Here is a 111,898-nt window from a genome sequence, read left to right as displayed (position 1 = left end):
GTCGGGGCCGGGTCAGCCCACGGACGAGTAGGCGACCACCCCGCGCAGCAGTTCGTCGACCGCCTTGCGCGCGTTCTTCGGGACGGTGGAGCCGGCGCCCGGCGCGGCGGCCGCGATCTGGCCGAGGACGTCGATGACCTGCTTGCACCAGCGCACGAAGTCGCCGGCCGGCATCTCCGCCTCGCGCAGCACCTCGTCGAGGCCCTTGCCGGACGCCCACATGTAGGCCGCCCAGGCGAAGCCGAGGTCGGGCTCGCGCTGGCCCACGCCTTCGGTCTGGCTGATCCGGAAGTCCTCCTCCAGAGCGTCCAGCCGGCCCCAGATGCGGACCGTCTCGCCGAGCGCGGCCTTGGCCCTGCCCGAGGGCACCTTCGGGGCCATGGCGTCGTCGGCGGCCCGGGACTCGTAGACCAGCGCCGAGACGCAGGCGGCCAGCTCCGCCGGGGACAGCCCCTCCCAGACGCCCTCGCGCAGGCACTCGCTGGCGAGCAGGTCCAGCTCGCCGTAGAGCCGCGCCAGGCGCTTGCCGTGCTCGGTGACCTCGTCGCCGCGCAGGTAGTCCAGCTCCGTCAGCAGCGCCACGATCCGGTCGAAGGTGCGGGCGATGGTGTTGGTCCGGCCCTCGATCCGGCGCTCCAGCTGCGAGGTGTCGCGCAGCAGCCGGTGGTAGCGCTCGGCCCAGCGGGCGTGGTCCTCGCGGTCGTCGCAGCCGTGGCAGGGGTGGGCGCGGATCGCCTTGCGCAGCCGGGCGATCTCCCGGTCGTCGGCGGCCTGGGAGCGCTTCTTGCGGGCCCGCTCCGGCGGGATGTGCCCGGCCTTGGTGCGCAGCGCGGAGGCCAGGTCGCGGCGGGACTGCGGCGAGCGCGCGTTGAAGGACTTCGGGATCCGCATCCGGTCCAGCGCCTCGACGGGCACCGGGAAGTCGATCGACGCCAGCCGCTTGACCTGCCGCTCGGCCGTCAGCACCAGCGGGCGGGGCCCGTCGTGGTGGTCGAAGCCGCGGTGGCCGTTGGAGCGCCCGGCGGGCAGCCCCGGGTCGAGGACCAGGGCGAGGCCCGCGTACTTGCCGGTGGGCACGTGGATGACGTCGCCCGGCTTCAGCTTCTCCAGCGCCACGGCCGCCTCGGCACGCCGCTGGTTGGCGCCCTGCCGGGCCAGCTCCTGCTCGCGGTCCTTCAGCTCGCGGCGCAGCCGGGCGTACTCGTCGAAGTCGCCGAGGTGGCAGGTCATGGAGGCCTGGTAGCCCTCCAGCCCCTCCTCGTTGCGCTGCACCTGCCGGGAGATGCCGACGACCGACTTGTCCGCCTGGAACTGCGCGAACGACGTCTCGAGCAGCTCCCGCGAGCGGTGCCGGCCGAACTGCTCGACCAGGTTCACCGCCATGTTGTACGACGGCCGGAAGCTGGAGCGCAGCGGATAGGTGCGGGTGCCGGCCAGTCCGGCGAGGTGCTCCGGGTTCATGCCGCGCTGCCACAGCACCACGGCGTGGCCCTCGACGTCGATGCCGCGCCGGCCGGCCCGGCCGGTGAGCTGGGTGAACTCGCCGGGAGTGATGTCGGCGTGCTGCTCGCCGTTCCACTTGACGAGCTTCTCGAGGACGACCGAGCGGGCGGGCATGTTGATGCCGAGGGCCAGGGTCTCGGTCGCGAAGACGGCCTTCACCAGACCGCGTACGAACAGCTCCTCGACGACCTCCTTGAAGGTGGGCAGCATGCCCGCGTGGTGGGCGGCGATGCCGCGCTCCAGGCCCTCCAGCCACTCGTAGTAGCCCAGGACGTGCAGGTCCTCACGCGGGATGGAGGCGGTGCGCTCCTCGACGAGGGTCCGGACCCGCTCCCGCGCGCCCTCGTCGTTGAGCCTGAGGCCGGCGTAGAGGCACTGCTGGACGGCGGCCTCGCAGCCGGCCCGGCTGAAGATGAAGGTGATCGCGGGCAGCAGGCCCTCGGAGTCCAGCCGCTCGATGACCTCGGGCCGGCTCGGCGTCCACACGCGCGAGCGCTGTCTGCGCTCCCGCTCCCGGTCGGCCTCCTTCATGGCGCGCCCGCGCCTGCGGTCCTGGTACGACGGACGGCTCGCCTCCAGGCGCGCCATGCGCGTCAGGTCCGGGTTGACGGCCTTCTTGTGGCCCTCGGCCTCCTCGAACAGGTCGTACATCCGGCGGCCGGCCAGCACGTGCTGGAACAGCGGCACGGGCCGGTGCTCGGAGACGATCACCTGTGTGTCGCCGCGCACGGTGTCGAGCCAGTCGCCGAACTCCTCGGCGTTGGACACGGTCGCCGACAGGGACACCAGGGTCACGGACTCGGGCAGGTGGATGATCACCTCCTCCCACACGGCGCCGCGGAAGCGGTCGGAGAGGTAGTGCACCTCGTCCATGACCACGTAACCGAGGCCGAGGAGGGTCTGCGAGCCCGCGTACAGCATGTTCCGCAGGACCTCGGTGGTCATCACGACCACCGGGGCGTCGGAGTTCACGCTGTTGTCGCCGGTGAGCAGGCCCACCCGGTCCGCCCCGTAGCGGCGGCACAGGTCGGCGTACTTCTGGTTCGACAGCGCCTTGATGGGCGTCGTGTAGAAGCACTTCCTGCCCTGTTCGAGGGCGAGGTGGACGGCGAACTCGCCGACGATCGTCTTGCCGGAGCCGGTGGGCGCGGCCACCAGCACGCCCTTGCCCGCCTCGAGCGCCTGACAGGCCTCGATCTGGAAGGGGTCGAGGCCGAAGTCGTACATCTCGCGGAAGGTGGCGAGCGCGGTGGCCTGCTCGGCAGCGCGCTGACGGGCTGCCGCGTACCGCTCGGCCGGTGAGAGATCCTCTGTCATCGTGCTTTCGAGCGTACCGGGCCGCACTGACAACAGGACGATCATTATCCGGATCGGCCGTGTGGGGGTTCCGTGGGGGCGGCGACGCCTGCGGTCACCGCCCCTGCGTCCCTCAGGTCACGTCGTCGTACCCGTTGACCCGGTCCGTCGTCGCCTGCTCGGGCAGCGCGCGGGCGGTGGTCACGGCCTCGACCTCGCCGATGGCCTCGGGCGTGAGGTCCAGCTCGGACGCCTCGTCGTCGTCGGGCTCCAGGGCCTCGCGGCGGGCCTTGCGGCGGTCGTTCAGCAGGGAGAAGGTGACCGCGGCGAAGTACAGGACCCAGATGGGACCGGCCAGCAGGATCATCGTCAGGGGGTCGGTGCTGGGCGTGGCGATGGCCGCGAACAGGGTGATCCCCATGATCATCGCGCGCCACCAGCCGAGCATCCGCTTGCCGCTCAGCACTCCGGTGAGGTTGAGCATCACCAGCAGCAGGGGCAGCTCGAAGGAGAGACCGAAGACGATCACCATGCGCGTGACGAGGTCGAGCAGCTCGTCCAGCGGCAGCAGGTTGTCGACGTTGCTCGGCGTGAACTCGATCAGCACCTTCGCCGAGGTGGGAAGCACCGCGTACGCGAAGTAGGCGCCGACGAGGAACAGCGGGGCACCGGTGGCGACGAACGCGTAGGCGTACTTCTTCTCCTTGCGGTGCAGGCCCGGGGCGACGAACGCCCACAGCTGGTAGAGCCAGACCGGGGAGGCCAGCACGACACCGGCCGTCAGCGACACCTTCAGAGCCAGGGTGAAGGGGCCGAGCAAACCGTTGAGGGTGATCTGCGCGCACGGCTTCGAGCCGGCCTCCGACTGGGCCAGCTCCGCGAACGACTTCTCACAGCCGATCGACTCGAGGATCGGTTCCGTGAGGACGTTGATGATCTCCTCGTAGAAGAAGGCGGCGACGACAGTGACGACCACGATCGCCAGCAGCGCCTTCGCGAGCCGGTTGCGGAGCTCACGAAGGTGTTCCGCGAGCGGCATCCGCCCCTCGGGATCCTTCTCCTTGTTGCGGGCAGACTTCAGCAACCCACGTTCCCATCTCGTGCGGCGGGCCGGAGGTCACCGGCCCTGCGTCAGCGCTTGGTCGTGTCCGTCGGCTCGGTGACCGGCCGGGAGCTGGTCACGTCGCCGGGGGCGGCCTGGATGGTGCGCTGCGCCGCGGACTGCTCGGGGTTCGGCGGGTCGGCCGGAGCGGAGTCGTCGGACTTGGCCTCGCTCTTCATCGCCTTGGCCTCGCTCTTGAGGATGCGCGCCGACTTGCCGAGCGACCGCGCCATGTCCGGAAGCTTCTTCGCGCCGAACAGCAGGATGATCACGACGAGGATGAGAATGATCTCGGGGGCGCCGAGCCTTCCGAACATAAGTCTTTACCTTCTCACCGAGGCGGCTGGGTGGGGGTGCTGTCTCTGTCCGACCGGCCGGACATATGTCCGATCGATCGTCTTGTGCAGCGATCGTAACGCTCAGGGGTAAACGTGAGGCAATCCCCGTGCGTACTCCCGTCCGCGACCGGGCCTCGTTTTCCTGGCCGCGACCAGCAGCGTACCGTCCGGGACCCGTGAGGTGACAGGGCGAAGTGTCCCAAAACATAGCTCACACCCGCCTATGGGGTCACCGGCGCCTCCCCGCGGAGGACTTCAGGGGTTCACAGAGCGTCCACCGCACGGGCGGCGCTCTCGCTCGCCCGCTCCAGCTCCTCCGCGGCGCGGCTGATCCGGTGGGCGGAGTCCGTCACCTGCCGGCCGAGGCGCTGCGCCTCCACGAACACCTTCACGGCGAACACCGCGAGGACGGCGAGACCCAGGAAACCCACGGCAACCGCGAACATCGGCCAGAACATGAGGTCGAGACTAGACGGTGGAGTGCAGCCGCAGAGTCCTGACCCCGCCGCCGGTGAGCAGCTCCACCACCCGCTCCCCCGCCGGCTTGCGCACGGCCGACCCGCACTCCGGGCAGGTGAACGAGTAGAAGGTGGTCCGGCTCGTGGCACCGATGGCCAGGCGCAGGGCGCTCGCGGCGAGTTCGAAACGGCCCCGGCAGTCCGGGCAGCCCGCCTTGAACACGACCGGTGACACGCGTCTCATGCCGGCGAACGCGGCCGCCGCCGTCATGCCCGGCCCGGACGGACCGGTGAACCCGGTTGGCCCCAGGGGGTCGCTCACAGTGCTCGCTCCTGCCTGTCGTGCCGCCCGTCGACCGCCTCCGCGCGGGTGCGCGCGCCGGCCCCGGCGACCGTCCCGTCCCCGCCGTGCGTGCCGGCCGCCTCCATCCCGTCGTACGCGGCCAGCGCCTCGCGGGCGGCCTGCCGGGCGCTGTCGGCGAGCCCGGCCGGGGAGACGATCCGGCCGTCGCGCCCCAGCCGCAGCGCCAGGCGCCGCAGGGAGGCGGGGTCGGGCGTGCGCAGGGTGATACGCAGTCCGCCGTCGGGCAGTTCGTCCGCGCTGTCGTGCGGGTAGTACTCGGCGACCCAGCGTCCGCCGGGGCCGACCTCCACGACCACCTCGGGATCCTCGGCGGCGGGCTGCACCAGGCCCTCCGACAGGTCCCGCAGCTCCACCTCCGGGGGCGCGGACGGCTCGTCCAGGATGCGGATCTCGGCCACCCGGTCCAGCCGGAAGGTGCGCCGGGCCTCGGAGCGGCGGCACCAGGCCTCCACGTAGGTGTGCCCGACGCTGACCAGCCGGATGGGGTCGATCTCCCGCTCGGTGACCTCGTCACGGGCCGGCGAGTAGTAGCGGATCCACAGCCGGCGGCGCTCCGAGATGGCCCGGTCGACGTCGGCGAAGACGCCGCCCTCGGACTCGAAGGTGACGGACAGCCGCGAGCTGGCACCCGCGGCCTCACCGGCCGAGGTCTCCACCTTGGCGGTCGCCCGCAGCAGCGCCTGCCGGTCGCTCTCGCGCAGGCCCGGCAGGGTCGCGACGGCCCGCGCCGCGACGAGCAGCGCGGTCGCCTCGTCGGCGGCCAGCCGCAGCGGCTCGGCGGCGTCCGCGCCGAGCGCGGCGGGGTTGTGCCACCAGATGCGCTCGCCGTCGGTGTCGATGTCCAGCAGATCGCCGCCGCGGAAGCTGGTCCCGCACATCGGAAGTACGTCGAGGTCGGAGACCAGCTCGTCCTCGGTGATGCCGAAGGCCCGCGCCACGTCCTCGACGCGGGCGCCGGGGCGCTCGCGCAGATACGTCACCAGGGACAGCATCCGCCGGGTCTGGTCGATGGCGTTCACGGGCCTGACCGGTTTGCCTGCCACAGTGTTGTCCGCTCCCCCTCAGCCCTTGGCCACGGCACGCAGCCGGTCCACCACGTCCGCACGCAACTCCGCGGGCTCCAGCACCACCACGTCCGGCCCGAACTCCACCAGCCAGGCGTCCAGGCCGTGCCCGTACGGAATCTCCAACTCGTCCCAGCCGTCACCGAGTTCCCGCACCCCGGTGGCCTTCGCCCGAAGGGGGTACCCCGCGCCCGTGCGCAGCCGGATCAGCGCGGACCGGTCGGCGGTCTCCCCCGCCCAGCTCGCGACCGTCTCCCGGACCGTGACGACGTCGGGAACCGGTGCGGTGAACCGCGCGCCGCGCGACCGGACCTTCCCCGTGATCCGCGACAGCCGGAACACCCGCTCGGCACCCCGGTCGCGGTCGAAACCCGCCAGGTACCAGTGGCCGCGCCAGCACTCCAGCGCCCACGGCTCCACGAGCCGGGGCTCGGGCTGGGCCGCGTTCGCCTTGCGGTAGTCGAAGACCACCGGCCGGCGGTCGCGGCAGGCCAGCATCAGCGGCTCGAAGGCGGCCTCGTGCACCGGGATGCGCGGCTCCAGTGCACCGTGCGCCTCGTACGGGTCGACGTCCTCGGGCAGCCCGGCCGCCCGAAGCTTCTGCAGCGCGCCGCTCGCCGCCCCGGCGAGCCGCGCCTGCTGCCACACCTTCGCGGCCAGCCCGAGCGCGGCGGCCTCCTCGGCGTCCAGGGTGATGGCCGGCAGCCGGTTGCTGTCCCGGCGGGCCAGGTAGCCGATCTCGCCGTCGAGGCTCTCCACGGTCTCGATGACCAGTCCGAGTTCGCGCAGATCGTCCTTGTCACGCTCGAACATGCGGTTGAAGGAGTCGTCGGAGCCCGCCTCGAGATAGGCCTCGACAGACTCGCGCAGCTCGCGCTTGCTGAGTGGCCGCCGTGTCCCGAGCAGACACAGCGCCAGGTTCATCAGCCGCTCGGCCTTGGCAATGGCCATCGACGCCCTTCTCCCTATGGTGCTTACGACGGATGACCGTACCGCCCCGCGGTGGCGCGGCAAAAGCCGAGGGCCCACGCCCGGACAGGCATGGACCCCAGGTGACCGGCTCTGATCGCCGTCCGCTCGGACTTCGGTCAGACTCCGAGCAGATCGACCACGAAGATCAGCGTCGAGCCGGCCGGGATCGCCGGGGTCGGGCTCTGGTCGCCGTAGGCGAGGTGCGCCGGGATGGTCAGCTGGCGGCGGCCGCCGACCTTCATGCCCTGCACGCCCCGGTCCCAGCCGGCGATGACGCGGCCGCCACCGAGCGGGAAGCGGAACGGCGTCCCGCGGTTCCAGCTGGCGTCGAACTCCTCGCCCGTGCTGAAGGTCACGCCCACGTAGTGGACGGTCACGGTCTGACCGGCCTCGGCAACCGGGCCGTCGCCCTCCCAGATGTCCTTGATCTCGAGGTCCGCCGGGGGCTCGCCGCCCGGGAAGTCGACCTCGGGCTTGTCGATGCTCACGTGTTCAGCTCCTGCTTGTCTGCGGAAAGGCAACGCCCAAGTCTTACATCCCCGGACGTCACATCTTCGCGAGGATGTCCACGGAGAAGACCAGCGTGGAGTCCTTCTTGATGCCGCTGCCCTCGGGCGGACTGTCCCCGTAACCCAGGTCCGGCGGGATGACGATGAGGACGCGGCTGCCCACCTTCTTGCCCGTCAGGCCCTGCGCCCAGCCCTTGACGACCTGCTGCAGGGAGAACGACGTCAGCTGCTTCCTGCCGTACGTCGAGTCGAACTCCTTGCCACCGTCCCACAGCACGCCCTTGTACTGCACGAGCACACTGTCCTGGGCCCCCACCTCGGCGCCGTCGCCCTCCAGGACGTACTCGGCGGCAAGCTTCTTCGGCGCGTCGGCCTTCGGCACCTCGATGGAGGGCGCCTTGCCGTCGGTGTTGGTGCCGACCTTCGGCAGGGCGGCGTCGTCCTGTGCGACCTTCTTGCCGTCGGCACTGCTCTTCGCGTTGAACGTGTCCTGGATGTCCACCACGAACACCAGCGTGTCGTCGCCCTTGATGCCCGCCTGCTCGTTGCCCTGCTCCCCGTAACCCCACGTCGGCGGCACGGAGAACTGCACGCGGCTGCCGGTCTTCTTGCCGGTGAGCGCGTACCGCCAGCCGTCGATGATGCTGCCCTGCGCGAGCTGGATGACGAGGGGCGTCTTGCGGTCGTAGGAGTTGTCGAAGACCTTCGCGCTCTGCCAGATCTGGCCGAGGTAGTTCGCCGCGACGAAGTCGTTCTCCGCGACGGCCTTGCCGCCGCCCGCGACGACCGTCTTCACCGCGAGGTCCTTGGACGGCTCGCCACTGCCCTTCGCCACCGTCGGCTTCTCGTCGAACTTCGTCCCCGCGGTGATCGCCGGCAGCGGACCGTCGACGATCTTCGGCGGTGGCGGTGCCGAGGTGGCCGACGCCTCCGGCGACGCGCTGTCGCTCGCGTTGCTCGATGAGCCTGAGTCGTCGTCACCGCAGGCGGCGAGCGTGACCAGTCCCGCGGGGACGGCGATGAGGAGTGAGCGTCGGCGCACGGTGGGGGCCTCGTATCGGTATCGGGTCGGTCCTGATGGCTGGCGTGCGCGCAACTCTACGGCGTGAGAAGGGCACCGTACGGCTAACGTACGGTGCCCGTGTGACGTTCCGCCCTTTCGTGCGGAGACGCGTGTCTCACCCGTCCGGCCTCACCGGGTCCGGGTCACATACCGGCGATCAGCTTCTCCACCCGGTCGTCCACCGAACGGAACGGGTCCTTGCACAACACGGTGCGCTGCGCCTGGTCGTTGAGCTTGAGGTGGACCCAGTCGACGGTGAAGTCCCGGCGCTGCTCCTGGGCCCGCCGGATGAAGTCGCCGCGCAGCCGGGCCCGAGTGGTCTGCGGCGGAACGGACTTGCCCTCGAAGATCTTCAGGTCGTTCGCGACCCGGGCGGCCTGCCCCTTCTTCTCGAGCAGGTAGTACAGACCACGACGACGGTGGATGTCGTGGTACGCGAGGTCTATCTGCGCGACCCGCGGATGCGACATGGTCATGTTGTGCTTGGCCCGGTACCGCTCCAGCAGCTTGTACTTCATGACCCAGTCGATCTCGGTGTCGATACGGTCGAGGTCCTCGTTCTCGATCGCCTCCAGTGTGCGGCCCCACAGCTCCAGCACCCGCTCCACGGTGCCGGTGCGGATACCGCGGCGGTCGACGAAGTCGACGGCCTTCTCGTAGTACTCCCGCTGCACCTCCAGCGCGGACGCCTCCCGGCCGCTGGCCAGGCGCACCTTGCGTCGCCCGGTGATGTCGTGGCTGACCTCGCGGATCGCCCGGATCGGGTTCTCCAGGGTCAGGTCCCGCATCACCGTGCCCGCCTCGATCATGCGCAGCACCAGGTCGGTCGCGCCGACCTTGAGCAGCATGGTCGTCTCGGACATGTTCGAGTCGCCCACGATGACGTGCAGCCGCCGGTAGCGCTCCGCGTCGGCGTGCGGCTCGTCACGCGTGTTGATGATCGGCCGGGACCGGGTCGTCGCCGAGGAGACGCCCTCCCAGATGTGCTCGGCCCGCTGGCTGACGCAGTACACCGCACCGCGCGGCGTCTGCAGCACCTTGCCGGCACCACAGAGCAACTGCCTCGTCACCAGGAACGGAATGAGGATGTCCGCGAGCCGCGAAAACTCCCCGTGCCGGGCCACGAGATAATTCTCGTGACAACCGTACGAGTTGCCCGCGGAGTCGGTGTTGTTCTTGAAGAGGTAGACGTCGCCCGCGATTCCCTCCTCGTGCAGGCGTCGTTCGGCGTCCACCAGGAGTCCTTCGAGAATGCGCTCGCCCGCCTTGTCGTGGGTGACGAGTTCGGTCACGTTGTCACACTCGGGTGTCGCGTATTCCGGATGTGATCCCACGTCGAGATACAGGCGGGCGCCATTGCGCAGAAAGACGTTGCTGCTGCGGCCCCATGACACGACACGGCGGAAGAGGTACCGCGCCACCTCGTCAGGCGACAGGCGGCGCTGTCCCCTGAACGTGCACGTGACGCCGTACTCGTTCTCCAGCCCGAAAATGCGGCGGTCCATGACTGAACATTACGCCTGATGACCCGAACTGAAACGGGGTTCGACGGCACGGTTTGGATCATTTTCCGATGAAGCCGCAACCACCGCTTGCCGCACGGGAGCTGCGAGGACCCGCCCGGTGCACGCCAGCACGAGCAGCGAGACGCACCCCGCCGCCCCCGGCACCGCGAAGCCCCACAAGGCCCCGCCGTGCTCCACGACGGGCCCCGCCAGACCCGTACCCACCGAGGCACCCACCGTGAACGTCGTCACCAGCCAGGAGAACGCCTCCGTCACCGTCCCCCGCGGCGCGTGCACATCGACGAGGACGAACGCACACGCGATGCACGGCGCCAGGAACACCCCCGCCACGACCGTCAGCAGCACCATGGCCACCGCGCCCGGCATCAGCATCAGCGGCAGGTAACAAACCGCCAGCAGCGCCACCAGCACCCGCAGTCGCCGCGCCGGCTCACCGGCCCACCGCCGCGCCCCGTACACCACGCCCCCGACCAGCGCCCCCAGCCCCAGAGCGGCCATCAGCCACCCGTACACGGCGTCACCACCGTGCTCGTCCGCGTACGGCACCGACGCGACCGTGATCGACCCGAGCGCCATGCCGATGAACAGGAACGCCCCCAGCAGCGCCAGCAGCCCGCCCGAACGCAACGCGCCCAGCCAGTGCGCCTCCCGCGGCGCCGACCGCCACGCGCGCGAGGGCGGCGACACCACCACGGACAGCGCGCCCAGCACACCGAGCCCGTTCAGCACGAGCAGGGCCGCCTGCGGCGACCACAGCGACACGCACACCGTCACCAGCAGCGGCCCGACGGTGAACATGATCTCCTGCGCCACGGCGTCCATCGCGTACGCCGTGTGCACCTGGTCCTCCTTGCCCAGCACACTCGGCCACAGCGCCCGCAGCCCGCCCTCCAGCGGGGGCGTGAACAGCCCGGCCGCCCCCACGGCCGCATACGCGAGCGCCGCCGTCCCGGTGCCCGCGAAGGCGAACGCGGCCATCGCCAGCGCCGACAGCACCGCGGCCGGCAGCTGAACCCGCGGCTGCCCGTGCAGGTCCACCAGCCGCCCCAGCACCGGCTGCCCCACGGCGTTCGCCACGCCGTACACCGCCGCCAGCGCCCCCGCGAGACTGTACGAGCCGCCCTCGGCCCGCACGAACAGCACGATCGCGATCGCCGCGGTCGCGTTCGGCAACCGCCCGACCAGCGTGCCGGCCAGCAGCCGTACGGCATGCCGCGCCCGGAGAATGTCGAGATAACCGGCGACCACGACGCACCTCCCTGGTTCCCACTCGAGCAAGTGTTACGTATAACGTTCGCTGCCATACGTACCATGTCGCCTGTTCAGCAGTCCAGACGAAAGCGCAGGCGAACGGTGGCACGAGGCAGCACCCGCCCCACGAGCCGGGACGTCGCCCAGGCCGCCGGGGTCTCCCAGGCAGCCGTCTCCCTGGTCCTCGGAGACAAATGGCGCGGCCGCGTCTCCGAACCGACGGCCCGACGGGTCCGCGAGGCCGCCTCGGAACTGGGCTACCGCCCCAACCTCGCCGCCCGCAACCTCCGCCTCGGCCGCACCCGCACCGTCCTGCTGGTCGTCCCCGCGCTCACCACGGAGTTCTTCGCCGAGGTGTACACGGGCGCCGCACGCGTCGCCGCGGAGCACGGCTTCGGCGTGGTCCTCTACCCCTCACCCGAAGGCGTCGGCCCCGCCCGGGACCCCTTCGCCTCCGCGCAGGCAGCACTGGACGGCGTCATCGCCTCCTCCATGGCCGCCGACGCGCTCACCGCCATCCGCGGCGACCAGCTCCCCCTCGTCATGCTCGACAGCGACCCGGAGGGCAGCCTGGGCGCCGCGACGGTCAACCTCGACATCGCCGACGGCATCCGCCAGGTCACCGAGCACCTGCTGTCGCTGGGCCACCGCAGCTTCCTCCACCTCGCTGCCGACATCCCCTCCTGGACCTTCGAGGTACGCGCCCGCGAGCTGGCCACACGCCTCGCCGACGCCCCCGGCACCGAACTGCGCACCATCCGCGCCCCCATCTCGATCGAGGGCGCCCTGAACGCCACGGAGGCCGCCCTCGCCGCGCCCGGGCCCCGGCCCACGGCGCTGGTCTGCGACGACGACAAACTGGCCGCCGGCGCCTACAAGGCCGTCCGGCGCGCCGGACTCCGCGTCCCCGACGACCTGTCCGTCACCGGCCTCGACGACCTCGGCCTCGCCACCGCCATCGACCCCGAACTCACCACCGTCCGCCTCGACGCGGAGGCCTTCGGCGAACGCGGCATGCGGGCACTGCTGGCGGTACTGGAAGGCAGGCCCCCCGAGAAGGGGGACCTGCCGGTGAGCCTGGTGGTACGGGGGTCCACGACGGCGCCGCGATGACCCGACGAGGTGAGCCTCTACTACTCCTCGTCCGACCCGGAGCCGGAGCCGGTCGGGGTGTCGGTGTCGGTGTCGGTCGCGCTCTCCTCCGACGACTCACCCGCGCCCGCGCCGGAATCCAGCAGCCGCGACAGCTGACCGCCCACGATGCGCTTGAACTTGCGCTGCTGCGGACGCGTCCGGTCCAGGACCGCGACCTCCAGCCGCTCCGCCGGGATCTCCCGCTCACTGCCGTTGGTGTCGCGGGACAGCGCCTGCACCGCCAGCTTCAGCGCCTCGGCCAGCGTCATGCCGTCCCGGTGCCGCTGATCCAGGTACCCGCTGATCTGCTCCGCGTTGCCGCCGACCGCCACCGATCCGTGCTCGTCGACGATCGAACCGTCGTGCGGCAGCCGGTAGATCTGGTCGTTCTCCGGGCTGTCCCCGACCTCCGCGACGACCAGTTCCACCTCGTACGGCTTCTCGGCCTGGCTGGAGAAGATCGTGCCCAGCGTCTGGGCGTACACGTTGGCCAGACCGCGCGCCGTCACGTCGTCACGGTCGTAGGTGTAACCCCGCAGGTCGGCATAGCGCACCCCGCCGATCCGCAGGTTCTCGTACTCGTTGTACTTGCCGGCGGCCGCGAAGCCGATCCGGTCGTAGATCTCGCTGAACTTGTGCAGCGCACGGGACGGATTCTCACCGACGAACACGATGCCGTCGGCGTACTGCAGCACCACCAGGCTGCGGCCACGCGCGATGCCCTTGCGGGCGTACTCCGCCCGGTCGGCCATCGCCTGCTGAGGAGATACATAGAACGGCGTCGACACCGGTTATCCGTCCCTTCCTGTCGAAATCACTGGACCACCTGACAACGAAGACCCGCGCCCGCTACAGCAGGGCGGCCCGCGGACCGTCGGGCTGCTCGAGCCGGGCCTGCAGCACCGAGCCGGCCAGCTCCGCGGCCTCGTCCTCACCGAGCCGGCGGAAACCGTCCTCGGTGATCACAGTGATGATCGGATAGATCCGGCGGGCGACATCGGGACCACCGGTCGCCGAGTCGTCGTCGGCCGCGTCGTACAGCGCCTGGACCACGAGCGTCGTGGCCTGCTCCTCGGTCAGGTCGTCACGGAACAGCTTCTTCATCGCACCGCGCGCGAAGACCGAGCCCGAACCCGTGGTCGCGTAGCTCCGCTCCTCGGACCGGCCGCCCGTCACGTCGTACGAGAAGATGCGGCCCCTGCCCCGGTCCACGTCGTAACCGGCGAACAGCGGCACCACGGCCAGCCCCTGCATCGCCATGCCCAGGTTGGACCGGATCATCGTCGACAGGCGGTTCGCCTTGCCCTCCAGGGACAGCTGCGCGCCCTCGACCTTCTCGAAGTGCTCCAGCTCCAGCTGGAACAGCTTCACCATCTCCACGGCCAGGCCGGCCGTACCGGCGATGCCCACCGCCGAGTACTCGTCGGCCGGGAAGACCTTCTCGATGTCCCGCTGGGCGATCATGTTGCCCATGGTGGCCCGACGGTCGCCGGCGAGGACGACACCGCCGGGGAACGTCACCGCCACGATCGTGGTGCCGTGCGGTGCCTCGATGACGCCCTGCACCGGCGGGAGCTGCCGGTTGCCCGGGAGGATCTCCGGCTGGTGCTCACCGAGGAAGTCCATGAAGGAGGAAGACCCGGGCGTCAGGAAGGCAGCTGGTAGACGCCCGGTGCTACGAGTGTTGGCTTCCACGCGATTCCTTCCACGTAAGCGGCAGCCCGCCTTATGGCATCGGGCCGATCCTTGAACTGCCCCAGCGCAGCGTTGCAGCTGAAGCACAGTACGCCACGGACCCTACCCGTCTCGTGGCGGTGATCCACATGCTCGGCCGGAGCCGTGAGGCAGGTACAGCAGACCCCCTGCTGTTCGGCGATCATCGCATCCAACTCCGCAGGAGCGAGACCATACTTGCGCTTGAAGTAGCCCGTGCGGTTGCGCTCAGCACCACACTCACGGCAGTAACTGGCCCAGCCGTCCGAGGACGACCTGTTCCGCTCCCAATCGGAGTGCGGCTTCACCTTTTCGCACTGTGGACAGCGCTTGTGCCCCCTCGGAACCGGCACTTTGACGCGAACGGTCTTGCCCCGTGCCTCCGGCCGACGCCTGTAGTACTCGGCGGCGCATTCGCGGCAGTTGGTCTGAAGCCCGTCGGGCCGCGACCGATTGCTCGCGAATGCGCCGGCCGGAAGCACCCTCTGGCACGTCGAGCACTTCCTCGAACCCGGATCGTTCATATAGCGGACTACTGTCCACCCTTTTGAACAAACGATCGAACGAAATCCTCTGCGTTCTCTTCCAAGACGTCGTCGATCTCGTCCAGGACGGAGTCCACGTCGTCGTTCAGCTTTTCCTGGCGTTCCTTGAGGCCTTCCGATGCCTGCGCGTCCTGCGCCTGCTCCTCGACCTCCTCGGTGGACCGCGTGGCCTTCTGCTGCCCGCCGCTGGTGTCCTTGGTCGCCATCACCCTCACCCCGCTCGGTTCGCCCGACACAGTTGCTCGGTCAAGATCAGACCCTACAAGTCCGGTCCGACATCGGCCCCGCACTTCCTCCAACGTACGGGGACCATCTCCATGGTTCCCGGACCTGGGATATTCCACCCTGTCCGGCTGTCTACTCCCCGGTACCCGCTCGGGCCGCTCACCCGCCGGACAGGACCCTGACCAGGTCGTCGGCGGTGCGGCAGCGGTCCAGGAGCTCCTTGACGTGATTACGCGTTCCGCGAAGCGGTTCCAGGGTTGGGACCCGCTGGAGCGAGTCCCGGCCCGGCAGATCGAAGATCACCGAGTCCCAGGAGGCCGCCGCGACGTCGTCCGCGTACTGCTCCAGGCAGCGTCCGCGGAAGTAGGCGCGGGTGTCCTCCGGCGGCTTCGTGCGGGCCCGCTCGACCTCGTTCTCGTCCAGCAGGCGCTTGATGCGGCCGCGGTCCACGAGGCGGTTGTAGAGGCCCTTGTCGGGCCGTACGTCGGCGTACTGGAGGTCGACGAGGTGCAGCCGGGCGGCGTCCCAGTCGACGTTGTCGCGGCGGCGGTAGCCCTCCATGAGTTCCCGTTTGGCGACCCAGTCCAGTTCGCCGGCCAGGCTCATCGGGTCGTTCTCGAGCCGGTTGAGAGTGTCCTCCCAGCGGCCGAGGACGTCCTTGGTCTGGTCGTCGGCGTCCGCGCCGTAGCGTTCCTCGACGTATTTGCGAGCCAGTTCGTAGTACTCCATCTGGAGCTGCACGGCGGTCAGCGTGCGGCCGCTGCGCAGGGTGACCAGGTGCTTCAGGCTCGGATCGTGGGAGACCTGGTGGAGGGTGCGTACGGGCTGGTCGACGGCGAGGTCGACGGCGATGAAACCGTCTTCGATCATGGACAGGACCAGGGCCGTCGTGCCGAGTTTCAGGTACGTCGAGATCTCGGACAGGTTCGCGTCGCCGATGATCACGTGCAGGCGGCGCCACTTCTCGGCGTCGGCGTGCGGTTCGTCGCGGGTGTTGATGATGGGGCGCTTCAGCGTCGTCTCCAGGCCGACCTCGACCTCGAAGTAGTCGGCGCGCTGGCTGAGCTGGAAGCCGTGTTCGTGGCCGTCCTGGCCGATGCCGACGCGCCCGGCGCCGGTGAAGACCTGGCGGGAGACGAAGAAGGGGGTCAGGTGGCGCACGATGTCCGAGAAGGCGGTCTCCCGCTTCATCAGGTAGTTCTCGTGCGTGCCGTAGGAGGCGCCCTTGTTGTCGGTGTTGTTCTTGTAGAGGTGGATGGGCTGGGCGCCGGGGAGCTGGGCGGCGCGCTCGGCGGCTTCGGCCATGATGCGTTCGCCGGCCTTGTCCCACAGGACGGCGTCGCGCGGGTTGGTGACCTCGGGAGCGCTGTATTCGGGGTGGGCGTGGTCGACGTAGAGCCGTGCTCCGTTGGTGAGGATGACGTTGGCGAGGCCGATGTCCTCGTCGGTGAGCTGGCTGTTGTCGGCGTTCTCGCGGGCGAGGTCGAAGCCTCGCGCGTCCCGGAGCGGGTTCTCCTCCTCGAAGTCCCAGCGGGCCCGGCGGGCCCGGTGCATCGCCGCCGCGTAGGCGTTGACGATCTGGGACGAGGTGAGCATGGCATTGGCGTTGGGGTGGCCGGGGACGGAGATTCCGTACTCCGTCTCGATGCCCATTACTCGCCGTACGGTCATGCGGCCCTCCTAGCCCGGCAGCGCCCGTAGTGGGCGTCGCTCAAGTACCGCTGGCGCTCCGATGCGTGTGCGGTGCCCGTCCCCGCAGTGCGCGACTCGGCGGTATGGAAGAGCCTAGAACGCCTTTGCGCTGGCGGGGAGATCATTTGCGTCATTGCCTTGCTCCAGCCGGGGCTCCGGAAAACAGTCGGCTGCGGGTACCCGGTGAGGGCACCCGCAGCCGCCCAGCTTTTTACAGGTACTGACCGGTGTTTGCCACCGTGTCGATGGAGCGTCCGGTGTCCGCGCCCTGCTTTCCGGTGACGAGCGTACGGATGTACACGATCCGCTCGCCCTTCTTTCCGGAGATGCGGGCCCAGTCGTCCGGGTTGGTGGTGTTGGGCAGGTCCTCGTTCTCCTTGAACTCGTCCACACAGGCCTGGAGGAGGTGGGAGACGCGGAGGCCCTTCTGGTTCTTGTCGAGGAAGTCCTTGATCGCCATTTTCTTGGCGCGGCCCACGATGTTCTCGATCATGGCGCCGGAATTGAAGTCCTTGAAATAGAGGACTTCCTTGTCGCCGTTGGCGTAGGTGACTTCCAGGAAGCGGTTCTCCTCGGATTCGGCGTACATCTGTTCCACCGCCGTCTGGATCATGCTGGAGACGGTGGCCGCCTTGTCCTTCTCGTGCTCCGCGAGGTCGTCGGAGTGGAGGGGGAGGCGTTCGGTGAGGTACTTGCCGAAGATGTCCTTGGCCGCTTCGGCGTCCGGACGTTCGATCTTGATCTTCACGTCGAGCCGGCCGGGCCGCAGGATGGCGGGGTCGATCATGTCCTCGCGGTTGGAGGCGCCGATGACGACCACGTTCTGCAGGCCTTCCACGCCGTCGATCTCGGCGAGGAGCTGGGGGACGATGGTGTTCTCCACGTCCGAGCTGACGCCGGAGCCGCGGGTGCGGAAGAGGGATTCCATCTCGTCGAAGAAGACGATGACGGGGGTGCCCTCGCTGGCCTTCTCACGGGCTCGCTGGAAGACGAGGCGGATCTGCCGCTCGGTCTCGCCGACGTACTTGTTGAGGAGCTCGGGGCCCTTGATGTTGAGGAAGAAGCTCTTGCCGGCGGCCTGGCCGGTGACCTCGGCGACCTTCTTGGCCAGCGAGTTGGCGACGGCCTTGGCGATGAGCGTCTTGCCGCATCCGGGGGGCCCGTAGAGCAGGACGCCCTTGGGCGGGCGCAGCTCGTGCTCCCGGAACAGGTCGGGGTAGAGATAGGGGAGCTCGACCGCGTCGCGGATCATCTCGATCTGTCCGCCGAGGCCACCGATCTGCTCGTAGCCGATGTCGGGGACCTCTTCGAGGACGAGTTCCTCGACCTCGCTCTTGGGGACGACCTCGTAGACGTAGCCGGAGCGGGGTTCGAGCAGGAGGGCGTCGCCGGGGCGGATGGTGAGCCCGCGCAGGGGCTCGGCGAGCCGGACCACCCTTTCCTCGTCGGTGTGGCCGAGCACCAGGGCGCGCTCGCCGTCCTCGAGGATCTCCTTGAGGGTGACGATGTCGCCGACGCTCTCGTACTCCATGGCCTCGACCACGTTGAGTGCTTCGTTGAGCATCACTTCCTGGCCGCGTCGGAGCTCGTCGAGTTCGACGCTCGGGCTGACGTTCACCCGGAGTTTGCGGCCGCCGGTGAAGATGTCGGCGGTGCCGTCCTCGTTGGCCTGCAGGAAGACGCCGAAGCCGGCGGGTGGCTGGGCCAGCCGGTCGACTTCCTCCTTGAGGGCCACGATCTGGTCGCGGGCCTCGCGGAGGGTGCCGGCGAGTCGTTCGTTCTGGGCGGACACGCCGGCCAGGTTGGTCTGCAGTTCGACGATCCGCTCTTCGAGAATTCTCGTGTGCCGCGGAGATTCGGCGAGCTTGCGTCGCAGGACGGCGATCTCCTGCTCAAGGTAGGCCACCTGCCCGGCCGGGTCCTCGGACCCGCGTCCCGGGCGGATGCCGCGGTTCATGTCGTCGTCGTGGGCTGCCACGGTCCTCACCTCCTCCAAGGGGAGCTGGACGCTTCCAGACCCTACCTGGGTGGGTGTCGATTGAAACCCCTAGATCACAAAGACTGTAGGGGTGTGTCCGATCTTCACCCTTGCGCTCTCCCTCACGCCAGGGGAATACCCACGGAACGTGACGGGAACCCCGGCGAGGGTAGGGTCGAAGTGTTCAACACCCGTCGGAGCTGGCCGGATTCCCGGAGGGCTCGGCGCAGGAAACGGCAGGAGCGATGAGCGTGCAGCAGGAGGCCGTTGGCGACGGCGAGGCCCTGGAGGTCTGGATCGATCAGGACCTGTGTACCGGTGACGGCATCTGTGCCCAGTACGCGCCCGAGGTGTTCGAGCTGGACATCGACGGTCTGGCCTATGTGAAGGGCGCGGACGACGAGCTGTTGCAGGCGCCGGGGGCGGCAACGCCCGTGCCGCTGCCGCTTCTCACGGATGTGGTCGACTCGGTGAAGGAGTGTCCGGGCGAGTGCATCCATGTGCGTCGCGTTTCGGACAGGGCAGAGGTCTACGGCCCGGACTCAGAGTGACCAAATCGTGACGTTGCGCGTACGCTCGGTGACTGCTGTCTGGTGTGTCACACCGCCTGCCCCGGGAGTACCGGTCAGACGGTGCGTGCCTGTGAGGGCGTGTCGCTGACGAACGTGCCGTTCTTCCACTGCCACTTCACGTCGTCGGTGACGTCGGGGCAGCAACTGGGCACGTCGGGCGTGGAGTAGCCGAGGAGCGTGGCGCGGACGACGCCGTCGCGCACCGAGAGTTCGGTGGCCGTGCGGCGGTCCTTGGGGTCGACGAGGGTGGCGACGACGCGGGGCTTGCCGCCGTCGTGGTTCCGCGTGATGACGTAGACGCCGTCGGGCGGGGTGCCCATGGGGGCGTCGCAGTGCACGACGGCCACGGTCTCGGGCCGGCCGTCGCCGTCGAGGTCGCCGGAGGCCTTCTTCTGCACGACGGCTTCGACGGGGCCGCATTCCAGGGGGAAGGCCACGGCGGCGGGGTCGGGCGGTGCGATGTGGGCCGGCGCGCTTTTCGGCCCGGCGGCGGCTGCGGGGCCGGCGGTCTGGGCCGCTGTGGCGGCGTCGGGCTGGAGGACCGAGGACAGGGCGACCACGCCGGCGACGGCCGTGGCGGTGGCGACCCAGTGGATCGGCCGGGTGTGCGTGTGCGAGAGCTCCGGAACGGCGGGGTGCTGCACGAGGAGTGTCTCCTGTGAGGGCTGTGCCGGTGGGGGTGGCCTGCATCGTGCCACACGTCACAGTGCGGGGGAACGGCGGGGTGGGTACTGGTACGGATTTCCCGCGGTGCCGCTTCTCTCGTGCTCGTGGGGGCCGGTCAACACGACGACGCCGTGGTGGAGTTCCGGGACGTTTCCGGAACTCCACCACGGCGTCGGTGCGTTGGGTGCGGTGCGGGGCCGCTTCAGCGGCCGGAGCCTCCGCCGGCGTTGGGGCCGTCGTAGTCCTCGCCGTAGGCGCCCTTGGCGGGGCGGCGGCGGCGCATGGGGGGCTCGACGCCGTCGGCGAGGCGGCGGGCGGTGAGGAGGAAGCCGGTGTGGCCGATCATGCGGTGGTCGGGGCGGACGGCGAGGCCCTCGACGTGCCAGTTGCGGATCATGGTCTCCCAGGAGGTCGGCTCGTTGAAGCAGCCGATCTCGCGGATGGACTCGACGGTCCGGGCGAGCTGGGTGGTGGTGGCGACGTAGCAGCACAGGATGCCGCCGGGCACGAGTGCCTTCTTGACGACGTCCAGGCACTCCCAGGGGGCGAGCATGTCGAGGATGACGCGGTCGACGTCCGTGTCGGACAGGTTGTCCTGGAGGTCGCCCACAGTGAGCTGCCAGGCGGGGTGCGGGCCGCCGAAGTAGCGCTGCACGTTCTGCTGGGCGATCTCGGCGAAGTCCTCGCGGCGCTCGTAGGAGTGCAGCATGCCCTGGTCGCCGATGGCGCGCAGCAGGAAGCTGCTGAGGGAGCCGGAGCCGACTCCGGCCTCGACGACGCGTGCGCCGGGGAAGATGTCGGCGAAGGCGAGGATCTGCCCCGCGTCCTTCGGGTAGACGACGGCTGCCCCGCGGGGCATGGAAAGGACGTAGTCGGGGAGCAGGGGGCGCAGCGCGAGGTAGGCGACGTTCCCGGTGGTGCGGACGACGCTGCCCTCGGGAGCACCGATCAGTTCGTCGTGGGGGAAGGAACCCTTGTGGGTGTGGAAGTTCTTCCCGGCCTCGAGCGTGAACGTGTAGTGGCGGCCCTTGGGGTCGGTCAGCTGAACCTGGTCCCCGACCTTGAAGGGCCCGCGCCTGCGGGCGGCACCGGTCGGTTCGGACATGTGACCAGCGTACCGGTCCTGGCGGGGACCGCCGACCACCGCTTTGGGAGAGCGGTCCTCAGGAGGGGCGGGCCATGGCCTTGACGAAGGCGCGCTCGACGTCGGCGGCGGACAGGACGCCGTAGATCTCGCCGGTCTCCTCGACGACGAGGTACTCGGTGGCGGGGTTGGCGCGCAGGGCGTCGAGGAGTTCCTCGCCGGACAGTTCGGCGGAGACGCGCATGCCGTCGGTGAGGTCCTGGGCGAGGGTGCTGACCGCTACCCAGGGGCGGCGGTGCTCGGGTACGCCGACGATGGCGGCCTCGCGGACCAGTGAGGCGGGGGTGCCGTCGGCGTCGACGACGACGAGGGCACGGGCGCCGGAGGCGTTGGCGCGGCGCAGGGCCTCGGAGAGGGGGGTGTCGGCCTCGACGGGGACGGCGCGCCGGGTGAGGGCGCGGGCGCGCAGTTCGGGGAGGTGTTCGCGCAGGCGGGCCATGCGGAGGCTGTTTCCGGCGCCGGTCCAGATGATCGCGGCGAGGATGGCGGCGAGCAGGGCGTCCATGACGGTGTCCATGCCGACGTCGTCGGCGGAGGCGCTGCCGAGGGACTGGGTGAGCAGCGGCAGGCCGATCAGTACGGCGATGGCGAGCGCGCGGCCGACCCAGGCGGCGGCGACGGTGCCGCTCATGGGCTTGCCGGTGATCTTCCAGACGACGGCGCGGAGCATGCGGCCGCCGTCGAGGGGGAGGCCGGGCAGCAGGTTGAAGACGGCCACGATGAGGTTGGAGACCATCAGGCCCGCCAGGAGGACGCCGACGACGCTGTCGGGTTCGACGGGGAGCAGGGCGGCGTAGAAGACGCCGGACAGGACGAGGGAGAGCAGGGGGCCGACGAAGGCCAGCACGAATTCGCGGCCGGGGGTCTCGGCCTCCTTCTCGATCTCGGAGACGCCGCCGAAGAACTGGAGCTGGATGCGGCGGACGGGGAGCTTGAAGCGGAGGGCGGCGACGGTGTGGGCGAGTTCGTGGACGAGGACGGAGGCGTAGAAGGCGACGGCGAAGAAGAGGGAGACGAGGTAGCGGGCGGCGCCGAGCTCGGGCAGGACGCGGTCGAGCTGGCCGCCGAAGACCCAGGTGATCAGGGCGGCGACGAGGAACCAGCTGGGGGCGACGTACACGGGCACGCCGAAGGGGCGGCCCATGAGCAGTCCGCCGCCCGGTTCGGGCCGGCGCTGCGGTGGCCGTCCCGGCCCGCCCGCGCCGTGGGTGTGGGCTTCGGTGCGGTGGCGTGGGGTGCCGGTGCCGGTGCCGTGGGCGGCGTGCCGGTGGTCGGCGCGCGGCTCGGAGGGCTCGGTCGGGGGCTCGGCGGGGCGGTCGTGGTCGGAGGGCCGTGGCGAGGGGGCGCCGGTGCCGGCCTCACCGCCGGCGGGCGGATCCGCCGGAGGAGGCGGGGTCGCGTCGTCTCCGGAGGCCGGCTGCTCCGGCGGTTCCCCCGCCGTGGCGCGTGCGGCGTCCGGGCCCGGGTTCCGGGGTGCGGCGTCCTGGGTGGTCCGGTCGGGCCGGTCGTGCGGGGTGGGGGCTTCGGCGGGGCTCTCCCCCGGTCGCGTGGGCGCCGGCGGACCGGGGTCCGGCGTGTCGGTGTGCGGCGTCCCGGCTGCCGGCGCCGGCGCCTCGTGGCCCGGCGGGCCGGGGTCCGCGGCTGTGGGGCCGGTGGGCTCCGGCTGTGCGGTGTCGTCGGGGCCGGGGGCCGGGGCCGTGGGGTGTGCCCGGGGCTCGGCCGACTCGTCGTTGCCGGACCGCGGCTGCCCGCTCCCGCCGCTCACGTCCACGATGTCCCCTCGTTCGAAGCGTCTCCCGCCTGCCGGACGGGAGGGTCTCGTGTCGATGGTATGCGTCCGTCCCGGCCCGTTCAGCCCCGGCACCCCTGTGCTTGCCTTCCGTCACAGGGGTCACAGCCTGCGGGCTGGGCCGCTGTCAGTGGCCGGCCGTAAGGTCTGGGGTCATGGAGACGAGTACCGAGGATGTCGCGGAGGACGCCGGCGGATCCGCCCGACCGGCGGCGGCAGTGGCGGATCAGGCGGGCGTGGCGGTGGAACCGACGGTCGTGGCGGTGGACGCGTCGGCCGCGGCGGTCGTGCCCGCGTCCGTGGCGATACCGCCCGCCTCGCTCTCGCCCTCGCGGGCCGGTGACTTCATGCAGTGCCCGCTGCTGTACCGGTTCCGGGTCATCGACCGGCTGCCGGAGAAGCCAAGTGAGGCGGCGACCCGGGGCACCCTGGTGCACGCGGTGCTGGAGCGGCTCTTCGACGCCCCGGCGGCCGAGCGCACGGTGCCGCGGGCCAAGGCGCTGGTCCCGGGACAGTGGGACCGGCTGCGGGAGAGCCGGCCGGAGGTCGGTGAGCTGTTCGCGGACGACCCGGAGGGTGAGCGGCTGGCGCAGTGGCTCTCGGAGGCGGAGCGGCTCGTCGAGCGCTGGTTCAGCCTGGAGGATCCGAGCCGGCTGGAGCCCGCCGAGCGGGAGCTGTTCGTCGAGGCCGAGCTGGATTCCGGGCTGCGGCTGCGCGGCATCATCGACCGGGTCGACGTGGCACCCACCGGCGAGGTCCGGATCGTCGACTACAAGACGGGCAAGGCGCCCCGGCCGCAGTACGCGGAGGGTGCGCTGTTCCAGATGAAGTTCTACGCGCTGGTGGTGTGGCGGCTGAAGAAGGTCGTCCCGCGCCGCCTGCAGCTGGTCTATCTCGGCAGCGGTGACGTGCTCACGTACGACCCGGTCCCGGCCGACCTGGAGCGGGTCGAGCGCAAGCTGCTGGCGCTGTGGGAGGCGATCCGGCTGGCGACCGAGACGGGCGACTGGCGGCCGAGGCCCACGAAGCTGTGCGGCTGGTGCGATCACCAGGCGCACTGTCCGGAGTTCGGCGGCACTCCCCCGCCGTATCCGCTGCCGCTGAGGGCGGCCGACTCCGGCGGCACCGGTCAGGGCAGAATGGGGCTGGACTAGGGCCTGTCCCATCGAAGGAGACTTACGTGGCCATCCGCGTCCTACTGGTCGACGACCAGCCGCTGCTGCGCACGGGCTTCCGGATGATTCTGGAGGCGGAGCAGGATCTCGCGGTCGTCGGCGAGGCCGGAGACGGCCTTCAGGCTCTCGACCAGGTGCGGGCGTTGCAGCCCGATGTGGTGCTGATGGACATCCGCATGCCGCGGATGGACGGTGTGGAGGCGACCCGGCAGATCACCGGGCCCGAGCGGGACGGCCCGGCGAAGGTGCTGGTGCTGACCACCTTCGATCTGGACGAGTACGTGGTGGAGGCGTTGAAGGCGGGTGCCAGCGGCTTCCTGCTCAAGGACGCCCCGGCCAACGAGCTGGTGCAGGCGATCCGTGTGGTGGCGGGCGGTGAGGCGATGCTCGCGCCGAGCATCACCCGGCGGCTGCTCGACAAGTACGCCACGCATCTGCCGTCCGGTGACGAGCCGGTGCCGGACACCCTGCACACGCTGACGGACCGTGAGGTCGAGGTGCTGAAGCTGGTGGCGCGCGGGCTGTCCAACGCGGAGATCGCCGCGGACCTGTTCGTCAGCGAGACGACGGTCAAGACCCATGTGGGCCACGTGCTGACCAAGCTGGGCCTGCGGGACCGGGTCCAGGCGGCGGTGTACGCGTACGAGAGCGGTCTGGTCCGTCCCGGCGCGCAGTAGCCGGTGCCCCGGCCGCGCGGCCGTCCGCGGGGCACGTGCACGACCGAAGGGCGCCCTCTTCCGACGAGAAGAGGGCGCCCTTCGGGCTTGTCCGGTGCAGGCGTCAGCCGTCCGGCGTCGGCGTCAGCCGCTCACGCCCCGGCCCAGCTCCCAGAGCTGGAGCGAGGAGGAGGAGTTGAGGAGGTAGGCCGTGCCGGTGACGTCGTCGCGGGTGGCGACGTACTGCTTGCCCTGCCACAGCGGGATCAGCGGGACGTCCTTGGCGGTGATGTCCTGGATCTTGGTGAGGTCGTCCACCGCGGAGAGCCGGTCGGCCTCGCCGCGGGAGGCGGGGATCAGGTCGTTGATGATCTCCGGGTTGCTGTACGGCATGTTGAGGGTGTTGCCCTTGTCGAGGAACGGCGCGATGAAGCTGTCCGCGTCCGGGAAGTCGGGGAACCAGCCCATGCCGAAGACGTCGTACTCGCGGTTTCGCTCCGCCTTCTGGAACTTGTCCCAGGGCGTGCCCTTGATGTCGACGTCGAACAGACCGCTGTCGTTCAGCTGCTTCTGGAGCTGCTCGAACTCCGGCTTGGTCGCGGCGCCGTAGTGGTCCGTCGTGTAGTGCATCGTCAGCTTGACCGGCGTGGTGATGTCCGCGTCCTCCAGCATCGCCTTCGCCTTGGCGACGCTCGGGTCGCCGTACTTGTTGAAGAACGAGTTGGAGTGGCCGGTGATGCCGGCCGGAACCATCGAGTACAGCGGTTCGGCCTGGGATCCGTAGACCGCGGAGACGAGTTCGCTGCGGTTGATGAGCTGGGCCATCGCCGTGCGGACGGCCTTGTCCTTGACCGTCGCCGCGTCCGTGTTGAAGGCGAGGTAGCGGATCTCGAGACCGGCCACCTCGACCAGGTCGACGTCGCCGTCCGTGGCCTTGGACAGGTTCTGGACCTGTTCCGGCGTCATCGCGCGGGTCATCACGTCGATGTCGCCCTTGTCGATGGCGTCGCCCATCGCCTCGGCGTCGGCGAAGGAGACGAGTTCGACCTTGTCGTTGTTCACCTTGAGACTCCCCTTGTAATTGGGGTTCTTGGTGAACACGGCCTTGGTCATCTCGTCGCCCTTGACCTCGGCCTTCATCGTGTACGGGCCCGAGCCGGTCAGCTCGAAGCCGTCGCGGACCTTGTCCTTCTCGTAGTCGGCCGGGTTGACGATGCCGGCGACCGGCGTCGACAGCTTGAACGGGAAGGTGGCGTCGGCGGTGTTGAGGTGGAAGATGACCTCGCGGTCGCCCTTCGTCTCGATGGTGTCCACGGTGGACAGCAGCGCGGCCACCCCGGTGTCCGCCTCGATCTTCCGGACGCGCTCGAAGGAGTACTTCACGTCCTCCGCGGTGACGGGGTCGCCGTTGGCGAACTCCAGGCCGTCCCGCAGGGTGCAGGCGTAGCGCTCGTTGCCGGTGTCGGTGAATCCGCACTGCTTGGCGGCCTCGGGGACGGGTTCGCCGTCACCGCGGGGCAGCACCATCAGCGTCTGCGAGGTCTGGCGCATGATGTTCCAGGCGCCGACGTCGTAGGCGTACGCCGGGTCGAAGGGCGCCGGCATCCCGTCCAGGCTGAACCGGTCCGTGGTGCCGACGACGATCGCGTCCCCGTCGCCGCTGCCGCTGTCCGATCCTCCGCAGGCGGCGAGCACCGGCGCGAGCAGGCCGACGACGGCCGGCAGCACCAAAGTCTTGCGGTTCATGCTCGAGTTTCTCCAGAGCTGTCGGTCCGTGTATCCGGCATGCAGGGGTGTCGCGGCGGATCACGGGGGTAGTGGCCGATGTTCTGGCGTCGAGATTAGTCCGCGCCCGCACGGGGGCTCGCAGCCACCGGAGTTGAGTGCTCATCACGGAGTGAAACCGGGTGTGGACACACCGAAAACCCGACAGTGGAAGGATTAGTGCAGGGTTTCACCAATCAGGACACAAGGTCTCCTCGACAACGTTCGCCAAGCCGGACGGGGCACACCTGAGCTCACCTGTCGACCCCTTTCGGCGTGGCGAACATCACAGTTGGACTTCGGCCGCCGGTGCCGGAATTCGACTGTCCGAGGTGGTGGAAATAGCCCGGGAACACCGGTCGGGTCGCCCGTGCGGCCCTTCCCGGAATTGCCGCCTTAACGTCGCTGCACGCTCGGTGAACGGCTAGCGCATTTGGGTCATCAGGCCGCGCAGAAATGTCAGGTCGACCTCTTCCAGGGAGGCGACCACGGTACGCCGGGCGGCCGGGGTGATGGGGGCGACCGAGGGCACCGCCACGACGTGGCAGCCGGCGGCCTCCGCGGCGGCGACGCCGGTCGCGGTGTCCTCGACGACGGCGCAGCGGGCCGGGTCCGCACCGAGTCCGGCCGCTGCGGCCAGGTACGGGTCGGGGTGGGGCTTGGTGCGGGGCACCTCGTCGCCCGCGACGGTGAGGGCGAAGTTCTGGGGGCCCAGCGTCTTCAGCACGCGGTCGATGATGCGCCGGTGCGAGGCGGAGACCAGGGCCGTGGGGATCTGGTGTGCGGACAGCTCCGTGAGCAGCCGGGCGGCGCCGGGCATCAGCGGCAGGTCGCGGCCGATGCGCTGCTCGAAGCCGTCGTTGAGCAGGACGCTGAGTTCGGCGAGGGTGATGTCGGCGCCGGTGGCCTCGATGAGGAAGCCCGCGCTGCGGGTCATGGGGCCGCCGACCACGACGTGGCGCCAGGAGTCGTCGAGGGTGTGGCCGAGGGAGGCGAAGACCTCCGTCTCGACGTCCCACCAGAAGCCCTCGGTGTCCACCAGGGTGCCGTCCATGTCGAGGAGCACGGCCTGTAGGGCGGAGCCTTCGGCCGTACGGGTTCCGAGCGCGGGGACCGTACTGGTCATCCACGTACCTCCTTGAGGGACGATCAGGCCGGCTCCCACGAAGGGAGCCGGCCTGCAGTGGACCGACCAGTGTACGTCGTGCGGGGCGCGAACGCCTGGTGTGGCCCTGGAGGCGGTACGGCGCCTCAGCGGGCGTTGAAGTACTTCGCCTCCGGGTGGTGGATGACGATGGCGTCGGTGGACTGCTCGGGGTGGAGCTGGAACTCCTCGGACAGGTGGACGCCGATGCGCTCGGGCTCGAGGAGGGCGGCGATCTTGGCGCGGTCCTCCAGGTCGGGGCAGGCTCCGTAGCCGAGGGAGAAGCGGGCGCCCCGGTACTTCAGGGCGAACATGTCCTCCATCTCGGCCGGGTCCTCCCCGGCGAAGCCGAGTTCGGAGCGGACGCGGGCGTGCCAGTACTCGGCGAGGGCTTCGGCGAGCTGGACGGACAGGCCGTGGAGTTCGAGGTAGTCGCGGTAGGCGTTGGCTTCGAACATGCGGGCGGTCTCCTCGCCGATGCGGGAGCCGACGGTGACGACCTGGAAGCCGACGACGTCGGTCTCGCCGGACTCCTCCGGGCGGAAGAAGTCGGCCAGGCAGAGCCGCCGGCCGCGGCGCTGGCGGGGGAAGGTGAAGCGGGTGCGCTCGTTGCCCGCCTCGTCGAGGACGATGAGGTCGTCGTCCTTGGAGACGCAGGGGAAGTAGCCGTAGACGACGGCCGCCTCGAGGAGGTTGTCGGTCTGGAGCCGGTCGAGGAGGCCGCGCAGGCGGGGCCGGCCCTCGGACTCGACGAGTTCCTCGTAGGAGGGCCCCTCGCCGGTGCGGGCCTGCTTGAGGCCCCACTGGCCCTTGAAGAGGGCGCCCTCGTCGAGCCAGGAGGCGTACTCCTTGAGCTGGATGCCCTTGACGACGCGGGTGCCGCGGAAGGGCGGGGCGGGGACGGGGTTGTCGGTGGCGACGTCGGAGCGGACGCTGCCCTCCTCGGGCCGCTCCTCGATCTCGACGGTGGCCGCCCGCACCCGGCGCTGCTTCAGCTCGGGCAGCTTCGCGCCGGGAACGCCGCGCTTGATGCCGATGAGGGCGTCCATCAGGCGCAGGCCCTCGAAGGCGTCGCGGGCGTAGCGGACCTCGCCGTCGTAGATCTCGTGGAGGTCCTGTTCGACGTAGGCGCGGGTGAGGGCGGCGCCGCCGAGGATGACCGGGTAGTCGGAGGCCAGTTTGCGCTGGTTGAGCTCCTCCAGGTTCTCCTTCATGATCACGGTGGACTTGACCAGGAGGCCGGACATGCCGATGACGTCGGCCCGGTGCTCGTCGGCGGCCTCCAGGATCGCGGAGACGGGCTGCTTGATGCCGAGGTTGACGACGGTGTAGCCGTTGTTGGACAGGATGATGTCGACGAGGTTCTTGCCGATGTCGTGGACGTCGCCGCGGACGGTGGCCAGCACGATGGTGCCCTTGCCGTCGTCGTCGGTCTTCTCCATGTGCGGCTCCAGGTGGGCCACCGCGGTCTTCATCACCTCGGCGGACTGGAGCACGAACGGCAGCTGCATCTGCCCGGAACCGAACAGCTCACCGACGACCTTCATGCCGTCCAGCAGCGTGTCGTTGACGATGTCCAGGGCCGGGCGCTCCTGGAGGGCGGCGTCGAGGTCCTGCTCCAGGCCGTTCTTCTCACCGTCGATGATGCGGTGCTTGAGGCGTTCCTCGAGCGGGAGGGCGGCCAGTTCCTCGGCCTTGGACGCCTTCAGCGACTTGGCGGTGGCGCCCTCGAAGAGCTGCATCAGCTTCTGGAGGGGGTCGTAGCCCTCGCGGCGGCGGTCGTAGATCAGGTCGAGGGCGGTGGTGACCTGCTCCTCGTCGAAACGGGCGATCGGCAGGATCTTCGACGCGTGGACGATCGCCGAGTCCAGGCCGGCCTTGACGCACTCGTCGAGGAAGACGGAGTTCAGCAGGATGCGGGCGGCCGGGTTGAGACCGAAGGAGATGTTCGACAGACCGAGCGTGGTCTGCACGTCCGGGTGGCGCCGCTTCAGCTCGCGGATGCCCTCGATGGTGGCCAGGCCGTCCTTGCGGGACTCCTCCTGGCCGGTGCAGATGGTGAAGGTCAGGCAGTCGACGAGGATGTCGGACTCGTGGATGCCCCAGTTCCCGGTGAGGTCGTCGATGAGCCGTTCGGCGATCTCGACCTTCTTCTCCGCGGTGCGGGCCTGTCCCACCTCGTCGATGGTGAGCGCGATCAGCGCGGCGCCGTGCTCCCGCGCCAGCGTGGTGACGCGGGCGAAGCGGGACTCGGGGCCCGCGCCGTCCTCGTAGTTGACCGAGTTGATCACCGCACGCCCGCCGAGCTTCTCCAGACCCGCCCGGATCACGTCGACCTCGGTGGAGTCCAGCACGATCGGCAGCGTGGAGGCGGTCGCGAACCGTCCCGCCAGCTCCTCCATGTCCGCCACGCCGTCCCGGCCGACGTAGTCCACGCACAGGTCGAGCATGTGCGCGCCCTCGCGGATCTGGTCGCGGGCCATCTCCACGCAGTCGTCCCAGCGGCCCTCCAGCATCGCCTCACGGAACTTCTTCGACCCGTTCGCGTTGGTGCGCTCACCGATGGCGAGGTAGGAGGTGTCCTGGCGGAAGGGGACGGTCTGGTAGAGGGAGGCGGCACCGGGCTCGGGGCGCGGGTCGCGTGCGGTGGGGGCCGTGCCGCGCACCCGCTCGACGACCTGGCGCAGGTGCTCGGGAGTGGTACCGCAGCAGCCGCCGACCAGGGACAGGCCGTACTCGCGGACGAAGGTCTCCTGCGCGTCGGCCAGCTCGGGCGCGGTCAGCGGGTAGTGCGCGCCGTCCTTGCCGAGGACGGGCAGACCGGCGTTCGGCATGCAGGACAGCGGGACGCGGGAGTGGCGGGCGAGGTAGCGCAGGTGCTCGCTCATCTCGGCCGGACCGGTGGCGCAGTTCAGGCCGATCATGTCGATACCGAGCGGCTCCAGCGCGGTGAGCGCGGCGCCGATCTCCGAGCCGAGGAGCATCGTGCCGGTCGTCTCCACCGTCACGGACACGATGACGGGCAGGTCCAGGCCCAGGGCGTCCAGCGCACGCCGCGCGCCGAGTACGGAGGCTTTGGTCTGGAGCAGGTCCTGGGTGGTCTCCACCAGCAGGGCGTCCGCGCCACCGGCGACCAGACCCTCGGCGTTGCGCTGGTAGGCGTCGCGCAGCACCGGGTAGGGGGCGTGGCCGAGGGTGGGGAGCTTGGTGCCGGGGCCCATGGAACCCAGCACCCAGCGCTGCCGGCCGTCACGGGCGGCGAACTCGTCGGCGACCTCGCGGGCGACGCGGGCACCCGCCTCGGACAGTTCGTGGACGCGCTCGGGAATGTCGTACTCGCCGAGGGCGGAGTGGTTGGCACCGAAGGTGTTGGTCTCCACCGCGTCGACACCGACGGCGAAGTACTCCTCGTGGACCGAGCGCACGATGTCCGGCCGGGTGAGGTTCAGGACCTCGTTGCACCCCTCCAACTGCTGGAAGTCCTCCAGCGTGGGGTTCTGGGCCTGGAGCATGGTGCCCATCGCACCGTCGGCGACCACCACACGGGTGGCCAGCGCCTCTCGAAGGGCGGACACGCGGGTGCGGGTGTCGGCGGGCGGGGTGGATGGCGACGAGGCCATGAAAGGGCTCCCTAGGATGCGACGGCTGTCGGCTTTGCGCCATGCCCGGTGCCGTCCGTGGTGGACGCCCCCGGGGAGAACGCACGCCGCCAGGGTAGCCGGGACCGGGGGCCGATGGTCAGGGAGTCCACGAGACGGACGAGTATGGCGGGGCGAATACCGGCCGAACGGACGAGTTCCCCCTTCCCGAACGGTCCGCGGAGGGCCGTGGCACGCGTCCGGTGGACGCGCTCCCCGGGGTTCGTCCGCGGTCACCGGGAGGTGGCCGAAGTGCAACAGTTGCCCGCCGACCATTGGCGGGAGGTCGGCATGGACCGGTAGTGTTCGGCATTGCCGAACGACGTCAGCGACGCCGAGGTCGGCAGTCGAAGGGGACGGAGGCAGTACGTCGATGGCACGGAACATCCAGTCGCTCGAGCGGGCGGCCGCGATGCTGCGCCTGCTCGCGGGCGGCGAGCGGCGGCTCGGCCTGTCGGACATCGCCTCGTCGCTGGGTCTGGCCAAAGGCACCGCGCACGGCATCCTGCGCACCCTCCAGCAGGAGGGCTTCGTCGAGCAGGACGACGCCTCCGGGCGCTACCAGCTGGGCGCCGAGCTGCTGCGCCTGGGCACCACCTATCTGGACGTGCACGAGCTGCGGGCGCGCGCCCTGGTGTGGACGGACGACCTGGCCCGCTCCAGCGGCGAGAGCGTCCACCTCGGTGTCCTGCACCAGCAGGGCGTCCTGATCGTGCACCACGTCTTCCGGCCCGACGACAGCCGGCAGGTCCTGGAGATCGGGGCCATGCAGCCGCTGCACTCGACGGCACTGGGCAAGGTGCTCTCCGCGTACGACCCGGTGGCGCACAGCGAGGCACTGGAGGCCGACCGCAAGGCGTTCACGGACCGGACGGTCTGCGAACCGGACAGCTTCGAGCACGTCCTGGACATCACGCGCGCGCGGGGGTACGCCGCCGACGTCGAGGAGACCTGGGAGGGCATCGCCTCCATCGCCGCCCCCATCCACGACCGCAGGCGGATGCCGGTCGGCGCGGTCGGCATCACCGGGGCCGTGGAGCGGCTGTGCCGGGAGGGCGAATTGCGGCCCGAGCTGGTCGCGGCGGTGCGGGACTGCGCCCGCGCTGTGTCGCGGGACCTGGGCGCCGGGCGGTTCTAGGGCGCACGCGCGCAGGCGCGGGCCGATACGGGCCGACACAGGGCCGGGACACCGAGGGTGTTCCGGCCTTCGCCGTTCCCGCGGGGCGGCGTGGCCGCCGGGCGGCGTGGCGCGTGGCGCGTGGCGGCGTCGCGCGTGGCGGCGTGGCGGCGTGGCGGCGTGGCGGCGTGACGGCGTGGCGGCGTGGCGGCGTGGCGGCGTGGCGGGAGATCGATAACCCACGACGATCAATAACGATCGTGCTTTCGATAACACAGCTCTTGACGCGCGCGTGACGCCGAACGAGACTCGCGTCCATCGGTCGGCATTGTCGAACACCTACCGGCAATACGCGTTAGAGTGTCCCCAGTGCCAAGGGCCGCCATCGCTCTCACACCGAGGGCGCCGGAACACCCGGAGGGACCCGGGGTTCGGCTTTCCCTGGACGAAGGACAAAGGAGTCGCGGGTGTCCAGCTCCGACATCTTCATCGGCGAGACCATCGGTACCGCCCTGCTCATCCTGCTCGGCGGCGGCGTGTGTGCCGCCGTCACGCTCAAGGCCTCCAAGGCCCGCAACGCCGGCTGGCTCGCCATCGCCTTCGGGTGGGGCTTCGCGGTCATGACGGCGGCGTACATATCGGGTCCGCTCTCCGGCGCCCACCTCAACCCGGCCGTGACGGTCGGCATCGCGATCAAGGACGGCGACTGGAGCAACACGCCGACCTACTTCGCGGGTCAGCTCCTCGGCGCCATGATCGGCGCGGTCCTGGTCTGGGTCGCCTACTACGGACAGTTCCAGGCTCACCTCACCGACCGGGAGATCGTCGGCGGCCCCGGCGCGCAGGACACGACGGCCAAGTCCGTCGAGGCGCAGGAGAAGGGCGCGGGCCCGGTCCTGGGCATCTTCTCCACCGGACCCGAGATCCGGCACACGGTCCAGAACCTCGCCACCGAGATCATCGGCACCTTCGTGCTGCTGCTCGCCATCCTCACCCAGGGCCTGAACGACGAGGGCAACGGACTCGGCGTCCTGGGCGCCCTGATCACCGGCTTCGTCGTGGTCTCCATCGGTCTGTCGCTCGGCGGTCCGACGGGATACGCGATCAACCCGGTCCGCGACCTCGGCCCGCGCATCGTGCACGCCCTGCTGCCGCTGCCCAACAAGGGCGGCTCCGACTGGTCCTACGCCTGGATCCCGGTCGTCGGTCCGCTGATCGGCGGTGCGATCGCCGGAGGTGTCTACAACGTCGCGTTCGCCTGAGCGGGCCCCCGCTCGGCGATCATCGAGCCGCAGACCACGCGCCGTACGCACCGGCCACCGCCACCCACCACGGAACCCCAGGAGCACACAGTGACCGACGCCCACACCACCGGCATCGCCTCCCACGGCCACGGGCCGTTCATCGCCGCGATCGACCAGGGCACGACCTCCTCGCGCTGCATCGTCTTCGACCGCGACGGGCGCATCGTCTCCGTCGACCAGAAGGAGCACGAGCAGATCTTCCCGAAGCCGGGCTGGGTCGAGCACGACGCCGCCGAGATCTGGACCAACGTCCAGGAGGTCGTCGCCGGAGCCGTCGAGAAGGCCGGCATCACCCGCGACGACATCAAGGCCATCGGCATCACCAACCAGCGCGAGACCACCCTCGTCTGGGACAAGAACACCGGTGAGCCCGTCCACAACGCCATCGTCTGGCAGGACACCCGCACCGACGCCCTGTGCAAGGAGCTCGGCCGCAACGTCGGCCAGGACCGCTTCCGCCGCGAGACCGGCCTCCCCCTCGCCTCCTACTTCGCCGGTCCCAAGGCCCGCTGGCTGCTCGACAACGTCGACGGTCTGCGCGAGCGCGCCGAGGCGGGCGACCTGCTCTTCGGCACCATGGACACCTGGGTCATCTGGAACCTGACCGGCGGCGTGAACGGCGGCAAGCACGTCACCGACGTCACCAACGCCTCGCGCACCATGCTGATGAACCTGCACACCATGGCGTGGGACGAGAAGATCGCCGAGTCCATCGGCGTGCCGATGCAGATGCTCCCCGAGATCCGCTCCTCCGCCGAGGTCTACGGCGAGATCACCGGCGGCCGCCTCGGCGAGCTGCTCGGCGGCATCCCGGTCGCCTCGGCGCTCGGCGACCAGCAGGCGGCCCTCTTCGGCCAGACCTGCTTCTCCGAGGGCGAGACCAAGTCGACGTACGGCACCGGCACCTTCATGGTGATGAACACCGGTGACAAGCTGATCAACTCCTACTCGGGCCTGCTGACCACGGTCGGCTACAAGATCGGCGACCAGGACACGGTCTACGCCCTGGAGGGCTCGATCGCCGTCACCGGTTCGCTGGTGCAGTGGATGCGCGACCAGATGGGCCTGATCTCCACCGCCGCCGAGATCGAGACCCTCGCCCTGACCGTCGAGGACAACGGCGGCGCCTACTTCGTACCGGCCTTCTCCGGCCTGTTCGCCCCGTACTGGCGCTCCGACGCCCGCGGTGTGATCGCCGGTCTCACCCGGTACGTCACCAAGGCGCACCTCGCGCGCGCCGTGCTGGAGGCCACCGCCTGGCAGACCCGCGAGATCGCGGACGCCATGACGAAGGACTCCGGTGTGGAGCTGACCGCCCTCAAGGTCGACGGCGGCATGACCTCCAACAACCTGCTGATGCAGACCCTCGCCGACTTCGTGGACGCCCCCGTGGTGCGCCCCATGGTCGCCGAGACCACCTGCCTCGGCGCCGCCTACGCCGCCGGCCTGGCCGTCGGCTTCTGGAACAGCACCGACGACCTGCGCGCCAACTGGCGGCGGGCCGCCGAGTGGACCCCCCGCATGGACGCGGAGATCCGCGACCGTGAGTACAAGAGCTGGCTCAAGGCCGTCGAGCGGACCATGGGCTGGCTCGAGGACGAGGAGTAAGAACCACCATGACCACTCAGTCCACCCTGCAGTCCGTGCCTGCCCTGGGTACGCACCCGGCCTCCGGCTCGAACCCGAGCCGGGCCGAGACCCGGGAGCAGCTCTCCAAGGCGTCGTACGACCTTCTCGTGATCGGCGGCGGCATCCTGGGCATCTCCACCGCCTGGCACGCCGCGCAGTCCGGCCTCAGGGTGGCCGTGGTCGACGCCGGCGACTTCGCCGGCGCCACCTCCTCCGCCTCCTCCAAGCTGCTCCACGGCGGACTGCGCTACCTGCAGACCGGCGCGGTGAAGCTGGTGGCGGAGAACCACTTCGAGCGCCGCGCGGTCTCCCGCCAGGTGGCCCCCCACCTGGCGAACCCGCTCACCTTCTACCTCCCCGTGTACAAGGGCGGGCCGCACGGCGCGGCGAAGCTCGGGGCCGGCGTCTTCGCGTACTCGGCGCTGTCCGCCTTCGGCGACGGCGTCGGCCACCTGCTCTCCCCGGCGAAGGCCGCGCAGGACGTGCCGGAACTGCGCACCGACAACCTCAAGGCCGTGGCCGTGTACGGCGACGACCAGATGAACGACGCCCGCATGGCCCTGATGACCGTCCGCGCGGCGGTCGACTCCGGCGCGGTGGTCCTCAACCACGCCGAGGTCACCGGGCTGCGCTTCACCGACGGCCGGGTGACCGGCGCCGAGCTGAAGGACCGGCTGTCCGGCGACGAGTTCGGGGTGAACGCCCGCCTGGTGCTCAACGCGACCGGCCCGTGGGTCGACCACCTGCGCCGCATGGAGAACCCGGCCGCGGCCCCGTCCATCCGCCTGTCCAAGGGCGCGCACCTGGTGCTCAAGCGCACGGCGCCGTGGAAGGCCGCGCTGGCCACGCCGATCGACAAGTACCGGATCACCTTCGCCCTCCCCTGGGAGGACATGCTGCTGCTCGGCACCACCGACGAGGAGTTCGAGGGCGACCCGGCGGACGTCGCGGTCAACGACAAGGACGTGGCCCAGATACTCGACGAGGCCGCGTTCTCCATCCGCGACCAGCAGCTGGACCGTGACCTCATCACGTACTCCTTCGCGGGCCTGCGGGTGCTGCCCGGCGGCCCCGGAGACACGTCGAAGGCCAAGCGCGAGACGGTCGTCACCGAGGGCCGGGGCGGGATGCTGTCCGTCGCGGGCGGCAAGTGGACCACCTTCCGCCACATCGGCCGTACGGTGATGAAGAAGCTGGAGTCGCTGCCCGGCCACCCCCTGGGCGACGGCTTCGAGCCGATCGCGTCGCTGCCGAAGAAGCTGCCGCTGCCCGGCGTCGCCAACCCGCGCGCGGTGGCCCACCGGCTGCTGGTGGACGGCTCCGCACCCGGCCCGCGCATGGCGGCCGACACCGCCAGGCACCTGGCCACGCACTACGGCTCGCTCGCCTTCGACATCGCCCGGCTCGCCAACGAGAGCCCGGAGCTGGCGCAGCGCGTGCACCCGGACGCCCCGGAGATCTGGGCGCAGGTCGTGTGGGCCCGGGACAACGAGTGGGCCGAGACGGCGGACGACGTGCTGCGCCGCCGTACGACGCTGACGATCCGCGGCCTGGCCACGGACGACGTCCGCACGCGGGTCCAGGACGTGCTCGACAAGAAGTAGGGGCCCCTTTCAACGACGGGCGGCGGGTGTCCGCACGCCGGGCACGGGGCAGTGATCCGTTCACTGCCCCGTGCGAAGGGGCTGCGGGCGGCCCCTCGGCACGCCGTAAGGTTGGGGGGTACGCGAGGGCACGTCGGAAGGAGGCGCTGGGTGATCGAGCTCGAGGGGGTTCCCGAGCTGGTCGACCCGGTCATGGTGGCCGCGTTCGAGGGCTGGAACGATGCCGGTGACGCCGCCTCCACCGCGGTCGCGCATCTCGACAAGGAGTGGAAGGGCGAGGTGTTCGCGGCGCTGGACGCCGAGGACTACTACGACTTCCAGGTCAACCGTCCCACGGTGTTCATCGAGGACGGCGTCCGCAAGGTCACCTGGCCGACGACGAGGCTCTCGGTGGTCCGGGTCGGGGGCGACAAACCGCGCGACCTGGTGCTCGTGCGGGGCATCGAACCGTCCATGCGCTGGCGCTCGTTCTGCAACGAGCTGCTGGGCTTCGCCCACGAGCTGGGCGTCGAGCTGGTGGTCGTCCTGGGTGCCCTGCTGGGCGACACACCGCACACCCGTCCGGTCCCGATCAGCGGCACCACGTCGGACGCCGACCTGGCCCGGCGCATGGACCTGGAGGAGACCAAGTACGAGGGGCCCACGGGCATCGTCGGCATCCTCCAGGAGGCGTGCGCGCACGCGGGCGTGCCGGCGGTTTCGCTGTGGGCGGCGGTGCCGCACTACGTGTCGCAGCCGCCGAACCCGAAGGCCACGCTGGCCCTGCTGAACCGGCTGGAGGACCTGATCGGGGTGCGGGTCCCGCTGGGCGAGCTGCCCGAGGACGCGCGCGCCTGGCAGGTGGGCGTGGACCAGCTGGCCGCGGAGGACACCGAGGTCGCGGAGTACGTGCAGTCGCTGGAGGAGGCCCGGGACACGGCGGAGCTGCCGGAGGCGTCGGGCGAGGCGATCGCGCGGGAGTTCGAGCGGTATCTGCGGCGGCGGGACGGGGGCGGGCCGGGCGGGCACGCCACGGCGGACGGGGGCGAGGGTCCGGCCGGTACGCCGTTCCTGCGGGACAATCCGAGCGGGCGGACGCGGCCGCCGAAGCCGCCGAAGGCGGGCGGGGACGACGAGGAGTCGTCGGAGGACTGAGTCCTACCGCATGTACTGAGGGGCGCTTCCCTGGTGGGAGCGCCCCTCAGTCGTTTCCGTGCGGGTCCCTGCGGGGGATGCGAACCGGCGCTTGCCGGGTGCCTCCCCCAGTGCCTGAACGGCCTGGGATGTGCCCCCAGTGCCCACCCGTGCCGCTGGGGCGGCACGGGTGGGCACAGCTACGCGAGGGGGCTTACAGGGCCACGCCCAGCAGCGCGTCCACCGCCCGGGAGACCACGCCCGGGGCGCCGATGTCCGTGCCGCCCGTCTCCTGCTGGAGGGCTGCCCAGCGGTCGACCGCTTCCAGGGCGGCCGGGGAGTCCAGGTCGTTGGCGAGGGCCTCGCGGATCTGCTCCACCAGGGCCTCGGCGGGCGGGCCGTCGGGGCGGGAGACGGCGGCGCGCCAGCGGTCGAGGCGGGCGAGGGCGTCCTCCAGCACCTGGTCGGTCCACTCCCAGTCGGACCGGTAGTGGTGGGCGAGCAGCGTGAGCCGGATGGCGGCCGGGTCGACGCCCTCGCGGCGCAGCTGGGAGACGAAGACCAGGTTGCCCTTGGACTTGGACATCTTCTCGCCGTCGAGACCGACCATGCCGGCGTGCACGTACGCCTTGGCCATCGGGAACTCGCCGGTGAGGGCCTGGGCGTGCGAGGCGCCCATCTCGTGGTGCGGGAAGGCGAGGTCGGAGCCGCCGCCCTGGACGTCGAAGCCCATGCCGAGGTGGTCGAGGGCGATGGCGACGCACTCGATGTGCCAGCCGGGGCGCCCGCGGCCGAGCGACCCGCCGTCCCAGCTGGGCTCGCCCTCGCGGGCGGCCATCCACAGCATCGGGTCGAGCGGGTTCTTCTTGCCGGGCCGGTCGGGGTCGCCGCCCCGCTCGGCGGAGAGCAGCCGCATGGTCGCGGCGTCGAGGTGGGAGACGCCGCCGAAGTGCGGGTCCGCCTCGACGGAGAAGTAGACGTCGCCCTCCAGCTCGTAGGCCGCGCCGACGTCACGCAGCCGCTCGACGAGCGGGACGATGCCGGGTATGGCCTCGACGGCGCCTATGTAGTGCTGGGGCGGGAGCATCCGCAGCGCCGTCATGTCCTCGCGGAAGAGGGCGGTCTCCTGCTCGGCGAGGGCGGTCCAGTCGACCCCGTCGCGCACGGCCCGCTCGAGGAGCGGGTCGTCCACGTCGGTGACGTTCTGGACGTAGTGGACCTGCCGCTTGGTGTCGAGCCACACGCGCTGCACGAGGTCGAACGCGTTGTAGGTCGCCGCGTGCCCCATGTGGGTGGCGTCGTACGGCGTGATGCCGCAGACGTAGATACGGGCGACGGGACCGGGGTCGAGGGTGACCGGGCCGCCGGTCGCGGTGTCGTGGATCCTCAGGTCGCGGCCCTGACCAGGCAGGGCGGGGACCTCGGAAGCGGGCCAGGCATGCATGTCATGAGCCTAACCGGACGGATGTTCCGTACACGAACCGGACCGGGCCGGATGGCCGGTAAGGCGCTCTTGCGCCAGACCGGCCGGTGTGACGGCGGATGCCTACACGGGCGGCCAGGGGATGGCCGGCCACTCGCCGCTCGGTTCGGGGTGCCTGCCGGAGGCCAGCAGGGCGTCGACCCGCGCGCGCGTGGCGTCGAGTTCGGCGGGGGTGATGAGCGCGGCGAGCCGGGTCGCCAGGGCGCCGCCGCCGTCCTTCAGCGCCTCCTTGAGGGCGTCGAGCACCGCCAGGGTCTCCGCGGTGAGCGGGTCGCCCGCCCAGCCCCACAGGAGGGTGCGCAGCTTGTTCTCGGCGTTGAAGGTGACGCCGTGGTCGATGCCGTACAGCCGCTCCCCCGCCGCGGGCAGCAGGTGGCCGCCCTTGCGGTCGGCGTTGTTGATGACGGCGTCCAGGACGGCGAGCCGGCGCAGGCGTTCGTCGTCGGCGTGCACGAGCAGGGCGGTGCGCCCCTCGCCGACCTCGGCGAGCGCGATGCCCTTCCAGCCGGGGCCGGGCTCCTCCTCGTCGACGAGGGCGAGCAGTTCCGTGTCCGGCACGGTCTCGATCCACAGTTGGACCATGCCCTCGCCGTACGGGCCGTCGCGCAGCACGGTGGGCGGGACCAGGCCCCAGCCGGTGGCCTCGGAGACCTCGTAGGCGGCGACCTCGCGCTGGGCGAGGGTGCCGTCGGGGAAGTCCCAGAGCGGTCGCTCCCCGGCGACCGGCTTGTAGACGCAGGCCGCCTCGCGTCCCTCGTGCGTCACCGTGCAGTACAGGGCCGCGTTGGAGGCGTCACGGATGCGTCCGCGCACGGTCAGTTCGCCCAGGGCGAGCAGTTCGGCCGCCGCCGCGTCGGTGGTCACGCTCCGCGGCGGTATCCGTTCTGGCGCGGACATACGTGTCCTTCCGGGTCGAGCGGGAGGCTGCACAGCGGGCACGGCGGCCGCCCGGCGTTGACGACGTCGAGGGCGCGTTTGGCGAAGGCCCTGGCCTGCGCGCCGGTCAGGCGGACGCGGAGCATGGGCGGGCCGTTCTCCTCGTCCTGGAGCAGCCGCTCCTCGGCCTCCGCCAGGTCCTCCTCGGACTCGGCGTCCAGCTCCACGAGGGCCTGCGCCTCGACGATCATGCGCTGGTCCTCGCCGTCCCAGGCCAGCGCCATGGTGCCGACCCGGAACTCCTCCTCGACGGGGGTGTCCAGCGGCGCCGTGTCGGCGGGGCCGGTGGGCGCGGTGGCGGGGACGACGGTGCTGCCGCCGCTGCGCCGTACGACTTCGTCCAGAAGCTCGTCCATGCGTTCGGCGAGGGCGGCGACCTGGGTCTTCTCCAGGGCCACGCTGGTCACCCGGGAGCCTGCGGTGGCCTGGAGGAAGAACGTACGGCGCCCGGGCAGCCCGACCGTACCGGCCACGAAACGTTCCGGTTGGTCGTAGAGGAACACCTGACGGGACACGTCCTGTCTCCATGGGAGTCGGGGAAAGCGGAAGATCGGGGGCAGTGCTGCCGCGACCGGTTCACCCTACTGCGGCGGACGATCACGGTGCGCCCGCACCACCCCCGACCGGGGCCTGGTCGCCGGACGGTTCCTCGTGCGGGGCGAGGGAGGCGAAGTCGCCGGTGTCGCCGAGGCGGACGAGGAACGGGCGCAGCCGGGTGTAGCGGATGGCGGTGACGGAGCAGGGTTCGACGGAGATCCGCTGGAAGAGGTCGAGGTGGAGGCCGAGTGCCTCGGCGACGAGGGACTTGATGATGTCGCCGTGGGAGCACATGAGGTAGACGGCGTCGGGGCCGTGGTCGCGCTCCACGCGCGCGTTCCACTCGCGTACCGCCTCGGCGGCGCGGGTCTGCATGGCGCGCATGGACTCGCCGCCGGGGAAGGCCGCGGCGGAGGGGTGCGCCTGCACCACCTCCATCAGGGGCTCGTCCTTGAGCTCGGCGAGTTTGCGGCCGGACCAGTCGCCGTAGTGGCACTCCCCGATCCGTTCGTCGGTGTGGGCCCGCAGTTCGGGCCGGGCGTCGAGCAGCGGCCGCAGGGTCTCCTGGCAGCGTTGCAGGGGGCTGGTGACGATCTCGGAGAGCGGCAGGCCGGCGAGCCGCCCGGGGAGCGCGGCGGCCTGCGCGGCCCCGCGTTCGTCGAGGGCGACGCCGGGCGTCCAGCCGGCGAGCAGCCCCTCGGTGTTGGCGGTGGAGCGTCCGTGCCTAACCAGGATCAGCGTGGGCATGCGGCCAGGGTAGGCGTACGGCGCGGTACAGGGGCGCCCGGACGAGGGGAGAATGGGTTCGGTGATCGTCGACTGTGCCATCTACCGGGACGGGCACCGCACGGACGGGCCCGAGGACCTCTCCGACGCGCTCGGCGCGGCGCGCGGGGCGGGCGGCTTCGTGTGGATCGGTCTGCACGAGCCGACGGCGGAGGAGTTCGACCTGGTCAGCCAGGAGTTCGGGCTGCATCCGCTGGCGGTGGAGGACGCGCTCAAGGCGCATCAGCGGCCCAAGCTGGAGGTGTACGACGACTCGGTCTTCGCCGTGCTGAAGCCGGTGGTGTACGAGCCGCACAGCGACGCCGTCTCCACGGGCGAGCTGATGATCTTCCTGGGCGACGCCTTCGCGGTGGTCGTCCGGCACGGTGAGGGGTCCCCGCTGAAGGCCGTGCGGCAGCGGCTGGAGCACGAGCCGGAACTGCTCGGCAAGGGGCCCACCGCGGTGCTGTACGCGATAGCGGACGCCACCGTCGACCACTACCTGGACGTGGCGGTCGAGCTCCAGACGGACCTGGAGGAGCTGGAGGCGGAGGTCTTCTCTCCGGAGGGCGGCGGTTCCCGGCACACGGCGTCGCGGATCTACACGTTCAAGCGGCAGGTGCTGGAGTTCCGCCGGGCGACCGGTCCGCTCGCGCCGCCGCTGGCCCGGCTGGCCGGTACGGGCGCGTACGGCGGCGGGGTGCCGTTCGTGAACGACAGGGCGCGGCCCTTCTTCCGGGACGTGAGCGACCACCTCACGCGCGTGAACGAGTCGGTGGAGAGCCTGGACCGGCTGGTCTCGGACATCCTGTCGGCGCATCTGGCCCAGACGAGCGTCCGGCAGAACGACGACATGCGGAAGATCTCGGCGTGGGCGGCCATGGCGGCGGTTCCCACGATGCTCGCGGGGATCTACGGCATGAACTTCGACCACATGCCGGAGCTGCACTGGACGTGGGGCTATCCGGCGGTGATCGCGCTGATGGCCGTCCTGGAGGTGCTGCTGTACCGGCAGTTCAAGCGCCGGGGCTGGCTGTAGGACGCGCCGGGGCCGGTCAGGCGACCTCGGGGGCCGCGGCGGCGGGTCCGCCGAGCGCGTCGCGCCGTTCGGGTGTCCGGAGCGTCACCATGCGCCGCCAGCCGGCCGCGCGCTCGGCGGCGTACACCGCGTGGATGCCTGCCGCGAGCAGCGCCGACCTGGCGCGCGACCAGCCCAGGATGCGCCCCATGCGGGCCATCACCGCGAGGCTGACGTCGCGGTGGACGCGGATCTCGGCGTGCGCGCACTCGCGCAGCGTCCGGCGGATGTACGGGGCGTGTCCGGCGGCCGCGTAGTGGAGCAGTTCCTCGTGGGAGTAGGCGAGGTGGTTGTCCTCGTCGGCCGAGATCATCCGGACCGCCCGGCCGAGGTCGGGGTGGTCGGCGAAGTGCTTGAGGAGCATGGCCATCTGTTCGGCGGCGCGCTGCTCGGTGACCCTGCTGTGGGCGAGGTAGGTGATGACGTCCCGCACGGTGAGTGGCTGGTCGGCCTTGAGCTTCTCGTGGGCGAGGCCGATGCCGTGCCGCTCGAGGAGCATCGTGTAGTCGGTCTCGGGCGGGACGTCGACGGGCTCGAGACCGCGCTTCTTCAGCAGGGCGTTGAAGATCCGGCCGTGCTTGTCCTCGTCCGCGCCGTGCCGGGTGATCTTGGGGGCGAGGTGCCGTTCGCTGTCGGGGACCAGCGCGGCGATGCGCGCGTTCTCCCAGCCTCCCTGGGACTCGCCGCTGGCCGCGATGGAGCAGAAGAGACGGAACGACTCGTCGTTGTCGAGGATCTCCTGGAAGAGACTCTTGGCCGAAAGCATCGGGGGCACCTCTCTGCCGCTGCGTGGTTCCGCAGGTTCCGCACACTCCGCGATGCACGAGTCAAGTGCGGGTGCGGGTGCGCGGCAACAGGTGCGGCGGACGACTGCGCCGAAAGAAGGAGGGCCGGGGCCGACGGGAGGCGTAACCCCGCGCGCGTGGGCGCGTTGTTCCTCGTGACGGCCGTGGCGGGGAAGACCCCCGAGCCCCCACCACGGCCGCAGAAACTTTCCTCCCGTGTCACGCCAGTCCGGCGCGCTCCAGGGCGTCGGTGCCGGCCCGGAGCGCGGCGAGCCGCTCGTCCAGGGTGAAGCCCGCGGGGGCGAGGGTGAGGGTGGTGACCCCGGCCGCGGCGTAGGCCTTCATCCGGTCGGCGATGCGGTCGACGGAGCCGAGCAGCGTCGTCCGGTCGATCAGCTCGTGCGGTACGGCCTCGGCGGCGCCCTGCTTGTCGCCGGACAGGTACTTGTCCTGGATCTCGGCGGCCTCCTGCTCGTAGCCCATGCGCTGGGCGAGCTGGTTGTAGAAGTTCTGCTTGCGGCTGCCCATGCCGCCGACGTACAGCGCGGTGTACGGCCGGAAGGTGTCGGCGAGGGCGGTGACGTCCTTGTCGTCGCCGAGGGCGAGCGGCAGTGTGGGGCAGATGTCGAAGCCGTCGAGGGTCTTGCCGGCCTTCTCGCGTCCGGCGCGCAGGTGCTTGACGGCGGTCTCCTCCAGGTGGTCGGCGGAGGGGAAGATGAGCAGGGCGCCGTCGGCGATCTCGCCGGTCTGCTCCAGGTTCTTCGGGCCGATCGCCGCGATGTACAGCGGGATGTGCTCGCGCTGCGGGTGCACGGTCAGCTTGATCGGCTTGCCGGGGCCGTCGGGCAGCGGCAGCGTCCAGTGCCGCCCCTCGTAGGACAGCCGCTCCCGGGTCATCGCCTTGCGCACGATCTCGACGTATTCACGCGTGCGGGCGAGCGGCTTGTCGAACTTGACGCCGTACCAGCCCTCGGAGACCTGCGGTCCCGACACACCGAGGCCGAGGCGGAAGCGGCCCTTCGACAGGGAGTCCAGGGTGGCGGCGGTCATCGCGGTCATGGCGGGCTGGCGGGCCGGGATCTGGAAGATGGCCGAGCCCACGTCGATGCGCTCGGTCTGGGCGGCGACCCAGGTCAGCACGGTGGCCGCGTCGGAGCCGTAGGCCTCGGCGGCCCAGCACACGGCGTATCCGAGCCGGTCGGCCTCCTGGGCGACGGCCAGGTTGTCCGCGTCCATTCCGGCACCCCAGTAGCCGAGGTTGATCCCGAGCTGCATGGCCGATTCCCCTTACCGATCAGTAACGTGGCTGGTGCCCCGACCTTAGCGCGCGGAATTCGGTTGTCCACAGGCCCCCACAGGGCAAGCCGTGGCCAGTAATGTCGGCGTTCATGGAGCAGAGGCATCTCGGCCGCACCGGCCTGCGCGTGTCCCGCATCGGTCTCGGCACCCTGACCTGGGGCCGGGACACGGACGAGCATGACGCCGCGGACCTCTTGAAGACCTTCTGGGAAGCGGGCGGGACCCTCGTCGACACGGCGGACGTGTACGGCGACGGGGAGTCCGAGTACCTGCTCGGGCGGCTGATGGAGGGCCTGGTGCCGCGCCGGGACCTGGTGATCTCGACCAAGGCGGGCAGCGTGCCCGACCCGGACCGCCGCTTCGACGGTTCGCGCGCCCACCTCCTCTCCGCGCTGGACGCCTCCCTGGCCCGCCTGGGCACGGACCACGTGGACGTGTGGCACCTGCACGCCTTCGACCCGCACACCCCGCTGGAGGAGACGCTGCACGCCCTCGACGTGGCGGTGAGCAGCGGCCGGGCGCGCTACGCGGGGGTGTCCAACTTCTGCGGCTGGCAGCTGGCCAAGGCGGCGACCTGGCAGCTGGCGGCGCCGGGCGTCCGCAACCGGGTGGCGAGCACCCAGATGGAGTACTCGCTGCTCCAGCGGGGCGTCGAGCGGGAGGTGCTGCCGGCCGCCCTGGACCTGGGCATCGGTCTGCTGCCCTCGTCCCCGCTGGGCCGCGGGGTGCTCACGGGCAAGTACCGCAAGGACGCGACCCCGCCGGACTCGCGGGGTGCCTCGGACCATCTGGCTCCGTTCGTCGAGCCCTACCTCGACGACACGGCCGGGCACATCGTGGACGCGGTGGCGACGGCGGCGGACGGGCTCGCGGTGACGCCGCTCCAGGTGGCGCTGGCCTGGGTCCGCGACCGGCCCGGGGTGGTCGCCCCGATCATTGGCCCGCGCACCGCGCAGCAGCTCACGGCGGCGTTGTCAGTGGAGGCCCTTAGTCTTCCTGACGAGATCTGCCGGGCTCTCGACGACGTGTCGGCGCCCGTGCACCGCTATCCCGATCACGACTGGAGCACGCTGTGAGCACGGAGCCCGAGCCCGCCTCGAAGGACACCACGGACGCCGTGGACGCCGGGCCGGAGACCCCGGGCACGGCCGAGGTGTCCGCGCCGGACACTCCGGACGCCGCGGAGCCGGACGCCGCAGAACCGGACGCCGCAGAACCGGACGCCGCGGAGCCGGACGCCCCGGCCGAGTCCGCGGCCGGCTCCGGTGACGGGGGCGAAGCGGCCGCGCAGGTGTCCGAGGGCGAGGCCGAGCTGGCCGCGCAGCGGGTCGAGCGGGAGCGGATCGAGCGGCGGAAGGCTGGGAAGCAGGGGCCGATCGACGCCGGCGGCAAGCTGAGCGGCACGGCGGCCGATCTGCTCGCGGCCGTACGCGCCGTGGAGAGCGGCGAGAAGCCGGCGGCCGCGGTCTTCGGCGCCCCCGAGCCCGCGCGCCGCCCCGCCCCGGAGCCGGTACGACGGCCCCGTCCGGCGCACCCCGAGCCGGCCGCCACCCCCGCCGGGCCGGTGGGACCGGCGCCGGAGACCGTGCGGTCGGTGCGGGACGTCCTGGCCGAGGGAGGCGCCCCCGAGTCGCTCGCCCCGCAGACCGCCGCGCTCCTCGGCGAGGGTGCGGAGGAGGCGCTGCGCGCGGATCCCTGGCAGCTGCTCCGGGTCGCCGGAGTGCGGCCGGAGCAGGCCGACGGGTTCGCCCGCGCACTGCTCGGCGCCCAGTGCGGTCCGGACGACGAGCGGCGCGGCCGTGCCATCACCGTCTGGCTGCTGGAGCAGGCGGCCCTGGCCGGGCACACGGCGCTGGAGCTGCCGCGGCTCACCGCCACACTGGCCCAGCGGGGCGTCCCCGATCCCGACGCGGCCGTGCAGGGCGCGCTGGCCGAGGGCGAGGCACTGGCTTTCCAGGACGCCCTGGACGAGCCCGGTGCCCGGCCCGAGCGCGCGGCGGGCGGAGCGGCGGGCGGCACGGACGGAGCGGGTGCGGAGGGCGAGAGCGCGGAGGGCGAGGGCGAGGAACGCCCCGTGCGGGTGCTGATCGGCCTCGAGCGGTACGCGCTCGCCGAGGAGAGCCTCGCCGACGGCCTGTCCCGGCTGGTCAACTCGCCGCCCAAGCAGGACGGCTCCGCCGCGGACTGGGAGCAGGCCGCCGCCTCCGCACAGGGCTCCGCCGCCGAGCTGATCCGCGCCGTCGCGGGCCACGGGCTGGTCCTGCACACCGGAGGCGAGGCGTCCCTGGCCGAGCCCGCCGCCCTGCTGCGGGCGGCGCACGCCCTGGGCCTGCGGGCCTGGGCCGCCGCGCCCGGCCCGCTCGGCCGCGACCGCTTCGCCGCCCTGCTGGGCGACCCATCGTCCGAGTCACCCTCCCCCGGACCGGGACAGGCCGCACCCGCCCCCGCCACCGCCCCTGCCGCCGTCACCGTGACCGGGCTGCTGACCGGCGCCGAGGGGCCGGGGCGGGACGCCGACGGGGCGCTGGACCTCGACCTGCTCGTCGTGCTCGACGCGCCGCAGCTCGACGTGGAGGCGGGCGCCCTCCTCGCGGAGTCGCTGCCGGACGGGGCCCGGCTGGTGCTGACCGGGGACCCCGCGGTGCTCTGGTCCGTGGGTCCCGGGCGGGTCTTCGCGGATCTGCTGGCGGCCCGGCTCTGCCCCCAGGTCGCCTCACGGCGCCCGGATCCCGGTCCCCTCGGCGAACTGGTCTCCGGCATCGGCATCGGCGAGCTGGGCCAGGTGGAGGCGCCCGGCAAGGAGGTCGTGATCGTGCCGGTGCGCGACGCGGGCGAGGCGGTCCACCGCACCGTCCAGCTCGTCGCGGACTCGGTGCCGCGCGCGATCGGCGTTCCGGCCGAGGAGACCCAGGTGATCACCCCGGGCCACGGCGGCGCCGCGGGCACTCGGGTGCTCAACGCGGCCCTGAAGGAACGGCTGAACCCGGGTCCCGGCCGCTTCGGCGGCTTCGACCCCGGCGACCGTGTCGTCCACACCCCGGCGCCGGGCCGGGTGCTGCCGGGCCGGGTGGTCGGGGCGGACGCCGACGGGCTGCACCTGTCGTGCGCGGGTGAGACCGTGGTCGTGCCCCAGGACCGGGTGGAGGGTTCCGTGCGGCACGGCTGGGCGCTGACCGCCCACCAGGCGCTGGGCGGCCGCTGGCCCGCGGTGGTCGTGGTGCTGCCCGGCGACGCCGTGCCGGCCCTCAGCCGCCCCTGGATCTACACGGCGTTCGGCCGGGCCGCCCGCCACCTGTCCGTGGTGCACGGTGTGGAGCAGGCGCTTCCGCGCGCCGTGTCGGAGATCCCGGCCAAACCCCGGACGACCCGGCTGCCGGTCCTGCTCACGCCGCAGGTCCCGGCCACCGACTGATCCGGGCGCCCGACCCCTGCAACCCGCCCGGCCGCCCCGCGCCGGGCGGCCACGGCACGCAGCCGACACCGCCCCGGGGCCACGGCATCGTCCCGTGCCGTGGCCCCGGGCGCTCAGCGGTCGCCCTCCAGACGGGCCGGGTCACCGGCCGGGTCGTCGTCCTCGTCCGTGTCCGTGTCCGTGTCCGTGTCGAGGCTGGCGTCGAGGTCCTCGTCCAGCTCCGGCAGGTCGCCGTCGTCGTCTTCGTCGTCTTCGTCGTCCGCGTCGTCGACGTCGTCGATGTCGTCGTCGAGCTCCTCGTCGAAGACCGCGCTGACGTCGAAGCGGCAGACCACCCGCTCCGGGTCGGCCTCCTCGAACGGCGCCTCCAGCCACTCGCCGGGGTCGGCACTCTCGTCCGCGGCCGTCACCCAGAGCGTGGAGTCGCCCTCCTCCAGCCCGAACTCCTTGTGCCGCGAGGCGATCTCGTCCGGCTCGAACTCGCCGAACAGGAGGCCGAGCGCCCCGTGCACCGTGTTCGAGGCCTCCACGCCCGGCCCCTCCTCGTCCGCCGCCTCGACCCGTCGGGCCTGGGCCATCAGCCGCTGCGGCTCGGCCACGGCGTAGTCGCGGCGGATCAGGACGCTGAGCGCGCTGGGTTCCTCGGGGCCCGTGTACGGCGGCAGCGTGTCCTCGCCGGGGATCTCGAAGGGAGTGACCTCGTCGTACCGGTCGTAGAGCAGTTCGTCGTACGCCTCCGCGGCCGCGGCCAGCTCGTTGAACGCGTCGTAGACGGCCGGGTCTTCCTCTCCCGACCGGCGTTCGACCGCCGCAAGGTGGCGGTCGAGCGCGGTCTTGACCGCCTCGGCGGCGGCGCGTACCTCGGCAGCGGTGGGCTGCGCAGCATCAGACATAGTGCAGACGCTATCCGTACCGGGCCCCAGCCCGCACAATAGATTCGATGCCGGAATACGAATTTGTCGATGTGTACCTACCGCGCGGGGTCACCCGCAAGGAGGCGACACGTCAGCTGACGGACCATGCCGAGTACGGACACTGGGAGTTGTACCGCCTGACCCTGCTGCGTGACGGCAGCCGCAAGGTGCGGTTGCGGCGGCGGATCATCCGCCAGGTGCGCGCCACCTGGTGATCCGGTGTCCGGGACCGGTCGGGCGCGAGTGACGGAGGTGGACGCGGAGCGGGCCCCGCCGATGCGGAGCCCGTTCCGTGTGCCGGTGTGTCCCTCTCACGCCGAGGCGCGTGCCTTGCGGTAGAGCACCGTGCCGGCGAGCAGCGCGCCGGCGCCCACCGGCAGGACGAGGCCCAGCGGCAGGTCGCTGCCGGTCTCGGCGAGCGCCGCGTGGCCGCCGGGCTGGGCGACCGTCTGGGTGCCCGGCCGGTTGTGCTCCGTGGAGTCGCCCGGCGTATCGCCGTCCGGACCGGACGGGTTGTCCGGAGTATCGGGGTTGTCCGGCTTCTCCGGAGGCGTCTCGTGGTCGCCGGGGGGCGTCGAGTGGTCCCCGCCTCCTCCCCCGTTGTCGCAGTCGTTGCCGAAGGCCGGATTGAGGGCGCCGACCACGTCGATGCTGTTGCCGCACACGTTCACCGGCACGTCGATCGGCACCTCGACGTGGTTGCCGGAGCCGACGCCCGGCGAGTCGGTGGCGTGACCGCCCGCGTGAGAGCCCCCGGAGTCCCCGTGCGCCCCGTCGTGGCTCCCGGAGTCGCCGTATCCGCCCGGGTCGCCGTGCCCTCCGGAGGCGTCGCCGCCCTGGTTGGCGCACGAGTTGCCCATCGCCGGGTTGAGGACGCCGACCACGTCCACCGTGTTGCCGCAGACGTTGACCGGCACGTGCACCGGCGCCTGCACCGTGTTGCCGGACAGCACGCCGGGCGAGCCCGAACTCGAACCGTGCGCACCCGAGTCCGCGTGGGCGGCACCGCCCGCGGCGGCGATCACGCCGGTGGCCGCCGCCATCGTCATCAGGCCCTTGCGGGTGACCTGTCGCATTTCCTGAATCCCTGCCTTGTCCTGGTCCCGTGGTACCGAGAATGCCGAGAGTGCCGGAATTCCGGCGTCACTGTCGTCCACTCGCCTCGAATGTCCCCCGAAAGGCCGTCGGCCCCGGAGCGCATGGCGCGCGCTCCGGGGCCGGCGGCATCACGTCCTCACGGGGCGAGGCACAACGTCACTTGTTGATGCAGACGTTGCCGAAGGCCGGGTTCAGCAGGCCGATCACGTCGATGGTGTTGCCGCAGACGTTCACCGGCACGTGCACGGGAACCTGAACGACGTTGCCGGAAAGGACGCCGGGCGAGTGCACGGCGGCACCCTGCGCACCGGAGTCGGCGACGGCCATGCCCGCGCCCGCGAGAACCAGACCACCGGTGGCAGCCGCAGCGGCGACGACCTTCTTGAGCATTGTTCCTCCTAGTTGGCAAACGCGATCCCAAAGTTGCCGATCGCATTACCTGTAACGAGGAGGGAGTAATGAGGCTACGAGCTTATGAGTGCATTCACTCGTCCCGGTCGCCTCCCGCACACACGGCCGATTCGGGACGCGCCCACACCGGCGTTTCAGGACGCGTCGATGAAACGGTCGAGCACCCGCACGCCGAACTGGAGTCCTTCCACCGGAACCCGCTCGTCGACGCCGTGGAACATGCCCGCGAAGTCCAGCTCCGGCGGCAGCTTGAGCGGCGCGAAGCCGAAGCCCCGGATGCCGAGTTCGTCGAAGGACTTGGCGTCCGTGCCGCCGGAGAGCATGTAGGGGACCGCCTTCGCGGCCGGGTCCTCGGCCACCAGCGCGGACTGCATCGCGTCGACCAGCGCGCCGTCGAAGGTGGTCTCGACGGCCTTGTTGGCGTGCACGTCCTCGCGCCGCACGTGCGGTCCGAGGATGCGGTCGACGTCGGCGAGGAACTCCTCCTCGTACCCGGGCAGATAGCGTCCGTCGACGTGTGCGGTGGCCTCGCCGGGGATGACGTTGACCTTGTAACCGGCGCCCAGCTGGGTCGGGTTGGCGGTGTTGCTGAGGGTCGCGCCGATGAGCTTGGCGATGCCGCCGAGCTTGGCGAGCGTGCCCTCCATGTTCTCCGGGTCGAGGTCGGTGCCGAGCGCGTCGCCGAGTTCGTCGAGGAAGGCCCGGGTGGTCTTGGTGACGCGGACGGGGAACTTGTGCCGTCCGAGGCGCGCGACGGCCTCCGACAGCTCGGTGATGGCGTTGTCGCGGTGGATCATCGATCCGTGCCCCGCGGTGCCGGCCACCGTCAGCTTCATCCAGTGGATGCCCTTCTCGGCCGTCTGGATCAGGTAGAGGCGGCGCTGCTCGTTCACGGTGAAGGAGAAGCCGCCCACCTCGCTGATCGCCTCGGTGACGCCCTCGAACAGGTCGGGGTGGTTGTCCACGAGGTGGCGGGCGCCGTACGTGCCGCCGGCCTCCTCGTCGGCGAGGAACGCGAGGACGATGTCCCGCGGGGGCTTGCGCCCGCTGCGCAGCCGGTCGCGCACGACCGCGAGGGTCATCGCGTCCATGTCCTTCATGTCGACGGCACCGCGCCCCCACACGCACCCGTCGGCGACCTCCCCGGAGAAGGGGTGATGGGTCCAGTCGTCCGCGTTGGCCGGGACGACGTCGGTGTGGCCGTGGATGAGCAGTGCGGGCCGGGACGGGTCCTCGCCCTCGATCCGGGCCACCGTGGAGGCGCGTCCGGGGTGGGACTCGAAGATCTTCGGCTCCAGTCCCACCTCGGCGAGCTTCTCGGCGACGTACTCGGCCGCCTTGCGCTCGCCGGGGCCCGAGTGGTCGCCGTAGTTGCTGGTGTCGATCCGGATCAGCTCGCGGCAGAGGTCGACGACCTCGTCCTCGCCGGTGACGCTCCTGGCCGTGCCCGAGTCGCTCACGTGGTTCCTCCCGCTGTCGCTGCCGATGTTCCTGCTCCTGGGTCCCCCTCATCCTCCCCCTGCGGCCGTCCGGACCCAAGGAGGGGGTGATCGGCCACCCCGGAAAGCCTGGTAATGTTTACGTCGTCGCCAAGGGGAACACCCCGCGCGACAGACACCTTGTCCGGGTGGCGGAATGGCAGACGCGCTAGCTTGAGGTGCTAGTGCCCTTTATCGGGCGTGGGGGTTCAAGTCCCCCCTCGGACACCAGTGAGAACCCCTGCTGAGCAGGGGTTTTCTGCTTTTCCCCTACAGTGGACGCCATGCCCACGCCCACCCTCTCCTGCCCCTGCGGCCGGTCCGAGCCGTACGAGACGTGCTGCGGCCGGTTCCACGCCGGGACCGCCGCCGCCCCGACCGCCGAGGCTCTGATGCGCTCGCGCTACAGCGCCTTCGTGAGGCAGGACGCGGGCTATCTGCTGCGCACCTGGCACCCGCGGACGCGGCCGGCGCGGCTGGACCTGGACGCGGGCATGCGGTGGACCGGCCTGGAGATCCTGGGCACGGCCGACGGCTCCGCCTTCCACGCCACCGGGACCGTGACGTTCCGGGCGTCCTACCGGGGCGGCTCGCTGCACGAGCGGAGCCGGTTCGAGCGGGTGGACGGGGCGTGGGTGTACGTGGACGGGGAGTTCCTCGACTGACGCCGCTCCCCCGGCACCCCCCGGCACACCGCGGCTCTCCGCGGCTCTCTACGGCGCCAGGATGTCCAGCTCCTGCAGCGCCCCCTCGGTGATCTCCCGGGTCAGCCGCTCCGCGCGCTCGGCGTCACGGGCGCGGACCGCCTCGGCGACCTGGACGTGCAGGGTGACGGCGGCCGGGTCGGGGTCCTCGAACATCACGTCGTGGTGGGTGCGGCCGGCCAGGACCTCCGCGACGACGCCGCCGAGGCGGGCGAACATCTCGTTGCCGGAGGCGGTGAGGACGACGCGGTGGAAGGCCACGTCGTGGAAGAGGTACTCCTCCAGCCGGTGACCGCGTGAGTTGGCGACCATGCCGAGCGCGCACTCGGTCAGCTCGGCGCACTGCTCGGGCGTCGCGAGCCGCGCCGCCAGGCCCGCGGCCACCGGTTCGACGGCCGACCTCAGCACGGTCAGGGAGCGCAGCTGCCGGGGACGCTCGGAGCCGGCCAGGCGCCAGCGGATGACCTGCGGGTCGTAGACGTTCCACTCGCACTCGGCGAGGACGGTGACGCCGACGCGGCGGCGGGACTCGACGAGGTGCATGGACTCCAGCACCCGGACCGCCTCCCGCATCACCGAGCGCGACACCTCGAAACGCTGGGCGAGCTCGTCCGTGCGCAGCACGCTGCCCGCGGGGTATTCGCCCGCTGTGATCGCGGGGCCGAGGGTGTCCAGTACGCGGCCGTGCAGCCCCCGGCCCGGTGTGCTCATGCACTCAGCGTACGGGGCAGATCACGGGAACAAAAAGTCAGACTTATATGTCACAGACTCTTGAAGTTGTCGTACCAATGAGTTTCAGTTGCGTCGACATCAGGTGTCGACGAAGACAGCAGACAGCGAGAGTGCGATGCAGCAACTGCACACCCCCCACGTGGTCGTGGTCATGGGCGTCGCGGGCACCGGGAAGACCACCATCGGTCCCCTGCTCGCGGCCCGGCTCGGCGTTCCCTACGCCGAGGGCGACGACTTCCACCCGCCGGCCAACATCGCCAAGATGACGGCCGGCACCCCGCTCACCGACGAGGACCGCTGGCCCTGGCTGGACGCCATCGGCGACTGGGCGCACGGGCGGGCCGGGCTCGGTGGGGTGGTGAGCAGTTCCGCGCTGAAGCGGTCGTACCGCGACCGCTTGCGGGCCGCCGCTCCCGGTGTCGTCTTCGTGCACCTCACGGGCAGCCGTGAGCTGATCGAGGACCGGATGTCGCACCGTGAGGGCCACTTCATGCCGACGGCCCTGCTCGACTCCCAGTTCGCCACGCTCCAGCCGCTGGAGCCGGACGAGGCGGGAGTCGCGGTGGACGTCTCCGGCACCCCCGAGGAGATCACCGCACGGGCGGCCGACGCCCTGAAGGGTCTTCCCGAGCCGGTCCGGTAACCCCCCGCACCCACCTCCCCCGGGGTCGTGCCGCCCTCCGCGCGCACGGCCCCGCATCCCCCCAATCCCCATCACCGCAAGGGAACCACCGTGACCAGACTCAGCGTCGAGATGCTGGCAGCGGACCCCGTCGAGCCGATCACCTCGGCGGGCCACGCCCAGCTGGGCATCGCCGTGCTCCTGGGCATCGCCGTCATCGTCCTGCTCATCACCAAGTTCAAGCTGCATGCCTTCCTGTCGCTGACCATCGGGTCGCTGGCGCTCGGCGCCTTCGCCGGGGCTCCGCTGGACAAGGTCATCACCAGCTTCACCTCCGGACTCGGCTCCACCGTCGCGGGCGTCGGCGTCCTGATCGCCCTCGGTGCGATCCTCGGCAAGATGCTCGCCGACTCCGGCGGCGCCGACCAGATCGTGGACACCATCCTCGCCAGGGCGACGCGCCGCTCGATGCCGTGGATGATGGTGCTGATCGCCTCGGTCATCGGGCTGCCGCTGTTCTTCGAGGTCGGCATCGTGCTGCTGATCCCGGTGGTCCTGATGGTCGCCAAGCGCGGCAACTACTCCCTGATGCGGATCGGCATCCCGGCGCTGGCCGGTCTGTCCGTGATGCACGGTCTGGTCCCGCCGCACCCCGGTCCGCTGGTCGCCATCGACGCGGTGGACGCCAACCTCGGTGTGACCCTGGCGCTGGGCGTGCTGATCGCGATCCCGACGGTGATCATCGCCGGTCCGGTGTTCTCGAAGTACGCGGCCCGCTGGGTGGACGTCCCGGCCCCCGACCGCATGATCCCGCAGCGCGCCTCCGAGCAGCTGGACAAGCGCCCCGGCTTCGGTGCCACCCTGGCCACGATCCTGCTGCCGGTCGTGCTGATGCTGCTGAAGGCGCTCGTCGACATCGTCGTCGACGACCCGGAGAACGTGGTGCAGCGCACCTTCGACGTCATCGGCAACCCGCTGATCGCCCTGCTGGTCTCCGTGATCGTCGGTATCTTCACGCTGCTGCGGCCCGCCGGGTTCGGCAAGGACCGTCTGACCGGCCTGGTCGAGAAGGGCCTCGCGCCCATCGCCGGCATCCTCCTGATCGTCGGCGCGGGCGGCGGCTTCAAGCAGACGCTGATCGACTCCGGCGTGGGCCAGATGATCCTGGAGATCTCCAAGGACTGGTCGATCCCGGCGCTGCTGCTGGCCTGGCTGATCGCGGTGGCGATCCGGCTGGCGACCGGTTCGGCGACGGTCGCGACCGTCTCGGCGGCCGGCCTGGTCGCGCCGCTGGCGGCCGACATGTCGACCACGCACGCCGCTCTGCTGGTCCTGGCCATCGGCGCCGGTTCGCTCTTCTTCAGCCACGTCAACGACGCCGGCTTCTGGCTGGTGAAGGAGTACTTCGGGCTGAACGTCGGCCAGACCATCAAGACCTGGTCCGTCATGGAGACGATCATCTCGGTGGTCGCCGGTGCCCTGGTGCTGCTGTTGTCCCTGGTCATATAGCCGCACCAGGCATCCAGTACCAGCGAGCAGGAACGGGAGTACGACGATGACGGCCCACCCCCTCTTCGACATCGGCGGGCGCACCGCCCTGGTGACCGGCTCCAGCCGGGGCATCGGGCTGGCCCTGGCCCGGGGCCTCGCGGAGGCCGGCTGCCGGGTGGTCCTCAACGGACGCGACGGCGACCGTCTCGCCGAGGCCGCCGCCGGACTTCCCGGCGAGGTCCGCACGGCGGTGTTCGACGTGACCGACGGTCCGTCCGTGGCCGCCGGGATCGCGGAGGTCGAGGAGCGGGTGGGTCCGCTCGACATCCTGGTCAACAACGCCGGGATGCAGCTCCGGGCTCCCCTGCTGGAGTTCGCGGACACGGACTGGCACCGCGTCCTGGACACCAATCTCACCAGCGCCTTCCTGGTGGGCCGGGAGGCGGCGCGCCGGATGACGGAACGCGGCCACGGCAAGATCGTCAACATCTGCTCGCTGCAGAGCGAGGTGGTCCGCCCGGGCATCGCGCCCTACGCCGCCACCAAGGGCGCGCTCAAGATGCTCACCAAGGGCATGTGCGCCGACTGGGGCCCGTACGGCGTCCAGGTCAACGGGCTCGGCCCCGGCTACATCGAGACCGAGCTGACCCGGCCGCTGGTCGAGGACGAGAAGTTCAGCACCTGGGTGCGCGGGCGCACTCCGGCCGGCCGGTGGGGCCGTACGGAGGACCTGGTGGGCGGGCTGCTGTTCCTCGCCTCGCCCGCGGCGGACTTCGTCGGCGGACAGATCCTGTACGTCGACGGCGGAATGACGAGCGTCCTGTGAGCGCGCGGGAGGCTTCCGTGCCGGGCTGCGTGATCCACGGCGCGGGTGACCTGCGGGTGGAGGACGTGCCCTCCCCCGTGCCCGGTCCCGGCGAGGCGCTGGTCGCGGTCCGCTACGGCGGTGTCTGCGGCTCCGACCTGCACTACTGGCGGCACGGCGGCGTCGGCGACTTCCGCCTGCGGGAGCCGATGCTGCTCGGGCACGAGGTGGTCGGGACGCTCGTGGCGTACGGCTCCCCGGACACCGCCGGTCCGGCGGGTGGGCCGCGTCCGGCGGCCGGTGCGTCCGTCGCCGTGCACCCGGCGACCCCGTGCGGGGTGTGTCCGGAGTGCGTGGACGGACGGCGCAACGTCTGCCGGGACACCCGTTACCTGGGCAGCGCGGCCCGGTTCCCGCACGTCCAGGGCGGATTCGCGGCGCGGATCGTCGTCCCCGCCGAGCAGGTGCGCGCCCTCCCGGCCGGACTGGACCCGCGCCGGGGCGCGCTCGCCGAGCCCCTGTCCGTCGCCCTGCACGCCGTGCGCCGGGCCGGGGACCTGACGGGCCGGCACGTGCTGGTCACCGGCGCCGGGCCGATCGGGTGCCTGGTGGTCGCGGCGGCGAAGGCGGCGGGCGCGGCACGCGTGACGGTGACGGACCTGCTGCCCGCGGCTCTGGAGTACGCGCGGGCGGCCGGTGCCGACACCCTCGTACGGGCCGACGACCCGGACGACTCCGGTTGGCCGGGAGAGGTGGACACGGCCGTCGAGGCCTCCGGGGTGGCCGCGGGTCTCGACACCTGTCTGCGGCTGGTGCGGCGCGGCGGTGTGGTCGTCCAGCTCGGCATGCTGCCGCCGGGGCAGAGCCCCTTCCCCGGGAACCTGGTGGTGAGCCGGGAGATCGAGCTGCGCGGGGCGTTCCGCTTCGACGGCGAGTTCGACGACGCGCTGCGCCTGCTCGCGGCCGAGCCCGCGTTCGACGCGCTGGTCAGCGCGGTGGTGCCGGTGCGGGACGCGGCGTCGGCGTTCGAGCTGGCCGCGGACCGGAGCCGGTCCTGCAAGGTGCTGCTGGACTTCGGCGCGGCTCCGGCCGGCTGAGTCCGGCACGCCCCGCATGTTCGGGCTCCGACTCACGAGACGCCGGAGCCCGGACACCCCCAAGGCCGCCCCTCCCCCGGTCAGGAGGAGGCGGCCTTGTCCAGTTGGAACGCCTCGTTGCCCTGGCCGATGCGGGCGTGCCGTTCGGGGGCGCGGGAGCGCAGGAGCAGACCCTGCACCACGCCGGCGACCGCGGCGAGGCCGATGATGCCGGGCAGCACCCAGCTGAGGGCGGAGCCGGGTCCCGCGCCGACGAGCACGTCGAAGTCCTTGACCGTGTAGCCGGCGATCACCAGCAGGGCGAGGCCCGCGACGGTGGAGGTGACCAGGCGTACGCCCTGGGCCCCGGCGGCGCCGCGCCGGACGAAGAAGGCCACGACGGAGAACGAGGCGGCGGCCATCAGCACGATCACGCCGAGGGCCCCGATGTTGCCGCCCCAGGTGAACAGGTGCAGCACGGGCTGGGTGGGGTCGCCGTTCGGCTTGTCGTCGGCGATCGCGAAGCCGATGACGACGACCGCGGACACGGCGGTCTGGAGCAGCGAGCCGGTGCCGGGCGCGCCGCTGGTGCCGCTGGTCCGTCCGAAGGCGGCGGGCAGCAGGCCCTCGCGGCCCATGGCGAAGGCGTACCGGGCGACGACGTTGTGGAAGCTGAGCAGGGCGGCGAACATGCCGGTGACGAACAGGACGTGCAGGACGTCGGTGAAGGTGCCGCCGAGCCGTGACTCGGTCAGGAAGAACAGCAGTCCGGCGCTCTGCTCCCGCGCGGTGCCGACGATCCTGTCGGGTCCGGTGGCCACGGTCAGGGCCCAGCTGCTGAGCGCGAAGAAGACGGCGACCCCCGCGACCGCCAGGAACATGACACGCGGAACCAGTACGTGCGGCCGGCTGGTCTCCTCGGCGTACACCGGTGCCTGCTCGAAGCCGAGGAAGGCGGCGATGCAGAAGCAGAGCGCGGTGCCGACCCCGGCGCCGGTCAGGGTGTCCGGGTTGAAGGCGTGCAACGACAGGCCCTGTGCGCCCGGGTCGGCGACGGCGGCGATGTCGAACACCACCACGAGGACGACCTCGATGAGCAGCAGGACGCCCAGCACGCGCGCGTTGACGTCGATCTTCAGCCAGCCCAGCGCGCCGACCGCGAGGACCGCCAGCAGGGCCGGGATCCACCAGGCCACGTCGAGGTCGGCGTAGGTGGACAGCAGGCCGGAGACCTCGAAGCCGAAGATGCCGTAGATGCCGACCTGGAGGGCGTTGTAGGCGACCAGCGCGACCAGGGCGGCGCCCGCGCCGGCGGTACCGCCCAGGCCCCGGGAGATGTACGCGTAGAAGGCGCCCGCGTTGTGGACGTGCCGGCTCATCTCGGCGTACCCGATGCTGAACAGGATCAGCACCACGCCGAGCACCACGAAGAGCAGGGGCTGTCCGACGATGCCCATGACCGCGAAGGTGGTGGGCATGACGCCCGCGACCACCATCAGCGGGGCGGTGGCGGCGAGCACGGACAGGAGCAGTCCTCCCGTGCCCAGCCGGTCGGCGCGCAGGGCGCGCTCCTCGCCCTTGAAGGTGCTGATGGCTCCACCGCTCGCGGATCTGCTCGTACTCGAACTGCCCGTGGTCATCGCAGGACGTCCCTCTCTCGTGTGGCTTTCGTGCGGGGTGGTGTGCGTCGGGTCTTCCGGGCGGTCAGGCCGTGCCGAGCGCGCCCTCGCGGGCGGCCCGGAAGGCGGCGAACGGGTCGCGGTCCGGGTAGGACCACGGGGCCGGCGTGGCGTGCTCGCCGATGCGGTGGAACAGCGCGGCGGCCTCGGCGCCGCGGCCCTCGCAGGACTTGGCGTGGGCGAGGAAGTTGAGGTCGATCAGCCGGCGCGGGTGGCCGTCCTGCTCCCATTCCAGCCACCAGTCGAAGGCCGCCTTCATCACCAGCCGGGCGCGCCGGCCGACCCAGTGGCCCGAGGCGGCCGGGTCGGGCGACTCGTGCCCGGCGGCGGCCAGCACCCGGTAGCGCTCGGCGTGCGCGACGACCGGGAGGATGGCCAGCGGGGAGTCGGCGGGGGCCTGCTCGGCGGCCCAGTTGGCGAAGTCGTACACCTCGTGCAGCGGGTCGGAGCCGCCGTCGACGCCGCGCTCGGCGAGCCGGGCCACCATCAGGTGGTGGGCGTGGTGGTGGTCGGCGTACCGTCCGCGCACCTCGTCGAAGACGCGGACGGCGTCCTGGTCGGTGCCCAGCGAGCGTTCCAGCACGAGCAGCCCGAGCCAGGGCGTGGGATCGTCCGGCACGAGGGCCGCGGCGTCCCGGCACGCCTCGCGGACCCGCGCGGGCTTCTCCTTGCCCCGCAGGGCGCGGTGGACCAGGGCGAAGGCGAGCAGCACCGACGCGTCGGCGGAGCCGGGGTCGGCGAGCAGCCACTCGCGGGCCCAGGGCGCGCAGTGGGATTCGCGCGCCAGGACGGACACCCGGTGCCCCCGGCGGTCCCAGTCGTCACCCGTGTGGACCAGCAGGGACCGGACGGACTGCCAGCGCCCCTGGGCCAACGCGGCACGTGCGGCGGCGAGTTCGGCGTCGTCGAGGGCCTCGTCGAAGGTCTGGGCCGCGCGTTTGCGGCCGCGGCCGAGGGGAGGCGGGGGTGGGGACACCGCGGGAAACTTCCTCACGCGACGCGGTAGGTCGTCGTAGCCGGACTGCCATGACCGGATTGCCATGAACTGATCACGCACAGCAAACCGGCAGCCAAGGCTTGACGTCAAGAGGATCCGGCCCGTTACACGCGTCAACTCGCGTTACAGCAGGGGAACTTGTGCCGATCGGCGGTCGCCGTCCGCGTGTCCGGCGCCCGTCGCCGGCCCGTGCCCCCGAATGCGCCGCTCGCCCGGCACCCGGCGGCCACCCGCACTAGAGTCGGCCGCGACGCCCCCGTGACCCGACTGACGATCGAGGTACGCAGCGTGTCGGTTCTGGTTCTCGTTCTCGCCGTGTGCGCCGCGTGCTGTCTGGGTTTCGGTTTCGTCCTCCAGCAGAACGCGGCCGAGCGTGCCCCGCTGGGCGACTTCCTCTCGCCCCGCCTCCTGCTCGACCTCGTGCGGGTGCCGCGCTGGCTGGCCGGCATGGGGCTGATGGTGGCCGGTCTGGTCCTCGGTGCGATCGCGCTGGGCGGCGGTGAACTCACGCTGGTGGAACCCCTCCTGGCGACGAACCTCCTCTTCGCCCTCGCGCTGTCCCGCGTGCAGACCCGGCAGCCGCTGGGCCGCCAGGGCTGGGCCGGCCTCGCCCTGCTCGCGGGCGGGGTGAGCGCGTTCATCGTCGCGGGCGAGCCGCGCGGGGGCAGCGCGGTGACCGACCCGGTACGGCACTGGCTGATCGTCGGCGTGATGCTGGGCCTGGCGCTCCTGCTCACGCTGTGCGCCGGCCGCCTACGGCTGACCTGGGGTCCGGCGCTGCTGGCCCTGGCCGCCGGCCTGGTGTACGGGGTGCAGGACGCGTTGACCCGGGTCAGCGGCCGGCGCTTCTCGGCGGGCGGCCTGTCGGAGCTGCTGACGGGCTGGCAGCCGTACGCCGTGGTGGTGCTCGGCATCACCGGTCTGGTCCTGGTCCAGAGCGCCTTCGAGACGGCACCCCTGCGCAGGTCGCTGCCCGCGCTGACGGCGGCCCAGCCGCTGGCGGGCATCGTCTGCGGGGTCGGTTTCCTCGGCGACCGGCTGCGCACCGACGCCGGCGCCCTCGCGTGGGAGGCGGCCGGTCTCGCGGCGATCGTGGTGGGCATCGTCCTGCTGGGGCTGCATCCGGCGCTGCCGCAGGGCACGGGGACGGGCGAGAGCGGGCGCGAACGGGCGCTGGAGCGGAGCTGAGGCCTGCGCCGTCCGCTGTTTGGATGGGGGGATGAGTTCTGCTGACGAGATTCTCGACGTCGTCGACGAGGACGACCGCGTCGTCGGGCGGGCCCGGCGGGGCGACGTGTACGCCCGCGGGCTGCGGCACCGGTGCGTGTTCGTGTGGGCCCGGGACCCCGAGGGGCGGGTCTTCGTCCATCGCCGTACGGCTTCGAAGCTGGTGTTTCCCGCGTTGTACGACATGTTCGTCGGCGGGGTGGTCGGCGCGGGTGAGTCCTACGACGACGCGGCGCTGCGGGAGGCGGAGGAGGAGCTGGGGGTGAGCGGGCTGCCGCGGCCGGAGTTCCTGTTCAAGTTCCTGTACGACGACGGGGGTGGGCGGACGTGGTGGTCGGCGGTGTACGAGGTGCGGGTGGCGGGGGCGGTGTCTCCGCAGGTGGAGGAGGTGGACTGGTACGCGTTTCTCTCCGAGGGGGAGCTGGAGGGGCGGGTCGGGGAGGGGGTGTGGGAGTTCGTGCCGGACGGGGTGGCGGCGTATGCGCGGCTGCGGGCCTGGCGGGGCGTTCGCTGAACCGGGGTGCGTTCGGGTGATTGGTGTCGCGGTGGGCGCGGGGGCGGGTGCGCGGCCCGGCGTGGCGGGGTGCCTCCGGCGGACGACTGCCCGCGGTGGCGGCGGGAGTGCCGGATAGGGTCCCTGGGTGAGTGAATTTGTGCGGAGTGTTCGGTTGTGGTTTGCGCCTGAGGAGGTGCGGCGGGAAGGGCGGACCCCCGACTACCGGTTCTCGCTGGCCAACGAGCGTACGTTCCTGGCCTGGCTGCGTACCGCCCTCGCGCTGATCGGCGGCGGGTTCGCGGTGGATCAGTTCCTGCCCGACCTGCGGTGGGGCTGGCGGGTCGGGCTCGCGCTCGCGCTGCTCGCCGCCGGCGTGGTGTGCTCGCTGCGGGCCGTGAACCACTGGGCGCGCTGCGAACGCGCCATGCGCCGGGGCGAGGACCTGCCCGTCTCCCGTTTCCCGGCACTGCTCAGCCTGGTCGTGGCGGTCGTCGCCGTCGTGATGGTCGTCGTGGTCCTCGTCGGCTGGGAGGGCTGAGCGTGCCCGGCGCCGACGCGGCACCCGCGGACCGCGACCCCGGGCTCCAGCCGGAGCGCACCCGGCTCGCCTGGCGCCGCACCACGCTGTCCGGCACGGTCGTCGCCGTACTCGCCGTGAAGGCGGCGCTGCACGGCGGCGCGACGACCCTCTCGGTGCTGGCCGCCGCCCTGTGCTGTGCCCTGTGGCTCGCCTTCGTCCGGATCGCGCACGGCCGTATCCGCGCCCTCGCCGAGGCGAGCAGACCCCCGGCGATCACCCCGCCGCGCGTCACCGCCGCCACCCTGTGCATCCTCGCCCTCGCCGTCTGCGGGGCGCTCCTCGTCCTCTGAGGAACGGCGCCGGCCCGCCCGTAACGCCGATCACGTTCCGTCCGCCCACTGGACGGCATACCGACCGGTCGGCATCATATGTCGGGTACTGTTCGCCTGCCCCAGGGAGAGCCGATGAGCCCCGACCACCCGCCCGGACTCGATCTCGACCGGTTGCGCGTCCTGCTCGACCGCGAGCGGCCCGGCCTGGTGACCGGTCCGCTGTCCGGCCGGCTGATCGAGGGCGGACGGTCGAACCTCACCTACGCCGTCTCGGACGGCACCGCCCGCTGGGTGGTACGGCGCCCCCCGCTCGGCCACGTCCTGGCCACCGCGCACGACATGCGGCGCGAGCACCGCGTCATCAGCGCGCTGCACCCGACGGACGTGCCGGTGCCGCGCCCGGTGCTGCTGTGCGAGGACGAGGAGGTGCTGGGGGCACCGTTCTACGTGATGGAGTTCGTGGACGGCACCCCGTACCGCACCGCCGAGCAGCTCGCCCCCCTCGGGCCCGAGCGCACCCGCGCCGCCGTGCTGGACCTCGTCGACACACTGGTCCACCTGCACGCGGTGGACCCCGACCGGGTGGGCCTCGCGGACTTCGGCCGCCCCGAGGGCTTCCTGGACCGCCAGCTGCGCCGCTGGGCCAAGCAGCTCGACGCCTCCCGCAACCGCGACCTGGCCGGCATCGACGAGCTGCACGCCACGCTCGGCCGGGAACTGCCGCGCTCCCCCGCACCGACCGTCGTGCACGGCGACTACCGCCTCGACAACGTCCTCATCGGTGACGAGAACGGCGAGAACGGCGACGGGAACGGCGCGAGAAGCAGGATCAGGGCGATCCTCGACTGGGAGATGTCCACGCTCGGCGACCCGCTGACCGACCTCGGCCTGCTGGTGATGTACAGCAGCCCGCTCGGCATGCCCGACTCCCCCGTCTCCACCACCGCCCAGGCCCCCGGCCACCCCGCCCCCGCCGAACTGATCGAGCGGTACGCCGCCCGCTCGGGGCGCGACGTCACCGCGGTCGCCTGGTACACGGCGTTCGCGTGGTTCAAGCTCGCCGTGATCCTGGAGGGCATCCACTACCGCTACACGCTGGGCCAGACGGTCGGCCGCGGCTTCGACCGCATCGGCGACCTCGTCCCCGTCTTCATCGAGCACGGCCTGACCACCCTCCAGAAGGGCTGACCCGCCATGGACTTCGCCTACGACGCACGCACCGAGGAACTCCGCGCCCGGCTGCTCGCCTTCATGGACGAGTACGTCTACCCGGCCGAACAGACCGCCCACGAGCAGCGCGCCCGGCTGGCCTCCCCGTGGGACACCCCGCAGGTCGTGGAGGACCTCAAGGCCGAGGCACGCCGCCAGGGCCTGTGGAACCTCTTCCTCCCCGACGCCGAGCACGGCGCCGGCCTCACCAACCTCCAGTACGCCCCGCTCGCCGAGATCACCGGCCGCAGCCCGCAGCTGGCGCCGACCGCGACGAACTGCGCGGCGCCGGACACCGGGAACATGGAGGTGCTGGCCCAGTTCGCCGACGAGGCCCAGCGGAAGCAGTGGCTGGAGCCGCTGCTCGCGGGTGAGATCCGCTCGGCGTTCGCGATGACCGAGCCGGACGTGGCCTCCTCGGACGCCACGAACATCACCACGCACATCGAGCGCGAGGGTGACGAGTACGTCGTCACGGGCCGCAAGTGGTACATCTCCGGGGCGATGAACCCGGACTGCAAGATCTTCATCGTGATGGGCAAGACCGACCCGGACGGCGCGGACATCCGCCGCCAGCAGTCCATGGTGCTGGTCCCGCGCGACACGCCCGGCGTGACGGTGAATCGCGCCATGCAGGTCTTCGGCTACGAGGACCACTACCACGGCGGCCACGCCGAGGTGACCTTCGACCACGCGCGCGTGCCGGTGTCGAACCTGATCGGCGAGGAGGGCAGCGGCTTCGCCATCGCCCAGGCGCGGCTCGGTCCCGGCCGCATCCACCACTGCATGCGGCTGATCGGCATGGCCGAGCGGGCGATCGAGCTGATGTGCCGCCGCGCGGTGTCCCGCGAGGCCTTCGGCAAGGCGCTGGCACAGCAGGGCGTGGTGCACAACTGGATCGCGGACGCCCGGGTCACCGTGGAGCAGCTGCGGCTGCTGGTGCTGAAGACCGCCTGGCTGATGGACACCGTCGGCAACCGGGGCGCGCACACCGAGATCCAGGCCATCAAGATCGCCACGCCCCGCGCGGTGGTCGACATCATCGACCGGGCGATCCAGCTGCACGGCGCGGGCGGCGTGAGCCAGGACTTCCCGCTGGCCGAGCTGTACGCGGGTGCGCGGACGCTGATGATCGCCGACGGCCCGGACGAGGTGCACCAGCGTTCGCTGGCCCGCCGGGAGATCAAGAAGTACCTCTGAGCGGGGCGGCGCCCCCGGAACTCCCCGGGGGCCGTCGCCTCACGCGTGGGTCACGGGCGCAGTGCGCGCAGCAGCAGGTCGGCGAGGTGGTCGGCGACCTCCTGCGGGCTGAGCGGGCCGTCGGGGCGGTACCAGGTGGACAGGTGGTGGATGGACCCGAAGTGGTAGTCCACCACCAGGTCGGCCGGGGTCTCCTTGGTGAAGACGCCGGTCCGCTGGCCCTCCTCGATCAGCGCGCGGAAGCGTTCGTGGTAGCGCCGGCGCTCCGCGCGCACCTGCTTGTTCTTCTCCGGGCTGAGCTGGTGCATGGAGCGGAAGAAGATCGACGCGTCGTCGAGGTTGTCGATGGTGGTGACGACGACGTCGGCCGCCGCGTCCCGTACCCGCTTCTCGACCGGCTCGTCGGCGTCCGCGAAGGCGTCCAGGCGTTCCTGCTGGAGGCGCAGCACGCGCGCGTACACCTCGTGCAGGAGGTCGTCCTTGGAGCCGAAGTAGTGGTAGAGCGCCCCCTTGGTGACGCCTGCCGCCTCGACGATCTCCTGCACCGAGGTGCGGTCGTAGCCCTGCTCGGCGAAGAGCCGGGTGGCGGCGGCCAGGAGCCGCTGCGGCACCGGAGTGCCGTCCCCGTCCGTGGTCCTGGGCACTGCCGTCACCTGCCTTTCCGTTTCACTGTCCGTTCACTGTCGTGTCCTGCTGCGTACGGGAACGCCGTTCCCGACGGAGGATCTTCCCACTTTCCGGCTCCGGCACGTCGGGCAGGGCGGCCCGGCGCGGGCGGGCGCCGGGCGGGCACGGGGCCGGGCGGTCACCCGGCCGTCGATTCCTCCCACTGCCGCTGGAGCCGGTTCATGCCGTGCATCCAGCGGTCGGGGTCGGCGGCCCGCGCCTGGTAGTACGCGGCGACCTCGGGGTGCGGGAGGACGAGGAAGCGGTCCTCCTCGATGCCCTTGAACAGGGCGTCCGCGACGTCCTGCGGTTCGATGGCGGTGGGCTGGAGCACCAGGTCGCCGGCGCCGCCGGTGGCGGCCAGCATGTCGGTGCGCACGCCCTGCGGGCAGATGGCGTGGACCTTGATCCCGCGGTGGCGGTACGTCAGGGACAGCCACTCGGCGAAGGCGTACGCGCCGTGCTTGGTGACGCTGTAGGGGGCGGCGCCGATCATGGTGAGCAGTCCGGCGGCCGACACGGTGGAGACGAAGCGGCCGCTGCCGCGCTCCAGCCAGTCGGGGAGCAGTTCGTGGGCCGCGCGGACGTGGGCCATGACGTTGACGTCCCAGGCGAGCGCCCAGACGGACTCCTCCGCGGCCTCCGAGCCGCCGGAGCCGACGCCCGCGTTGGCGCAGTACACGTCGACCGTGCCGCCCAGCGCGTCACGGGCCTCGGAGACGATCACGGAGGCGTCGCCGGGGACCGCTGTGCCGCCGATCTCGTCGGCGACGGCCTTCGCCCGGTCGGCGTCCAGGTCGTTGACGACGACCCTGGCTCCCTCGGCGGCGAAGCGGCGGGCCAGCGCGGCCCCGATCCCGCCTCCCGCCCCGGTGACGACGACTCCGGCATCCTGCACGGCTTCCACCATCGGTCTCCTTCGACACGCGACACGGCTCGGGCACTGCTCGCTCTCCCCTGGCAGCGCCAGACTAACCAGTCGGTATGTGCGACGGAAGAGGCGAACCGCGGTCTACTCCATTCCCCGCGGCCCGGGGTGCGGGTTAGCGTGCGTGCGCATGACACCCGCCGCGATCACGGAGGTCACCGCATGACGCTGTCCAGACGTAATCTGCTCGCCACGACGGCCGCGGTGGCGGCCGGAACCACCGCCGCCGCCGCGTCGGCGGGCACGGCACACGCGGCGCCCGCGGGGCACGGGGGCCGTCGGCTGCGCACCGGATTCGAGCGCCTCGCCGACGGCGGCTACGCCCCGCTCGACGGGCAGAAGGTCGGCATCGTCACCAACCCGACCGGCATCACCCGCGACGTGCGCCACATCGTCGACGTCATGCACGCCGACGACCGAGTGAACCTGACCGCCGTCTTCGGGCCCGAGCACGGCTTCCGCGGCACGGCGCAGGCGGGCGGCTCCGAAGGGCGCTACGACGACCCCGCGACGGGACTGCCCGTCTACGACACGTACCTGAAGAGCGGGCAGCCCCTCGCCGACGTGTTCACGGCGTCCGGCGTGGACACCGTCGTCTTCGACATCCAGGACGTGGGCGCGCGCTTCTACACGTACATCTGGACCCTGTTCGACTGCATGGAGGCGGCCTCGCTCGCGGGGAAGCGGTTCGTGGTCCTGGACCGGCCGAACCCGGTGACCGGGCGGGCGGCCCTCGGCCCGGTCCTGCACAAGGAGTTCGCCACCTTCGTCGGCCGGCAGCCGATCGCGCAGGCGCACGGCATGACGGTCGCCGAGCTGGCGCTGCTCTTCAACGGCGAGTTCCTCGATGCGCCGGTGCCGCTGGAGACGGTGACGATGACGGGCTGGAAGCGCTCCGAGTTCTACGACGTCTCCGGGCTGCCCTGGGTGCCGCCGAGCCCGAACATGCCGACGCCGGAGTGTGCGCTGGTGTACTCGGGGACCTGTCTGTTCGAGGGCACGAACCTCTCCGAGGGGCGCGGTACGACCCGCCCGTTCGAACTGCTGGGCGCGGAGGGCGTCGACGGGGGCTGGGCCGCCGCCGCGAACGAGGTCGGGCTGCCGGGTGTGCGGTTCAGGGAGGCGTACTTCGCGCCCACCTTCTCCAAGTTCGCGGGCAGGACCGTCGGCGGTGTGCAGCTCCACGTGCACGACCGGGCCGCGTTCGACCCGGTGCGCACCGGGATCGCGCTGCTGGTGACCGCCAGGCGGACCTGGGACGGCTTCGCCTGGCGGTCGGACCACTGGATCGACAAGCTCACCGGGTCCACGCAGGTGCGCACGATGATCGACGCGGGCGCGGACACCGACGAGGTGGTGCACGGCTGGGAGCGGGAACTGGCGGCGTTCCGCAGGACGCGCCGCCAGTACCTGCTCTACAGGTGACCGCTGTACCGGCCGGTCACCGGTGGGAGGTGAACTCCACGACCTGCTGGTAGGTCGGCCGGTTCTGCCAGCTGATGCCGCCGTGCTTGATGCCTCCGAGGGTGCGGTGGATCACCGAGTCGGCGCACCACTGGTCCCCGGCCGAGCAGCTGTCGTCGCCGGGATAGACCTGGGCGGCCGTGCGGCCCGCCGCCTCCTTCAGGGTGGAGACCAGGGTGTCCCGGCAGGCGGCGAGGTCGCCGTCGCCGCAGTAGGTGTGTGCCAGCGGGCCCTTGACGGACTCACCGAGCACGGACCGGATGTCCTTGTCGACATAGCTCCACCAGCCGTACTGGAAGGCGCTGCCGGCGTGGGCGCCGGTCGGGCCGTGGGCGGCGGACGGTGACTCGTCGACGGGCAGGTTGCGGGTGAAGGCGGTGTACAGGTCGGTGCCGAGGCCGGGTTCGAACTCGGCCTTCACCAGCAGCGGCCACCAGGCGTCCAGGGTGCGGATCGCGTCGGCGTGCGCGTACTTCCTGGATCCCGCCGAGGTCTCCGTGCGCAGGCCGCCGCCGTCCGACAGCCACGCCTTCAGCCCGTCCACGGCCGACTTGGCCGCCGGGTCGGTCACCGGCGCGGACTCGACCACCTTCAGCAGGTCGGGCAGGACGTCCTCGGCGCGCAGGTCGGCGAGGGCCGCCTCGGCCATGGCCTTGACCAGCGCGGTGCGGGTGACGCCGCCTTCGGCGACCAGTTTCCTCACCCGGTCGTCGAGGAGGTTGCCCCGGTGGACGGAGCCGTTGCCCCAGGAGGCGGCCGGGTAGTCCTTGGCCTGCTTGTTGTTCCAGGAGATGTAGTAGTCCTGGTCGACCGACTGCGGGTGGGCGGACGCGCCGGTGTACCGGGCGGTGTTGCCGGCCGGGTCCCAGCCCTGCCACTCGTACGCCGGCCGGGCCCAGACCGGGAACTCGGCGTCGACGCCGCCCGCCCGTACCGGGTTGTCGCCGCTGTTGTAGTACGCGGTGTGCTCGGAGTCGGCGTAGAACCAGTTGAAGGTGTAGTTGATGTGCTGGACGGCTTCCTGGAAGCGCTCCGGGCTGTTGAGGTAGTCCGGGTCGTTCAGCATCTGGAAGCCGATGATGGAGTCGGCCTCGTGGAGGTAGGAGGAGCGCAGGGTGGTGTAGGCGACCTTCTTGCCGTCGACCGTGGCGCGGGACTCGACGGGGCCGTACTTGGTGCGCCAGACGCGCATCGTGTAGGAGCCTGCGGCGGTGGAGTCGGCGACGGTCGGCTTCCAGGCGTTGTGCCGCTCTACCTTCTCCATGGGCGTGCAGGTGCCGCGGTAGAGGTAGTGGTAGTCGTCCTGGCACAGCTCGACCGCGTAGGTGTCGATGATGTCCTGGCCGGAGGTGGTCGCGCTCCAGGCGTAGTCCTGGCCTCGGCCGAGTTCGACGTACATGCTCAGGCCCGCGAAGGAGGCGCCGCGGGCGCTGATGCCGGGGCCCTGGATCTCCTGGAGCATGAGCAGTTGCGGGGCGAAGTAGCCGGTCTGCGGTCCGAAGACGGCGACCGGGTGGCCGCTCGCGGTGTGCTCGCCGCTGACGACGAGGGCGTTGGACATGCCGCGCCGCGCCGAGGACACGGCCGCGTCCGCCGCCTTCGCGGAGGCACCGGTCGCACTCGCCGCACCCGCGCTGCCCGTACGGTCGTACACCAGCGGTTCCGCCTCGACCGAGCCGGCGTCGGGCAGGGCGCGGCCCTGCGGGTCGTCCGGGGTGGGCAGGTACGGGAAGCTGCCGTCCTGCTGGGTGAGGACGGCCTCGGGGTCGTTGCGCTGGCGGAAGGACTCCCAGACCTCGGTGCCCTCGGCGACGCCGTACTTCTCCTGGGCGGCGAGGAGGGAGAGCGCGTTGGTGACCTCGCCGCCGCCTCCGGCGCCGAAGAGGGAGCCGATGACGGAGGCCAGGGCGATCAGGTCGGACCGCTTGAAGTGCTCGATGGTGCCGGCGTTGGTGATGGCGTCCTTGTGTCCGGTCAGGACGTACTCGCCGGGGAAGTAGCGGCCCTTGTCGGAGGCGTCGATGTAGGCGTTGACACCGGCGACGTAGGCGTCCACGTCGGCCAGGGCCAGCTCGCCGCGCTCCCCGGCCTTGGCGGCGGCGCTCTCGATCTGCGCCTCCAGGTCGGCCTCGGTGTAGGGGGCGCTGCGCCAGAACTGCTGTTCCAGGCCCTGGTTGGCGGGGGCGCCGCCGGCGAAGGGGGTCAACTGGCCGCGTCCGACGTGCCGGAAGAGGTCCATCAGCCAGAGCCGGTCCTGTGCGGCCGCGTAGCCCGCGCCGAACTCGGTGCCGTAGCGGGTGGTGCCGGTGATGTGCGGCACACCGGTCCTCTTGTCGCGGACGATGGTCACGTCGTCGCGTCCGGCGGGGCGGACGGTGGAGGCGGCCTGGCCGTCCGGGACGCCGAAGGAGGCGTCGTTGAAGAAGTCGTTGATCTTGTCGTTGGTGAGGCCCTTGTAGCCGGTGGCGAGGTTCGCGTAGGGGCCGAGCTGGTCCTCGGCGTGCGCGGGCTGGGTGCCGAACGCCTGGTTGAGGAGGATCTGGGCGAGGGTGGCGTTGCCGTTCTGGCCGGGCGGCAGGATGTCGGAACACTGGCCGCCGCAGTGGTCGTTGGGGGCCGCTTGGGCGGCCGTGACCTCGGTGGACGCGGTCTCGGCGGCCATCGCCGGGGAAAGCGGTGACAAAACTCCGGCAATGAGCGCGCATACGGATGCGGTCTTCAGGAACCCGTGGAAGCCGCGGGGAGTTCTCAGTCTGTCGAGGGCGTTGCGTGGGGTGCGCCGTGGCATGGCAGCTCCTCCCGACGGGGGTGTGGCGGGACGTTACCGCCGGTATCCCCGAGTGGGAAGATGAACATGCGTCACTTTTTGGAGCGGGTGGATCGGCTTATGGGGGGCATCGGAAATCGGATGGAGCCGAATCGGTTGTCGATACGTCTATTCGGCGACGTCCGTACGACGACGCCGAAATGAGCCGAGTACAGGTGCAGGTGTGACGGAGGTGCAGGGCGATGGCCGGTTTCCGAAGTCTGGCGAGACAGGTCCGCGATCCACGGTGCGACCTGGCGCTGCGGCGCTATTCGCTGCGCAAGTGCCTTGAGCGTTTTGCCCCTTATGGGCACAGGGCGACCTGGGACCATCTCTGCTCCCGGGCCGGGTTCGGTCCCGAGGACCGCTCCCCCGACCCAGCGCGGCTCGTGGCCGCACTGGAGGAGCTGGAGGAGGCGCGTTCGGTGTGGCTGGCCTACGAGGTCGAGTTCGCCGAGCGGCGCAGGAAGGAGAAGCACGACGGGCTGCGCAGGCCCGGCAGCACGGACGACTGGCACCGGCTGACCTGGGGCGGTTTCGGGGTGGCCTGGTGCGACGATCCCCGGATCCACCCCGACGGGCCGCTGGCGGAGGTGCTGCGCCGGCTGATCGCGGCGCTGGAGCGTGAACCGGGCTCGGTGTGCCCGGTGTGCCACGGCGAGCGCCTCGTGTGGAAGTACGACCTGGACCACGAGCCCTCGACGGGCCCCGTCTGCACGGACTGCGGCATCCTCGTGCCGCGGCCCGTCCTCACCCCGGGCGCGCGGGCGGACGCCCGGCGGGGCCGGTTGCTGATGTCGGCGTGACCGGCCGCGGGGGTGCGCCGGCGATGCCGCACCCCCGGTGGCCGGTACGGCACGGAGCCCGGCGGGCGTTGTCGGTGACGCCCGGCACCATGGGGGAATGGTGCAGTTGTGTGTGAACGGGGCGCGGGGCGGCGCCGACGGCGCCGCGGTGCCGCTGTCGCCGGAGGCGATCGCCGGCTCGGTGGCCGACGCGGTCGCCGCCGGCGCCACGGACGTCCACGTCCACCCGAAGACACCGTGCGGACGGGACACGTTGTCGCCGCGCGTCCTCGCCGCGACGCTGACGGCGATCCGGGCCCGGGTTCCGGCGCGCGTGCCGGTCGGCGTGACGACGGGCGCCTGGGCCGAGCCGGATCCGGCGGCGCGGGTGGCACGGATAGCGAGTTGGACGGTGCTGCCCGACCACGCGTCGGTCAACTGGCACGAACCGGGCGCCGAGGAGACGGCCGCCGCCCTGATCGAGCGCGGGGTGGGAGTGGAGGCGGGTGTGTGGTCCGGCACGGACGGGGCGGCCCGCTTCCTGGACTCACCGCTCGGGCCGAAGGTGCTGCGGGTCCTGGCGGAGGTCACGGACACCGACCCGGCGACCGCCCGGGACTCGGCGCGCGCCCTGCTCACCGCCCTCGGCGCCGCTCACGGCCGCCCCGTCCTGCTCCACGGCGAGGACGGCGGGGCGTGGCCGGTGCTGCGGCTGGCCGGCCGGCTGGGCCTGGCGCCCCGGACCGGCCTGGAGGACACCCTGTTCCTGCCGGACGGCGGCCGGGCCGCCTCGAACGCCGAACTGGTCGTCGCGGGGACGAGGGAGTGGGCCTCGGCGCGACGCGGCGACGGCTGACGGGCGGCCGGACCGGTTCACCTCGCGGTCACCGGGCCGGGTTCACCGCGCGGTCAGTCGCCGCAGCACGGCACCTCCGGCTCCTGTGCGCGGCTCGGCCGTCGGCCGCCCCCGGTGGCGGAGGCCCGTCGCTCCACGAGCAGGCGCGAGCCGGCGCTGCGTTCGCCGAAGGCGTCGTCGGGGTTGGACAGGACACAGGTCTCCAGGGACAGGCAGCCGCAGCCGATGCAGTCGGTGAGGTGGTCGCGCAGCCGGTTGAGCTGTTTGATCCGCTCGTCCAGTTCGGAGCGCCAGGACCGGGAGAGCCGGGCCCAGTCCTCCTCGGTGGGGGTGCGTCCCTCCGGCAGCTCCGCGAGCGCCTCGCGGATCGTGGCCAGCGGGATGCCGACCCGCTGCGCGGCGCGGACGAAGGCGACCCGGCGCAGCGCGTCACGGCTGTAGCGGCGCTGGTTGCCCGAGGTCCGGCGGCTGTGGATCAGGCCCTTGGACTCGTAGAAGTGCAGGGCGGAGACGGCGGCGCCGCTGCGTGCGGCGAGCTGGCCGACCGTGAGCTCTTGGATCTTCTCTGGAATCTGCGGCACCCCTCGAACCCTACCGACCTTGGTCACCCGTCCGGCGGGCTCGTTGACACGGGCCGCGGGGACCACCATGCTAAGCAGTCGCTTAGTCAAACTGTGTGACTTGGGAGGCCGGAACATGGCAGAGCCGAGGATCTTCGCGTCCGCCGACGACGTGAAGGCGGCGGTGGGCGAGCAGCTGGGGTACACCGACTGGGTGGAGGTCGACCAGAAGCGGATCGACCTGTTCGCGGAGGCGACCGGGGACCACCAGTGGATCCACGTGGACCCGGCGAAGGCGGCCGCCGGGCCGTTCGGCACCACGATCGCGCACGGCTATCTGACCCTGTCGCTGCTGCCCCTCTTCGGACCGCAGCTGATCCAGGTCGAGGGCGTGAAGATGGGCGTCAACTACGGCACCAACAAGGTCCGTTTCCCCTCCCCCGTCCCGGTCGGCTCGCGCCTGCGCGCCACGGCGACGATCACGGGGGTCGAGGACGTCAAGGGCGGCGTCCAGGTGAGCGTCGCCTTCACCGTGGAGCGCGAGGGCGGCGACAAGCCGGTGTGCGTCGCCGAGTCCGTCTCGCGCTACTACGTCTGACCGGGGCCTGTCCGGCGGACACTTCCTAGGCCGCGCCGGAGCGGTCCCGGGCTCCCACCATGCGCAGCACGAGGTCGGCGTAGAGCGCGCCGACCTCGTCGGGCGTCCGGGGGCCGTTCACGTTGAACCAGCGGGCCACGTCGATGCAGAGCGACAGCACGGCCAGCGTCGTGCCCTTGACGTCCGGCACGTCGAACTCGCCCGCCGCCACACCGTCGTCGATGATGCCGCGCACCGCGGCGTCGCACTGCCGGCGGAGCGTGAGGATCTCCTCGCGGGCCTCGGGCCCGAGCGCGTCCAGTTCGTACTGCACGACCCGCGCCGTCGTGCGGCGGCCGGCGTGCCAGCGGACGAAGGAGCTCACCGCGTCGGCGAGCCGTTCGGTGGCACCGCCCTCGCCCTGGGCCGCGGAGCGGAGGATGGCCACCGCCCGGGTGTGACCGATGCGGCTGATGCGGTGGAGCAGCTCTTCCTTGGTCTTGTAGTGGATGTAGAGCGCGGCCGGGCTCATGCCGGCCCGGCCGGCGATGTCGCGGGTCGTGGTCGCGTGGTACCCGCGTTCGGCGAACGCCTCCACGGCGGCGACCAGGAGCCGCCGGGCCGCGTCGGGCGTGACCTCTTCCCACGGCTCGATGTCGCCGCCCGTCGTCTCGGCCGCCGTACTCATCGCTTGTTCGCCCCTCTCGGTGACAGGAGCACCACCATACCGCCGAAGGTGAGCGACCGCTTAGGGGCGCTGGCCCGCGGGGGCGCCGCCCGGCTTCTGGAAGGGGTCGTGCTCGACGAGGATCTTGTCGAGCCGCGCCTGGTCCACCCGGCTCACTATCTGGCCGACCTCCTGGCGGTCACGGATGATCTTGGCCAGGGTGAAGGCCGACGTGACGAGGTACAGGACGGCGATGGCGAGGAAGGCCCGCACCCAGGCGTCGGCCTGGAGCTGGTAGATGCCGATGGCGGTGGCGGCCATGGCCACCGAGAACGAGGCGACGGCCTGACCGTAGAAGGCCGCCGTGTTCTGCTGCTTGACCGGTGTCTCACTCATGGGGACAAGGGTCGGCGGATGTGGCGCCGGCCACATCCGCCGAGATACTCAGGTCGGGTACTCAGAACGCCGAAACCCCGGTCAGCGCCCGCCCGATGACGAGCTTCTGGATCTGACTGGTGCCCTCGTAGAGGGTCATCACACGGGCGTCGCGCAGCAGCTTGCCGGCCGGGTACTCGTCGATGTAGCCGTAGCCGCCGAAGACCTGGAGGGCGTTGTTGGCGGCGCGGACGGCGGCCTCCGAGGCGAAGAGCTTGGCCTTGGAGGACTCGACGGTGAAGGGCTGCCCGCGGTCGATCAGGTCGGCGACCCGCCAGGTCAGCAGCCGGGCCGCGTCCACGTCGAGGGCGATGTCGCTGATCAGCTCCTGCACCAGCTGGTGGTGGGCGATGGTTTTGCCGAACTGCTCGCGCTCCCCCGCGTACTTCACGGCCGCGTCCAGCGCGGCCTGGGCTATGCCGACGCAGCCGGCCGCGACCGACATCCGCCCCTTGGCGAGGGCCGACATGGCGACCGAGAAGCCCTTGCCCTCGGGGGCCAGCATCGCCGAGGCGGGGACGCGGACGTCCTCCAGGACCAGTTCGGCGGTGGCCTGGCCGCGCAGCCCGAGCTTGCCGTGGATGGTGCGCCGGGTCAGGCCGGGCGTGTCGGTGGGCACGAGGAAGGCGGAGACGCCCTTGTGCCCGGGCGCGTCGGTGGAGCGGGCGAAGAGCAGGACGACGTCGGCCCAGGTGCCGTTGGTGATGAACATCTTGGTGCCGTTGACGACGTAGTCGTCGCCGTCGCGCACCGCGCGGGTGGAGAGGTTGCCCGCGTCCGACCCCGTGCCGGGCTCGGTGAGGCCGAAGCAGCCGACGTACTCGCCGGAGGTCAGGCCGGGCAGCCAGCGCCGCTTCTGCTCCTCGCTCCCCCAGGCGGCGACGGTCTTGGCGACCAGGCCGAGGGAGACGGAGACGATCCCGCGCACGGAGCTGTCGCCGCGCCCCAGCTCCTCCGTGACCAGGCAGTACGCGAGGTGGTCTCCGCCCGAGCCGCCGTACTCCTCGTCGATCGTGAGCCCGAGGAACCCGACCTCGCCGAGCTTCTTCACGATGCCCCGGTCCACCTCCTCGGCACGGTCCCACGCGACGACGTGCGGGGCGATCTCACGGGACACGAAGTCCCGCGCGAGCTGCCGTACGGCGGTCTGCTCCTCGCTGAGCTCCAGGTTCATGCCGAGTCACCCCACAGGAAAGAGATCTTGGAAACGGTACAAGCGGCGCAAGCAGTACAAGCAGCACAGGAAGTACATGGAAAGCCGTACATTTAAATTAGCACTGCTAGTTTATACGCGCAGCCCTACTATGTGCGCCATGGCCCGACCGCGCAAGCCCCTGCTGAGCACCGACCGGATCGTCGAGACGGCCCGCGCGCTGGTGGACGCGGAGGGCCTCGCGGCCGTCTCCACGCGCCGGCTGGCCGCGGAACTGGGGGTCAGCGGGCCCTCGCTCTACAACCACTTCCGCACCAAGGACGAGATCCTCGAGGCCGTCGCCGACTCGGTGAGCGCGCAGGTCGACCTGTCGATGTTCGAGGACGGGCGGGAGTGGCGGACCGCGCTGCACGACTGGGCCGTCTCCTACCGGACGGCGCTGCGCGACCATCCCAACATCGTCCCGGTGCTGGCCCACGGGCCCGGCCGCCGCCCGGCCGCGCTGCACCTCGCGGACGCCGTCTACGGCGCGATGGTCCGGGCGGGCTGGCCCCCGGCGCAGGCCACGTCCATCGGCGCGCTGATGCGGTACTTCATCATGGGCTCGGCGCTCGGCTCCTTCGCCGGCGGCTTCGTGACCGACGCCGGCGCCTACGACCCCGCCGACTACCCGCACCTCCAGCAGGCCCACCTGCTGGCCGAACAGCAGGAGAAGATCGACGAGCGGGCCTTCGAGACCGGTCTGACGGCACTGCTGGACGGGCTGGCGCAGCAGTACGCGCAGGTCTCGCAGGGCGTCTGAGAGGTTCCGGCCACACTTCGGTGCCCGCCGAACCGTGCGTGGCCCATTCTGGACGCATGACCGAGAAGGACGCCGGGGCCCCCGGCCTCGCCCGGCTGGCCGGGCTGATCGCCGACGAGACGCGGGCCGCCTGTCTGCTGGCCCTGCTGGACGGGCGGGCGTGGACCGCCGGTGAGCTGGCCCGGCACGCCGGGGTCGCCGCGTCGACGCTCAGCGAGCACCTGGGCAAACTCGTCGCGGGCGGACTGCTCGCCGAGGAACGGCAGGGGCGGCACCGGTACGTGCGGCTGGCCGACGACCGGGTCGCACAGCTCGTGGAGGACTTGGCGGCGCAGGTGGCGCCCGACGCCGCCGCCCGGCGTCCCCGCACCCTGCGGGCGTCGAGCGCCGGGTCCGCGATGGCCCGGGGACGCACCTGCTACGACCATCTCGCCGGGCGGCTCGGCATCGCGGTGACCGACGCGCTGACCGGGCGCGGACTGCTGCGCCAGGACACCGGGTTCGCGCTCACGGACGCGGGCCTCGGCTGGTTCGACGCCGCCGGAATCCCGCTGCGCCCCACCGGTCGCCGGCCGCTGGCCCGGGCGTGCCTGGACTGGACGGAACGCCGTCCGCACCTCGCGGGCGTGGCGGGCGCGGCGCTGTGCCGGCACGCCCTGGACGCCGGCTGGTGCGTGCGCATCGGGTCCGAGCGGGCGGTGAAGGTGACGTCCGCGGGTGAGCGGGCGCTGTCCCGACTGCTGGACATCGGTGCGGCGGCGCTGCGCTGAGCGCCCGGCCCGGCACCGGCTCCCCGTCCGAAATCCGCCGGTCGTCCCTTCCTTCTCCTCCTAGTCTCGGGAGCATGATGCGTACCACCCCGTCCCGCCGTCCGGAACTGTTCGCCGCCGGCGCGGCCACCGTCACCGTCGTGCTGTGGGCCTCCGCCTTCGTCTCCATCCGCAGCGCGGGCGAGGTGTACTCGCCGGGCGCGCTGGCGCTCGGCCGGCTGCTGTCGGGCGTGCTGGCGCTCGGGCTGATCTGCCTCCTGCGCCGGGAGGGGCTGCCGCCGCGTCCGGCCTGGCGCGGGATCGCGATATCGGGGCTGCTGTGGTTCGGCTTCTACATGGTCGTCCTGAACTGGGGCGAGCAGCAGGTGGACGCCGGTACGGCCGCCCTGGTGGTGAACGTCGGCCCGATCCTCATCGCGCTGCTGGGTGCCCGGCTGCTGGGCGACGCGCTGCCGCCGCGGCTGCTGGCGGGGATGGCGGTGTCGTTCGCCGGTGCGGTGACGGTGGGCCTGTCGATGTCCGGCGAGGGCGGCTCCTCGCTGTTCGGGGTGGTGCTGTGCCTGCTGGCCGCGGTGGCGTACGCGGGCGGGGTGGTCGCGCAGAAGCCCGCACTGGCGCACGCGAGCGCGCTTCAGGTGACGACGTTCGGCTGCCTGGTCGGGGCGGTGCTCTGCCTGCCGTTCACGGGTCAGCTGGTGCGGGAGGCGGCCGAGGCGCCGGCCTCCGCGACGCTCAACATGGTCTACCTGGGCGTGTTCCCGACCGCGCTGGCCTTCACGACGTGGGCGTACGCGCTGGCCCGTACGACCGCCGGCCGCATGGGCGCGACCACGTACGCCGTGCCCGCGCTGGTCGTGCTGATGTCCTGGCTGGCGCTGGGCGAGGTGCCGGGGCTGCTCACGCTGGCGGGCGGCGCCCTGTGTCTGGCGGGCGTGGCGGTGTCGCGGTCCCGGCGGCGCGCGGCGGCGGCCCCGGCAGCGACCCCGGAGAGGGCCGAGCCCACGGCGGAGCCCCGGCAGGAGGACGCGGGGCGGGTCTAGCCACCCGCCCCGCAGCACCCCAGCACCGCCAAGACGCCGCCGGGGCCTCCGGGGCGGCTCACGGCGACGCACGGCCGCGCACACCGGAACGGGTCCGCACCCGCGCACCAGCCACGCCTCGAAGGCACGGCCCGGGGCTAGAACACCACCAGTGCCCGCCCGCCCTTGCCCGCGAGCATGTTCTCGAAGGCGGCCGGGATGCCGTCCAGGGCGATGCGTTCCGTGACCAGGGCGCCGAGGTCGAGGCGGCCGGCACGGGCGTGTGCGGCGATGACCGGGAGGTCGCGGGCGGGGTCGGCGTTGCCGTAGACGCAGCCGGACAGGGTGCGGCCCCAGTGGAAGATCTCCAGGGCGTTGAAGGTGACCTGCTGGTCCTTGCCGCCGATGCCGACGACCGTGGTGCGGCCGCCCCGCCGGGTGGATTCCCAGGCGGTGCGGATGGTGGCCGCGCGGCCCACGCACTCCACGGCGACGTCGACGCCCTGCTTGCCGGTGAGGGCGCGGATCTCGCGGGCGGTGGTGTCGGAGGCGAGGAGGTAGTCGGTGGCGCCCGCGGCGCGGGCCAGTTCCTCCTTGTCGGGGGACACGTCGACGGCGACGATCTTCGACGCGCCCGCGATCCGGGCCGCCTGGAGGGTCGCGAGGCCCACTCCCCCGGCGCCGAAGACCGCGACCGTCTCGCCCTCGCGGACCTTCGCCGAGTGGTGGACGGCTCCGTAGCCGGTGAGGACGGCGCAGCCGAGGAGCGCCGCCTCGGTGAGGGGAATGCCCTCGGGGGCGGGCAGGAGGCAGGACGCGGACACCACCGTCTCCTCGGCGAACGCGGCGACGTTCAGGCCGGGGTGCAGGTCGGTGCCGTCGTCGGCGCGGCGGGCGTGCACGTTCGCCGCGCCGGCCAGGGCGTTCGCGCACAGCCAGACCTCGCCCAGCGAGCAGGCGTGGCAGGCGCCGCAGGACGGGGCCCAGTTGAGGACGACCGCGTCGCCGGGTGCGACGTGGGTGACGCCCTCGCCGACGGCGACGACGGTGCCGGCGCCCTCGTGGCCGAGGACGGCGGGCAACGGCACGCGCATGGTGCCGTTGGACAGGGACAGGTCGGAGTGGCAGACCCCGGCGGCGGCGAGCCTCACCCGGACCTGCCCCGGGCCGGGTTCGGGCAGCTCGATCCCGGTGACCTCCAGGGGGGCGCCTACGGCGGGGACGACGGCGGCACGGACTGCGGTACGGACGGCCATGACGTGGACGACTCCCGGGCTAGTACTGGAGGGACTTGGTCTGGAGGTACTCGGCGAGCCCGTGGGCGCCCAGTTCGCGGCCCACGCCTGACTGCTTGTAGCCGCCGAAGGGCGCCAGCGGGTTGAACCGGCCACCGTTGATGTCGACCTGCCCGGTGTCCATGCGGCGGGCGAAGGCGACCGCCTCGGCCTCGTCCCCGGCCCAGACGGCGCCGGCGAGGCCGTAGACCGTGCCGTTGGCGATGCGCAGGGCGTCGTCCTCGTCCTCGTAGCGGAGGATGGACAGGACCGGCCCGAAGATCTCCTCCTGGGCGATGGTCATCTCCTCGGTGACGTCGGCGAAGACCGTCGGGCTGACGAAGTACCCCTGCTCGCGCGGGGCTTCGGGGCCGCCCGCGACCAGGCGCGCGCCCTCGGCGACGCCCTTCTCGATGTAGCCGCGCACCCGCTCCTGCTGCTTGGCGTTGACGACGGGGCCGATCCGGTCGCCGTACTTCGCGGCGGCCTCGGCGGCGAGCGCCACGGCCTCGTCGTACTGGTCGCGGTGGACGAGCATGCGGGTCCAGGCGCTGCACGTCTGGCCGGAGTTGGACATGACGTTGGCGACGCCGACGTTCACGGCCCTGGCGAGGTCGGCGCTCGGGAGGATGACGTTGGCGGACTTGCCGCCGAGTTCGAGGGCGACCCGCTTGACGGCGGCGCCCGCGGTGGCGCCGATGCGGCGGCCGACGGCGGTGGAGCCGGTGAAGGAGACCAGGTCCACGCCGGGGTGTTCGGCGAGCGCCTGGCCCGCGACCGGGCCGAGGCCGGTGACCAGGTTGAAGACGCCGGCCGGGACGCCCGCCTCGTGCACCGCCTCGGCGAAGAGCTGGGCGGTGAGCGGGGTGTCCTCGGCGGGCTTGAGCACGATCGTGCAGCCGGCCGCGAGGGCCGGGGCGACCTTGGCGACGATCTGGTGGAGCGGATAGTTCCAGGGAGTGATGGCACCGACCACGCCGACCGGCTCGTGGTGGACGACGGACGTACCGGCCTTCTCCTCGAAGGCGTACGTCGCCGCCAGCTCGGCGTAGGACCCGGCGACCGCGACGGGGACGGCGGCGTGCACGGCCTGGGAGAGCTTCAGCGGGGCGCCCAGCTCCGCGGTGACCGTCTCCGCGACCTCGTCCTTTCGGGCCACGAGCACGTCCCGCAGGGCGGCCAGCCGTGCGGCGCGCTCGGCGGGCGGGGTGGCGGCCCAGCCGGGCAGCGCGGCGCGGGCGGCCCGTACGGCGGTGTCGACGTCCAGGGCGTTGCCCGCGGGGACGCGGCCGATCACCTGCTCGTCGGCCGGGTTCACGACGTCGATCGTGTCCCGGCCGTCGGCGGGGCGCCAGGCTCCGTCGATGTACATGCCGTCGTGTGCCTTCATCGCGTTCCTTCCGGGCGGGCCTCGTCGTCAGCCCCAAACTAGCGCCGATAGTTTTACGGCACCAGGGGCTCCCCCGATGGTGGCGCGGCTCACCCTCCCGGAGTGCGAAATCTGTGCCGGATCACTCCTCCAGCTCGGGCAGCCGCGCCGGGGCCGGGCAGATGCGGTCGCCGTGCTGGTCGAAGACGAACAGGTGGGCGAGGTCGACGAGCAGGGGCACCTGCATGCCGTGTCGGAGTTCGGTGTCGGGCGTGGTCCGGACGATCAGGTCGCCGGGGAGGCGGCCGTCGGGGCTGGCGACGACGGGCTCGGGCTCCGGCGGTTCGTCCATGACGACCACCGGGCCGGCGCGCAGCGCACCCGCCCGTTCCCTCAGCCGCTCCAGGACCGTGCCGTCGCGGCGGCGGCGCCTGTCGGGGCGGGTCGACAGGCGCGGGGCCTCCAGGTCGGGCACGACGGCCGGCCGCGAACCGGTGTTGAAGTGCACGAGCACTTCGTGCCCCTGGAACTCGACGTGCTCCACGAGCCCGGTGAGCAGCACCTCGCCGGGGCGGGCGGACGAGGGCTTGGCGATCCGTACGGCCTCCGAGCGCAGGCCCACGATCACCTCGCGGCCCTGCTGGACCCGGAGCAACTGGTGGTCCAGGGACAGCGGTTCGGGCAGGCGCAGGAACTGCTTGCCGAGACTGATGGTCATCGCCCCGTCCAGCGGGGCGCGTACGAGACCGCGCAGCAGGTTGATGCGCGGGGTGCCGATGAAGGCGGCGACGAAGACGTTGCGGGGCAGGGCGTAGACGGCGCGCGGGGTGTCCACCTGCTGCAGGATCCCGCCGCGCAGCACGGCGACGCGGTCGCCGAGGGACATGGCCTCGGACTGGTCGTGGGTGACGTAGATCGTGGTGACGCCCAGCTCCCGGGTCAGCCGGGTGATCTCGGCGCGCAGGTGGTTGCGGAGTTTGGCGTCGAGGTTGGACAGCGGCTCGTCCATCAGGAAGGCGCTGGGGTGGCGGGAGATGGCCCGCCCCATGGCGACCCGCTGGCGTTCGCCGCCGGAGAGCTGGGCGGGAAAGCGGTCGAGCAGGTCCTCGATGCCGAGCATCCGGGCGGTGGCGTCCACGCGGGGGGTGTGGTCGGTCTGCGGGTCCTCGACGCGCAGCGGGAAGCCGATGTTCCCGCGGGTGGTCATGTTGGGGTACAGGGCGAAGTTCTGGAAGACCATGGCCATGCGCCGCTCGGCCGGGAGCAGGTCGTTGGCGTAGGCGCCGTCCAGCATCAGCTCCCCGTCGGTGATCTCCTCCAGCCCGGCGATCATGCGCAGCACGGTCGACTTGCCGCAGCCGGAGGGACCCAGCAGGACGAGGAACTCGCCCGGCGCGATGTCCAGCGACAGCCGGTCCACCACGCGGACGCCTCGCGCGTAGGTCTTGCTCACGTCGTGCAGGGTGATGGCGCGTGTCATGGAGGTGCCCCCGGGGCTCACTGAGCGCTGGTGCTCCGCGGTCGGTCGCCCTCGTGCGGGTCGTACGGGGCGTGTGAGTCACGGAAGTTAACGGACCGTGCCCGGCCGGGGGAAGACACCGGACGACATCTCGGCGCGACCGTCCATCTGGTGAGAAAGCGGACGGCCGAATTCAGGGGGCGGGGCGTCTCACTACGCGATCATGCCGGGGCTGGGCACCGTGTCGGCCGCCCGATCGGCAGTCGTGGCAGCCACCGGATCAGCCGCCGGACCAGCCGCCGGACCAGCGGCCGTTCCAGCCACCGGGTCAGCCGTCCGACGAGCCGTCCGAGTCGCCGCCGCCTCCGCGGCGGCCGCCGGAGCGGCGGGAGGAGCGGACCAGCTCGCCCGCCGCCAGGGTCGCCGTCGCCACCGCGCGCGTCCAGGGCGGGCCGCCGCGGGCCGCCCACACGACGCAGGCGCAGCCGCCGACGACGAGGAGCAGGACGGCGGACAGAACGATGAGGATCATGCTCATCCCTTCGGTTCACGGCACGGCCGGCGTCCGCCGGCCCGGTCCGGGACATCCTGCCCGACCGCCGGACGCCGCCGGTCGGGCAGGTCCGCCGAGGGGGCCCGCAGGGCGATGCCCGAAGAGAGCAGCAGAAGGCCACCCAGCATCACGAACGGCGCGGCCACGCCCGCGACGCCCGCGATCAGGCCCGCGGCCGCGGGTGCGGCGACCTGGCCGAGCCGGTTGCCGGTCAGGCGCAGCGCGAGGGCCGTGGAGCGCGCCTCGTCGGGGGCCGCCTGCACGACCGTCGTCATGGACAGGGGCTGCCCGACGCCCAGGCAGAAGCCGAGGACGACCAGCATCGCGGCGAGCGCCCACACCGGCACCGGCAGCGCGACGCCGGCGCACAGCAGGGCGGCCAGCAGACAGGTGACGGTGAGCAGCACCGTGCGGCCGAGCAGCCGCAGCAGGGGCGTCAGCACCAGCCGGCAGGCGATCGTGGCGGCGGCCCGCAGGCTGAGCAGTACGCCGATCACGGCCGGGGAGATCCCCCGGTGTTCGCCGACCACCGGCAGGTAGGCGGTGAGGATGTCGGTCGCGGACAGCACCGAGAGACTGATCAGGATGCCCGCGGGCACACCCCGGGCCCGCAGGATGCCGCCCACCGGGACACGCGCGCCCTGCCGCGTACGGGACTTGGCGGCCCCCGGGTGCTCTATGCGCCACAGGGACGTGAAGGCGACCGCCGCGCCCGCGCCCGCCACCACCAGGGCGAGCGCGCTGCTGTCGGCCATGTCGGGGCCGCCGATCAGCGCGCCCGCGGCGATGGGACCGATCAGCTGGCCGAGCGAGGCGCCGATGGTGAAGTGGCCGAAGTTGCGGTCCTGTTCGTGCGGCGCGGACTGGCGGGCGACCAGGGACTGGGCGCCGATCACGAAGCAGAGGTGCCCGAGGCCCATCACACCGCTCCACAGGGCCATCGCCCACAGGGACCCGGCGACGCCGCTCAGCGCGCAGCCCCCGGCGATGAGCACCACCCCGACGGGCAGCAGCGGCGCACAGCGGCCGTGGTCGGTGCGGCGGCCCAGCGGAACGGCGGCGAACAGCGGCAGCAGCGCGTACACACCGGCGATGACACCGACGGCCCGTTCGTCGGCGCCGAGTGCGAGGGCCCGGTAGGAGACGGCGGGCCGGGCCATCGACACCGCGGCCTGTGCGAAGCCGAAGGCGATGACGAGGCGGAGCAGCCAGCCGCGGTTCCCACCGGGCACCATGATCGTGTTCCCTTCCGATGATCCGACGATCTCCGCCGGGGGTTCTCCGTCGGTCGTTCTCCGTCGGTCGTTCTCCGTCGGTCGTTCTCCGTCGGTCGTTCTCCGTCGGTCGTTCTCCGTCGGTCGTTCTCCGTCGGTTGTTCTCCGTCGGTCAGATGATGCCGAACACGATGCCCGCCGCGAGGATCACCAGGCTCGTCAGGACGGCCCACTTCACCACGAACCGCGTGTGGTCGCCGAACTCGACCTTGGCCATGCCGACCAGGACGTACACGGCCGGAACGAGCGGGCTGGACATGTGCAGGGGCTGGCCGACGATCGAGGCGCGGGCGATCTCCAGCGTCGACACGCCGTGCGCCTGGCCGGCCTCGGCGAGCACCGGCAGGACGCCGAAGTAGAAGCCGTCGTTCGACATGAAGTAGGTCAGCGGCAGGCTCAGCAGTCCGGTGACCAGGCCCATCTGCGGACCCATGCCGTCGGGAATGGTGTCCACGAGCCAGTTGGCCATGTGGTCGACCATGCCGGTGCCGGTGAGGACGCCGGTGAAGACGGCGGCGGCGAAGACCATGCCGGAGACGTTGAGGACGTTGTCGGCGTGGGCCGCGATGCGGGCCTTCTGGTCGGGGATGTGCGGGAAGTTGACGGTGAGGGCGAGCGCGGCGCCGATCAGGAAGAGCACCGGGATCGGCAGCAGCTCCATGATCATGGCGGTGAGCAGCGCGACCGTGAGCAGCGCGTTGAACCAGTACAGCTTGGGCCGCAGGGTGGGCCGGTTCGGGTCGAGACCCTTGAAGTCGTCGTCGGACTCACCGCCGGACTCGGCGTCCCGGTCGCCCGCCGCGCCGGAGCCCCCCGCGGCACCGCGAGCCGCACCGGCACCAGCACCGGCACGCGCACCGGACCCCCCGGAGGCCACACCCGCACCCGCACCGACCAGCACCGTCTCGCTCTCCGGCTCGGGCTCCCGCACCGGCGCCCCGTCCAGCGACAGCGTGCCCACCCGCCTGCGCTCGCGCAGACCGAGCACGTACGCCAGGACGACGACCGCGACGAGGCCGACGGCCAGGGCCGGGATCATGGGGACGAAGATGTCGGTGGCGTCGACCTTCAGCGCCGTGGCGGCGCGGGCGGTGGGGCCGCCCCAGGGCAGCGTGTTCATCACACCGTTGGCCATCGCGGCGACACCGGTCATCACGACCAGGCTCATCTTCAGCCGCTTGTACAGCGGGTACATCGCCGACACCGTGATCATGAAGGTGGTGGACCCGTCGCCGTCCAGCGAGACGATCGCGGCGAGCAGCGCCGTGCCGACGACGATGCGCATCGGGTCGGCCTTGCAGAACTTCAGGATGGCCCGGACGATCGGGTCGAAGAGCCCGACGTCGATCATCACCCCGAAGTAGACGATCGCGAACATGAGCATCGCCGCGGTGGGGGCGAGGCTGGACACGCCGTCGATGACGTAGTCGCCGAGATGGGCGCCCTTGCCGACGATCACGCAGAACAATGCGGGGATCAGCACGAGCGCCGCGATCGGCGACATCTTCTTCATCATGATCAGGACCAGGAAGGTCGCGATCATGGCGAAGCCGAGGATGGTCAGCATGAGTGAGTACCTAACGTTCGCCCTTGAACATCCCACCGGGGCAGGCGGTCGCGAGCGACGTTAGGTGGCGCCATGGAGCGTTAACAAGACGTTGACATGCGAGCAATAAGCGCAAAACTCCAGGTCACAGCTTTGCGTCGGTCAGCGGTGTGAGCGTTACGGGTACGCCGTTGAGGACGGCGTTGCCCGAGAGCGGGTCGAGCATGCTGCCGTCGAGGAGCTGGTTGACGTTGACGCCGGGAGCACCGGCGGCGTGGGTCTGGCGGGTGCCGGGCCGGTCGTGGCCCCAGCCGTGCGGGAGGCTGACCACGCCGGGGCGGACGGTGTCGGTGACCTCGGCGGGGGCGGTCACCGCTCCCCCGGGCCCCTTCACGCGCACGGGCTGCGCGTCGCGCACGCCCAGCCGTGCGGCGTCCTCGGGGTGCAGGTGCAGGGTGCAGCGGTTGGAACCGCTGGTGAGGACCGGGATGTTGTGCATCCAGCTGTTGTTGGAGCGCAGGTGGCGGCGGCCGACGAGGACGAGCCCGGCGGGCCGGCCGGCTTCGGCGAGGGCCTGCCGCAGGCGCGGCAGGTCGGCGGCGATCGGTCCCGGGAGCAGCTCCACCTTGCCGCTGCGGGTCTTCAGCGGCTGCGGCAGGCGCGGGCGCAGCGGGCCGAGGTCGATGCCGTGCGGGTGGGCGAGGAGCCGCTCCAGGGTCAGCCCGTCCGGCCGGGCGCCGAAGCCGTCGCCGTAGGGGCCGAGGCGCAGCATCAGGTCGAGGCGGCGTTCGGGGCCGTTCTCTCCGGTGAGCAGGGCGGTGAGTTCGCCGGGGTCGCGGCCGTGCACGGGCGAGTGCGGCTCGCGCACGGCCTTGGCGAGGGTCTGCTCGATCACCATGGAGTCGACGGCGGCGGGATCGGTGCCGTGCGCGCCGGTGACGGCCAGGGTGAGCCGGGCGAGGATCTCCGTCTCGGCCATCCGGCCGGGCTCCAGCGGGACCGCGGGACGGGTGTAGCGGACCTGGTTGCGCACGGCGAGGGTGTTGAAGGCGAAGTCGTGGTGCGGGCTCTGGGCCGGCGGGGGCGGCGGCAGGACGACGTCGGCGTGGCGGGAGGTCTCGTTGAGGTACGGGTCGACGCTGACCATGAAGTCGAGGGAGCCCAGTGCCTTGTCGAGCCGGTCGCCGTCGGGCGCGGACAGGACCGGGTTGGCGGCGACGGTGAGCAGCGCGCGGACGGGTTCGCCCGCGTCGGTCGCGGTGTCGATCTCCTCGGCGAGGGCGGACAGCGGCAGTTCGCCCTTCGCCTCGGGGTGTCCGCTCGCCCGGGAGTGCCAGCGGCCCAGCGCGAACCCGCGGCCGGGTCCGGCGGGGCGCGGGGTCCGGTCGGTGGCGGCCTGCGGGAAGAGGGCGCCGCCGGGCCGGTCGAGGTTGCCGGTGAGGATGTTGAGGACGTCCACGAGCCAGCTGGCGAGGGTGCCGTGCGGGACGGTGCAGCTGCCGATGCGGCCGTAGACGGCGGCGGTGGGTGCGGCGGCGAGTTCGCGGGCGAGGGCGCGCGTCACGTCGGCGTCCACGTCGCAGGCGGCGGCGACGGACTCGGGGGTGAAGTCGCGTACGGCGTCCCGGACGTCGTCGGTCCCTTCGACGTGCGGGGCGAGGGCGCCGAGGTCGGCCAGGTCCTCCTCGTACAGCACGTGGACCATCGCCGCGAGCAGCAGCGCGTCGGTGCCGGGGCGGATCGCCACGTGCCGGCCGGCGAGCTTCGCGGTGCGGGTGCGGCGCGGGTCGACGACGGTGAGGGTGCCGCCGCGGGCCCGGAGGGCCTTGAGACGGCCGGGGAAGTCGGGTGCGGTGCACAGACTGCCGTTGGACTCCAGCGGGTTGGCGCCGATGAGCAGCAGGTGGTCGGTGCGGTCGAGGTCGGGCACCGGGATGGCGTTGGCGTCGCCGAAGAGCAGGCCGCTGGAGACGTGCTTGGGCATCTGGTCGAGCGTGGACGCGGTGAAGAGGCTGCGGGTGCCGAGGGCGCCGAGCAGGACGTTCGGGTAGAGGGCGCCGGCCATGGTGTGGACGTTGGGGTTGCCGAGGACGACGCCGACGGCGTGCGGCCCGTACCGCTCGACGACCGGCCGGACACCGGCGGCGACCGCGTCGAACGCCTCCTCCCAGCCGGCCTCGCGCAGCACGCCGTCCCTGCGCACCAGGGGCGTGCGCAGCCGGTCGGGGTCGGAGTCGACGGCCCCGAAGGCGGCGCCCTTGGGGCAGATGAAGCCGCGGCTGAAGACGTCGTCGCGGTCCCCGCGGGCGGCCGTGACCGTGCTGCCGTCGACGGTGAGGGTCAGGCCGCAGGTGGCCTCGCAGAGGGGGCAGATGCGCAGGGCGGTGCGGGACACGGGTCCTCCCGGGACGCGGCGGTGGCACTCGTCGCGAGCGAGCATACCGACCGGTACGCATGTTGGGGAGGGGTCGGCCGGACGCCTGGACGTCGCCGGGCGCCCCGTTCCGTCAGTCGAGTACGCGTCCCAGATACGCCCGCAGCAGCTCCCGGGCCTCCTCGATGATCTTCTCGTCCCCGTCCGGTGCGACCCGGAAGGCGAGCTGCACGAGGGTGTCGGCGGTCTCCACGGCGACGAGGAAGACGCGGCGCATGTCTTCGTCGGGGCGGCGGCCCAGGTAGCCGGAGAGCAGCTCGGTGAGCCGCTCGGCGACGCGGTGGTTGGGGACGGCGTGGCGGTCGCCGACCGGGATCTGGTTGCCGAAGTCGATCAGGGAGAAGCCGGGCGCGGTCCGCTTCATCGCGAGGTACTCGTCGAGCACGGCGTCCAGCGCGGCACGCCAGCCGCCGCCGTCCGGACCCGAGTCCGTCTCCGTCAGCCGTTCGGTCACGCGTTCCACGTAGCGTTCCAGGTTGCGCTGGGCCAGGGCGTCGGCCATCTGCCGCTTGTTGCCGAAGAAGCGGTAGACCGACCCGATGGGGACGTCCGCGCGCAGCGCCACGGCCCGGGTGCTCAGGGCGTCGTACCCGACCTCGTCGAGGAGGTCGGCGCAGGCGTCGAGGATCCGGGTCAGCCGTTCGGCGCTGCGGCGCTGCACGGGGGCACGGCGGAGCGGGGTCGCGTGGGACACGGTCCTCATGATGCCCTGCGGGGCCGGTCGGGTGAACCGCCGCCTCCGGTACGGCGGGGTACGCCTCGCGGATCCCGTCCCCCGGAGCGCCGGGGGCGGACGGCCGCCGCCGTCACCGCTCCGCCGCCGGTTCGGTGACCGTCCGGCCCTCGATCTCCTCCGGCTCGGTCGCCCCGGTCGGCTCGGCGTCCGACGCCGTGATGTCCGCCGTGCTCTCGACGGGCTCGCCGTCGACGGCCCAGACGGTGCCGTCGTCGGCGTACAGGCGGACCGTGAGCTGGTGGGTGCCGCGCGACACCAGGTCGGCTGCGAGGCGGTAGCGGGGGCCGCGCAGGCGGGTGAGGTGGTCGCCGTCGAGGAAGAGGTGGGCCACGCCGCGGCCGGCCACCGCCTTCTCCTCCGTGCCGTCCGGCGAGAACCTGAAGTCGCGGACGGTCAGGCGGACGTCCCAGGTGTCGTCGGCCTCGGGCTGCACCTCGATCCCGACCTCGGGCGCGTGCTCGGCGTCCACCTCGCGATAGCGCCGGCCCTGCTCGTCGGTGGCGTCGAGCAGCCTGCCCACCGGCGCGACCGAATCTCCGGCCCCCGGCTCATCCACGTCACCGGAGCCGCAGCCCGCCGATCCCGTCAACAGCAGGACACAGACCGCGAGCACGGCGAGCACTCCCCGCGTCCACGACATGACGTGAGACTAGAACACGGGTCCGACAGTCCGGATCCCCCGGGGGTGTGGTTCCGGTCATCCCTGCGACGGACGGCCAAGAAGGAGGGAAGCGGGGAAGTCCTCTCATGCCGCCCCGCGCGAGTGCCCTCTTGCACGAGCGCCCTCTTGCGCTGGGGAAACCGCAATCCTACGGTGTGCCATAGGAATCGGGTTGCGAGGATTCGGGTTGCGAGGGAGCGAGCGATGAGCGGGGACGCGCGGAAGACCGCCGAGGGGCTGGCCTATCTGTCCGGTTTCGGCAACGAGCACAGCTCGGAGGCGGTGGCGGGCGCACTGCCCGAGGGCCGGAACTCGCCGCAGCGGGCACCGCTGGGCCTGTACGCGGAACAGCTGAGCGGCACGGCGTTCACCGAGCCGAGGGCACACAACCGGCGTTCGTGGCTGTACCGGATCCGTCCCTCGGCCGCACACCCGGCGTTCACCCGCGCGGGCAACGGCACGATCCGCACGGCGCCCTTCAACCAGGCCGTGCCGGACCCGAACCGCCTGCGGTGGAACCCGCTGCCGGTGCCCGGGCCCGCCACGGACTTCGTCGAGGGACTGTGGACGCTCGGCGGCAACGGCGACGCGACCCAGCGCATCGGCATGGCCGTGCACCTCTACCACGCGACCGCCTCCATGGAGCGCGTCTTCAGCGACGCGGACGGCGAGCTGCTGATCGTCCCGGAGCGCGGCGGCCTGCTGCTGCGCACCGAGTTCGGGCTGCTGCACGCCGAGCCGGGGGACGTGGCGCTGATCCCGCGCGGGGTCCGCTTCCGCGTCCAGCTGCTGGACGAAGACGCCCGCGGCTACGTCTGCGAGAACTACGGCGCGCCGTTCCAGCTCCCCGACCTCGGCCCGATCGGCGCCAACGGCCTGGCCAACGCCCGGGACTTCCGGGCGCCGGTCGCCGCCTACGAGGACGACGAGAGCACGGCGGGCCCGGTGGAGGTGGTCAACAAGTTCTGCGGCAACCTCTGGACCGCCGAGTACGACCACTCCCCGCTGGACGTGGTCGCCTGGCACGGCAACCACGTGCCCTACGTCTACGACCTGCGCCGTTTCAACGTCATCGGCACCATCTCGTACGACCACCCGGACCCCTCGATCTTCACCGTGCTCACCTCGCCGTCGGACACCCCGGGCCTGGCGGGCGTGGACTTCGTGGTGTTCGCGCCGCGCTGGCTGGTGGGCGAGGACACCTTCCGGCCGCCGTACTTCCACCGGAACGTGATGAGCGAGTACATGGGCCTGATCGAGGGCGCCTACGACGCGAAGGCGGAGGGCTTCGTGCCGGGCGGCGGTTCGCTGCACAACATGATGTCGGCGCACGGCCCGGACCGTGAGACCTTCGACCGGGCGAGCGCCGCCGAGCTGAAGCCGCAGCGGATCGACGACGGGCTGGCGTTCATGTTCGAGACGCGGTGGCCGGTGACCCTCACCCCCCAGGCGGCCCGCGCCGAGCACCTCCAGCCCCGCTACGACGACGTCTGGCAGGGCCTGGAGCGGCACTTCCGCCCCTTGCACTGAGGTTTCCCCTACCGGTACGGATGGCCCGTGACCTCCTTCGCCCCGGACTCCATCGTCCTGAACCGCAAGCTGCCGCTCTGGTACCAGGTGTCGCAGTCGCTGCGCGCCTCGATACTCGGCCGCTCGCCCCGGGACCCGCTGCGCCTGCCCACCGAGGAGCAGCTGGCCGGGCACTACGGGGTGAGCGTGCTGACCATGCGGCAGGCGCTGAAGGAGCTGGAGGACGAGGGGCTGATCACCCGCCACCGCCGGCGGGGCACGTTCATCGAGCCGGACGCCCGCCGGGGTTCCCCGGTACGGCTGCTCGGCTCGGTGGACGCGATCGTGGCCCAGCAGTCCGGGATGAAGGCCGAGTTGCTGGATCACGGCACCGCGCCGGTGCCGTCCGAACTCGCCGAGTACTTCCCCCGGGTGCCGGAGGTGGCGCTGTACCACCGGCTGCGCTGCGACGCGAAGACGGGCGAGCCGACCAACCACGCCCGCAACTACATCCGTCCCGAACTGGCCGGGCGCATCGACCTGGACGACCTCGTCCGGTGGCCGATGACGAAGGTGCTGCGGGACGTGGTGGGCATGGACATCAGCCGGATCACGGACACCGTCGAGGCGCGGCTCGCCGACCCGGAGACGGCGCGGCTGCTCGAAGTCCCGCTGCTCAGCCCGATCCTGCACTACACGGGCATCACCTACGACACCGACGGCCGGGTCCTCGACGTGGCCGTCATCCACTACCGCGGCGACCGCTTCTCCTTCACGGTCACCCTGGATGCCACGTGAGGGCGCGGCGCCCCGTCGTACGATGCCCGGCGTGACGCACGACGACGCCCCGCCGCTGGCGGACCTCATGCCGTGGTCCGTCGCACCGCCGCGGCTCGGCCGGGGGTGGCCGGCGGCTCCCGACGCGAGGTCCCTGAAGGCCCGCTGGGAGGCCCTGGTGAAGGCCGAGGGGCCCGACCGCGCGGCCCTGTTCGAGCCGACCCGCTCGCGCACTCCGCATTCGGCGGTCGGGCGGCTGCCGGGCGGCGCCGGGGGCACCGAGCGGCTGGCGCGCGCCTCGGGGCCGTGTCCGGAGCCGGTCCGGGTGCTGCGGGCGCCGTTCGACGAGCAGTGGCTGATTCCCGACCACCGGCTGATCGACGCGGCCCGTCCGGAGCTGTGGCGGGTGGCGGACGAACGGCAGGTGTTCGTGGTGGAGGCGCCCGAGGCCGCCGGAGCGCCGCTGCTGCTCGCGACCTCGCTGCTGCCGCTGTTCGGCCCCGCCCGGATCCGTCCGCTGTACCGCCGTCCCGGCGGTGCGGAGCCCAACCTCGCCCCGGGTCTCCTGGACCACCTGGCCGCCCGCCTCGGTGTGCGCCCCGGTCCGCCGGACGTGCTCGCCTGGTCGGTGGCGGCCGTGCGGCCCGGCGCGCTGGTCCCGCTCACCGCGGACCCGGCGGTGTGGGAGCACGGGGTCGGGCTGGGCCGGCGCGCGCTGTGGCTGATGCGCCGTGACGGCGAGCGCCCCAAGCTGCCCGGCGGCCGGCGCCCGTACGTCCGCGCCCCGCTGCCTCCGCGCCCGGGGACCCTGCGCTACGACCGGGACGAGGAGGCCCTCTTCCTGGACGAGGGCCGCGTCTCCCCCGTGCCGCCCGGGGCCTGGGACTTCGAGGTGGGCGGGGTCCGGGTGCTCGAACAGTGGTTCGCGGCCCGCACGGCGCAGGGCGAGCCGGGCACGCTGCCGGCGATCCGCCCGGCCGGCTGGCCCCAGAGCTGGACGTCCGAGCTGCTGGAGCTGATCACGGTCCTCGCCCTGCTGGCCGAAGTGCGGGACCGCTGCCGGGAGCTGACGGTCGGCGACGGGATCACCGCGGGCGAGCTGCGCGCGGCGGGCGTCCTGCCGGTGCCGGCCGCGGCCCGTCGGCCGGCCTCCGTCCTGGACGACCGGGAGGAGGGACCGGAGGGGCAGCTGGCGCTGCTGTGACCCCCGGCGGAGTCGGCGGTCCCGCTCAGGCGAACCCGTCCAGCACCCGCGTCAGCGCCCGCTCGAAGACCCCCTCCAGGTCGATCGGCCCCGCGTCCTCGGCGAAGGACGCCGCCAGCCGCGGATAGGCGCCGCTCGCGACCTGCCGGCCGAGGTAGGCGATGCGCACCGCGTTCTCCTGCTCCTGGGACCAGGGCAGCGAGCGGGTGCGCTCGACGGTGGCGATCTCGTTGGTGACGTACGTGGTCACGACGCCGTTGACCATCGCGACCAGCTCCATCTTGGTGCCGTAGGGCGCCTCGAAGGGGTCGAGGCAGGCCAGGCAGTGCTCGAGGTAGCGCAGGGCGTTGGGACTGAAGCCGTAGACGGGGGACATCAGGCGGGGCAGCCAGGTGTGGCGGTGCATCAGCGCGCGGGTCTGGTGGGCGACCCGGACCATGTCCGCGCGCCAGTCGCCGCTCGGTTCCCACAGTTCGTGCTCGCCGCTGACCGCGTCCATCATCAGCTCGTACAGGTCCTCCTTGCGGGGGACGTAGTTGTACAGCGACATGGTGCCGCAGCCCAGTTCCCCGGCGACGCGGCGCATCGAGACCGCGTCCAGGCCCTCGGCGTCGGCGATCCGCACGGCCGCGGCGGCGATGTCGGCGCGGGTGTACGCCGGTCTCGGCCCCCGGCCGGTGCGCTCGGGGCGCGACCAGATCACTTCGGGTACGGCCGCTCGGCCCGCCATCGTGCATCACCTCGGTCACCATCCTAGTTACGTACACCGTACGTAGTGCGCTATGGTCGACGCATGACGACTACGTACGCTGTACTTAGTGAAGGTCTGGAGAAGCGCTTCGGCCCCGTGCGCGCGCTGCGCGGCCTGGATCTCGCGGTGGCCGAGGGCACGGTGTGCGGGCTGCTCGGGCCGAACGGGGCGGGCAAGACCACGGCGGTCCGGCTGTTGACGACGCTACTGCGGCCGGACGCGGGGTCGGCCCGGATCGCCGGGCACGACCTGGTCCGGGAGGCGGCCGCGGTGCGCCGCCTGATCGGGGTGACCGGGCAGTACGCCTCGGTGGACGGGGACCTCACCGGGCGGCAGAACCTGCGGCTGTTCGCCCGCCTGCACCGGGTGCGGGACGCGGCGGCGCGCGCCGACGAGCTGCTGGAGCGCTTCGGCCTGGCCGACGCCGCCGACCGGCCCGCCGCCACCCTGTCCGGGGGCATGCGGCGCCGTCTCGACCTGGCCGCGAGCCTGGTGCGCCGCCCCGACGTGCTGTTCCTGGACGAACCGACGACCGGACTCGACCCGGCCAGCCGCAATCGCATCTGGGAGGCGGTGCGCGCCCTGAAGGAGGAGGGCACGACCGTGCTGCTCACCACGCAGTATCTGGAGGAGGCCGACCGCCTCGCCGACGACATCGCCCTGATGGACCGGGGCCGGGTCGCGCACACCGGGTCGCCGGCCGAACTGAAGGCGCTGGTGGGGGCGTACGCGGAGGCGGTCGTCGCGGACACGGACGCCCTGGCGCGGGCGGCGGGGGTGCTGGACCGGCTGACCGGCGCGGAGCCGGTCCTCGACGACGAGCGGCGCACCGTCGGCGTCGTCAGCACCGATCCGACGCTGACCCTGCCCCGCCTGGTGCGCGCACTCGACGCGGCGGGCGTGCCCCTGGTGGACGCGAGCCTGCGGCCGCCGACCCTCGACGACGTCTTCCTCCGCCTGACCGGCGGCAGCGGCGACAGCAGCGACAGCGGCAACAGCAAGGAGCTGGTGGCATGAGCACGGTGACGACGAGGCCGTACGGTTCGGCACCCGGCCTGGCGTACGACGGGGCGGCCATGCTGGGCCGCCAGTTGCGGCGGGCGCGCAACAATCCGGGGCTGCTGATCCTCACCCAGACCATGCCGATCACCATGCTGCTGTTCTTCGGCTACGTCTTCGGCAGCGCGCTGGCGATGCCGGGCGCGGAGTACCGGGCCTTCCTGGTGCCGGGGTTGCTGGTCGCCACGGCCGCGAACGGCATCATGACCGGCATGTTCCAGGCCGCCCAGGACACCCATCGGGGCGTGACGGACCGGCTGCGCACCCTGCCGGTGAGCCGGGCCGCCGTGCCGCTCGGACAGTCGGTCGCCGACGTGCTCGTGACGGCCGCCGGGACGGTGCCCCTGCTGCTGGTCGGGCTCGCGGTGGGCTGGCGGGTGGAGGGCGGTGCGCTCGGCGCGGTGGGCGCGGTGGGGCTGTTGCTGCTGTTCCGGTTCGCGACGACGTGGATCGGCATCTTCCTGGGGCTGCTCACCCGCAGCGAGGAGGCCGCCGGTCAACTGGGCGGCGCGACCTTCATCCTTCCGCTGCTGTCCAACGCCTACATCCCGACCGGCGGACTGCCGGGGTGGCTGCGCACGGTCGCCGAGTGGAACCCGATCAGCGCGGTCACCACGGCACTGCGGGACCTCTTCGGCAACGCGCCCGTGCCGGAGGGCGCCGCCTGGCCGGTGACGCATCCCGTGGCGGGGTCGCTCGCCTGGTGTGCGGTTCTGCTCGCGGTGTTCGTCCCGCTCGCCGTGCGCCGGTACGCGCACGGGGCCCGCTGAGCGGCCCGGGGAGCGTCACCGCCGGTGGGGAGACGGCGGACACGCGGACGCGGGACGGTAAGGGTGAGCACGCGTACGGGCCGGATCTGCCGGGGACGGCCCGCGCTCGGGGAGCACATCGGGGCGCCGCTGCGTGCCGTGAGGGGGACGGGCGAGTGCCGCGGCGCCGCGCCGGGAGGGTGTGACCTCCGGTGCGCGGGCCTCAGTTGCCGCCGAACAGCGAACGGCGCAGGCGGCGCAGCGGCGCGAACAGCGAGACCCGGCGTACCCGGACACCCCTGTTGCTGCGCTTGTGCGCGGGCTCACGCGCGGTCAGCTCACGCATCAGCGACGTCGCCTCCACGGTCTCCCGCGGCGGGAGGGCAGGCCCTCCGAGTACCGCGAGATGACGGTCGAGGCGCGAGCTGGTCGCGCTGCTTCCGCACGTGATGGCAGGGACCCTTGCCCTGCTGCGCACTGTTATCTGTTCCATGTCACTCCCCACCCGTACGAGTCCACCCGGCCCGGGCAGAGTAACCCTATCGCCCCGGTACGGCATGCGTGTATCGCGGTCACAGGATTCACCTTCCCCGTAAGGGGGTTGACGATTACTCTCCGAATCCAACAGATTCCAGGGCGAGTTGGACAACCGGCCCGGTCGTCGGCAGGGCCGATCCCCCGGCGGGCTCGACCGTCACCGCGAGTGACGTGGCGGCGCGGTTCAGGCCCGACGCGATCAGGGGCGTGTCGCCGTCGAAGAGCCCGAGGGAGCGCGGCGCGGCGCCGGGGCGCATCAGCCACAGTTGGCGCACGCGGTCGCCCGGCGGCTCGCCGTACCCGCTCAGGGTGACCACCGCGCGCCCCTCGGACGCGGAGGCGACCACCGCGACACCGCGGCCCCGCTCGTCCGCGCCCCTGGCGGCGCGGGCGTCCGGGGCCGCGAGAACGTGGGCGATCTCACGTGCCCGGTCCCGTGCGGTGTCCAGCTCGTCCCGGGTGCGGCCCGCCTGCACGGCGAAGAGCGAGGCGACCACGAGCGCCGCGGCGGCCGTCGCCGTGGCGAACGGTACGAACAGGGGGCGCGGCCGGGGCCCGCGGGAACGCCCGGCGTTCGGCCGGCCGCCCCGCACCTGGGCCGGCAGCCGCAGCACGGACCGGGGCGAGGGCGTGTGCATGGGCGTGCGCGTGGGCGTGGGCCCCTGCGCGGTGCCGCGTACGGCGGCCAGGACCCGCTCGCGCAGTGCGGGCGGCGCCGGGGCGGCCGTGGACCAGGCCAGCCGGACGGCGTCCTCGGACAGCGCCCGCACCTCGGCGGCACAGCGGTCGCAGCGCTCCAGGTGCCGTTCGAAGCGGACCCGTTCGGCGCCGTCCAGGGCGTCCAGGGCGTAGGGGGCGGCGAGCGAGTGGAGGGCGGCGCGGCGTCCCGGCAGCCGGCGGGTGGGGCTCATGCGGCCTCTCCCAGGCAGTCGCGCAGGCGCCCCAGCCCGTCCCGCATCCTGGTCTTCACCGTGCCCAGCGGGAGGGAGAGGCGCTCGGCCACCTCCCGGTAGGTGTAACCGTCGTAGTAGGCGAGGGTGACCGACTGGCGCTGAAGCGCGGTCAGCCGGTCCAGACAGCGGCGCACCCACTCGCGTTCGAGTCCGGCCTCGACCTCCTCCGAGACCTGGTCGTAGGCGGGGTGGTGGGCACGGCGGGCCTCGCGCCGGTCGCGTTCGCCGGCCGCGCGGGCGCTGCGCACCCGGTCGACGGCACGGCGGTGGGCGACGGTGAGGATCCATGACAGGGCGCTGCCCCGGCGCGGGTCGAACCGTGCGGCGGACCGCCACAGTTCGAGCAGCACCTCCTGCTGACCTCCTCCGACTGGGCGGGATCGCGCACCACCCGCCGTACGAGTCCGAACACCGGGCCGGACACCAGCCCGTACAGCTCCTCGAAGGCCTTCTGGTCGCCGTCCGCCACGAGCGTCAGCAGCTCGTCCGCCTCCACCGGTCCCCCTCTCCGCGGACCGTGCCCGGCCCGTCGACGTCGGAGCGGGCGCGCGCGACGGCACGCCCTCCGCAGGGGTTACGGACGGGCGGCCCGAAAACGCCAGTCATCGGGTCGGGACCGGACTCAGGGGTCGCGTCCGCACCGGTTTGGGCCACTTGGAGACGGAGACCCCGGCGGACGGAGCCTCCCCCTCCTCCTCTTCTCCTTCTTCTCCCTCCGCCCCGGGTCAGGCGGCGCCGTTGAGGACCGGCAGGTAGCCGCCGGACTGGCCGGCCGCGGTGGGGTGGTACGACTCGCCGATATTCAGCCAGTTGACGCTGTGCAGCCAGGAGTCGCCGGAGCACAGTTCGTGGCCGGTGAAGGTGGTGCGGACGTCGCCGAAGGTGAAGCCGTGCGCGGCGACGCGCTGGGCGATGACGGTGTTGAGGTGGTCGGAGGCCTTGTTGATCGCCTCGCGCTTGGTCTCGGACAGGCCGACGCAGACGTTGCCGAGCTCGTAGAAGCGCGGGTAGCCGATGACGACGACGTGGGCGTTGGGGGCCTTGTCGCTGATCGCCGAGTAGACGCCGTCGAGCTTGCCGGGCAGCGTCGAGTCGACGTAGGCCTCCGCGGTGGCGATCCGCGACAGGCAGGAACTGTCGGACTGGAGCACGCACGTCATCATGACGTCGGCGAATCCCGCGTCGTTGCCGCCGATACTGATCGACACGAGGCCGGTGCCGGAGCCGAGCGGGCCGAGTTGTCCGGCGAGAACATCACCCGTACGGGCGCCGGAGCAGGCGGTGAAGTCGAACGTGGAGGGTGAGTGGGCGGCCGCCCACAGGTACGGGTGGGACTTCGTACTGCGCTTGCAGTCGCCGCTCGAGCCGATGTAGCTGCCCGCTCCGACCCCGGAGGAGTAGGAGTCGCCGAGGGCCACATAGCCGTCGGCTGCGGCGGGTTGGGCTGCCTCGGCGGTCGCGGCCCCGGTGAGGACCGCGCCGGCGGCGAGGAGGAGTGAACTCAGGATGCCGACAAGTCGGAAACGTCTCATGGAACCTCCCTTAGCAGGATTGCTGCCACAACCGTGGTAGCGGCTACGCGCGTTGACTGGAAGTGTTCATGCCAAGGAATGGCTGACACTCGTTCAAGTTCGGACGAAAAATCGGGGGTTTGAACGACCGCCGGTGCCGGGTGCCGGTGCCGTGAGCGTCCGCGCGCCGCGCGTGCCGGGGAAAGCGCGTGCACGCGGCGGCCGGGTGCCGGATCATGGCGGCATGTCCGTGAACCCGCACGAAGTCCTGCCGATCCGGCTCAACGTGGACGACAGTGACGCCCCGTCCGACGTCGTCGACGCGCTGTTCCTCGGCCGTTTCGCCACGGGTGAGCAGCCGTACTCGCACGCGGCGAACATCGACCGCGTACGGCCCGGCGCCACGCTGCTGCCACCGGGCGCGCGCGTCCTGCGGATCGCCCGCGACGACGACCGCAGCGCGACGCTGGCGGAGGGCGACGGCTGGACCCTGCTGGTCTCGCGCTGGAGCCGGGGCGCCGACGTCACGGTGACGGCGACCAGCGCCGACCTGGCCGAGAAGGTGCTCGGCGAGGCGACGGACGGGGCGGCGGACGAGCCCGAACCGCAGCCGGAGAACGTGACGATGGGCTTCTGGTACGTCTCCCCGCGGCGCGGCCCGCACCGCACCACCCGCCAGATCGCCGCGGGCACCTGGGACGAGGTCCGGCCCAACTACACGGCGCCGGTGGCGGAGGCGATGGACGGCCTGATGAAGACGACGCCCGAGGACATCGCGGGCCGGCTGCTGCTCCTGCACGGTCCGCCGGGCACCGGCAAGACCTCCGCGCTGCGCACCCTCGCCCGCTCCTGGCGGGACTGGTGCCAGGTGGACTGCGTCCTCGACCCGGAGCGGCTCTTCTCCGACGTCGGCTATCTGATGGACATCGCCATCGGCGAGGAGGACGCGGCGGGCAAGGGCCGCTGGCGGCTGCTGCTCCTGGAGGACTGCGACGAACTGATCCGCGGCGAGGCCAAGCACACCGCGGGCCAGGCGCTCTCCCGGCTGCTCAACCTCACCGACGGGCTCCTCGGCCAGGGCCGCAACGTCCTGGTCGGCGTCACCACCAACGAGGACCTGGAGCGCCTGCACCCCGCCGTCGTCCGCCCCGGCCGCTGCCTGGCCCGCATCGAGGTCGGACCGCTCACCCGGCGGGAGGCGGTGGACTGGCTCGGCACCGAGGAAGGGATCGGCCGCGAGGGCGCCACGCTGGCGGAGCTGTACGCACTGCGCCGGGGCACCTCGCCGACCGCGCTGCCGGAGCCGCGGACGGGAGCGGACGCCGGGCTGTATCTGTAAGCCGGTGCTTTGATGGGGGTATGCCCCTGTTCGTCGGCACGTCGGGCTGGCAGTACCGGGACTGGCGGGACGCCTTCTACCCGCCCGGTCTGCCCGTCCGGCTCTGGCTGGAGCACTACGCGGCCGGCTTCGCGACGGTCGAGATCAACAACGCCTTCTACCGCCTGCCCGCCCGGGAGACCTTCGCGGCGTGGCGGGACCGGCTGCCGCCGGACTTCACGGTCGCGGTCAAGGCGAGCCGCTACCTGACGCACATCAAGCGCCTGCGCGACCCGGCGGAACCGGTCGACCGCCTGATGACCCACGCGGCCGGCCTGGGCGACCGTCTCGGCCCGATCCTGCTGCAACTGCCCCCGACCCTGCGCGCCGACCCGGCCCTCCTGGAGACCTGCCTCGCCTGCTTCCCGCCCGGCACCCGGGTCGCGGTGGAGCCCCGGCACCCGTCGTGGTGGACGCCGGAGGTCCGCGAGGTCCTCGTGTCCCGGCACGCGGCCCTGTGCTGGGCGGACGTCCGGTCCCGCCCGGTCACGCCCCTCTGGCGCACCGCCGACTGGGGCTACGTCCGCTTCCACGAGGGCCGGGCCACGCCGTGGCCGCACTACGGCCGCCGGTCACTGTCGACGTGGCTCACCCGCATCGCCACGGCCTGGCCGAACTCGAGCGACGTCTACACCTACTTCAACAACGACCCGAACGCGGCGGCGGTGACCGACGCGGCGGTGTTGGCCGATCTGGCCCGCGCATCAAACCTGACGGTCACCCGAACGCGCCCCAAAGGGGCGCGGGGCTGAGACATGTGCGGCTCCGCCGCGTGGGCGCGACAAGCCACAACGCACCCGCAGCCGAAAAGCAACCCCCCACCCGAACGGCGCTCACCCGTAAGCCGCCCGCAGGGCATCCCGCACCGCGGCAAGCGCCTCCGCCTCCGTCACCCCCAGCCGCCGAGCCCGCTCGGCGTACCCCTGGGCCGCGCCGGCCACCTCCCGCTCCGCCGCGGAGCCCGCGGCAGCGACGAACGTTCCGTTGCGCCCCCGCGTCTCGATCACCCCGTCCGCCTCCAGCGCCCGGTACGCCTTGGCGACCGTGTTCGCGGCGAGCCCGAGGGACTCGGCCAGTCCGCGCACGGTGGGCAGCCGGTGGCCGACCGGCAGGGCGCCCGACCGCGCCTGTTCGGAGATCTGCGCGCGCACCTGCTCGTAGGGCGGTGTGCCGTCGTCGATACGGATCTTCAGGGTCACCCGGTGATTGTCCCGTATCCCCGGGAAAATGAGAGGCACCGGACCGTCCGGCCGCCGTAGCGTGCGCCCACATGACCGTTCTCGTACGCGACCTGCGTTCCGACGATCCGGCCGATGTCGCGGCCTTCACCCATGCCCGCCATCGCGCCCTGCCGTTCATCCTGTGGACGCCGGAAGCCGTCGTGCACCGGCTCGCCCACACCCCTCCTCGGGCCCGGAGCCGGTGCCTGGTCGCCGAGGAGGACGGGGAGGTGATCGGCACGGCCCAGGTCGGGCTGGTGCACGACAGCCCGGAGCCCGGTCAGGCCTTCCTGAACGTCTACGTCCACCCGGAGCGGCTGCGGCGCGGGGCCGGCGGCCTGCTGGTGCGGACGGCCGAGGAGTACCTGGCCTGCGAGGGCGCGACGAAGCTGTACGCCTGGGCACTGGACGGGCCCGCCAACCTGGCCTTCGCCGAGCGGCACGGCTACCGACGGCGCCGCGCCGCGCATTTCCTCCGGCTGGACCTGTCGCACGCCACGCTGCCGCCCCTGTGGTCCCCTCCCCCGGGCGTCGAGCTGCGCACGGCCGCCGACTTCACCGACGACCCCCGGCCCATGTTCGAACTGGACGCGGAGACGGTGGCGGACGAACCGAGCGACGTCGACATCGAGTTCACGAACTACGAGGCCTGGCTGGCGGCGACCTGGCGGCACCCGCTGCTCAACCGGGAACTGACCACCGTCGCGCTCGTCGACGGCCGCCCGGCCGCCTTCAGCGTCGCCTACACCGACGGCACCCGGTACTCGACGGCGATGACGGGCACGGTCCGCGACCAGCGCGGCCGGGGCCTGGCCAAACTCGCCAAGACCGACTCCCTGCACCGGGCCCGCGCGGCCGGGTACACGGAGGCGCTCACCGGCAACGACACCGACAACGGCCCGATGCTCGCCATCAACAAGTGGCTCGGGTACGAGATCTGCGCGACGGAGGTGCGGCATGTCCGCGAACTCGGCTGAGCCGGCGGCCGGGCTGAGTATCGTGCTGGTCAAGGCGGGCCGGACGAAGATCCGGTACGCGGCCGCACTGCTGCACGACGACGGGACCCGCCTCGCCGTCCGCGCCCCCTGGGCCGGTGACGGCGTGCGCGACTTCGGCTTCGTGCGCTTCGAGGCCGGGGACGTCTTCACCGAGTACTACTGGCGCGACCGGTGGTACGCGGTGAAGGAGGTCCGCACCGCGGCCGGGGTGCTGAAGGGCTGGTACTGCGACGTCACCCGCCCCGCCGTCCTGACCGGCACGGAACTGGTCGTCGAGGACCTCGACCTGGACCTGTGGCGCTCCGCCGACGGCACGGACGTACGGCGGCTCGACGAGGACGAGTTCGCCGGGAACGGGCTGGCGGACCGGGATCCGGGGGCCGCTGCCGCCGCCGTGGCCGCGCTGGACGAACTGGAGCGGCTGGCCCTCGGGGAGGACTTCACGGACCTGCTCGCCTAGCGGGCCGCCCGGCTCACCCGTACGTCGCCACCACCGCGTACCGCTCGTCCGTCACCTCTCTGCCCCACAACGACGCGTCGTCCGACAGCCGCTCCACGCGGGCCTGCCCGGCGAGCGGACCGAGCAGGTCGAGGAGCCGGCCGGCGGGTATGCCGACCGGGGCGGCACTCCCCCACACGCCCTCCACCAGGACCAGCCGTCCCGCGGGGCGCAGCAACTGCCGCCAGTGCCGCAGGACCCGGCCGGGGCCGGGCAGCGTCCACAGCACGTGCCGGACCAGCACGGCGTCGAAGCGCTGCTCGCCCACGGGCGGTACCGCCGCGTCACCGGTGAGGAACACCGCGTCACGGCCGGCGAGTTTGGTCCTGGCCAGCTCCACCATGGCCGGGGAGCGGTCGACGCCGGTGACGCGGTGCCCCTGCTCGGCCGCGAGGAGCGACAGGCTGCCGGTGCCGCAGCCCAGGTCGAGGACGTCACCGGGCCGCTCGGGCAGCCAGGAGGCCAGCCGGGCGGCCCAGGCCCGGCGTACGTCCGCGTCGTGCAGGCCGTGGTCCGGTTCGTCGTCGAAGGAGGCGGCCTGGGCGTCCCAGTCGACACCCGGCGCGTTCGTTCCGTCACTGTTCCCACTCATGCGCCCAGCGTGACAGGGGCCACTGACAACGGAGTCGGGCCACGGGAACGTGACAACCGCCACTGACAGGGATGCATCGATGAGTGAGTCTCGGGGAAAGGGTCTACCTCCGTGAGAACGCGGAACCCGGTGGATCCGTAAGGAGGCAGCCATGCGCCGTCTGACCGTGCAGAAGCCCCTGAAGAAGAACGACGCCCGCCGAGTCCGCGAGGAGACCGACGAGCACGCCTCGAGGCGCCCGGAGGTCCGCAAGGACATCGCGCGCACCTGGTGGCCGGAGAGCTGCTGACCGGGCAGGGCGGCCATGAGACGCCTCAGAGCAGCCGCTTGCGGTAGTGGACGCGGTCGTAGGGCCCGTCCACTCGGCGTTCCACGACGTCGTACCCGTACCTCGGGTAGATCTCCTGGTTCTCCCACATCAGCGCGTTCGTGTAGAGCCTGACCTCGGGCAGCCCCAGCGCACGCGCGTGCGCGTCCACGAACCGCAGCAGCCGCCGCCCCACGCCCCTGCCGTGCGCGCCGGGGTGGACGGCGATGCTGTCGAGGAACAGGTGGCCGGCCGAGGCCTCCACGACCACGAGTCCCAGGACGCCCGCGAGCCCCGCGGGGCCGGTGCCGGGCTCGTCCGTGACGAACACCTTCCCCGCCGCCACGTTCGCCGCGTGGTCCGCCTCCATGGGCTGCGGCACCACCCCGATGCGCTCGATGTAGGGCCGGTACGCGGCGTCGGTCACCGCCTTGACCGCCGGCACGTCGGAGGCGACCGCCGGCCGGACCCGTTCTCGTTCCATGCCGCGCACGGTAGCTACCTCAGCCCAGCCTGAGCACTCCCTTAACGCGACCATAAGGATCTCCGTCACCCGCCTCCAGCGGGCGATTCCACGGTGTCCTGGGGCTAGCTTGCTGATCAACCCCACGGGTTCCGGCCCGAGTTCCCCAGTCCCCCGTGACCGTTTCGAGGAGTTCCGCATGCCCGCACCGTCCGCGTCCCGCAGGGCCGCCGCCGTCGCCGTCGCCGGTCTCGCCCCGCTCGCCCTGACCACGCTGGCCACCGCCCCGGCCTCGGCGCACGGTTCGATGGGCGACCCGGTCAGCCGGGTGTCGCAGTGCCACGCCGAGGGGCCCGAGAACCCCAAGTCGGCGGCGTGCAGGGCGGTGGTGGCCGCGGGCGGCACCCAGGCGCTCTACGACTGGAACGGCGTCCGCATCGGCAACGCCGCCGGCAAGCACCAGGAGCTGATCCCGGACGGCAAGCTGTGCAGCGCCAACGACCCGGCCTTCAAGGGCCTGGACCTGGCCCGCGACGACTGGCCCGCGACCGGCGTGAACAGCGGCTCGTACACCTTCAAGTACCGCGTGACGGCCCCGCACAAGGGCACCTTCAAGGTGTACATCACCAAGCCGGGCTACGACCCCTCGCAGCCGCTCGGCTGGGGCGACCTGGACCTGTCGGCGCCGGTGGCGACCGCCACCGACCCGGTCGCCTCGGGCGGCTTCTACACCTTCTCCGGCACGCTGCCGGAGCGCTCCGGCAAGCACCTGCTGTACGCGGTGTGGCAGCGCTCGGACAGCCCGGAGGCGTTCTACTCCTGCTCGGACGTCTCCTTCGGCGGCTCCGGCTCCGGCTCCGGCAGCGGGAGCGGGAGCGGGAGCGACGGCAGCAGCAGCGACGGTGGCGGCAACGCGGCCGGCGGCGACGCGCCGGCGCCCGAGGCCTCCGCGCCGTCCGAGGAGCAGATCGCGGCGGCGGCCGACAAGTCGACGATCGAGCACCACGGCCACGGCGACCAGGACGCGGAGACCACCACGGACCCGACGGATCCGGCGGCCGCCCCCGACGCTCCGGAGGAGGCGGCCGGGACCGCCGCCGCCGAACCCAACCAGGTGAAGGCCGCCGGCGGGGGCACCGAGAACCTCGCCGAAACCGGCGGGGACAGCAGCACGCCCTACATCGCCGTCGGCGGCGCCGCCGCCCTGGCGCTCGGCGCGGCCACCCTGTTCGCGTCGGTCCGCCGGCGCGCGGCGACCGGTGGCCGGCACGGCCGCTGACCCAAAACTCGGGGGAACGCGGGGGAACGCGGGGTCCGTCCGGCGGCTCAGGCCGGGCGGACCCCGCGTGACGTGCGCCGGGGCGCCGGAGCACCCGGGTCTCCCGTCAGCCGAAGACCGAGGCGCAGGTGGTGGGCGTGGCGTGCGCCGGGTCCAGGGCGTTGGTCACCTCGTGGAAGGCGATCCGGTCGAACAGCCCGATCGCCAGGTGCTCGGAGAAGTCGAGCGGGCACAGGTCCTGGAGCAGGACGTTGCGCACCCCGGGACCGTCGAGGAACTGGCTGCGGTACGGCGTGACCACCTCGTCGTACTTCGTGGCGAGGACGGTGTAGCGCACGCCGGGCACGGTGTCGCCGCCCGCGTTGAGCTCGGTGAGGACGTCCGAGCCGACGATCTGGTCGGCGAGGGCGGGGGTGTGCTCGTTCAGCAGGTCCTCGACGCCGGGGAAGTACGGCAGCAGCCGGGTGAGGCCGGACAGGGTGGTGCCGTGGTTGCTGGGCGCTATGCCGACCAGGGCGTTCACCTTGTCGGCCCCGCCGAGGAATTTGAGGTAGTAGCGGGGCATCATGCCGCCCTGCGAGTGGCCGACGAGGTCGGTCTCGGCGGCGCCGGTCGCGGTGAGCACCTTGTCGACGTAGGCGGCCAGTTGCCCGGCCGACTTCTCGACCGGGCCGAGTCCGTTGAAGAGCGGGACCCCGGGCAGTTGGCCGTAGTCCAGGGAGAAGACGCAGTAGCCGCGGTTCTTCAGGTAGGGCGCGAGACCCAGCCAGTTGTCGACGGAGTTCCCGAAGGTGCCGTGGACCAGGACGACGGGACGGGGATGGGCGGCGGAGGGCTCGCAGGTGTAGTCGTTCCAGCCGGAGCCGGGGCGGGCGTCCGCGGTGGGGGCGGCGGTGGCGGTGACGGTGGGGACGAGGGCGACCGCGACGGCCAGCAGCAGCGCGGCCAGCGGTCTGAATATCCGGTTCCAGGGCAGCATCGGGTGATCTCCTTGCGGATCGGGGGAGTTGCGACGGCAGGGATGCCCTGTGATCCGGATCACGGGATGCTGTTCACCCGTCAAGTTACGGGCGAGTAGTGCAAGTGTGAAGTTACGCGTCAGTAAAAACTTCCAGCGATAACCGCCGACGCCGACGCCGCAGGTGACGGCGGACCGGGTTCACCAGGCGGGACGGATCGGCCCGCCCGGCGCCACCCGCAGCAGCCCGTCGCGCAGCGCACGCACCCCGTCCTCGCCGAGCACCCCGGCCCAGGCGCCGACGGCCTCCGCCGCCGCCTCCTCCGCGGCCCGCGTGCAGGCCCATCCGGCCTCCGTCAGCACGACGAGCCGGGCGCGCGCGTCGGCGGGGTGCGGCCGGCGCTCGACGTACCCCTTGCGGACCAGTTCCTCGACCAGCTGACTGGCGGCCTGCTTGGTCGTCCCGAGGTGCGCGGCCAGGTCGGTGACGGTCGCGCCGTCCGGGGCGAGCCGGGTGAAGGCGAACCCGTGCGCGGGCCGCACACCCTCGAAGCCGCGGGCGACGACGCCCTCGTGGATGCGCTGCGTCAGTCCGCCGGCCGCGGCGAGCAGGGCGGCGGTCAGGGCCATGGCGTCGGAGTTCTGCACGGGGGCATTGAAACACCCTTGACACATTGGTCAAGCAGCTTGACCATAAGGACGACAAAAGTAGTCAAGCTACTTGACCACATGTTCCGAGGAGCCCGCCATGCGCGTCGTCCGCTCGTCCGAAGGCGTCACCCACGAGATCCACGGCGCCCGTTTCGTCTCGTACGCCAGTCCCCGCACCGGCAGCAGGGAGCTGTGCGCCTGGCGGGGCGAGATCCCGGCGGGGACGAAGGCGCCCGCGCACACCGTCGACCGGGAGGAGGTCTTCCACCTGCTCACCGGCGAGCTGCTGATCACCCTCGACGGCCGCACCGAGCACATCACCGCGGGCGACACCGTGATCATCGGCTCCGGGGCGACCCTCGCCGTCGAGAACCCCACCGACCGGACCGCGACCTCCTGGGTCACCACCTCCGTGGGCCTGACGGCGGAGCTGGCCGACGGCACCCGCCTCACTCCCCCGTGGGCCAACTGACCGGCGGGCGGAGGGCTCATGCCGCCAGGGACCCCGGTATCACCGCCCGCGGCCCGAACTTCGCCCGCGCGCGGTCCGCGACCTCCTCGATCCGGCGGACCTTCTCGTCCACGGGGTCGAAGGTCAGCTGGTGGGAGGCGTGTTCGGCGGACGTGAGGCTCTCGGCGCGCAGGGCGAGGGAGCGGACCCGGGCGCGCTGGAGGCCGAGCGACTCGTACAGGTCGTAGGCGGTCCGGGTCAGGGCCGCCGAGTGCGCGGTCGGTTCGGACAGGGTGCGGCTGCGGGTGGTGGCCGACCGGTCGGCGTAGCGGACGGTGAGGGTGAGGGTGCGGCAGACCTTGTCCACGGCACGCAGCCGGGCGCCCAGGTCCCCGGCGGCCGAGAGCAGGGCGCGGCGGTGGCGGTCCGGGTCGAGTTCGTCGCGGTCGAAGGGGCGGTCCGCGGCCAGGGACCGGGAGACGCCGTTGGGGACGACCCGGCCGCGGTCGACGCCCTGGGCCTTCTCGTGCAGTTCGCGGCCCGCCTTCGCGCCGACCAGGCGCTGGAGCGTGGACAGCGGCGCGGCGGCGACCCGGCCGAGGGTGTCGAGGCCGTACTCGCACAGGGTGCGGGCGGTCGCGGTGCCGACACCGGGCAGCGCGGCGACGGGCTTGGCTGCGAGGAAGTCGCGCTCCCCGCCGCCGGGCACCGCACGGGTCAGTCCCGGCCGGGCGTCGCGCAGGGCCATGCGGGCCAGCATCGGGCCGGGCCCGGCGCCGATCACGCAGTCCACGCCGTACAGCGCGAGGGCGCGCACCCGGAGCACGGAGGCCAGCTCCACGGCGTCGCGCCCGAAGTACCGTTCGGCGCCGCGCAGGTCGGCCAGCGCGCCGTCGGGCGGCAGCGCCTCGACGACCGGCGTGAACTCCTCGAGCAGTCCGAGCAGTTCGGGCAGGGCCGCCTCCCGCGTCGGCGGCAGCTGGAAACGTACGCAGAGGATCGTCATCCCGCACTCCCCGGACTCTGGTGCCACAACTTCCTTCCGACCGCGGGCCCTTCGCCCGCGGGGCGCAGATCGGCCCAGGGGTGCATCTCGTACCCGGTGGACATGCGGATCCTCCGCTGCTCCATCGGGTCCTGGGCCGCGGAGCCGGCCGGCGCGGGTTGTCCGTCCGAACCGGCGAGGCGGCGGCGCGCCGGGCCGCCCTCCGGGTCGTCGCCCTCACGGCTTCCGCCCGCTGCGGCCAGCCGGGCGGCGACGCCCTCCAGGCCCTCCTCCCGGCGCACCTCCAGCAGATCGGCGAGGTTCCAGGCGGCGGAGCCGACCACGCTGAGGCTGCGCGGGCCGCGCCGCTGCACCACCCCGCGCACCAGCAGCAGCCAGGAGTGGAAGACGGTGTGCGCGCAGGTGTCGTGCGAGTCGTCGAAGAAGGCGAGGTCGACCAGTCCCGAGCCGTCGTCGAGGGTGGAGAAGATGACGCGCCGCCCGGAGCGGATCGGCGGGGTCTGGGTGGCCGCCTTGGCGCCCGCGACCAGCACCGTCTCCCCGTGCCGCGCCTCGCGCAGCCGCTTGGCCGACACCACGCCCAGTTCGCGCAGGAAGGTGCGGTGGTCGTCCATCAGGTTGCGCGAGGCGTCCATGGAGAGCACCCCGAGTTCGGCGCTGAGCTTCTCCTCGGAAGTGAGGTCGGGGAGCCCTGCGGAGGCGGTCTTCCGGCCGCCGGCCAGGGGCAGCTGGTCGCCCCGGCCGCCCCGGGCACCGCGGTGCAGTTCGGTCAGGTGCAGTTGCAGGTCGCGGCGGTTGGCGCCGAACGCGTCCAGCGCGCCGACCTGGGCGAGCCGTCCGGCCAACGGCCTGCTGGGGCGGGCCCGTTCCCAGAAGTCGAGCAGGGAGGCGTACGGCTGCCCCTCGGCGATCCGCCCCGCCTCGGCCTCGCTGATGCCGTGCACGTCGGAGAGGGCGAGGCGCAAGCCCCACGCGTCGGGCTTCCGTGACCGCGCTTTCCGTGATTCAGGCACCAGTTCGATCCTGTGTGCGACCCCGGACTTGTTCACGTCCAACGGCAGGATGGGCACCCCGCGCCGCCGCGCGTCCGCCAGCAGCAGCCGCTTGGGGTACATGCCGGGGTCGTGGGTGAGCAGGCCCGCGTAGAAGGCGGCCGGGTGATGGGCCTTCAGCCACGCCGACTGGTACGTCGGCACCGCGAAGGCGACGGCGTGCGCCTTGCAGAAGCCGTAGCTGCCGAAGGCCTCGACGATCTCCCAGGTCCGCTGAATCGTTTCCGCGTCGTAGCCGTTCGCCGCCGCGTGCTGGGCGAACCACACCTTGATCCGCCCCTGCGACTCCGGGTCGGAAAGACCGCGCCGCACCCGGTCCGCCTCGCCGCGTCCGCACCCGGTCATGATGGCGACGATGTCGATGATCTGCTCGTGGAAGACGACGACCCCGTAGGTGCCCTCCAGCGGCTCCGCCAGGTCCTCGTGGGGGTGGCGCACCGGCGCCCGTCCGTGCCGGGCCTCGATGAACGGCCGCACCATGTCGGCGGCGACCGGTCCCGGCCGGAAGAGCGAGATGTCGACCACGAGGTCGTGGAAGGTGGCCGGCTGGAGCCTGCCGACCAGGTCCCGCTGGCCCGGCGACTCGATCTGGAAGCAGCCCAGCGTCTCGGCGGACCGGATCATCCGGTACGTCGCCGGGTCGCCCTCGGGCACGGCGTCCAGGTCGACCCGCTCCCCCGTCGCCCGCTCCACCTCGGCGACCGCGTGCGCCATCGCCGACTGCATCCGCACGCCGAGCACGTCCAGCTTGAGCAGCCCGAGGTCCTCCACGTCGTCCTTGTCGAACTGCGCCATCGGGAAGCCCTCGCCGCTGGTCGGCATGACCGGCGTACGGGAGAGCAGGGAGGCGTCGGACAGCAGGACGCCGCAGGGGTGCATGGCGACGCCGCGCGGAAGGGCGTCCAGGCCCTCGACCAGCGCCCAGAGTTTGCCGTACCGCTCCCGCTCCCCCGCCAGTTCCCGCAGCTCGGGCAGCTCCTCCAGCGCCGCGCGGGCGTCGCGGGCGCGGATGTGCGGGAAGGACTTGGCGACCCGGTCGATCTCGGCCGGGTCCATGGACAGGGCGGCGCCGACGTCGCGGATGGCGTGGCGCACCCGGTACGTCTCCGGCATGGCGACCGTGGCGACCCGCTCGGTGCCGAACCGCCCGATGATCGCGCGGTAGACCTCGAGGCGGCGCGCGGACTCCACGTCGATGTCGATGTCGGGCAGCACGACCCGTTCCCTGGACAGGAACCGCTCCATCAGCAGCCCGTGCTCGACCGGGTCGGCGTGCGCGATGCCGAGCAGGTGGTTGACGAGCGAGCCCGCGCCGGAGCCGCGCGCGGCGACCCGGATGCCCATGTGCCGCACGTCGTCCACGACCTGGGCGACGGTGAGGAAGTACGAGGCGAAGCCGTGGTGGGCGATGATGTCCAGCTCGTGGTGCATCCGCTCCCAGTACTCCCGGCGGCCTGGGCGCCGGTCGTAGCCGCGCCGCACCATGCCCGCCGCCGCCCGGGAGGCGAGCGCCCGCTGGGCGGTGCGGCGCCCGGCGCCCACCAGGTGCGGTTCGGGGAAGTGGACGGCGCCCATGCCGAGGTCGTCCTCGGGGTCGACCAGGCACTCGGCGGCCGTGGCCCGGGTCTGCTCCAGCAGGCGGTGGGCGGTGTCGCGCCGGAAACCCGCGGACTCGACGATCCGCTCGGCGGCGTGCCGCATGGCACCGGCGTCCTTGAGCCAGGCCTCGCCGGAGTCCAGCTCCTTGGTGGCGCCGATCGGGACGAGGCGGCGGGCGGCGTCCAGGACGTCGGCGACCTCGCCCTGTCCGGGGTCGGCGTAGCGGACGGCGTTGGAGAGCACCGGCCGCACGCCCTGCTCGGCGGC

Annotated in this window: 106 protein-coding genes, 1 tRNA gene and 1 pseudogene (1 of these 108 cut by a window edge); 44 read left to right on the top strand and 64 right to left on the bottom strand. The window is 72.1% G+C overall.

Annotation, left to right across the window (positions count from 1 at the left end; genetic code table 11):
- Positions 1-12 precede the first annotated feature (12 nt).
- From Sco07f_RS24600 to Sco07f_RS24550, 11 genes are all read right to left on the bottom strand, one after another.
- Positions 13-2,865 carry a DEAD/DEAH box helicase gene (locus Sco07f_RS24600; RefSeq protein ID WP_007447818.1) on the bottom strand — a complete coding sequence of 951 codons (2,853 nt, stop codon included), beginning with the start codon at positions 2,863-2,865 and terminating at the stop codon, positions 13-15.
- 67 nt (positions 2,866-2,932) lie between these two features.
- A complete protein-coding gene (gene tatC, locus Sco07f_RS24595; protein WP_007447820.1) occupies positions 2,933-3,883 on the bottom strand; it encodes a twin-arginine translocase subunit TatC in 951 nt (316 codons plus the stop codon).
- Between the two features lie 47 nt (positions 3,884-3,930).
- Positions 3,931-4,218, bottom strand: coding sequence for a Sec-independent protein translocase subunit TatA (tatA, locus tag Sco07f_RS24590; RefSeq protein ID WP_007447821.1), 288 nt, complete (start codon positions 4,216-4,218; stop codon positions 3,931-3,933).
- A 284-nt stretch (positions 4,219-4,502) separates the two neighbouring features.
- Positions 4,503-4,697, bottom strand: a complete 195-nt coding sequence (locus tag Sco07f_RS24585) for a hypothetical protein (protein WP_007447822.1) — start codon at positions 4,695-4,697, stop codon at positions 4,503-4,505.
- Positions 4,698-4,707: 10 nt separating this feature from the next.
- Positions 4,708-4,968 (bottom strand): hypothetical protein, encoded by a 261-nt coding sequence (locus Sco07f_RS24580; protein ID WP_051005905.1) that lies wholly within the window; start codon positions 4,966-4,968, stop codon positions 4,708-4,710.
- A 47-nt stretch (positions 4,969-5,015) separates the two neighbouring features.
- The gene (locus Sco07f_RS24575) at positions 5,016-6,104 is read right to left on the bottom strand and encodes a helix-turn-helix transcriptional regulator (RefSeq protein WP_108989215.1); all 1,089 of its coding nucleotides are present in this window, start codon (positions 6,102-6,104) and stop codon (positions 5,016-5,018) included.
- Between the two features lie 18 nt (positions 6,105-6,122).
- On the bottom strand, positions 6,123-7,076 hold the full coding sequence (locus Sco07f_RS24570) for a helix-turn-helix transcriptional regulator (protein ID WP_007447834.1): 954 nt from the start codon (positions 7,074-7,076) through the stop codon (positions 6,123-6,125).
- Positions 7,077-7,213: 137 nt separating this feature from the next.
- Positions 7,214-7,585, bottom strand: coding sequence for an FKBP-type peptidyl-prolyl cis-trans isomerase (locus Sco07f_RS24565; protein ID WP_007447835.1), 372 nt, complete (start codon positions 7,583-7,585; stop codon positions 7,214-7,216).
- Positions 7,586-7,643: 58 nt separating this feature from the next.
- The gene (locus Sco07f_RS24560; protein ID WP_007447837.1) at positions 7,644-8,648 is read right to left on the bottom strand and encodes an FKBP-type peptidyl-prolyl cis-trans isomerase; all 1,005 of its coding nucleotides are present in this window, start codon (positions 8,646-8,648) and stop codon (positions 7,644-7,646) included.
- 164 nt (positions 8,649-8,812) lie between these two features.
- Entirely contained in the window at positions 8,813-10,174 is a 1,362-nt protein-coding gene (pafA, locus tag Sco07f_RS24555; protein ID WP_007447838.1) for a Pup--protein ligase, read from the bottom strand.
- A 9-nt stretch (positions 10,175-10,183) separates the two neighbouring features.
- A complete protein-coding gene (locus Sco07f_RS24550) occupies positions 10,184-11,443 on the bottom strand; it encodes an MFS transporter (RefSeq protein ID WP_087791839.1) in 1,260 nt (419 codons plus the stop codon).
- A 105-nt stretch (positions 11,444-11,548) separates the two neighbouring features.
- Here Sco07f_RS24550 and Sco07f_RS24545 point away from each other — a divergent pair, with 105 nt between their 5' ends.
- The gene (locus Sco07f_RS24545; RefSeq protein WP_164142671.1) at positions 11,549-12,559 is read left to right on the top strand and encodes a LacI family DNA-binding transcriptional regulator; all 1,011 of its coding nucleotides are present in this window, start codon (positions 11,549-11,551) and stop codon (positions 12,557-12,559) included.
- Between the two features lie 20 nt (positions 12,560-12,579).
- Here Sco07f_RS24545 and prcA read toward each other — a convergent pair whose 3' ends face one another.
- The 6 genes from prcA to arc form a co-directional block, all read right to left on the bottom strand.
- Positions 12,580-13,368 carry a proteasome subunit alpha gene (gene prcA / locus Sco07f_RS24540; RefSeq protein ID WP_108989213.1) on the bottom strand — a complete coding sequence of 263 codons (789 nt, stop codon included), beginning with the start codon at positions 13,366-13,368 and terminating at the stop codon, positions 12,580-12,582.
- A gap of 61 nt (positions 13,369-13,429) precedes the next feature.
- Positions 13,430-14,275: a proteasome subunit beta gene (gene prcB, locus Sco07f_RS24535; RefSeq protein ID WP_042825844.1), complete on the bottom strand. Its 846-nt coding sequence runs from the start codon at positions 14,273-14,275 to the stop codon at positions 13,430-13,432.
- Positions 14,227-14,817 (bottom strand): endonuclease VII domain-containing protein, encoded by a 591-nt coding sequence (locus tag Sco07f_RS24530; RefSeq protein ID WP_108989212.1) that lies wholly within the window; start codon positions 14,815-14,817, stop codon positions 14,227-14,229. Before Sco07f_RS24530 ends, prcB begins: the two co-directional genes overlap by 49 nt.
- Before the next feature lie 8 nt (positions 14,818-14,825).
- Positions 14,826-15,044, bottom strand: a complete 219-nt coding sequence (locus tag Sco07f_RS24525; protein WP_108989326.1) for a ubiquitin-like protein Pup — start codon at positions 15,042-15,044, stop codon at positions 14,826-14,828.
- Positions 15,045-15,222: 178 nt separating this feature from the next.
- The gene (dop, locus tag Sco07f_RS24520) at positions 15,223-16,734 is read right to left on the bottom strand and encodes a depupylase/deamidase Dop (RefSeq protein WP_338106090.1); all 1,512 of its coding nucleotides are present in this window, start codon (positions 16,732-16,734) and stop codon (positions 15,223-15,225) included.
- A gap of 232 nt (positions 16,735-16,966) precedes the next feature.
- Positions 16,967-18,733 (bottom strand): proteasome ATPase, encoded by a 1,767-nt coding sequence (gene arc, locus Sco07f_RS24515; RefSeq protein WP_007447848.1) that lies wholly within the window; start codon positions 18,731-18,733, stop codon positions 16,967-16,969.
- Between the two features lie 245 nt (positions 18,734-18,978).
- Here arc and Sco07f_RS24505 point away from each other — a divergent pair, with 245 nt between their 5' ends.
- Positions 18,979-19,284, top strand: coding sequence for a ferredoxin (locus Sco07f_RS24505; protein WP_042825847.1), 306 nt, complete (start codon positions 18,979-18,981; stop codon positions 19,282-19,284).
- Positions 19,285-19,358: 74 nt separating this feature from the next.
- On the opposite strand, the gene Sco07f_RS24500 is transcribed toward Sco07f_RS24505, so the two are convergent.
- From Sco07f_RS24500 to Sco07f_RS40205, 3 genes are all read right to left on the bottom strand, one after another.
- Positions 19,359-19,949 carry a hypothetical protein gene (locus Sco07f_RS24500; RefSeq protein WP_108989209.1) on the bottom strand — a complete coding sequence of 197 codons (591 nt, stop codon included), beginning with the start codon at positions 19,947-19,949 and terminating at the stop codon, positions 19,359-19,361.
- Positions 19,950-20,173: 224 nt separating this feature from the next.
- Positions 20,174-21,076, bottom strand: a complete 903-nt coding sequence (locus Sco07f_RS24495; RefSeq protein ID WP_007447851.1) for a tRNA (adenine-N1)-methyltransferase — start codon at positions 21,074-21,076, stop codon at positions 20,174-20,176.
- A 58-nt stretch (positions 21,077-21,134) separates the two neighbouring features.
- On the bottom strand, positions 21,135-22,886 hold the full coding sequence (locus Sco07f_RS40205) for a site-2 protease family protein (protein WP_167468210.1): 1,752 nt from the start codon (positions 22,884-22,886) through the stop codon (positions 21,135-21,137).
- A 173-nt stretch (positions 22,887-23,059) separates the two neighbouring features.
- Here Sco07f_RS40205 and Sco07f_RS24480 point away from each other — a divergent pair, with 173 nt between their 5' ends.
- Positions 23,060-24,058: a RecB family exonuclease gene (locus Sco07f_RS24480; RefSeq protein ID WP_167468209.1), complete on the top strand. Its 999-nt coding sequence runs from the start codon at positions 23,060-23,062 to the stop codon at positions 24,056-24,058.
- Between the two features lie 26 nt (positions 24,059-24,084).
- Positions 24,085-24,756, top strand: a complete 672-nt coding sequence (locus Sco07f_RS24475; RefSeq protein ID WP_007447882.1) for a response regulator — start codon at positions 24,085-24,087, stop codon at positions 24,754-24,756.
- 123 nt (positions 24,757-24,879) lie between these two features.
- Here Sco07f_RS24475 and Sco07f_RS24470 read toward each other — a convergent pair whose 3' ends face one another.
- The 3 genes from Sco07f_RS24470 to metH form a co-directional block, all read right to left on the bottom strand.
- Positions 24,880-26,481, bottom strand: coding sequence for an ABC transporter substrate-binding protein (locus Sco07f_RS24470; protein WP_054103203.1), 1,602 nt, complete (start codon positions 26,479-26,481; stop codon positions 24,880-24,882).
- A 442-nt stretch (positions 26,482-26,923) separates the two neighbouring features.
- Entirely contained in the window at positions 26,924-27,625 is a 702-nt protein-coding gene (locus Sco07f_RS24460) for an HAD family hydrolase (protein WP_007447864.1), read from the bottom strand.
- A 125-nt stretch (positions 27,626-27,750) separates the two neighbouring features.
- On the bottom strand, positions 27,751-31,263 hold the full coding sequence (gene metH, locus Sco07f_RS24455) for a methionine synthase (RefSeq protein ID WP_108989208.1): 3,513 nt from the start codon (positions 31,261-31,263) through the stop codon (positions 27,751-27,753).
- A 391-nt stretch (positions 31,264-31,654) separates the two neighbouring features.
- On the opposite strand from metH, the gene Sco07f_RS24450 reads away from it, so the two are divergent.
- From Sco07f_RS24450 to parJ, 5 genes are all read left to right on the top strand, one after another.
- The gene (locus Sco07f_RS24450) at positions 31,655-32,419 is read left to right on the top strand and encodes an IclR family transcriptional regulator (protein ID WP_003977167.1); all 765 of its coding nucleotides are present in this window, start codon (positions 31,655-31,657) and stop codon (positions 32,417-32,419) included.
- A gap of 446 nt (positions 32,420-32,865) precedes the next feature.
- Positions 32,866-33,660 carry an MIP/aquaporin family protein gene (locus tag Sco07f_RS24445; protein ID WP_007447883.1) on the top strand — a complete coding sequence of 265 codons (795 nt, stop codon included), beginning with the start codon at positions 32,866-32,868 and terminating at the stop codon, positions 33,658-33,660.
- 90 nt (positions 33,661-33,750) lie between these two features.
- A complete protein-coding gene (gene glpK / locus Sco07f_RS24440) occupies positions 33,751-35,310 on the top strand; it encodes a glycerol kinase GlpK (RefSeq protein WP_007447884.1) in 1,560 nt (519 codons plus the stop codon).
- A gap of 8 nt (positions 35,311-35,318) precedes the next feature.
- The gene (locus Sco07f_RS24435) at positions 35,319-36,935 is read left to right on the top strand and encodes a glycerol-3-phosphate dehydrogenase/oxidase (protein ID WP_007447885.1); all 1,617 of its coding nucleotides are present in this window, start codon (positions 35,319-35,321) and stop codon (positions 36,933-36,935) included.
- 150 nt (positions 36,936-37,085) lie between these two features.
- Positions 37,086-38,069: a filament polymerization regulator ParJ gene (gene parJ, locus Sco07f_RS24430; protein ID WP_087791824.1), complete on the top strand. Its 984-nt coding sequence runs from the start codon at positions 37,086-37,088 to the stop codon at positions 38,067-38,069.
- Between the two features lie 193 nt (positions 38,070-38,262).
- On the opposite strand, the gene mshC is transcribed toward parJ, so the two are convergent.
- From mshC to Sco07f_RS24410, 4 genes are all read right to left on the bottom strand, one after another.
- Positions 38,263-39,492, bottom strand: a complete 1,230-nt coding sequence (mshC, locus tag Sco07f_RS24425) for a cysteine--1-D-myo-inosityl 2-amino-2-deoxy-alpha-D-glucopyranoside ligase (RefSeq protein WP_108989207.1) — start codon at positions 39,490-39,492, stop codon at positions 38,263-38,265.
- A gap of 102 nt (positions 39,493-39,594) precedes the next feature.
- Positions 39,595-40,428 (bottom strand): SCO1664 family protein, encoded by an 834-nt coding sequence (locus Sco07f_RS24420; RefSeq protein ID WP_007447868.1) that lies wholly within the window; start codon positions 40,426-40,428, stop codon positions 39,595-39,597.
- Positions 40,392-40,982, bottom strand: a complete 591-nt coding sequence (locus Sco07f_RS24415; RefSeq protein ID WP_007447870.1) for a DUF3090 domain-containing protein — start codon at positions 40,980-40,982, stop codon at positions 40,392-40,394. Before Sco07f_RS24415 ends, Sco07f_RS24420 begins: the two co-directional genes overlap by 37 nt.
- Positions 40,983-41,064: 82 nt before the next feature.
- On the bottom strand, positions 41,065-41,751 hold the full coding sequence (locus tag Sco07f_RS24410; protein WP_007447872.1) for a histidine phosphatase family protein: 687 nt from the start codon (positions 41,749-41,751) through the stop codon (positions 41,065-41,067).
- 61 nt (positions 41,752-41,812) lie between these two features.
- Between Sco07f_RS24410 and corA the strand changes: the two genes are divergently transcribed.
- Entirely contained in the window at positions 41,813-42,808 is a 996-nt protein-coding gene (corA, locus tag Sco07f_RS24405; RefSeq protein WP_042825855.1) for a magnesium/cobalt transporter CorA, read from the top strand.
- Between the two features lie 16 nt (positions 42,809-42,824).
- Here the strand turns inward: corA and Sco07f_RS24400 are convergent, their stop codons facing one another.
- Positions 42,825-43,613: a hypothetical protein gene (locus tag Sco07f_RS24400; protein ID WP_087791820.1), complete on the bottom strand. Its 789-nt coding sequence runs from the start codon at positions 43,611-43,613 to the stop codon at positions 42,825-42,827.
- Between the two features lie 238 nt (positions 43,614-43,851).
- Complete coding sequence (locus tag Sco07f_RS24395) at positions 43,852-44,907, bottom strand: LLM class F420-dependent oxidoreductase (RefSeq protein WP_007447876.1); 1,056 nt, start codon at positions 44,905-44,907, stop codon at positions 43,852-43,854.
- 113 nt (positions 44,908-45,020) lie between these two features.
- Between Sco07f_RS24395 and Sco07f_RS24390 the strand changes: the two genes are divergently transcribed.
- On the top strand, positions 45,021-46,007 hold the full coding sequence (locus tag Sco07f_RS24390) for an aldo/keto reductase (protein ID WP_042825857.1): 987 nt from the start codon (positions 45,021-45,023) through the stop codon (positions 46,005-46,007).
- Positions 46,004-48,343 (top strand): helix-hairpin-helix domain-containing protein, encoded by a 2,340-nt coding sequence (locus tag Sco07f_RS24385; RefSeq protein WP_108989206.1) that lies wholly within the window; start codon positions 46,004-46,006, stop codon positions 48,341-48,343. Before Sco07f_RS24390 ends, Sco07f_RS24385 begins: the two co-directional genes overlap by 4 nt.
- A gap of 113 nt (positions 48,344-48,456) precedes the next feature.
- Here Sco07f_RS24385 and Sco07f_RS24380 read toward each other — a convergent pair whose 3' ends face one another.
- Positions 48,457-49,236 carry a hypothetical protein gene (locus Sco07f_RS24380; protein ID WP_108989205.1) on the bottom strand — a complete coding sequence of 260 codons (780 nt, stop codon included), beginning with the start codon at positions 49,234-49,236 and terminating at the stop codon, positions 48,457-48,459.
- Positions 49,237-49,283: 47 nt separating this feature from the next.
- On the opposite strand from Sco07f_RS24380, the gene Sco07f_RS24375 reads away from it, so the two are divergent.
- Positions 49,284-49,472, top strand: a complete 189-nt coding sequence (locus Sco07f_RS24375) for a DUF5703 family protein (protein WP_007388288.1) — start codon at positions 49,284-49,286, stop codon at positions 49,470-49,472.
- A gap of 96 nt (positions 49,473-49,568) precedes the next feature.
- Here Sco07f_RS24375 and Sco07f_RS24370 read toward each other — a convergent pair whose 3' ends face one another.
- The 3 genes from Sco07f_RS24370 to Sco07f_RS24360 form a co-directional block, all read right to left on the bottom strand.
- The gene (locus Sco07f_RS24370; RefSeq protein ID WP_108989204.1) at positions 49,569-50,333 is read right to left on the bottom strand and encodes a chaplin; all 765 of its coding nucleotides are present in this window, start codon (positions 50,331-50,333) and stop codon (positions 49,569-49,571) included.
- Positions 50,334-50,511: 178 nt separating this feature from the next.
- On the bottom strand, positions 50,512-50,745 hold the full coding sequence (chpH, locus tag Sco07f_RS24365; protein ID WP_007388273.1) for a chaplin ChpH: 234 nt from the start codon (positions 50,743-50,745) through the stop codon (positions 50,512-50,514).
- 155 nt (positions 50,746-50,900) lie between these two features.
- The gene (locus Sco07f_RS24360) at positions 50,901-52,226 is read right to left on the bottom strand and encodes a M20/M25/M40 family metallo-hydrolase (protein ID WP_007388274.1); all 1,326 of its coding nucleotides are present in this window, start codon (positions 52,224-52,226) and stop codon (positions 50,901-50,903) included.
- A 161-nt stretch (positions 52,227-52,387) separates the two neighbouring features.
- On the opposite strand from Sco07f_RS24360, the gene Sco07f_RS24355 reads away from it, so the two are divergent.
- Together Sco07f_RS24355 and Sco07f_RS24350 are read left to right on the top strand one after the other, a co-directional pair.
- Positions 52,388-52,475 (top strand) — tRNA-Leu (locus tag Sco07f_RS24355).
- 53 nt (positions 52,476-52,528) lie between these two features.
- A complete protein-coding gene (locus tag Sco07f_RS24350) occupies positions 52,529-52,909 on the top strand; it encodes a YchJ family protein (protein ID WP_108989325.1) in 381 nt (126 codons plus the stop codon).
- Positions 52,910-52,957: 48 nt separating this feature from the next.
- Here the strand turns inward: Sco07f_RS24350 and Sco07f_RS24345 are convergent, their stop codons facing one another.
- Positions 52,958-53,659, bottom strand: coding sequence for a FadR/GntR family transcriptional regulator (locus Sco07f_RS24345; RefSeq protein WP_007388275.1), 702 nt, complete (start codon positions 53,657-53,659; stop codon positions 52,958-52,960).
- A 136-nt stretch (positions 53,660-53,795) separates the two neighbouring features.
- On the opposite strand from Sco07f_RS24345, the gene Sco07f_RS24340 reads away from it, so the two are divergent.
- The 4 genes from Sco07f_RS24340 (at position 53,796) to Sco07f_RS24325 (ending at position 57,695) form a co-directional block, all read left to right on the top strand.
- Positions 53,796-54,323 carry a gluconokinase gene (locus Sco07f_RS24340; RefSeq protein ID WP_007388290.1) on the top strand — a complete coding sequence of 176 codons (528 nt, stop codon included), beginning with the start codon at positions 53,796-53,798 and terminating at the stop codon, positions 54,321-54,323.
- A gap of 90 nt (positions 54,324-54,413) precedes the next feature.
- Positions 54,414-55,811, top strand: coding sequence for a GntP family permease (locus Sco07f_RS24335; RefSeq protein ID WP_108989203.1), 1,398 nt, complete (start codon positions 54,414-54,416; stop codon positions 55,809-55,811).
- A 46-nt stretch (positions 55,812-55,857) separates the two neighbouring features.
- A complete protein-coding gene (locus Sco07f_RS24330) occupies positions 55,858-56,619 on the top strand; it encodes an SDR family oxidoreductase (protein ID WP_108989202.1) in 762 nt (253 codons plus the stop codon).
- 17 nt (positions 56,620-56,636) lie between these two features.
- Positions 56,637-57,695, top strand: coding sequence for an L-idonate 5-dehydrogenase (locus Sco07f_RS24325; protein WP_167468208.1), 1,059 nt, complete (start codon positions 56,637-56,639; stop codon positions 57,693-57,695).
- Between the two features lie 80 nt (positions 57,696-57,775).
- On the opposite strand, the gene Sco07f_RS24320 is transcribed toward Sco07f_RS24325, so the two are convergent.
- Both Sco07f_RS24320 and Sco07f_RS24315 read right to left on the bottom strand, forming a co-directional pair.
- Positions 57,776-59,314: an APC family permease gene (locus tag Sco07f_RS24320; protein ID WP_108989200.1), complete on the bottom strand. Its 1,539-nt coding sequence runs from the start codon at positions 59,312-59,314 to the stop codon at positions 57,776-57,778.
- A 64-nt stretch (positions 59,315-59,378) separates the two neighbouring features.
- A complete protein-coding gene (locus Sco07f_RS24315) occupies positions 59,379-60,329 on the bottom strand; it encodes a hypothetical protein (protein ID WP_167468207.1) in 951 nt (316 codons plus the stop codon).
- Between the two features lie 309 nt (positions 60,330-60,638).
- Between Sco07f_RS24315 and Sco07f_RS24310 the strand changes: the two genes are divergently transcribed.
- From Sco07f_RS24310 to Sco07f_RS24285, 6 genes are all read left to right on the top strand, one after another.
- Positions 60,639-61,538: a DMT family transporter gene (locus tag Sco07f_RS24310; protein ID WP_042822132.1), complete on the top strand. Its 900-nt coding sequence runs from the start codon at positions 60,639-60,641 to the stop codon at positions 61,536-61,538.
- A 31-nt stretch (positions 61,539-61,569) separates the two neighbouring features.
- Positions 61,570-62,091 carry an NUDIX domain-containing protein gene (locus Sco07f_RS24305; protein ID WP_167468206.1) on the top strand — a complete coding sequence of 174 codons (522 nt, stop codon included), beginning with the start codon at positions 61,570-61,572 and terminating at the stop codon, positions 62,089-62,091.
- A 127-nt stretch (positions 62,092-62,218) separates the two neighbouring features.
- Positions 62,219-62,611, top strand: coding sequence for a YidH family protein (locus Sco07f_RS24300; protein WP_042822119.1), 393 nt, complete (start codon positions 62,219-62,221; stop codon positions 62,609-62,611).
- 2 nt (positions 62,612-62,613) lie between these two features.
- Positions 62,614-62,943: a DUF202 domain-containing protein gene (locus Sco07f_RS24295; protein WP_007388297.1), complete on the top strand. Its 330-nt coding sequence runs from the start codon at positions 62,614-62,616 to the stop codon at positions 62,941-62,943.
- 114 nt (positions 62,944-63,057) lie between these two features.
- On the top strand, positions 63,058-64,113 hold the full coding sequence (locus Sco07f_RS24290) for a phosphotransferase family protein (protein ID WP_087791802.1): 1,056 nt from the start codon (positions 63,058-63,060) through the stop codon (positions 64,111-64,113).
- 6 nt (positions 64,114-64,119) lie between these two features.
- Positions 64,120-65,334 (top strand): acyl-CoA dehydrogenase, encoded by a 1,215-nt coding sequence (locus Sco07f_RS24285; RefSeq protein ID WP_108989198.1) that lies wholly within the window; start codon positions 64,120-64,122, stop codon positions 65,332-65,334.
- 50 nt (positions 65,335-65,384) lie between these two features.
- Here Sco07f_RS24285 and Sco07f_RS24280 read toward each other — a convergent pair whose 3' ends face one another.
- Positions 65,385-65,978: a TetR/AcrR family transcriptional regulator gene (locus tag Sco07f_RS24280; protein ID WP_007388278.1), complete on the bottom strand. Its 594-nt coding sequence runs from the start codon at positions 65,976-65,978 to the stop codon at positions 65,385-65,387.
- 161 nt (positions 65,979-66,139) lie between these two features.
- Positions 66,140-66,910: an SDR family oxidoreductase gene (locus Sco07f_RS24275; RefSeq protein WP_007388279.1), complete on the bottom strand. Its 771-nt coding sequence runs from the start codon at positions 66,908-66,910 to the stop codon at positions 66,140-66,142.
- 180 nt (positions 66,911-67,090) lie between these two features.
- On the opposite strand from Sco07f_RS24275, the gene Sco07f_RS24270 reads away from it, so the two are divergent.
- Positions 67,091-68,353 (top strand): exo-beta-N-acetylmuramidase NamZ family protein, encoded by a 1,263-nt coding sequence (locus Sco07f_RS24270; RefSeq protein WP_007388300.1) that lies wholly within the window; start codon positions 67,091-67,093, stop codon positions 68,351-68,353.
- Positions 68,354-68,369: 16 nt separating this feature from the next.
- Here Sco07f_RS24270 and Sco07f_RS24265 read toward each other — a convergent pair whose 3' ends face one another.
- Positions 68,370-71,180, bottom strand: a complete 2,811-nt coding sequence (locus Sco07f_RS24265; protein WP_167468205.1) for a penicillin acylase family protein — start codon at positions 71,178-71,180, stop codon at positions 68,370-68,372.
- Between the two features lie 221 nt (positions 71,181-71,401).
- Here Sco07f_RS24265 and Sco07f_RS24255 point away from each other — a divergent pair, with 221 nt between their 5' ends.
- Together Sco07f_RS24255 and Sco07f_RS24250 are read left to right on the top strand one after the other, a co-directional pair.
- On the top strand, positions 71,402-72,004 hold the full coding sequence (locus Sco07f_RS24255; RefSeq protein ID WP_007388301.1) for a hypothetical protein: 603 nt from the start codon (positions 71,402-71,404) through the stop codon (positions 72,002-72,004).
- 97 nt (positions 72,005-72,101) lie between these two features.
- Positions 72,102-72,839: a 3-keto-5-aminohexanoate cleavage protein gene (locus Sco07f_RS24250; RefSeq protein ID WP_167468204.1), complete on the top strand. Its 738-nt coding sequence runs from the start codon at positions 72,102-72,104 to the stop codon at positions 72,837-72,839.
- A gap of 53 nt (positions 72,840-72,892) precedes the next feature.
- Here the strand turns inward: Sco07f_RS24250 and soxR are convergent, their stop codons facing one another.
- Positions 72,893-73,420 carry a redox-sensitive transcriptional activator SoxR gene (soxR, locus tag Sco07f_RS24245; RefSeq protein WP_042822123.1) on the bottom strand — a complete coding sequence of 176 codons (528 nt, stop codon included), beginning with the start codon at positions 73,418-73,420 and terminating at the stop codon, positions 72,893-72,895.
- 115 nt (positions 73,421-73,535) lie between these two features.
- Here soxR and Sco07f_RS24240 point away from each other — a divergent pair, with 115 nt between their 5' ends.
- Positions 73,536-73,997, top strand: a complete 462-nt coding sequence (locus Sco07f_RS24240) for a MaoC family dehydratase (protein WP_087791791.1) — start codon at positions 73,536-73,538, stop codon at positions 73,995-73,997.
- Positions 73,998-74,022: 25 nt separating this feature from the next.
- Here Sco07f_RS24240 and Sco07f_RS24235 read toward each other — a convergent pair whose 3' ends face one another.
- The 3 genes from Sco07f_RS24235 to Sco07f_RS24225 all read right to left on the bottom strand — a co-directional run bounded on the left by Sco07f_RS24235 (position 74,023) and on the right by Sco07f_RS24225 (position 76,252).
- On the bottom strand, positions 74,023-74,664 hold the full coding sequence (locus Sco07f_RS24235) for a TetR/AcrR family transcriptional regulator (protein ID WP_007388282.1): 642 nt from the start codon (positions 74,662-74,664) through the stop codon (positions 74,023-74,025).
- A 60-nt stretch (positions 74,665-74,724) separates the two neighbouring features.
- On the bottom strand, positions 74,725-75,039 hold the full coding sequence (locus tag Sco07f_RS24230) for a YiaA/YiaB family inner membrane protein (protein ID WP_007388283.1): 315 nt from the start codon (positions 75,037-75,039) through the stop codon (positions 74,725-74,727).
- A gap of 61 nt (positions 75,040-75,100) precedes the next feature.
- Entirely contained in the window at positions 75,101-76,252 is a 1,152-nt protein-coding gene (locus tag Sco07f_RS24225; RefSeq protein ID WP_054103218.1) for an acyl-CoA dehydrogenase family protein, read from the bottom strand.
- Between the two features lie 139 nt (positions 76,253-76,391).
- Here Sco07f_RS24225 and Sco07f_RS24220 point away from each other — a divergent pair, with 139 nt between their 5' ends.
- From Sco07f_RS24220 to Sco07f_RS24210, 3 genes are all read left to right on the top strand, one after another.
- Positions 76,392-77,033 (top strand): TetR/AcrR family transcriptional regulator, encoded by a 642-nt coding sequence (locus tag Sco07f_RS24220; RefSeq protein WP_108989195.1) that lies wholly within the window; start codon positions 76,392-76,394, stop codon positions 77,031-77,033.
- Between the two features lie 56 nt (positions 77,034-77,089).
- Positions 77,090-77,803, top strand: coding sequence for an ArsR/SmtB family transcription factor (locus Sco07f_RS24215; RefSeq protein WP_108989194.1), 714 nt, complete (start codon positions 77,090-77,092; stop codon positions 77,801-77,803).
- Positions 77,804-77,880: 77 nt separating this feature from the next.
- Complete coding sequence (locus Sco07f_RS24210; protein ID WP_007388306.1) at positions 77,881-78,843, top strand: DMT family transporter; 963 nt, start codon at positions 77,881-77,883, stop codon at positions 78,841-78,843.
- Positions 78,844-78,980: 137 nt separating this feature from the next.
- Here Sco07f_RS24210 and Sco07f_RS24205 read toward each other — a convergent pair whose 3' ends face one another.
- From Sco07f_RS24205 to Sco07f_RS24165, 9 genes are all read right to left on the bottom strand, one after another.
- A complete protein-coding gene (locus Sco07f_RS24205; RefSeq protein ID WP_108989193.1) occupies positions 78,981-80,078 on the bottom strand; it encodes a Zn-dependent alcohol dehydrogenase in 1,098 nt (365 codons plus the stop codon).
- 19 nt (positions 80,079-80,097) lie between these two features.
- Positions 80,098-81,486, bottom strand: coding sequence for an aldehyde dehydrogenase family protein (locus Sco07f_RS24200; protein WP_108989192.1), 1,389 nt, complete (start codon positions 81,484-81,486; stop codon positions 80,098-80,100).
- A 121-nt stretch (positions 81,487-81,607) separates the two neighbouring features.
- On the bottom strand, positions 81,608-82,945 hold the full coding sequence (locus tag Sco07f_RS24195; RefSeq protein ID WP_054103224.1) for an ABC transporter ATP-binding protein: 1,338 nt from the start codon (positions 82,943-82,945) through the stop codon (positions 81,608-81,610).
- 307 nt (positions 82,946-83,252) lie between these two features.
- A complete protein-coding gene (locus Sco07f_RS24190) occupies positions 83,253-83,456 on the bottom strand; it encodes a hypothetical protein (RefSeq protein WP_087791779.1) in 204 nt (67 codons plus the stop codon).
- A gap of 2 nt (positions 83,457-83,458) precedes the next feature.
- Positions 83,459-84,712 carry an MFS transporter gene (locus Sco07f_RS24185; RefSeq protein ID WP_108989191.1) on the bottom strand — a complete coding sequence of 418 codons (1,254 nt, stop codon included), beginning with the start codon at positions 84,710-84,712 and terminating at the stop codon, positions 83,459-83,461.
- Positions 84,713-84,863: 151 nt separating this feature from the next.
- Positions 84,864-86,318, bottom strand: a complete 1,455-nt coding sequence (locus Sco07f_RS24180; protein WP_108989190.1) for a CitMHS family transporter — start codon at positions 86,316-86,318, stop codon at positions 84,864-84,866.
- 124 nt (positions 86,319-86,442) lie between these two features.
- Complete coding sequence (locus Sco07f_RS24175) at positions 86,443-88,692, bottom strand: molybdopterin-dependent oxidoreductase (RefSeq protein ID WP_108989189.1); 2,250 nt, start codon at positions 88,690-88,692, stop codon at positions 86,443-86,445.
- A 112-nt stretch (positions 88,693-88,804) separates the two neighbouring features.
- Positions 88,805-89,434, bottom strand: coding sequence for a TetR/AcrR family transcriptional regulator (locus Sco07f_RS24170; protein ID WP_007447788.1), 630 nt, complete (start codon positions 89,432-89,434; stop codon positions 88,805-88,807).
- Between the two features lie 103 nt (positions 89,435-89,537).
- Positions 89,538-90,107 (bottom strand): hypothetical protein, encoded by a 570-nt coding sequence (locus tag Sco07f_RS24165; protein ID WP_108989188.1) that lies wholly within the window; start codon positions 90,105-90,107, stop codon positions 89,538-89,540.
- Between the two features lie 225 nt (positions 90,108-90,332).
- On the opposite strand from Sco07f_RS24165, the gene hmgA reads away from it, so the two are divergent.
- Genes hmgA through Sco07f_RS24150 form a run of 3 tightly spaced genes read left to right on the top strand, consistent with a single transcriptional unit; the run spans position 90,333 to position 93,618 of the window.
- Entirely contained in the window at positions 90,333-91,658 is a 1,326-nt protein-coding gene (gene hmgA, locus Sco07f_RS24160) for a homogentisate 1,2-dioxygenase (RefSeq protein WP_007447792.1), read from the top strand.
- Between the two features lie 27 nt (positions 91,659-91,685).
- Complete coding sequence (locus Sco07f_RS24155; RefSeq protein ID WP_007447793.1) at positions 91,686-92,435, top strand: GntR family transcriptional regulator; 750 nt, start codon at positions 91,686-91,688, stop codon at positions 92,433-92,435.
- A gap of 22 nt (positions 92,436-92,457) precedes the next feature.
- Positions 92,458-93,618 (top strand): type ISP restriction/modification enzyme, encoded by a 1,161-nt coding sequence (locus tag Sco07f_RS24150; RefSeq protein ID WP_167468203.1) that lies wholly within the window; start codon positions 92,458-92,460, stop codon positions 93,616-93,618.
- Positions 93,619-93,643: 25 nt separating this feature from the next.
- Here Sco07f_RS24150 and Sco07f_RS24145 read toward each other — a convergent pair whose 3' ends face one another.
- Positions 93,644-94,348, bottom strand: coding sequence for a TetR/AcrR family transcriptional regulator (locus Sco07f_RS24145; RefSeq protein WP_007447901.1), 705 nt, complete (start codon positions 94,346-94,348; stop codon positions 93,644-93,646).
- 63 nt (positions 94,349-94,411) lie between these two features.
- Between Sco07f_RS24145 and Sco07f_RS24140 the strand changes: the two genes are divergently transcribed.
- The gene (locus Sco07f_RS24140; RefSeq protein WP_108989186.1) at positions 94,412-95,386 is read left to right on the top strand and encodes an ATP-binding cassette domain-containing protein; all 975 of its coding nucleotides are present in this window, start codon (positions 94,412-94,414) and stop codon (positions 95,384-95,386) included.
- Entirely contained in the window at positions 95,383-96,198 is an 816-nt protein-coding gene (locus Sco07f_RS24135; RefSeq protein ID WP_108989185.1) for an ABC transporter permease, read from the top strand. The genes Sco07f_RS24140 and Sco07f_RS24135 overlap by 4 nt, the downstream gene beginning before the upstream one ends.
- A 202-nt stretch (positions 96,199-96,400) precedes the next feature.
- On the opposite strand, the gene Sco07f_RS24130 is transcribed toward Sco07f_RS24135, so the two are convergent.
- From Sco07f_RS24130 to Sco07f_RS24115, 4 genes and pseudogenes are all read right to left on the bottom strand, one after another.
- Positions 96,401-96,670 carry a hypothetical protein gene (locus tag Sco07f_RS24130; protein ID WP_042825858.1) on the bottom strand — a complete coding sequence of 90 codons (270 nt, stop codon included), beginning with the start codon at positions 96,668-96,670 and terminating at the stop codon, positions 96,401-96,403.
- Positions 96,671-96,785: 115 nt separating this feature from the next.
- The gene (locus Sco07f_RS24125) at positions 96,786-97,625 is read right to left on the bottom strand and encodes an anti-sigma factor (RefSeq protein ID WP_108989184.1); all 840 of its coding nucleotides are present in this window, start codon (positions 97,623-97,625) and stop codon (positions 96,786-96,788) included.
- Positions 97,622-98,163: pseudogene (locus tag Sco07f_RS24120) on the bottom strand (sigma-70 family RNA polymerase sigma factor). The gene Sco07f_RS24125 and the pseudogene Sco07f_RS24120 overlap by 4 nt, the downstream one beginning before the upstream one ends.
- A 229-nt stretch (positions 98,164-98,392) precedes the next feature.
- A complete protein-coding gene (locus Sco07f_RS24115) occupies positions 98,393-99,199 on the bottom strand; it encodes an SGNH/GDSL hydrolase family protein (protein ID WP_007447937.1) in 807 nt (268 codons plus the stop codon).
- Between the two features lie 223 nt (positions 99,200-99,422).
- Between Sco07f_RS24115 and Sco07f_RS24110 the strand changes: the two genes are divergently transcribed.
- Positions 99,423-100,517: a DUF5925 domain-containing protein gene (locus Sco07f_RS24110; RefSeq protein WP_108989183.1), complete on the top strand. Its 1,095-nt coding sequence runs from the start codon at positions 99,423-99,425 to the stop codon at positions 100,515-100,517.
- A gap of 20 nt (positions 100,518-100,537) precedes the next feature.
- Positions 100,538-101,308 (top strand): DUF72 domain-containing protein, encoded by a 771-nt coding sequence (locus tag Sco07f_RS24105; protein WP_108989182.1) that lies wholly within the window; start codon positions 100,538-100,540, stop codon positions 101,306-101,308.
- A gap of 81 nt (positions 101,309-101,389) precedes the next feature.
- On the opposite strand, the gene Sco07f_RS24100 is transcribed toward Sco07f_RS24105, so the two are convergent.
- Complete coding sequence (locus Sco07f_RS24100) at positions 101,390-101,755, bottom strand: GntR family transcriptional regulator (RefSeq protein WP_174855405.1); 366 nt, start codon at positions 101,753-101,755, stop codon at positions 101,390-101,392.
- A 71-nt stretch (positions 101,756-101,826) separates the two neighbouring features.
- Between Sco07f_RS24100 and Sco07f_RS24095 the strand changes: the two genes are divergently transcribed.
- Positions 101,827-102,753, top strand: a complete 927-nt coding sequence (locus Sco07f_RS24095; RefSeq protein WP_108989180.1) for a GNAT family N-acetyltransferase — start codon at positions 101,827-101,829, stop codon at positions 102,751-102,753.
- Positions 102,734-103,234, top strand: a complete 501-nt coding sequence (locus tag Sco07f_RS24090; RefSeq protein ID WP_007447924.1) for a ribonuclease FAU-1 family protein — start codon at positions 102,734-102,736, stop codon at positions 103,232-103,234. Before Sco07f_RS24095 ends, Sco07f_RS24090 begins: the two co-directional genes overlap by 20 nt.
- Before the next feature lie 13 nt (positions 103,235-103,247).
- Here the strand turns inward: Sco07f_RS24090 and Sco07f_RS24085 are convergent, their stop codons facing one another.
- The gene (locus Sco07f_RS24085; protein ID WP_108989179.1) at positions 103,248-103,865 is read right to left on the bottom strand and encodes a class I SAM-dependent methyltransferase; all 618 of its coding nucleotides are present in this window, start codon (positions 103,863-103,865) and stop codon (positions 103,248-103,250) included.
- Positions 103,866-104,016: 151 nt separating this feature from the next.
- On the opposite strand from Sco07f_RS24085, the gene Sco07f_RS24080 reads away from it, so the two are divergent.
- Positions 104,017-104,154, top strand: a complete 138-nt coding sequence (locus Sco07f_RS24080; protein ID WP_007447922.1) for a hypothetical protein — start codon at positions 104,017-104,019, stop codon at positions 104,152-104,154.
- A gap of 25 nt (positions 104,155-104,179) precedes the next feature.
- Here the strand turns inward: Sco07f_RS24080 and Sco07f_RS24075 are convergent, their stop codons facing one another.
- Entirely contained in the window at positions 104,180-104,656 is a 477-nt protein-coding gene (locus tag Sco07f_RS24075) for a GNAT family N-acetyltransferase (RefSeq protein ID WP_042825861.1), read from the bottom strand.
- Between the two features lie 178 nt (positions 104,657-104,834).
- Here Sco07f_RS24075 and Sco07f_RS24070 point away from each other — a divergent pair, with 178 nt between their 5' ends.
- Positions 104,835-105,914, top strand: coding sequence for a lytic polysaccharide monooxygenase auxiliary activity family 9 protein (locus Sco07f_RS24070; protein ID WP_108989178.1), 1,080 nt, complete (start codon positions 104,835-104,837; stop codon positions 105,912-105,914).
- Between the two features lie 106 nt (positions 105,915-106,020).
- Here Sco07f_RS24070 and Sco07f_RS24065 read toward each other — a convergent pair whose 3' ends face one another.
- Together Sco07f_RS24065 and Sco07f_RS24060 are read right to left on the bottom strand one after the other, a co-directional pair.
- Positions 106,021-106,893, bottom strand: a complete 873-nt coding sequence (locus Sco07f_RS24065) for an esterase/lipase family protein (protein ID WP_108989177.1) — start codon at positions 106,891-106,893, stop codon at positions 106,021-106,023.
- Positions 106,894-107,073: 180 nt separating this feature from the next.
- Positions 107,074-107,520: a MarR family winged helix-turn-helix transcriptional regulator gene (locus Sco07f_RS24060; protein ID WP_042825859.1), complete on the bottom strand. Its 447-nt coding sequence runs from the start codon at positions 107,518-107,520 to the stop codon at positions 107,074-107,076.
- A gap of 100 nt (positions 107,521-107,620) precedes the next feature.
- On the opposite strand from Sco07f_RS24060, the gene Sco07f_RS24055 reads away from it, so the two are divergent.
- Positions 107,621-107,995: a cupin domain-containing protein gene (locus tag Sco07f_RS24055; RefSeq protein ID WP_108989176.1), complete on the top strand. Its 375-nt coding sequence runs from the start codon at positions 107,621-107,623 to the stop codon at positions 107,993-107,995.
- 16 nt (positions 107,996-108,011) lie between these two features.
- On the opposite strand, the gene Sco07f_RS24050 is transcribed toward Sco07f_RS24055, so the two are convergent.
- Both Sco07f_RS24050 and Sco07f_RS24045 read right to left on the bottom strand, forming a co-directional pair.
- Positions 108,012-108,980 (bottom strand): DNA polymerase Y family protein, encoded by a 969-nt coding sequence (locus Sco07f_RS24050; protein WP_054103236.1) that lies wholly within the window; start codon positions 108,978-108,980, stop codon positions 108,012-108,014.
- Positions 108,977-111,898, bottom strand: the 3' portion of a protein-coding gene (locus tag Sco07f_RS24045) for a DNA polymerase III subunit alpha (protein WP_108989175.1). Its footprint extends 627 nt past the window's final position; 2,922 of the gene's 3,549 nt are visible here — the last part of the coding sequence; its start codon lies off the right edge, out of view; it ends in the stop codon at positions 108,977-108,979. The genes Sco07f_RS24050 and Sco07f_RS24045 overlap by 4 nt, the downstream gene beginning before the upstream one ends.

This window comes from Streptomyces coelicoflavus (genome assembly GCF_003112555.1).
In the GTDB taxonomy this organism is placed as follows: Bacteria; Actinomycetota; Actinomycetes; order Streptomycetales; family Streptomycetaceae; genus Streptomyces; species Streptomyces coelicoflavus.
Note: the sequence above shows the minus strand (reverse complement) of the source record. Positions and strands in the feature narration are given on the sequence as shown.

Excerpts from the sequence above, each read along its gene's own strand:
- dop (WP_338106090.1), bottom strand. The coding sequence starts at position 16,734 with ATGACCGTACGGCGAGTAATGGGCATCGAGACGGAGTACGGAATCTCC.
- Sco07f_RS24305 (WP_167468206.1), top strand. The coding sequence starts at position 61,570 with ATGAGTTCTGCTGACGAGATTCTCGACGTCGTCGACGAGGACGACCGC.
- metH (WP_108989208.1), bottom strand. The coding sequence starts at position 31,263 with ATGGCCTCGTCGCCATCCACCCCGCCCGCCGACACCCGCACCCGCGTG.
- Sco07f_RS24090 (WP_007447924.1), top strand. The coding sequence starts at position 102,734 with ATGTCCGCGAACTCGGCTGAGCCGGCGGCCGGGCTGAGTATCGTGCTG.
- Sco07f_RS24065 (WP_108989177.1), bottom strand. The coding sequence starts at position 106,893 with ATGCTGCCCTGGAACCGGATATTCAGACCGCTGGCCGCGCTGCTGCTG.
- Sco07f_RS24220 (WP_108989195.1), top strand. The coding sequence starts at position 76,392 with ATGGCCCGACCGCGCAAGCCCCTGCTGAGCACCGACCGGATCGTCGAG.
- Sco07f_RS24200 (WP_108989192.1), bottom strand. The coding sequence starts at position 81,486 with ATGAAGGCACACGACGGCATGTACATCGACGGAGCCTGGCGCCCCGCC.
- hmgA (WP_007447792.1), top strand. The coding sequence starts at position 90,333 with ATGAGCGGGGACGCGCGGAAGACCGCCGAGGGGCTGGCCTATCTGTCC.
- Sco07f_RS24345 (WP_007388275.1), bottom strand. The coding sequence starts at position 53,659 with ATGAGCACACCGGGCCGGGGGCTGCACGGCCGCGTACTGGACACCCTC.
- Sco07f_RS24170 (WP_007447788.1), bottom strand. The coding sequence starts at position 89,434 with ATGAGGACCGTGTCCCACGCGACCCCGCTCCGCCGTGCCCCCGTGCAG.
- Sco07f_RS24125 (WP_108989184.1), bottom strand. The coding sequence starts at position 97,625 with ATGAGCCCCACCCGCCGGCTGCCGGGACGCCGCGCCGCCCTCCACTCG.
- Sco07f_RS24150 (WP_167468203.1), top strand. The coding sequence starts at position 92,458 with ATGCCCGGCGTGACGCACGACGACGCCCCGCCGCTGGCGGACCTCATG.
- Sco07f_RS24085 (WP_108989179.1), bottom strand. The coding sequence starts at position 103,865 with ATGAGTGGGAACAGTGACGGAACGAACGCGCCGGGTGTCGACTGGGAC.
- Sco07f_RS24370 (WP_108989204.1), bottom strand. The coding sequence starts at position 50,333 with ATGCGACAGGTCACCCGCAAGGGCCTGATGACGATGGCGGCGGCCACC.
- Sco07f_RS24505 (WP_042825847.1), top strand. The coding sequence starts at position 18,979 with ATGAGCGTGCAGCAGGAGGCCGTTGGCGACGGCGAGGCCCTGGAGGTC.
- Sco07f_RS24320 (WP_108989200.1), bottom strand. The coding sequence starts at position 59,314 with ATGACCACGGGCAGTTCGAGTACGAGCAGATCCGCGAGCGGTGGAGCC.
- Sco07f_RS24275 (WP_007388279.1), bottom strand. The coding sequence starts at position 66,910 with ATGGTGGAAGCCGTGCAGGATGCCGGAGTCGTCGTCACCGGGGCGGGA.
- Sco07f_RS24255 (WP_007388301.1), top strand. The coding sequence starts at position 71,402 with ATGGCCGGTTTCCGAAGTCTGGCGAGACAGGTCCGCGATCCACGGTGC.
- Sco07f_RS24600 (WP_007447818.1), bottom strand. The coding sequence starts at position 2,865 with ATGATCGTCCTGTTGTCAGTGCGGCCCGGTACGCTCGAAAGCACGATG.
- Sco07f_RS24165 (WP_108989188.1), bottom strand. The coding sequence starts at position 90,107 with ATGTCGTGGACGCGGGGAGTGCTCGCCGTGCTCGCGGTCTGTGTCCTG.
- Sco07f_RS24480 (WP_167468209.1), top strand. The coding sequence starts at position 23,060 with ATGGAGACGAGTACCGAGGATGTCGCGGAGGACGCCGGCGGATCCGCC.
- Sco07f_RS24285 (WP_108989198.1), top strand. The coding sequence starts at position 64,120 with ATGGACTTCGCCTACGACGCACGCACCGAGGAACTCCGCGCCCGGCTG.
- Sco07f_RS24145 (WP_007447901.1), bottom strand. The coding sequence starts at position 94,348 with ATGGCGGGCCGAGCGGCCGTACCCGAAGTGATCTGGTCGCGCCCCGAG.
- Sco07f_RS24530 (WP_108989212.1), bottom strand. The coding sequence starts at position 14,817 with ATGAACGATCCGGGTTCGAGGAAGTGCTCGACGTGCCAGAGGGTGCTT.
- Sco07f_RS24570 (WP_007447834.1), bottom strand. The coding sequence starts at position 7,076 with ATGGCCATTGCCAAGGCCGAGCGGCTGATGAACCTGGCGCTGTGTCTG.
- Sco07f_RS24095 (WP_108989180.1), top strand. The coding sequence starts at position 101,827 with ATGACCGTTCTCGTACGCGACCTGCGTTCCGACGATCCGGCCGATGTC.
- Sco07f_RS24495 (WP_007447851.1), bottom strand. The coding sequence starts at position 21,076 with ATGTCCGAACCGACCGGTGCCGCCCGCAGGCGCGGGCCCTTCAAGGTC.
- Sco07f_RS24055 (WP_108989176.1), top strand. The coding sequence starts at position 107,621 with ATGCGCGTCGTCCGCTCGTCCGAAGGCGTCACCCACGAGATCCACGGC.
- Sco07f_RS24390 (WP_042825857.1), top strand. The coding sequence starts at position 45,021 with ATGGAGCAGAGGCATCTCGGCCGCACCGGCCTGCGCGTGTCCCGCATC.
- Sco07f_RS24140 (WP_108989186.1), top strand. The coding sequence starts at position 94,412 with ATGACGACTACGTACGCTGTACTTAGTGAAGGTCTGGAGAAGCGCTTC.
- Sco07f_RS24205 (WP_108989193.1), bottom strand. The coding sequence starts at position 80,078 with ATGGCCGTCCGTACCGCAGTCCGTGCCGCCGTCGTCCCCGCCGTAGGC.
- Sco07f_RS24450 (WP_003977167.1), top strand. The coding sequence starts at position 31,655 with ATGGCACGGAACATCCAGTCGCTCGAGCGGGCGGCCGCGATGCTGCGC.
- Sco07f_RS24210 (WP_007388306.1), top strand. The coding sequence starts at position 77,881 with ATGCGTACCACCCCGTCCCGCCGTCCGGAACTGTTCGCCGCCGGCGCG.
- Sco07f_RS24585 (WP_007447822.1), bottom strand. The coding sequence starts at position 4,697 with ATGTTCTGGCCGATGTTCGCGGTTGCCGTGGGTTTCCTGGGTCTCGCC.
- Sco07f_RS24265 (WP_167468205.1), bottom strand. The coding sequence starts at position 71,180 with ATGCCACGGCGCACCCCACGCAACGCCCTCGACAGACTGAGAACTCCC.
- Sco07f_RS24435 (WP_007447885.1), top strand. The coding sequence starts at position 35,319 with ATGACCACTCAGTCCACCCTGCAGTCCGTGCCTGCCCTGGGTACGCAC.
- Sco07f_RS24400 (WP_087791820.1), bottom strand. The coding sequence starts at position 43,613 with ATGCTTTCGGCCAAGAGTCTCTTCCAGGAGATCCTCGACAACGACGAG.
- Sco07f_RS24190 (WP_087791779.1), bottom strand. The coding sequence starts at position 83,456 with ATGATCCTCATCGTTCTGTCCGCCGTCCTGCTCCTCGTCGTCGGCGGC.
- Sco07f_RS24395 (WP_007447876.1), bottom strand. The coding sequence starts at position 44,907 with ATGCAGCTCGGGATCAACCTCGGCTACTGGGGTGCCGGAATGGACGCG.
- Sco07f_RS24375 (WP_007388288.1), top strand. The coding sequence starts at position 49,284 with ATGCCGGAATACGAATTTGTCGATGTGTACCTACCGCGCGGGGTCACC.
- Sco07f_RS24420 (WP_007447868.1), bottom strand. The coding sequence starts at position 40,428 with ATGTCCGCGCCAGAACGGATACCGCCGCGGAGCGTGACCACCGACGCG.
- Sco07f_RS24350 (WP_108989325.1), top strand. The coding sequence starts at position 52,529 with ATGCCCACGCCCACCCTCTCCTGCCCCTGCGGCCGGTCCGAGCCGTAC.
- Sco07f_RS24225 (WP_054103218.1), bottom strand. The coding sequence starts at position 76,252 with ATGAACCTGGAGCTCAGCGAGGAGCAGACCGCCGTACGGCAGCTCGCG.
- Sco07f_RS24110 (WP_108989183.1), top strand. The coding sequence starts at position 99,423 with ATGTCCGTGAACCCGCACGAAGTCCTGCCGATCCGGCTCAACGTGGAC.
- Sco07f_RS24270 (WP_007388300.1), top strand. The coding sequence starts at position 67,091 with ATGACGCTGTCCAGACGTAATCTGCTCGCCACGACGGCCGCGGTGGCG.
- Sco07f_RS24250 (WP_167468204.1), top strand. The coding sequence starts at position 72,102 with ATGGTGCAGTTGTGTGTGAACGGGGCGCGGGGCGGCGCCGACGGCGCC.
- Sco07f_RS24130 (WP_042825858.1), bottom strand. The coding sequence starts at position 96,670 with ATGGAACAGATAACAGTGCGCAGCAGGGCAAGGGTCCCTGCCATCACG.
- Sco07f_RS24470 (WP_054103203.1), bottom strand. The coding sequence starts at position 26,481 with ATGAACCGCAAGACTTTGGTGCTGCCGGCCGTCGTCGGCCTGCTCGCG.
- Sco07f_RS24340 (WP_007388290.1), top strand. The coding sequence starts at position 53,796 with ATGCAGCAACTGCACACCCCCCACGTGGTCGTGGTCATGGGCGTCGCG.
- chpH (WP_007388273.1), bottom strand. The coding sequence starts at position 50,745 with ATGCTCAAGAAGGTCGTCGCCGCTGCGGCTGCCACCGGTGGTCTGGTT.
- Sco07f_RS24290 (WP_087791802.1), top strand. The coding sequence starts at position 63,058 with ATGAGCCCCGACCACCCGCCCGGACTCGATCTCGACCGGTTGCGCGTC.
- mshC (WP_108989207.1), bottom strand. The coding sequence starts at position 39,492 with ATGCATGCCTGGCCCGCTTCCGAGGTCCCCGCCCTGCCTGGTCAGGGC.
- Sco07f_RS24185 (WP_108989191.1), bottom strand. The coding sequence starts at position 84,712 with ATGGTGCCCGGTGGGAACCGCGGCTGGCTGCTCCGCCTCGTCATCGCC.
- Sco07f_RS24105 (WP_108989182.1), top strand. The coding sequence starts at position 100,538 with ATGCCCCTGTTCGTCGGCACGTCGGGCTGGCAGTACCGGGACTGGCGG.
- Sco07f_RS24080 (WP_007447922.1), top strand. The coding sequence starts at position 104,017 with ATGCGCCGTCTGACCGTGCAGAAGCCCCTGAAGAAGAACGACGCCCGC.
- Sco07f_RS24135 (WP_108989185.1), top strand. The coding sequence starts at position 95,383 with ATGAGCACGGTGACGACGAGGCCGTACGGTTCGGCACCCGGCCTGGCG.
- pafA (WP_007447838.1), bottom strand. The coding sequence starts at position 10,174 with ATGGACCGCCGCATTTTCGGGCTGGAGAACGAGTACGGCGTCACGTGC.
- Sco07f_RS24195 (WP_054103224.1), bottom strand. The coding sequence starts at position 82,945 with ATGACACGCGCCATCACCCTGCACGACGTGAGCAAGACCTACGCGCGA.
- Sco07f_RS24180 (WP_108989190.1), bottom strand. The coding sequence starts at position 86,318 with ATGCTGACCATCCTCGGCTTCGCCATGATCGCGACCTTCCTGGTCCTG.
- Sco07f_RS24330 (WP_108989202.1), top strand. The coding sequence starts at position 55,858 with ATGACGGCCCACCCCCTCTTCGACATCGGCGGGCGCACCGCCCTGGTG.
- Sco07f_RS24460 (WP_007447864.1), bottom strand. The coding sequence starts at position 27,625 with ATGACCAGTACGGTCCCCGCGCTCGGAACCCGTACGGCCGAAGGCTCC.
- Sco07f_RS24215 (WP_108989194.1), top strand. The coding sequence starts at position 77,090 with ATGACCGAGAAGGACGCCGGGGCCCCCGGCCTCGCCCGGCTGGCCGGG.
- Sco07f_RS24075 (WP_042825861.1), bottom strand. The coding sequence starts at position 104,656 with ATGGAACGAGAACGGGTCCGGCCGGCGGTCGCCTCCGACGTGCCGGCG.
- Sco07f_RS24580 (WP_051005905.1), bottom strand. The coding sequence starts at position 4,968 with ATGACGGCGGCGGCCGCGTTCGCCGGCATGAGACGCGTGTCACCGGTC.
- Sco07f_RS24115 (WP_007447937.1), bottom strand. The coding sequence starts at position 99,199 with ATGAGACGTTTCCGACTTGTCGGCATCCTGAGTTCACTCCTCCTCGCC.
- Sco07f_RS24410 (WP_007447872.1), bottom strand. The coding sequence starts at position 41,751 with ATGCCCACGCTGATCCTGGTTAGGCACGGACGCTCCACCGCCAACACC.
- Sco07f_RS24380 (WP_108989205.1), bottom strand. The coding sequence starts at position 49,236 with ATGTCTGATGCTGCGCAGCCCACCGCTGCCGAGGTACGCGCCGCCGCC.
- Sco07f_RS24230 (WP_007388283.1), bottom strand. The coding sequence starts at position 75,039 with ATGAGTGAGACACCGGTCAAGCAGCAGAACACGGCGGCCTTCTACGGT.
- Sco07f_RS24050 (WP_054103236.1), bottom strand. The coding sequence starts at position 108,980 with ATGACGATCCTCTGCGTACGTTTCCAGCTGCCGCCGACGCGGGAGGCG.
- Sco07f_RS24070 (WP_108989178.1), top strand. The coding sequence starts at position 104,835 with ATGCCCGCACCGTCCGCGTCCCGCAGGGCCGCCGCCGTCGCCGTCGCC.
- Sco07f_RS24240 (WP_087791791.1), top strand. The coding sequence starts at position 73,536 with ATGGCAGAGCCGAGGATCTTCGCGTCCGCCGACGACGTGAAGGCGGCG.
- tatA (WP_007447821.1), bottom strand. The coding sequence starts at position 4,218 with ATGTTCGGAAGGCTCGGCGCCCCCGAGATCATTCTCATCCTCGTCGTG.
- Sco07f_RS24235 (WP_007388282.1), bottom strand. The coding sequence starts at position 74,664 with ATGAGTACGGCGGCCGAGACGACGGGCGGCGACATCGAGCCGTGGGAA.
- Sco07f_RS24525 (WP_108989326.1), bottom strand. The coding sequence starts at position 15,044 with ATGGCGACCAAGGACACCAGCGGCGGGCAGCAGAAGGCCACGCGGTCC.